The sequence below is a fragment of the Brevundimonas sp. MYb52 genome, assembly GCF_002979535.1.
GTDB lineage: Bacteria > Pseudomonadota > Alphaproteobacteria > Caulobacterales > Caulobacteraceae > Brevundimonas.
Genome location: NZ_PCPB01000002.1, coordinates 1 through 112,430, shown reverse-complemented (window position 1 = coordinate 112,430; position 112,430 = coordinate 1). Strand labels below are relative to the sequence as shown.

General features: G+C 66.1%; 108 protein-coding genes, 1 tRNA gene and 1 pseudogene (1 of these 110 running past the window's edge). 50 read left to right on the top strand and 60 right to left on the bottom strand.

Features of this window, described 5'->3' with window-relative positions:
• A protein-coding gene (locus tag CQ039_RS03910; RefSeq protein ID WP_105563255.1) for an MFS transporter crosses the window boundary here: on the bottom strand, positions 1-709 show its 5' portion. 458 nt of this gene lie to the left of the window's left edge; 709 of the gene's 1,167 nt are visible here — the first part of the coding sequence; it begins with the start codon at positions 707-709; the stop codon falls past the left edge of the window.
• A 50-nt stretch (positions 710-759) separates the two neighbouring features.
• Here CQ039_RS03910 and CQ039_RS03905 point away from each other — a divergent pair, with 50 nt between their 5' ends.
• Together CQ039_RS03905 and pip are read left to right on the top strand one after the other, a co-directional pair.
• Entirely contained in the window at positions 760-1,131 is a 372-nt protein-coding gene (locus CQ039_RS03905) for a DUF423 domain-containing protein (RefSeq protein WP_105563256.1), read from the top strand.
• A 31-nt stretch (positions 1,132-1,162) separates the two neighbouring features.
• Positions 1,163-2,137 carry a prolyl aminopeptidase gene (gene pip, locus CQ039_RS03900; protein ID WP_105563257.1) on the top strand — a complete coding sequence of 325 codons (975 nt, stop codon included), beginning with the start codon at positions 1,163-1,165 and terminating at the stop codon, positions 2,135-2,137.
• On the opposite strand, the gene CQ039_RS03895 is transcribed toward pip, so the two are convergent.
• The 8 genes from CQ039_RS03895 to CQ039_RS03860 form a co-directional block, all read right to left on the bottom strand.
• A complete protein-coding gene (locus tag CQ039_RS03895; protein WP_105563258.1) occupies positions 2,134-2,649 on the bottom strand; it encodes a DUF6173 family protein in 516 nt (171 codons plus the stop codon). The two genes, pip and CQ039_RS03895, sit on opposite strands and share 4 nt — an antisense overlap.
• 28 nt (positions 2,650-2,677) lie before the next feature.
• Complete coding sequence (gene rodA, locus CQ039_RS03890; protein WP_105563259.1) at positions 2,678-3,835, bottom strand: rod shape-determining protein RodA; 1,158 nt, start codon at positions 3,833-3,835, stop codon at positions 2,678-2,680.
• Positions 3,832-5,838: a penicillin-binding protein 2 gene (mrdA, locus tag CQ039_RS03885; protein WP_105563260.1), complete on the bottom strand. Its 2,007-nt coding sequence runs from the start codon at positions 5,836-5,838 to the stop codon at positions 3,832-3,834. The genes rodA and mrdA overlap by 4 nt, the downstream gene beginning before the upstream one ends.
• Positions 5,835-6,353, bottom strand: coding sequence for a hypothetical protein (locus CQ039_RS03880; protein ID WP_233190195.1), 519 nt, complete (start codon positions 6,351-6,353; stop codon positions 5,835-5,837). The genes mrdA and CQ039_RS03880 overlap by 4 nt, the downstream gene beginning before the upstream one ends.
• Entirely contained in the window at positions 6,350-7,546 is a 1,197-nt protein-coding gene (gene mreC, locus CQ039_RS03875; RefSeq protein ID WP_105563261.1) for a rod shape-determining protein MreC, read from the bottom strand. The genes CQ039_RS03880 and mreC overlap by 4 nt, the downstream gene beginning before the upstream one ends.
• Before the next feature lie 114 nt (positions 7,547-7,660).
• Complete coding sequence (locus CQ039_RS03870) at positions 7,661-8,701, bottom strand: rod shape-determining protein (RefSeq protein WP_105563262.1); 1,041 nt, start codon at positions 8,699-8,701, stop codon at positions 7,661-7,663.
• 250 nt (positions 8,702-8,951) lie between these two features.
• Positions 8,952-9,563 carry a glutathione S-transferase family protein gene (locus CQ039_RS03865; protein ID WP_105563263.1) on the bottom strand — a complete coding sequence of 204 codons (612 nt, stop codon included), beginning with the start codon at positions 9,561-9,563 and terminating at the stop codon, positions 8,952-8,954.
• Positions 9,564-9,576: 13 nt separating this feature from the next.
• The gene (locus CQ039_RS03860; protein ID WP_105563264.1) at positions 9,577-10,299 is read right to left on the bottom strand and encodes a TVP38/TMEM64 family protein; all 723 of its coding nucleotides are present in this window, start codon (positions 10,297-10,299) and stop codon (positions 9,577-9,579) included.
• Between the two features lie 121 nt (positions 10,300-10,420).
• Here CQ039_RS03860 and CQ039_RS03855 point away from each other — a divergent pair, with 121 nt between their 5' ends.
• The gene (locus CQ039_RS03855) at positions 10,421-11,626 is read left to right on the top strand and encodes a pyridoxal phosphate-dependent aminotransferase (RefSeq protein WP_105563265.1); all 1,206 of its coding nucleotides are present in this window, start codon (positions 10,421-10,423) and stop codon (positions 11,624-11,626) included.
• Positions 11,627-11,630: 4 nt separating this feature from the next.
• Here the strand turns inward: CQ039_RS03855 and CQ039_RS03850 are convergent, their stop codons facing one another.
• A complete protein-coding gene (locus tag CQ039_RS03850; RefSeq protein WP_105563266.1) occupies positions 11,631-12,038 on the bottom strand; it encodes a hypothetical protein in 408 nt (135 codons plus the stop codon).
• Positions 12,038-13,012 carry a polyprenyl synthetase family protein gene (locus CQ039_RS03845; protein ID WP_233190206.1) on the bottom strand — a complete coding sequence of 325 codons (975 nt, stop codon included), beginning with the start codon at positions 13,010-13,012 and terminating at the stop codon, positions 12,038-12,040. The genes CQ039_RS03850 and CQ039_RS03845 overlap by 1 nt, the downstream gene beginning before the upstream one ends.
• 142 nt (positions 13,013-13,154) lie before the next feature.
• Between CQ039_RS03845 and CQ039_RS03840 the strand changes: the two genes are divergently transcribed.
• The 3 genes from CQ039_RS03840 to CQ039_RS03830 all read left to right on the top strand — a co-directional run bounded on the left by CQ039_RS03840 (position 13,155) and on the right by CQ039_RS03830 (position 16,641).
• A complete protein-coding gene (locus CQ039_RS03840; RefSeq protein WP_105563348.1) occupies positions 13,155-13,925 on the top strand; it encodes a tRNA1(Val) (adenine(37)-N6)-methyltransferase in 771 nt (256 codons plus the stop codon).
• Positions 13,926-14,183: 258 nt separating this feature from the next.
• Positions 14,184-15,380: a site-specific integrase gene (locus CQ039_RS03835; RefSeq protein ID WP_105563268.1), complete on the top strand. Its 1,197-nt coding sequence runs from the start codon at positions 14,184-14,186 to the stop codon at positions 15,378-15,380.
• Between the two features lie 325 nt (positions 15,381-15,705).
• Positions 15,706-16,641, top strand: coding sequence for a hypothetical protein (locus CQ039_RS03830; RefSeq protein WP_105563269.1), 936 nt, complete (start codon positions 15,706-15,708; stop codon positions 16,639-16,641).
• Between the two features lie 32 nt (positions 16,642-16,673).
• On the opposite strand, the gene CQ039_RS03825 is transcribed toward CQ039_RS03830, so the two are convergent.
• The 3 genes from CQ039_RS03825 to CQ039_RS03815 all read right to left on the bottom strand — a co-directional run bounded on the left by CQ039_RS03825 (position 16,674) and on the right by CQ039_RS03815 (position 21,837).
• A complete protein-coding gene (locus tag CQ039_RS03825; protein ID WP_105563270.1) occupies positions 16,674-17,234 on the bottom strand; it encodes a HEPN domain-containing protein in 561 nt (186 codons plus the stop codon).
• A gap of 50 nt (positions 17,235-17,284) precedes the next feature.
• Positions 17,285-20,554: an NERD domain-containing protein gene (locus CQ039_RS03820; protein ID WP_105563271.1), complete on the bottom strand. Its 3,270-nt coding sequence runs from the start codon at positions 20,552-20,554 to the stop codon at positions 17,285-17,287.
• Between the two features lie 107 nt (positions 20,555-20,661).
• Positions 20,662-21,837 carry a DUF3644 domain-containing protein gene (locus tag CQ039_RS03815; RefSeq protein ID WP_105563272.1) on the bottom strand — a complete coding sequence of 392 codons (1,176 nt, stop codon included), beginning with the start codon at positions 21,835-21,837 and terminating at the stop codon, positions 20,662-20,664.
• Between CQ039_RS03815 and CQ039_RS03810 the strand changes: the two genes are divergently transcribed.
• Complete coding sequence (locus tag CQ039_RS03810) at positions 21,836-22,273, top strand: hypothetical protein (RefSeq protein ID WP_146112107.1); 438 nt, start codon at positions 21,836-21,838, stop codon at positions 22,271-22,273. The genes CQ039_RS03815 and CQ039_RS03810 overlap by 2 nt on opposite strands.
• A gap of 246 nt (positions 22,274-22,519) precedes the next feature.
• Entirely contained in the window at positions 22,520-23,017 is a 498-nt protein-coding gene (locus CQ039_RS03800) for a hypothetical protein (protein ID WP_105563275.1), read from the top strand.
• Between the two features lie 55 nt (positions 23,018-23,072).
• Here CQ039_RS03800 and CQ039_RS03795 read toward each other — a convergent pair whose 3' ends face one another.
• From CQ039_RS03795 to CQ039_RS03780, 4 genes are all read right to left on the bottom strand, one after another.
• On the bottom strand, positions 23,073-24,074 hold the full coding sequence (locus CQ039_RS03795; protein WP_233190196.1) for a HEPN domain-containing protein: 1,002 nt from the start codon (positions 24,072-24,074) through the stop codon (positions 23,073-23,075).
• A complete protein-coding gene (locus CQ039_RS03790; RefSeq protein ID WP_105563350.1) occupies positions 24,068-24,340 on the bottom strand; it encodes a conjugal transfer protein TraD in 273 nt (90 codons plus the stop codon). The genes CQ039_RS03795 and CQ039_RS03790 overlap by 7 nt, the downstream gene beginning before the upstream one ends.
• Positions 24,341-24,344: 4 nt before the next feature.
• Positions 24,345-24,653 (bottom strand): conjugal transfer protein TraD, encoded by a 309-nt coding sequence (locus CQ039_RS03785; protein ID WP_105563276.1) that lies wholly within the window; start codon positions 24,651-24,653, stop codon positions 24,345-24,347.
• A gap of 99 nt (positions 24,654-24,752) precedes the next feature.
• The gene (locus tag CQ039_RS03780) at positions 24,753-25,193 is read right to left on the bottom strand and encodes a MucR family transcriptional regulator (protein WP_105563277.1); all 441 of its coding nucleotides are present in this window, start codon (positions 25,191-25,193) and stop codon (positions 24,753-24,755) included.
• 203 nt (positions 25,194-25,396) lie between these two features.
• On the opposite strand from CQ039_RS03780, the gene traA reads away from it, so the two are divergent.
• Positions 25,397-27,598 (top strand): Ti-type conjugative transfer relaxase TraA, encoded by a 2,202-nt coding sequence (gene traA / locus CQ039_RS03775; protein ID WP_105563278.1) that lies wholly within the window; start codon positions 25,397-25,399, stop codon positions 27,596-27,598.
• 156 nt (positions 27,599-27,754) lie between these two features.
• Here the strand turns inward: traA and CQ039_RS03770 are convergent, their stop codons facing one another.
• A complete protein-coding gene (locus CQ039_RS03770; RefSeq protein WP_105563351.1) occupies positions 27,755-30,883 on the bottom strand; it encodes a hypothetical protein in 3,129 nt (1,042 codons plus the stop codon).
• Positions 30,884-31,253: 370 nt separating this feature from the next.
• Between CQ039_RS03770 and CQ039_RS03765 the strand changes: the two genes are divergently transcribed.
• Together CQ039_RS03765 and CQ039_RS03760 are read left to right on the top strand one after the other, a co-directional pair.
• The gene (locus CQ039_RS03765; protein WP_105563279.1) at positions 31,254-31,865 is read left to right on the top strand and encodes a TIGR02466 family protein; all 612 of its coding nucleotides are present in this window, start codon (positions 31,254-31,256) and stop codon (positions 31,863-31,865) included.
• A gap of 64 nt (positions 31,866-31,929) precedes the next feature.
• Positions 31,930-32,841 (top strand): alpha/beta hydrolase, encoded by a 912-nt coding sequence (locus CQ039_RS03760; protein WP_105563280.1) that lies wholly within the window; start codon positions 31,930-31,932, stop codon positions 32,839-32,841.
• On the opposite strand, the gene CQ039_RS03755 is transcribed toward CQ039_RS03760, so the two are convergent.
• Positions 32,838-34,346, bottom strand: coding sequence for a serine hydrolase (locus tag CQ039_RS03755; RefSeq protein ID WP_199183628.1), 1,509 nt, complete (start codon positions 34,344-34,346; stop codon positions 32,838-32,840). The genes CQ039_RS03760 and CQ039_RS03755 overlap by 4 nt on opposite strands.
• A 185-nt stretch (positions 34,347-34,531) precedes the next feature.
• Between CQ039_RS03755 and ettA the strand changes: the two genes are divergently transcribed.
• From ettA to metH, 6 genes are all read left to right on the top strand, one after another.
• The gene (gene ettA, locus CQ039_RS03750) at positions 34,532-36,199 is read left to right on the top strand and encodes an energy-dependent translational throttle protein EttA (protein WP_105563282.1); all 1,668 of its coding nucleotides are present in this window, start codon (positions 34,532-34,534) and stop codon (positions 36,197-36,199) included.
• A 292-nt stretch (positions 36,200-36,491) separates the two neighbouring features.
• Entirely contained in the window at positions 36,492-37,421 is a 930-nt protein-coding gene (locus CQ039_RS03745) for a 2-hydroxyacid dehydrogenase (RefSeq protein WP_105563283.1), read from the top strand.
• Between the two features lie 115 nt (positions 37,422-37,536).
• Positions 37,537-38,499 carry a metalloregulator ArsR/SmtB family transcription factor gene (locus tag CQ039_RS03740; protein ID WP_105563284.1) on the top strand — a complete coding sequence of 321 codons (963 nt, stop codon included), beginning with the start codon at positions 37,537-37,539 and terminating at the stop codon, positions 38,497-38,499.
• Positions 38,499-39,449, top strand: a complete 951-nt coding sequence (metF, locus tag CQ039_RS03735) for a methylenetetrahydrofolate reductase [NAD(P)H] (RefSeq protein WP_105563285.1) — start codon at positions 38,499-38,501, stop codon at positions 39,447-39,449. Before CQ039_RS03740 ends, metF begins: the two co-directional genes overlap by 1 nt.
• A complete protein-coding gene (locus CQ039_RS03730) occupies positions 39,449-40,543 on the top strand; it encodes a homocysteine S-methyltransferase family protein (RefSeq protein WP_105563286.1) in 1,095 nt (364 codons plus the stop codon). Before metF ends, CQ039_RS03730 begins: the two co-directional genes overlap by 1 nt.
• Positions 40,543-43,209, top strand: coding sequence for a methionine synthase (metH, locus tag CQ039_RS03725; RefSeq protein ID WP_105563287.1), 2,667 nt, complete (start codon positions 40,543-40,545; stop codon positions 43,207-43,209). Before CQ039_RS03730 ends, metH begins: the two co-directional genes overlap by 1 nt.
• 284 nt (positions 43,210-43,493) lie before the next feature.
• Here the strand turns inward: metH and CQ039_RS03720 are convergent, their stop codons facing one another.
• Positions 43,494-46,424, bottom strand: coding sequence for a TonB-dependent receptor domain-containing protein (locus CQ039_RS03720; RefSeq protein WP_233190197.1), 2,931 nt, complete (start codon positions 46,422-46,424; stop codon positions 43,494-43,496).
• Between the two features lie 363 nt (positions 46,425-46,787).
• Between CQ039_RS03720 and CQ039_RS03715 the strand changes: the two genes are divergently transcribed.
• From CQ039_RS03715 to CQ039_RS03705, 3 genes are all read left to right on the top strand, one after another.
• Positions 46,788-47,318: a hypothetical protein gene (locus CQ039_RS03715; RefSeq protein WP_105689992.1), complete on the top strand. Its 531-nt coding sequence runs from the start codon at positions 46,788-46,790 to the stop codon at positions 47,316-47,318.
• Positions 47,319-47,321: 3 nt separating this feature from the next.
• Entirely contained in the window at positions 47,322-47,726 is a 405-nt protein-coding gene (locus CQ039_RS03710) for a TIGR01244 family sulfur transferase (protein WP_105563289.1), read from the top strand.
• Between the two features lie 244 nt (positions 47,727-47,970).
• Positions 47,971-48,879 (top strand): MBL fold metallo-hydrolase, encoded by a 909-nt coding sequence (locus CQ039_RS03705; RefSeq protein WP_105563290.1) that lies wholly within the window; start codon positions 47,971-47,973, stop codon positions 48,877-48,879.
• Here CQ039_RS03705 and CQ039_RS03700 read toward each other — a convergent pair.
• Both CQ039_RS03700 and CQ039_RS03695 read right to left on the bottom strand, forming a co-directional pair.
• Complete coding sequence (locus CQ039_RS03700) at positions 48,876-49,565, bottom strand: DUF1499 domain-containing protein (protein ID WP_105563291.1); 690 nt, start codon at positions 49,563-49,565, stop codon at positions 48,876-48,878. The genes CQ039_RS03705 and CQ039_RS03700 overlap by 4 nt on opposite strands.
• Before the next feature lie 17 nt (positions 49,566-49,582).
• Entirely contained in the window at positions 49,583-51,214 is a 1,632-nt protein-coding gene (locus tag CQ039_RS03695) for a long-chain-fatty-acid--CoA ligase (RefSeq protein ID WP_105563292.1), read from the bottom strand.
• A 242-nt stretch (positions 51,215-51,456) separates the two neighbouring features.
• On the opposite strand from CQ039_RS03695, the gene udk reads away from it, so the two are divergent.
• Entirely contained in the window at positions 51,457-52,101 is a 645-nt protein-coding gene (gene udk / locus CQ039_RS03690) for a uridine kinase (protein ID WP_105563293.1), read from the top strand.
• A gap of 87 nt (positions 52,102-52,188) precedes the next feature.
• The gene (locus CQ039_RS03685; protein ID WP_105563353.1) at positions 52,189-52,803 is read left to right on the top strand and encodes a TetR/AcrR family transcriptional regulator; all 615 of its coding nucleotides are present in this window, start codon (positions 52,189-52,191) and stop codon (positions 52,801-52,803) included.
• Between the two features lie 12 nt (positions 52,804-52,815).
• Here CQ039_RS03685 and pdxH read toward each other — a convergent pair whose 3' ends face one another.
• Positions 52,816-53,478 (bottom strand): pyridoxamine 5'-phosphate oxidase, encoded by a 663-nt coding sequence (gene pdxH / locus CQ039_RS03680; RefSeq protein ID WP_105563294.1) that lies wholly within the window; start codon positions 53,476-53,478, stop codon positions 52,816-52,818.
• A 142-nt stretch (positions 53,479-53,620) separates the two neighbouring features.
• On the opposite strand from pdxH, the gene CQ039_RS03675 reads away from it, so the two are divergent.
• The 6 genes from CQ039_RS03675 (at position 53,621) to CQ039_RS16515 (ending at position 58,131) form a co-directional block, all read left to right on the top strand.
• Positions 53,621-54,349, top strand: coding sequence for a DnaJ C-terminal domain-containing protein (locus tag CQ039_RS03675; RefSeq protein ID WP_105563295.1), 729 nt, complete (start codon positions 53,621-53,623; stop codon positions 54,347-54,349).
• 10 nt (positions 54,350-54,359) lie between these two features.
• Positions 54,360-55,445 (top strand): chorismate synthase, encoded by a 1,086-nt coding sequence (gene aroC, locus CQ039_RS03670; protein WP_105563296.1) that lies wholly within the window; start codon positions 54,360-54,362, stop codon positions 55,443-55,445.
• Positions 55,446-55,696: 251 nt separating this feature from the next.
• Entirely contained in the window at positions 55,697-56,392 is a 696-nt protein-coding gene (locus CQ039_RS03665; protein ID WP_105563297.1) for a pirin family protein, read from the top strand.
• 121 nt (positions 56,393-56,513) lie between these two features.
• Complete coding sequence (locus tag CQ039_RS03660; protein ID WP_199183629.1) at positions 56,514-56,786, top strand: hypothetical protein; 273 nt, start codon at positions 56,514-56,516, stop codon at positions 56,784-56,786.
• Positions 56,787-56,867: 81 nt separating this feature from the next.
• Positions 56,868-57,488, top strand: a complete 621-nt coding sequence (locus CQ039_RS03655) for a DJ-1/PfpI family protein (RefSeq protein ID WP_105563298.1) — start codon at positions 56,868-56,870, stop codon at positions 57,486-57,488.
• Between the two features lie 328 nt (positions 57,489-57,816).
• On the top strand, positions 57,817-58,131 hold the full coding sequence (locus CQ039_RS16515; protein ID WP_146112370.1) for a hypothetical protein: 315 nt from the start codon (positions 57,817-57,819) through the stop codon (positions 58,129-58,131).
• A gap of 656 nt (positions 58,132-58,787) precedes the next feature.
• Here CQ039_RS16515 and queE read toward each other — a convergent pair.
• Both queE and queC read right to left on the bottom strand, forming a co-directional pair.
• Entirely contained in the window at positions 58,788-59,423 is a 636-nt protein-coding gene (queE, locus tag CQ039_RS03650; RefSeq protein ID WP_105563356.1) for a 7-carboxy-7-deazaguanine synthase, read from the bottom strand.
• Complete coding sequence (queC, locus tag CQ039_RS03645; protein WP_105563355.1) at positions 59,420-60,139, bottom strand: 7-cyano-7-deazaguanine synthase QueC; 720 nt, start codon at positions 60,137-60,139, stop codon at positions 59,420-59,422. Before queC ends, queE begins: the two co-directional genes overlap by 4 nt.
• A 206-nt stretch (positions 60,140-60,345) precedes the next feature.
• On the opposite strand from queC, the gene CQ039_RS03640 reads away from it, so the two are divergent.
• From CQ039_RS03640 to CQ039_RS03615, 6 genes are all read left to right on the top strand, one after another.
• The gene (locus tag CQ039_RS03640) at positions 60,346-61,959 is read left to right on the top strand and encodes a response regulator (protein ID WP_105563299.1); all 1,614 of its coding nucleotides are present in this window, start codon (positions 60,346-60,348) and stop codon (positions 61,957-61,959) included.
• A 146-nt stretch (positions 61,960-62,105) separates the two neighbouring features.
• Positions 62,106-62,588, top strand: a complete 483-nt coding sequence (locus tag CQ039_RS03635) for a PaaI family thioesterase (protein WP_105563300.1) — start codon at positions 62,106-62,108, stop codon at positions 62,586-62,588.
• Positions 62,585-62,992 carry a PaaI family thioesterase gene (locus tag CQ039_RS03630; RefSeq protein ID WP_105563301.1) on the top strand — a complete coding sequence of 136 codons (408 nt, stop codon included), beginning with the start codon at positions 62,585-62,587 and terminating at the stop codon, positions 62,990-62,992. The genes CQ039_RS03635 and CQ039_RS03630 overlap by 4 nt, the downstream gene beginning before the upstream one ends.
• 113 nt (positions 62,993-63,105) lie before the next feature.
• Positions 63,106-63,453 (top strand): hypothetical protein, encoded by a 348-nt coding sequence (locus CQ039_RS03625; protein WP_105563302.1) that lies wholly within the window; start codon positions 63,106-63,108, stop codon positions 63,451-63,453.
• A 90-nt stretch (positions 63,454-63,543) separates the two neighbouring features.
• Positions 63,544-63,978, top strand: a complete 435-nt coding sequence (locus tag CQ039_RS03620) for a hypothetical protein (RefSeq protein ID WP_233190198.1) — start codon at positions 63,544-63,546, stop codon at positions 63,976-63,978.
• A gap of 39 nt (positions 63,979-64,017) precedes the next feature.
• Complete coding sequence (locus CQ039_RS03615; protein WP_105563304.1) at positions 64,018-64,653, top strand: helix-turn-helix transcriptional regulator; 636 nt, start codon at positions 64,018-64,020, stop codon at positions 64,651-64,653.
• 96 nt (positions 64,654-64,749) lie between these two features.
• Here the strand turns inward: CQ039_RS03615 and CQ039_RS03610 are convergent, their stop codons facing one another.
• The 3 genes from CQ039_RS03610 to CQ039_RS03600 all read right to left on the bottom strand — a co-directional run bounded on the left by CQ039_RS03610 (position 64,750) and on the right by CQ039_RS03600 (position 67,438).
• The gene (locus tag CQ039_RS03610) at positions 64,750-65,229 is read right to left on the bottom strand and encodes an SH3 domain-containing protein (RefSeq protein WP_105563305.1); all 480 of its coding nucleotides are present in this window, start codon (positions 65,227-65,229) and stop codon (positions 64,750-64,752) included.
• 84 nt (positions 65,230-65,313) lie between these two features.
• Complete coding sequence (locus CQ039_RS03605; RefSeq protein ID WP_105563306.1) at positions 65,314-65,703, bottom strand: hypothetical protein; 390 nt, start codon at positions 65,701-65,703, stop codon at positions 65,314-65,316.
• A gap of 61 nt (positions 65,704-65,764) precedes the next feature.
• Positions 65,765-67,438 carry a lysine--tRNA ligase gene (locus tag CQ039_RS03600; RefSeq protein WP_105563307.1) on the bottom strand — a complete coding sequence of 558 codons (1,674 nt, stop codon included), beginning with the start codon at positions 67,436-67,438 and terminating at the stop codon, positions 65,765-65,767.
• A gap of 120 nt (positions 67,439-67,558) precedes the next feature.
• Here CQ039_RS03600 and CQ039_RS03595 point away from each other — a divergent pair, with 120 nt between their 5' ends.
• Entirely contained in the window at positions 67,559-68,464 is a 906-nt protein-coding gene (locus CQ039_RS03595; RefSeq protein ID WP_105563308.1) for a hypothetical protein, read from the top strand.
• Here CQ039_RS03595 and CQ039_RS03590 read toward each other — a convergent pair.
• Positions 68,461-68,919 (bottom strand): MaoC family dehydratase, encoded by a 459-nt coding sequence (locus CQ039_RS03590; RefSeq protein ID WP_105563309.1) that lies wholly within the window; start codon positions 68,917-68,919, stop codon positions 68,461-68,463. The genes CQ039_RS03595 and CQ039_RS03590 overlap by 4 nt on opposite strands.
• Positions 68,920-69,025: 106 nt before the next feature.
• On the opposite strand from CQ039_RS03590, the gene queA reads away from it, so the two are divergent.
• The 3 genes from queA to tgt all read left to right on the top strand — a co-directional run bounded on the left by queA (position 69,026) and on the right by tgt (position 71,847).
• The gene (queA, locus tag CQ039_RS03585) at positions 69,026-70,117 is read left to right on the top strand and encodes a tRNA preQ1(34) S-adenosylmethionine ribosyltransferase-isomerase QueA (protein WP_105563310.1); all 1,092 of its coding nucleotides are present in this window, start codon (positions 69,026-69,028) and stop codon (positions 70,115-70,117) included.
• Positions 70,114-70,581: a hypothetical protein gene (locus tag CQ039_RS03580; protein ID WP_105563311.1), complete on the top strand. Its 468-nt coding sequence runs from the start codon at positions 70,114-70,116 to the stop codon at positions 70,579-70,581. Before queA ends, CQ039_RS03580 begins: the two co-directional genes overlap by 4 nt.
• Before the next feature lie 150 nt (positions 70,582-70,731).
• Positions 70,732-71,847, top strand: coding sequence for a tRNA guanosine(34) transglycosylase Tgt (gene tgt / locus CQ039_RS03575; protein ID WP_105563312.1), 1,116 nt, complete (start codon positions 70,732-70,734; stop codon positions 71,845-71,847).
• On the opposite strand, the gene CQ039_RS03570 is transcribed toward tgt, so the two are convergent.
• Entirely contained in the window at positions 71,844-72,410 is a 567-nt protein-coding gene (locus CQ039_RS03570; RefSeq protein WP_105563313.1) for a hypothetical protein, read from the bottom strand. The genes tgt and CQ039_RS03570 overlap by 4 nt on opposite strands.
• 79 nt (positions 72,411-72,489) lie before the next feature.
• On the opposite strand from CQ039_RS03570, the gene CQ039_RS03565 reads away from it, so the two are divergent.
• Complete coding sequence (locus tag CQ039_RS03565) at positions 72,490-72,705, top strand: hypothetical protein (RefSeq protein WP_105563314.1); 216 nt, start codon at positions 72,490-72,492, stop codon at positions 72,703-72,705.
• A 31-nt stretch (positions 72,706-72,736) separates the two neighbouring features.
• On the opposite strand, the gene CQ039_RS03560 is transcribed toward CQ039_RS03565, so the two are convergent.
• Positions 72,737-72,813 (bottom strand) — tRNA-Lys (locus tag CQ039_RS03560).
• Positions 72,814-73,024: 211 nt separating this feature from the next.
• Between CQ039_RS03560 and CQ039_RS03555 the strand changes: the two genes are divergently transcribed.
• From CQ039_RS03555 to CQ039_RS03540, 4 genes are all read left to right on the top strand, one after another.
• Positions 73,025-74,131 (top strand): CaiB/BaiF CoA-transferase family protein, encoded by a 1,107-nt coding sequence (locus CQ039_RS03555; RefSeq protein ID WP_105563315.1) that lies wholly within the window; start codon positions 73,025-73,027, stop codon positions 74,129-74,131.
• Positions 74,132-74,230: 99 nt separating this feature from the next.
• Positions 74,231-74,509, top strand: a complete 279-nt coding sequence (locus CQ039_RS03550; RefSeq protein WP_105563316.1) for a hypothetical protein — start codon at positions 74,231-74,233, stop codon at positions 74,507-74,509.
• Between the two features lie 55 nt (positions 74,510-74,564).
• The gene (locus CQ039_RS03545; RefSeq protein ID WP_105563317.1) at positions 74,565-76,358 is read left to right on the top strand and encodes an autotransporter assembly complex family protein; all 1,794 of its coding nucleotides are present in this window, start codon (positions 74,565-74,567) and stop codon (positions 76,356-76,358) included.
• Positions 76,355-80,587, top strand: a complete 4,233-nt coding sequence (locus tag CQ039_RS03540) for a translocation/assembly module TamB domain-containing protein (protein ID WP_105563318.1) — start codon at positions 76,355-76,357, stop codon at positions 80,585-80,587. Before CQ039_RS03545 ends, CQ039_RS03540 begins: the two co-directional genes overlap by 4 nt.
• Positions 80,588-80,653: 66 nt before the next feature.
• Here CQ039_RS03540 and arsC read toward each other — a convergent pair whose 3' ends face one another.
• Both arsC and CQ039_RS03530 read right to left on the bottom strand, forming a co-directional pair.
• Positions 80,654-80,995 (bottom strand): arsenate reductase (glutaredoxin), encoded by a 342-nt coding sequence (gene arsC, locus CQ039_RS03535; protein ID WP_105563319.1) that lies wholly within the window; start codon positions 80,993-80,995, stop codon positions 80,654-80,656.
• A 70-nt stretch (positions 80,996-81,065) separates the two neighbouring features.
• Positions 81,066-81,524 carry a hypothetical protein gene (locus CQ039_RS03530; RefSeq protein WP_105563320.1) on the bottom strand — a complete coding sequence of 153 codons (459 nt, stop codon included), beginning with the start codon at positions 81,522-81,524 and terminating at the stop codon, positions 81,066-81,068.
• A gap of 117 nt (positions 81,525-81,641) precedes the next feature.
• On the opposite strand from CQ039_RS03530, the gene CQ039_RS03525 reads away from it, so the two are divergent.
• From CQ039_RS03525 to astB, 4 genes and pseudogenes are all read left to right on the top strand, one after another.
• A complete protein-coding gene (locus tag CQ039_RS03525) occupies positions 81,642-82,892 on the top strand; it encodes a hydrolase (protein WP_105563321.1) in 1,251 nt (416 codons plus the stop codon).
• A 160-nt stretch (positions 82,893-83,052) separates the two neighbouring features.
• Positions 83,053-84,060, top strand: coding sequence for an arginine N-succinyltransferase (locus CQ039_RS03520; protein ID WP_105563322.1), 1,008 nt, complete (start codon positions 83,053-83,055; stop codon positions 84,058-84,060).
• Positions 84,061-84,271: 211 nt separating this feature from the next.
• A pseudogene (gene astD, locus CQ039_RS03510) lies at positions 84,272-85,699 on the top strand (succinylglutamate-semialdehyde dehydrogenase); the annotation flags it as partial.
• 317 nt (positions 85,700-86,016) lie between these two features.
• Complete coding sequence (gene astB / locus CQ039_RS03505) at positions 86,017-87,354, top strand: N-succinylarginine dihydrolase (RefSeq protein WP_105563324.1); 1,338 nt, start codon at positions 86,017-86,019, stop codon at positions 87,352-87,354.
• A gap of 351 nt (positions 87,355-87,705) precedes the next feature.
• Here astB and phhA read toward each other — a convergent pair whose 3' ends face one another.
• Together phhA and hspQ are read right to left on the bottom strand one after the other, a co-directional pair.
• Positions 87,706-88,581 (bottom strand): phenylalanine 4-monooxygenase, encoded by an 876-nt coding sequence (gene phhA, locus CQ039_RS03500; protein ID WP_105563325.1) that lies wholly within the window; start codon positions 88,579-88,581, stop codon positions 87,706-87,708.
• A gap of 72 nt (positions 88,582-88,653) precedes the next feature.
• The gene (hspQ, locus tag CQ039_RS03495) at positions 88,654-88,968 is read right to left on the bottom strand and encodes a heat shock protein HspQ (RefSeq protein WP_105563326.1); all 315 of its coding nucleotides are present in this window, start codon (positions 88,966-88,968) and stop codon (positions 88,654-88,656) included.
• A gap of 145 nt (positions 88,969-89,113) precedes the next feature.
• On the opposite strand from hspQ, the gene CQ039_RS03490 reads away from it, so the two are divergent.
• Positions 89,114-90,241, top strand: coding sequence for a Ppx/GppA phosphatase family protein (locus CQ039_RS03490; protein ID WP_105563327.1), 1,128 nt, complete (start codon positions 89,114-89,116; stop codon positions 90,239-90,241).
• Here CQ039_RS03490 and CQ039_RS03485 read toward each other — a convergent pair.
• From CQ039_RS03485 to gyrA, 5 genes are read right to left on the bottom strand one after another with little or no spacing between them, the layout of a single operon-like run.
• A complete protein-coding gene (locus CQ039_RS03485) occupies positions 90,214-91,104 on the bottom strand; it encodes a peptidylprolyl isomerase (protein ID WP_105563328.1) in 891 nt (296 codons plus the stop codon). The two genes, CQ039_RS03490 and CQ039_RS03485, sit on opposite strands and share 28 nt — an antisense overlap.
• 26 nt (positions 91,105-91,130) lie before the next feature.
• Complete coding sequence (locus CQ039_RS03480; protein WP_105563329.1) at positions 91,131-91,976, bottom strand: peptidylprolyl isomerase; 846 nt, start codon at positions 91,974-91,976, stop codon at positions 91,131-91,133.
• A gap of 14 nt (positions 91,977-91,990) precedes the next feature.
• Complete coding sequence (gene coaD / locus CQ039_RS03475) at positions 91,991-92,473, bottom strand: pantetheine-phosphate adenylyltransferase (RefSeq protein ID WP_105563357.1); 483 nt, start codon at positions 92,471-92,473, stop codon at positions 91,991-91,993.
• A 52-nt stretch (positions 92,474-92,525) separates the two neighbouring features.
• A complete protein-coding gene (locus CQ039_RS03470; protein WP_233190199.1) occupies positions 92,526-93,329 on the bottom strand; it encodes an aminotransferase class IV family protein in 804 nt (267 codons plus the stop codon).
• A 30-nt stretch (positions 93,330-93,359) separates the two neighbouring features.
• Positions 93,360-96,128 carry a DNA gyrase subunit A gene (gene gyrA, locus CQ039_RS03465; protein ID WP_105563330.1) on the bottom strand — a complete coding sequence of 923 codons (2,769 nt, stop codon included), beginning with the start codon at positions 96,126-96,128 and terminating at the stop codon, positions 93,360-93,362.
• Between the two features lie 213 nt (positions 96,129-96,341).
• On the opposite strand from gyrA, the gene CQ039_RS03460 reads away from it, so the two are divergent.
• Positions 96,342-96,872, top strand: coding sequence for a superoxide dismutase family protein (locus CQ039_RS03460; RefSeq protein WP_369831544.1), 531 nt, complete (start codon positions 96,342-96,344; stop codon positions 96,870-96,872).
• Positions 96,873-96,879: 7 nt separating this feature from the next.
• On the opposite strand, the gene CQ039_RS03455 is transcribed toward CQ039_RS03460, so the two are convergent.
• On the bottom strand, positions 96,880-97,782 hold the full coding sequence (locus CQ039_RS03455; RefSeq protein ID WP_233190200.1) for a DMT family transporter: 903 nt from the start codon (positions 97,780-97,782) through the stop codon (positions 96,880-96,882).
• A 129-nt stretch (positions 97,783-97,911) separates the two neighbouring features.
• Between CQ039_RS03455 and CQ039_RS03450 the strand changes: the two genes are divergently transcribed.
• Positions 97,912-98,496, top strand: a complete 585-nt coding sequence (locus CQ039_RS03450) for a nucleoside 2-deoxyribosyltransferase domain-containing protein (protein ID WP_199183630.1) — start codon at positions 97,912-97,914, stop codon at positions 98,494-98,496.
• 9 nt (positions 98,497-98,505) lie between these two features.
• On the opposite strand, the gene CQ039_RS03445 is transcribed toward CQ039_RS03450, so the two are convergent.
• The 18 genes from CQ039_RS03445 to CQ039_RS16790 all read right to left on the bottom strand — a co-directional run.
• On the bottom strand, positions 98,506-98,973 hold the full coding sequence (locus tag CQ039_RS03445; RefSeq protein ID WP_105563361.1) for a DUF2269 domain-containing protein: 468 nt from the start codon (positions 98,971-98,973) through the stop codon (positions 98,506-98,508).
• Positions 98,973-100,280, bottom strand: a complete 1,308-nt coding sequence (locus CQ039_RS03440; RefSeq protein ID WP_105563332.1) for an SDR family oxidoreductase — start codon at positions 100,278-100,280, stop codon at positions 98,973-98,975. The genes CQ039_RS03445 and CQ039_RS03440 overlap by 1 nt, the downstream gene beginning before the upstream one ends.
• Positions 100,281-100,287: 7 nt before the next feature.
• The gene (locus tag CQ039_RS03435; protein WP_233190201.1) at positions 100,288-100,698 is read right to left on the bottom strand and encodes a thiol-disulfide oxidoreductase DCC family protein; all 411 of its coding nucleotides are present in this window, start codon (positions 100,696-100,698) and stop codon (positions 100,288-100,290) included.
• 57 nt (positions 100,699-100,755) lie between these two features.
• Positions 100,756-101,259, bottom strand: a complete 504-nt coding sequence (gene ssb / locus CQ039_RS03430) for a single-stranded DNA-binding protein (RefSeq protein WP_105563334.1) — start codon at positions 101,257-101,259, stop codon at positions 100,756-100,758.
• Positions 101,260-101,349: 90 nt separating this feature from the next.
• Positions 101,350-101,781: a hypothetical protein gene (locus CQ039_RS03425; RefSeq protein ID WP_105563335.1), complete on the bottom strand. Its 432-nt coding sequence runs from the start codon at positions 101,779-101,781 to the stop codon at positions 101,350-101,352.
• On the bottom strand, positions 101,778-102,461 hold the full coding sequence (locus CQ039_RS03420; protein ID WP_105563336.1) for a hypothetical protein: 684 nt from the start codon (positions 102,459-102,461) through the stop codon (positions 101,778-101,780). The genes CQ039_RS03425 and CQ039_RS03420 overlap by 4 nt, the downstream gene beginning before the upstream one ends.
• A 78-nt stretch (positions 102,462-102,539) precedes the next feature.
• On the bottom strand, positions 102,540-105,227 hold the full coding sequence (locus tag CQ039_RS03415; RefSeq protein ID WP_233190202.1) for a transcriptional regulator: 2,688 nt from the start codon (positions 105,225-105,227) through the stop codon (positions 102,540-102,542).
• Between the two features lie 250 nt (positions 105,228-105,477).
• The gene (locus CQ039_RS03410; protein ID WP_105563337.1) at positions 105,478-106,359 is read right to left on the bottom strand and encodes a flagellin; all 882 of its coding nucleotides are present in this window, start codon (positions 106,357-106,359) and stop codon (positions 105,478-105,480) included.
• A 130-nt stretch (positions 106,360-106,489) separates the two neighbouring features.
• Positions 106,490-106,705: a flagellar protein FlaG gene (locus CQ039_RS03405; protein WP_233190203.1), complete on the bottom strand. Its 216-nt coding sequence runs from the start codon at positions 106,703-106,705 to the stop codon at positions 106,490-106,492.
• A gap of 143 nt (positions 106,706-106,848) precedes the next feature.
• On the bottom strand, positions 106,849-107,712 hold the full coding sequence (locus CQ039_RS03400) for a flagellin (protein WP_105563339.1): 864 nt from the start codon (positions 107,710-107,712) through the stop codon (positions 106,849-106,851).
• A 113-nt stretch (positions 107,713-107,825) separates the two neighbouring features.
• Positions 107,826-108,692, bottom strand: coding sequence for a flagellin (locus CQ039_RS03395; RefSeq protein ID WP_105563340.1), 867 nt, complete (start codon positions 108,690-108,692; stop codon positions 107,826-107,828).
• Between the two features lie 115 nt (positions 108,693-108,807).
• The gene (locus CQ039_RS03390) at positions 108,808-109,683 is read right to left on the bottom strand and encodes a flagellin (RefSeq protein WP_105563341.1); all 876 of its coding nucleotides are present in this window, start codon (positions 109,681-109,683) and stop codon (positions 108,808-108,810) included.
• Between the two features lie 118 nt (positions 109,684-109,801).
• Entirely contained in the window at positions 109,802-110,668 is an 867-nt protein-coding gene (locus tag CQ039_RS03385) for a flagellin (RefSeq protein WP_105563342.1), read from the bottom strand.
• 231 nt (positions 110,669-110,899) lie between these two features.
• Positions 110,900-111,178, bottom strand: coding sequence for a hypothetical protein (locus CQ039_RS16795; protein WP_233190204.1), 279 nt, complete (start codon positions 111,176-111,178; stop codon positions 110,900-110,902).
• The gene (locus tag CQ039_RS03375; RefSeq protein ID WP_105563343.1) at positions 111,111-111,536 is read right to left on the bottom strand and encodes a hypothetical protein; all 426 of its coding nucleotides are present in this window, start codon (positions 111,534-111,536) and stop codon (positions 111,111-111,113) included. Before CQ039_RS03375 ends, CQ039_RS16795 begins: the two co-directional genes overlap by 68 nt.
• Positions 111,533-111,916: a M15 family metallopeptidase gene (locus tag CQ039_RS03370; RefSeq protein WP_105563344.1), complete on the bottom strand. Its 384-nt coding sequence runs from the start codon at positions 111,914-111,916 to the stop codon at positions 111,533-111,535. Before CQ039_RS03370 ends, CQ039_RS03375 begins: the two co-directional genes overlap by 4 nt.
• Positions 111,913-112,185, bottom strand: a complete 273-nt coding sequence (locus CQ039_RS03365; protein ID WP_105563345.1) for a hypothetical protein — start codon at positions 112,183-112,185, stop codon at positions 111,913-111,915. The genes CQ039_RS03370 and CQ039_RS03365 overlap by 4 nt, the downstream gene beginning before the upstream one ends.
• A partial coding sequence (locus CQ039_RS16790; protein WP_233194703.1) for a hypothetical protein occupies positions 112,182-112,430 on the bottom strand: 249 nt, incomplete at its 5' end. The genes CQ039_RS03365 and CQ039_RS16790, both read right to left, overlap by 4 nt.

The window sequence follows — 112,430 nt, the reverse complement described above, 5'->3', positions numbered from 1 at the left end:
CGGGAATGCCCTGCGCCTTCCAGGCGATGGCCGAGAAGCCGTAGTAGAAGGCGTGCGCCGCCTGCACCGCGCCGACGGCGAAGATGGCGGTCATGAAGACAGGATCGACCACCAGCCGCCCCAGTCCCTTGAAGCGTTCCAGCCCCGGCACGCGCGGACCCTCAGTGACTGGCTCGGCGGGCAGAACGCGCCAGGCCGTCACCGCGATCAGCAGCGCCGCCGTGCCGATCCAGACGACGACAGCGTCAGGCGAGACCCGCGTCAGCAGCGCCCCCATGGCGACATTGGCCACAACAAAAGCCGCCGAACCGCAACCGCGCGGCAGGGAGAAGGGAAAGCCGTCGCGCTTGGCCACCCGTAGGGTCATCACGTCGCTGAGCGGGATCAGCGCCGCCGCCGCCGTGGCCCCGACGAACCAGCAGACGGCCCAGGCGACGAATCCATGAACCAGGCCCGCCCCGCCATAGCCCAGGGCCATCGCCAGCCCGAGCAAGGCGATGGGCGTGCGCCTGTATTTGAACCCGTCGGCCCAGACCGCCAGCAGCGGCCCGGTCACCACCCTCCCGAGCATGGGGATGGCCAGCAGGGCGCCGATCTCGGCTCCGCTCAATCCCTGGGAGCGAAACCACAGCCCCGCGAACGGCAGCGTCACCCCACTAGCGCCGAACAGCAGGACGTATTGCAGGGCCATGCGGGGGGCGGATTTCATCGCCGCTGCGATAGCAGACTCCCGCGAAGTTGTAGTCTAGACATTAGGCCATGAGACTCGATCGCAACCTGCTCGTCTTCGCCGCCTTCAATGGCGCCATGGCCGTCGCGCTCGGCGCCTTCGCCGCCCACGGCGCCGGGCCGGCGATCAAGAGCCTGCTGACCACGGGCGCCCAGTATCAAATGGTCCACGCCGTCCTGGCCGTGGTCTGCGCCACCTGGGCAAGCGGCGGCAAGACAGCCCGGATCGCCGGTTGGCTGGCGGTCGGCGGCGGACTGATCTTCAGCCTGGCCCTGGCCATGATCGGCCTTCTCAGCCTGCCCGTCATGGGCGCTGTCGCTCCGATCGGCGGGACCCTGATGATCGCCGGCTGGATCGTGCTGGCCGTCGCCGCGTTCCGCTCACACAACTTCAACGCCTGACTGACCAAACTCAAAACCCCTCATTTCTGACATGGCATTTCCTGTGACCGACACCCTGCGCCGCGACCTCTATCCCGAGTTGGAAGCCTATGCCTCGGGCTGGATGCAGACCGACAGCATCCACGAGATCTATTACGAGGAAAGCGGCAATCCTCACGGCGTGCCGGTCATCGTCCTGCACGGCGGCCCCGGCGGCGCGGTCAATCCGGGGATGCGCCGCTACTTCGATCCCGCCAAATACCGCATCGTCATGTTCGACCAGCGCGGCTGCGGCCTGTCGCGCCCCAACGCCTCGCTAGAAAACAACACTACCTGGGATCTGGTCGCCGACATCGAGCGCCTGCGCGAGCAACTGGGCATCGACAAGTGGGTGGTGTTCGGCGGGTCCTGGGGTTCGACCCTGTCGATGACCTACGCCATCAAGCACCCGGATCGCTGCCTGGCCCTGATCCTGCGCGGCATCTTCCTGCTGACCAAGAAAGAGCTGCACTGGTTCTATCAGGACGGCGCCTCGATGATCTTCCCCGACGCCTGGGAGCGTTTCCTGGCCCCCATCCCCGAGGCCGAGCGCGGCGACCTGATGGCCGCCTACAATAAGCGCCTGCTGGGCGACGACATCGCCGAGCGCAACCGCTGCGCCGTGGCCTGGTCCACCTGGGAGGGCGAGACGGTCAGCGTGCAAGGCCCCTCGGGCAAGCCCGACAAGTTCGCCGATCCCGAGTTCGCCGTGGCCTTCGCCCGGATCGAGAACTGGTATTTCACCAACGGCGGCTTCTTCGACAGCGAGAACTGGATTCTCGAGAACATCGACACCATCCGCCACATCCCCTGCTGGATCGCCCAGGGCCGCTTTGACGTGGTCACGCCGATCTCCGGCGCCTGGGCCCTGCATCGCGCCTGGCCCGAGGCCAAGCTGGACATCGTCGGCGACGCCGGCCACGCCTCCAGCGAACCCGGCATCATCGACAGCCTGATCAAGGGAACGGACTGGGCGGCAAGCCTCTAAATCGCACCGCCCGCGCCGCCCGTCGCAGTCGCAGCGGCGGTCGGCGCGGGATTGGTCTTCATCACCATTTCATTGAGCTGGAAGCCGATGCGGCGCGCCTCGCGCTCCTCCGGCTTCTTGATCGCGGCCAGCACCACATTGATCTGGGTATAGTGCTGGATCAGACGGACCGGCTTGCCGTCGGCGTTGCGGCCGAAGAAGATGATCAGGTCCGGCCCCCAGAAGCCGACGTCGACGATCTGCATGGTGCCTTCGCCCGGCAGGCCGACGACGCGGGCGCCAATCTCCTCGTCCTTGTCCAGCTTGGCCTCGAACTCCTCGATCAACTTGGACAGGCGCACGAAGGCCCATTCGGCGGGGTTGTTGCGCATCCGCACGCCCTCAGCCAGGACCGCCGCCTCGTTTTTCGGGTCGGCCATGACCGGCTGCGGACAGGGCGTGTCGCCGCAGTCCGAGAACATCGAAGGATCAGCCTTGGGGATGGCGGCGGGTTCGGGCGCTTTGTCGGTCATGGCCACAGCCTAACGCCTGAAACCGCGATCAGAACAGCCCCTGCCCCTTCGGCAGTTCGACATAGCGGTGCACGTGGGTGGACAGGATCAGGCCAAAGCCGATCATCACCGTCATCATGGTCGAGCCGCCATAGGACAGCAGCGGCATGGGCACGCCCACGACCGGCGCCAGCCCCATCACCATGGCCCCGTTGATCAGCACGAACAGGGCCAGGAAGGCCGTCATGCCCGCCGCGCTGATGCGGCCGAAATGGCTGTGCGACAAGGCCGCGATCCGCAGCGAGATCAGGATCAGCGCCAGATAACAGGCCAGGACGGTGAAGGAGCCGAGGAAGCCGAACTCCTCGGACACGGTCGAGAAGATGAAGTCGGTGTGGCGTTCCGGCAGGAACTCCAGTTGGCTCTGGCTGCCCAGGCCATAGCCCTTGCCCAGCAGGCCGCCCGATCCCAGGGCGATCTTGGACTGGATAATGTTGTAGCCGGTGCCGGAAGGGTCGGCCTCGGGGTTCAGGAAGGTCAGGACGCGGTTGCGCTGATAGTCGTGCATGACGAACATGACGAAGGGCGGGATGATCGCCACGGCGGCGGCGGCGGCGGCGGCGATGACGCGCCAGCTCAGCCCGGCCATGAACATGACGGCGGCCCCGGTCAGGCCGATGATCATGGCCGAGCCCAGGTCCGGCTGCTTGGCCACCAGCAGGAAGGGCACGCCGATCATCCCGAGCGGGAACAACAGCTTCCACGACCAGCGAGCGTCCTGAGCTGAGTGGCCGTGGTACCAACGGGCCAACGCCAGAACGAGGCCGATCTTCATGAACTCGGCGGGCTGGATGCGGATGAAGCCCAGATTCAGCCAGTTCTTCGCGCCCCCGGCCACATAGCCCATCGGCGTGAATTCGATCAGCAGCACCATGAAGAGCAGCAGGCCGTAAACCGGATAGGCTGCGTGGAACCACCATTTCGGGTGGACCATGGCCAGGCCGATCATCGCCACCAGCAGGACGCCGAAGCGCAGCAGGTGCTTCCACGCCCAGGGCGACCAACTGCCGCCCGCGATCGAATACAGCATGGCCGTGCCAATGCCCGCCAGGACGCACAACAGGCCGATGACGCGCCAGTCCAGCTCAGCCAGCTTGCTGGAGATCCGGTCGCGTTCGCCGGGACGGGTCAGGGCGGAAGCAGTCACTGGGCAGGCTCCGGCGGGGGCGCGGCGACGTCGACGGCGGGCGTATCCAAGGGCAGCGCATCCACGGGCTCGCCGCGGGCTTCGGCCTCGCGGGCGCCAGCGTCCTCGGGTGCCTCAAAACCGGCCTGCTCGATGCGGGCGCGGATTTCCGGGTCCTTCAGCAGGGCGACCTTCATGACTTCGCGGGCGCGCGGGGCGCCAGCCGTGCCGCCGCCCAGACCACCGTGCTGAACGATCACCGACACCGCGTAGCGCGGGTTGTCGGTCGGGGCATAGGCGATGAACAGGTTGTGGTCCTTCTGGGCCCACGGTCGCCCCGCGCCCTTGCGCGACCCAGCGCCATAGTTCTGGGCCTGGGCCGTGCCGGTCTTGCCGGCCATGCGCACGGCGCCGAGGCCCAACTGACTGTTGCGGAAACCGGTGCCCCCCACGTCGGTCACGGCCTCCATGCCGTCGCGCAGCACCTTCAACAGGGCGGGATCAAACGGCAGGTCGGCGAAGGCCGTGCCCGCCGTCTGTTCAACCCCGCCGACCGACTTGATCAGACGCGGCGTCACCGCCTTCTGCCCGTTGGCGATGCGAGAGGTATAGACCGCCAGTTGCAGGGCGTTGACGTTCAGCGCGCCCTGCCCGATCCCATAGCTGGGCGTCTCGCCCGGATACCATTTTCCGTCGCCGCGCACCGGGTTCCGGCGCCGCCACTCACGGTCCGGGACCAGGCCGGCCTTCTGACCGGTCAGGCCGATGTCGAAGGTCTGACCAAAGCCCATTTCGCGCGCCGTCTCGGCGATCGCGTCCGGTCCGAACTCGGTCGCGATGGTCATGAAATAGACGTTGCACGAAGCCTTGATGGCCCCGCGCAGGTCCAGCGCCCCATGCCGTCCCAGACAGGCGAAACGCCGGCCCAAGAAGAAGCTGCCATTGCAGACCACGCGACGATTGGGGTCCCAGCCCCGCTTCATGGCCGCGAGACCGACGACCGGCTTGAACGTCGAGCCTGGAGCGAAGGTGCCGCCCAGCGCCTTGTCCAGCAGCGGTCGCCGCTCATAGTCGGCCAGGGCGCGATAGACCTTGGACGGCACGCCCGAGACGAACAGGTTGGGATCAAACGACGGCGACGAGACCATGGCCAGGATGTCGCCGTTGCGCACATCCATGACGACGCAACTGCCGGACTCCTCGCCAAAGACCTCCAGCGCCCGGTTCTGGACATCGTTGTCCAGGGTCAGCATGACCTCGGAGCCTTGGATCGGCGCCTTGGACCCGGCCGCATCCTCGGCCACGACGCGGCCCCGCACGTCGACCTCGACGCGTTTGCCGCCGGCCTCGCCGCGCAGATCAGTGTCCAGCGCCTTTTCGATGCCCTGACGGCCGATGCGGAAGCCGGGGTTGAACAGGATGGAGGGCGGCTGCTCGCCCTTGTCGCGGATCGCCTTGACGTCGCGATCCGACACCTTGGCCACATAGCCGATCACGTGGGCGTAGGCGCCAGCGAAGGGATAGTAACGGGCCTCGTTCATGTCGGCCATGACGCCCGGCAATTCAGCCGCGTGCAGATTGACCTTGGAGAACTCCTCCCAGGTCAGGTCGCTCTTGACCGGCACCGGCGAAAACCGCGGCGCGGCGTTGACCTCGCGGATGATGGTGCGCCGACGCTCCAGCGTATCCGGCAGAAGTTGGCCCAGCAGATCCAGGGTCTGATCCAGATCCTTGGTCTCGTCACGCACGACCAGGACGCGGAAACTGGGCCGGTTGCCGGCGATGGTGACGCCGTTACGGTCCTTGATCAGGCCGCGCGGCGGCGGGACCAGACGGAAGTTGAACTGGTTGTTGGTGGCAAGGGTGGCGTATTCCTCGGCCTTGACGATCTGCAACTGCGCAAGCCGCCCGACCAAGGCCACCGTGCCCAAGGCCATCCCCCCGCCCAGCAGGAAGGTCCGCCGCAGGAAGGACCCCTGCCGCTCATTGACGTCCGAGAAAAAGATATGGGGTTCGCTGCTCATCGGAAGCGCACGTCGGCGTCGTCAAACCGCTGGATCAGCCAGTCGGCCAGGGGGAAAAGCAGCAGCGTCGGCACGACCTGACCCAGAACAGCGAGGATGCTCGGCGCATTCCCCAGGCTCAGGGTAGTGATCATGTAGGCCAGGAAGAAGGCGAAGCCCGTCGAGGCGACATAGAGAGCGAACAGGACGATGGTCGCCTGGCCCGCCAGGAAGTTCGAGGCCAGAAGAATGGCGCCATAGACCGCCAGCAGGCTGAGCGGCCACAGCCCCAGGGTCCCGCCCCAGAACAGGTCGAGGAACAGACCCAACCCGAACAGCACCAGGGGCGCCAGCATGGACGGCCGGATCAGCGGCCAGGCAAAGGCCAGAACGATCGGCAGGACCGGCTCGGGCAGATTCAGGCCGAACAGCCGAAAGGGAATAGCCAGCAGCACCGTCACCGCAATCGCGATCAGGGCCGGATAGACGATCCATTGCAGCGGGCCGACGACGCGGACCGTGATCGCCCGTCTCACTCTGCGGCTCCCGCAGGCGTGGGCTCGGCGTCGGGCGCGGGGGCGACAGGCTGCGGCGCCGGGGCGGCGGGTCGAGGGGCGACGGGACGCGGTTGAGGCGTCGCCGGACGGACGGCGGCAGGACGCGCCGCGGCGGCTGTCGGCGTTCTGGCCGGGACGGGGGCCGGAGCGGCGACCGGCGCGGGCGGCGGCGCGGCGTTGGCGGCGCGCACCCGTTCGGCCGTCGCAGCAGCGGCGGCGGCGCGGCGGGTCGCCACGTCTTGAATGGCCGCGGCCTGAGCTGGGGTCGGCGGCGGCGCAGCGGCCAGGCTGGCCAGCGGCGCCGCGTTCAAGGCGTTCTGATCGGCCAGTTGGCTGAAGTCCTGGAACAGCAGAACTCGAACATAGTCGATGGCGCTGCGGTCGCTGAACAGCTTGACGCGCCATGTCCCGTCGACGCCCTTGGCGGCCACGCCGATGGGCAGGCCGCGCGGGAAACCGCCGCCGTCGCCCGAAGTCATGATGCGATCGCCTTCCTGCACCGAGCCAGCGCCGCGGATATAGTCCAGACGGGGGCTGCCGCTGCCGTCGCCGGTCAGCATGGCGCGAGCGTCGGTGCGCTCGACCAGGACCGGGGTGCGCGAAGCCACGTCCGTCAGCAGCAGCATCCGGCTGTTGCCTGCCGCAGCGCCCATGATGCGACCGACCAGGCCGTGTTCGCTCAGCACAGGGTTGCCGACGTGAATGCCCTTGGCGGCGCCGATGTTCAGCAGGCGCGATCGCGCAAATGGACCGCGCGCGTCGGTGATGGCCAAACCCGTCACCATCGGCACCGGCGGCTCGGTCTTGACGCCCAGCATCTGCTCGTAGCGACCGTTGAGGTTTTTCAGCGCCAGAGCCTCGTCGCGCCAGGCGTTGAGCTCGACGATCTCGGCGCGCAAGCGACGGTTCTCCGACACGGCGAAGAAGTAGCCCTTGACGTAGTCGACGGCGTTCCCTGTCCAGCGGACGGGCGCGGACAGGACTCCGCCCACCGGTGCGGCGCCCGTCTCGAAGCCAGCCCGGACCGGTGCATAGCCGCCGACGTTGCGAGACTGGCGGCTGTCGCCAAGCAGAAGCATGACCGCGCCGATGATGCCGACGATGACCACGACCGCGGCCGTCCAGGCCAGCGGCACCTTGATGTTCTCGAACGGTCCGTCGCGAAACGCCACGGCCAGCCTTCCTACCTAGAGATCCGGGACCGGCGAGCCTCGCTCGCCGGCGGTGAGAGCCTATCGCAAAAACCGATTCCCGAAGAACGCGGCCCTACGACAGGCTGTTCAGCCTCAGAGCGAGGACTCGAGGACGCCCTTCATCCACGACGGGTGCTCCAGCACCTTGCCGCAGCCGATGGCGACGCACGACAGGGGATCGTCGGCCACCTGGACCGGCAGGCCGGTGTGGTCGCGGATCTCGACGTCCAGGCCGCGCAGCAGGGCGCCGCCGCCCGTCAGCATGATGCCCTTGTCGGCGATGTCTGCGGCCAGTTCCGGCGGCGTGGCTTCCAGGGCGACCTTCACGGCCTCGACGATCTGCGAGACCGGCTCGGCCAGGGCCTCAGCGGCCTGACGCTCGCTCATCTTCACTTCGCGCGGCACGCCCTGCATCAGGTCGCGGCCCTTGACCTCGATCGACAGGCCTTCGCCGTCGGCCGGAACGCGGGCGGTGCCGATGTCCTTCTTGATGCGCTCGGCGGTCGTTTCACCGATCAGAAGGTTATGGTTGCGGCGCATGTAGCTGATGATGGCGTCGTCCATCATGTCGCCGCCGACTCGAACCGAACGCGAATAGACGATGCCCGACAGCGACAGGACGGCGACCTCGGTCGTGCCGCCGCCAATATCGACGACCATCGAACCGGTCGGCTCATGGATCGGCAGACCAGCGCCGATCGCGGCGGCCATGGGCTCGTCGATCAGGCCGACGCGGCGGGCCGAGGCGTTCAGGCAGGAGTCATTGATGGCGCGGCGTTCGACGGCCGTGGCGCCCGACGGGACGCAGACGATCATCTTGGGGTTCACGAAGCCCTTGCGATTATGAACCTTGCGGATGAAGTGCTTGATCATCTCTTCGGCGACTTCGAAGTCGGCGATGACCCCGTCGCGCATGGGACGGATGGCTTCCATGTGGCCGGGCGTGCGGCCCAGCATCTGCTTGGCCTCCAGGCCGACAGCGTGGACGATCTTGCGGCCGCCGACGTTGCGCAGGGCGACGACCGACGGTTCGTTCAGGACGATGCCCTTGCCGCGCATGTAGATCAGGGTGTTGGCCGTCCCCAGATCCATTGCGATGTCATTGGAGATCATGCCGAAGAGGGGAGAAAGCATGGGCGTCGGTTACCGCTTGTTCGGGCCTGCTAGGGCGTGAGTCTTGTTCGTCTGCTCTGGCGATGCCCCGCCCCGCGCACCCATGTGCGCCGAACCATCCTGATCGTCCTCGCCTGGCCGACTACAGGCCCGTTTGCCCTCATGCCGCGTCGATTGCAAGCGCCTATGACTCGTCGATCACAGCCTTGTCACGGCAAGGCTTGAAAGCCCGTCCGCTCAAGCTTTCCGGCCCCGCTTGCGGGTGATGACGTCAGAGCGCCGACAGGCCCTCCGCCGCAAGCGCTCGTTGAACGGCGGGACGCGATTGCACCCGGTCCAGATGCGCGTTCAGACCGGGGAAGCGGGCCTTGTCCAACAGGTCGGCCTGACGCGCCCAGCGGGTGAAGACCATCAGGTATCCGTCCGTGACCGAATGATCGGCGCCCAGCGCCCAGGGACCGACCAGCAGATGCTGCTCAGCCAGGTCGTACTTGGCCAGGGCCAGCTCCAGCGCCTCATCCCGCGCCGCGCCTTCCAGGCGAGAGAAGAGAACCTTGCCGATCGCCGGGTGCAGCGAGGAGGCCAGCCAGGCGTTAAAAGCCTGCATTCGCGCAAAGGCGTAGGCATCGCCCAGCGGCGCGAGCTTCGCCTGCGGGTGAGTCTGGGCCACATAGGCCAGAATGGCCACGTTCTGGGTGATGACGCCCTGTTCCGTCGCCATCGCAGGCGTCGAACCTGCCGGATTGACGGCCAGATATTCCGGGGTGCGCTGCTCGCCCTTTTTCAGGTCGACCTTCTGGAGTTCGTAGTCGGCGCCCGCCTCCTCCAGGGCGATGTGCGAGGCCATGGCGCAGGCGCCGGGCGAATAATAGAGTTTCAGCATCGTCGTCTCCCGTTCAATCCACGTCTGAAATTCGCGCCGCCTCGCGACGCTTCACCACTTCGCGCACGGCCATCATCAGCCCCAGCCAGACCAATGCAACGCCAGCCAGGATCAAAGAGGTCCACACGCCGTCGCCCGATACCGCCGCCATGAAGGAGCCGCCGAAGAAGGCGACCAGGGCCGTCTTGGGCAGGACGCCCAGGGCGCAGCCGGCCAGAAATCCGGGGAAGGAGGCCCGCACCGCGCCGAACGCCATGTTGACGACGATGAAGGGCGCCGAGGGAACATTGCGGATGATGAAGCTGGCGGAAAAGGCGTTGCGTCCGACGAACCGCTGCAATCGCTCGGCCGCCCCGCCGCCGAAGCGCTCCAGCGCCCGCGCCGTGGGGCCCCGCCCCAGCCAATAGGTGACCGCCGCCGAGACCACCGTAGCGATCCAGCTGTAGAGGAAGCCGAACCACGGCCCGAAGGCCACCACGCAGGCGGCGATCAGAATGAACTGCGGTATGCCGACGAAAGCCGATAGGGTGAAGACGACGATGGCCGCGACCAGACCCCACGGCCCGACCCGATAGCCGGCGAGCCAGGCTTCCAGCTTCTCTTCGGCGCCGAGGGTGAAATGGCTTTTGCCAAAGGCGAACAGGGCGATGATTCCCCCGAGCAGCAGCAGGCTGACCAGCAGGGTCCGCCACCGCTGCGCCTCCATATTCAGCAGGAAATCGACGATCCGCCGCATAAAATTCGCCCAAATCGCCTTTTGATCGTCCGCAAGGCGCACAAACATTGTGCGCCGGCGCCGGGTTGCGTATCAAGCCTCGCCTCCCCGGCTCTCTTCACATCCTCCAGACGGGATAGACATGTCCAGCCTTCAGTCCGCCTCCCTCGCCCGCGTCAAGCCTTCGGCAACCCTGGCCGTGACCGCTCAGGCGCGTGAGCTGAAACGTCAGGGCCGCGACGTGATCGGCCTGGGCGCCGGCGAGCCGGACTTCGACACCCCTGACAACATCAAGGCGGCGGCCATCGAGGCCATCAAGCGCGGCGAGACCAAATATACCGACGCCGACGGCATGCCCGAACTCAAGGCCGCCATCGTCGCCAAGTTCGCGCGCGAAAACGGCCTGACCTACGAAACCAACCAGATCCACGTCGCCTCGGGCGGCAAGCCGGTCATCTTCAACGCCTTCGTGGCCACGCTGAACCCCGGCGACGAGGTCATCGTGCCGGCGCCCTACTGGGTGTCCTACCCGGACATGGTGCTGCTGGCCGGCGGCGAGCCCGTCACCGTGATCGGCGAGGAAGCCGACGGCTTCAAGCTGCGCCCCGAGGTTCTGGACGCCGCCATCACGCCAAAGACCAAGTGGCTGATCCTCAACTCCCCGTCGAACCCGACCGGCGCCGCCTATACCCGCGCCGAGTTGGAAGCCCTGGCCGTGGTCCTGCGCAAGCACCCGCAGGTCTGGATCCTGACCGACGACATGTATGAGCATCTCGTCTATGGCGGTTTCGACTACGTCACCATCGCCCAGGTCGCGCCCGACCTCTACGACCGCACCCTGACCTGCAACGGCGTGTCCAAGGCCTATGCCATGACCGGCTGGCGTATCGGCTATGCCGGCGGCCCCAAGCCGCTGATCGACCTGATGCGCAAGGTGGCCAGCCAGACGACCTCCAACCCCTCGTCGATCAGCCAGTGGGCCGCCGTCGAGGCTCTGAACGGCCCGCAGGACTTCCTGGCCGAACGCTCCACCGCCTTCGAGAAGCGCCGCGACCTGGTCGTGTCGATGCTGAACCAGGCGACAGGCATCCGCTGCCCTGCGCCGGAAGGCGCCTTCTACGTCTATCCCTCGATCGAGGGCCTGATCGGCAAGACGACAGAAGCGGGCGTGGTCATCACCGATGACGAGGTCTTCACCGCCGAACTGCTGAACGCCGAGGGCGTGGCCGTGGTCCAGGGCGCCGCCTTCGGCCTCAGCCCCTATTTCCGCATCAGCTACGCCACTTCGGAAGCGGTGCTGGAAGAAGGCTGCCGCCGCATCCAGAAGTTCTGCGCCTCGCTGAAGTAGCTGCCTAGAGCGGCGCCGGCGGAATGTTCAACGTCGGCGCCGTCTTCAGGATGAAGGACAGGCACCATTCCGTCGCCCGCTGCGAGTTGTCGTGGTCGCCATTGGCGGTGCGCGTCAACAGACAGGCCGCATCAACGCGATGCTCGCTGTCGGGTCCTGCGTAAAGCACCAGGCCGGCGCCCGGCCCCGTCTCTCGACGATAGGCCATCTTCAGGGCGCCGGATTTCTTGAGGTTGAAGGCGTCCGCCTCGCCTCCGCCCAGCAGGTTGCGGACCTGGGCATCGGCGTCGCCGGGCGCCAGGCGGAACAGCTCGGCCTTCAGGGCGTCGCCGGGCTCGGACGTCATGGTGAATCGCGGCGCATCCTGGGGGACGCCTGCCAGCATCCCCGCCATGACCAGCGCCAGCAGCATCAGGCCGCGCGGCTGACCGCGAAGTCGGCCAGGTCTTCCAGCGCCGAGCGCCAATCGCTGGCCGGCAGGACCGACAACGCCGCCTTGGCCCGGTCGGCGTAGTCGCCGGCGGCATCCAGCGTCGCCTCGACTGCGCCCGTGCCGAGGATCAGCTCACGCGCCCGGTTGAAGTCCTCGGGCGTGCGGTCGCCCTTGGTGATGACGCGGTCCCAGAACAGGTCTTCCTTGCCCTTGGTGCGCTGGACGGCCAGCAGCAGCGGCAGGGTGGCCTTGCCCTCGTTGAAGTCGTCGCCGGCGTTCTTGCCCAGGGTCGCCGTGTCGCTGCCGTAGTCCAGAGCGTCGTCGGCCAGTTGGAAGGCGATGCCGAGCGCCATGCCGTAGTCGCGCAGGGCCTTGACCTGTTCCTCGGTCGCGCCCGCGCCCACCGCGCCAGACTCGGCGGCGGCGGCGAACAGTTCGGCGGTCTTGGCGCGGATGATCTGCAGATAGGTGTCCTGATCCAGGTTCAGATCGTGGGCGCGCGTCAGTTGCAGCACCTCGCCCTCGGCGATCACGCTAGACGCGGTGGCCAGGATGCCCAGGGCGCGCAGGGAATCCGTCTCGACCATCAGTTCAAAGGCGCGCGCGAACAGGAAGTCGCCAACCAGCACCGACGAGGCCGCGCCCCAGATCAGATGCGCCGCAACCTTGCCGCGCCGCATTTCCGAGCCATCGACGATGTCGTCGTGCAGCAAGGTGGCGGTGTGGATGAATTCGACCGACGCGGCCAGCTTCTTGGCGCCCTCGATCTCTCCGGTCGCGCCGATGGCGCGGGCGGCGGCGACGGTCAGCAGCGGGCGCAGACGCTTGCCGCCCGCCGACACCAGATGCTCGGCCAGAAGCGGGATCACCGGCACGTCGGACTGCATCCGGGCGATGATCAGGGCGTCAACCGCCGCCATGTCGTCCTTCGCCAGACGAACAAGAGCATCCACATCGCCCTTGGGGCGGGGAGCGGCGACGAATGCTGCGTCCACGAAATTCTCTTTCAGCACAGGGGCGAACAGGGAGATTCGCCCGAAAATCACACGCATCCGCTTGCCCGAACGCGATGCGGCGCACAATGGTGGCGGCGTCATGACGGGTCAAGCCGGGTCAACCCTTACTGTCGCCGCAGAAGTTGCGGAATCCGCCCTGCTGGGCGGACGCGTCCGGCTGCGCCAACCGGTAAAGGGCTATCGCGCCGGCATGGACGCCGCCCTTCTGGCCGCCGCCGTGGACGCCAAACCGGGCGAGCGGCTGATCGAGGCTGGCTGCGGCGCGGGCGCGGTGCTGATGCAGGTCGGCGCGCGTCGCCCCGGCGTGGCCCTGACCGGGCTGGAACGCGACCTGACCGCGGCGGGGCTGGCGCGGGAAAACGCCATGCTGAACGGCGTCGAGCATCGCACCACCATCCTCAGCGGCGATGTGGCGCGGGGGTTTCGCGCGCTGGACCTGCCGACCTTCGACTGGGCCGTCAGCAATCCGCCCTTCTTCGACGACCCCGGCGCGTTGCGTGCCCCCGCCGAGGGCAAGATAGGCGCCTGGATGGCCGACGACGGCTTAAAGGCCTGGACCGGCTTCCTGCTCAAGGCCGTGCGCGAGGGCGGCAAGATTATCGTCATCCACCGCGCCGACCGCCTAGCTGACCTGCTGGCTCTGCTAGGTGAGAAAGCCGGCTCCTTCGCCATCCGCCCCATCCACCCCTACGCCGATCAGCCCGCCAAGCGGGTGCTGGTTCAGGCCATCAAGACGGGCAAGGCGCCCTTACGCCTGCTGCCCCCGCTGATCCTGCACGACCGCACCGACGCCAAACACAGCCCCGAGGCCGAGGCCATCCTGCGCGGCGAAACAGGGCTGGGCTTCTAACTCTTTCCTTCTCCCCTTGTGGGAGAAGGTGGTGGCTGAAAGCCGACGGATGAGGGGTTTTGCCGCCGTCGAGAGACCCCTCATCCGACCTCGCTTGGCTCGGCCACCTTCTCCCGCAAGGGGAGAAGGGGTGATGTTACGGGTTTGTTTCTCTTCAGATTTGTCCACGCTCAAGGTCTGCTCAGGGCCTATCCAGCTTATGGAGAGTCAAGGACTTAGGCCCTGAGGCGACACAGACCCTGCACAGGGAGCCGCCCGATGGCCTTTTTGATCGACCCCCAGGAGCTGAAGCCTGGCCTCATCCTCTTCCGCCGCGCGGACGTTCAGCACCGCAACTGGTACTGCCGCATCAAGGTGCCGGGCTCCGACCGGTACAAGACGGTCTCGCTCCGCACTGCCGACGTGACGGCGGCTAAGGAGGCCGCCTTCGACGCCCACGCGGATCTGCGCTTTCGCGTGAAGCATGATGTGCCGGTGTTCGACCGGACCTTCGCCCAGATCGCGAGGATGTACGCCGACCATCAGCGGGCCCGCTCAGAAGCCGGTGAGATCACTCACCATCGCTGGGAGGTGGTGGAATCCATCATTCGCGCCCAGATCAATCGCTACGTAGGCGCCAAGCAGATCGCCCACGTCTCGCACGATGACTTCCTGGGCTATCCCCTCTGGCGCCGCCAGAGCGGACTAGGGCGCGGAGGACGACCGGTGTCGGACGCCACCATCCGATATGAGATGTCCATTTTCCGCTCCGTCATCGCCTTCGCGGTGGGCAAGCGCTTCGTGCCGGAGAGCCATGTCTACAAGGGCAAGTTGCCTTTGGCGAAAGTGCGCCGGGAGGAGTTCACCCCGGAAGAATACCGCAAGCTCCACACCTTCGCGCGCGGCTGGATCAAGCGCGCCAGAACCAAGAAGTTCGAATGGCACCGCCAACTCGCCTACAACTTCATTTTGATAATGTGCAACACGGGCATGCGCCCGGCCGAGGCCAAGAACCTCCGATGGAGGGACGTGGCGATCCGAACCGACGCTGACGGCCGACGCATGGTCGTTCTGCACGTGCGGGGGAAGGACAAATCTCGGCAACTGGTCGCGGCTGGAAACGTCGCTGACTACCTGGAGCGAGTTCGCTCCCTGACAACCAATGAGACGGCGCCCGAGGGCGCCGTCTTCGTCAATGGCAAGGGTGATCCCGCAGCCACCCTCTATGCCGACCAGATCGAAGCGCTTTTTAGAGAAGCAGGTCTGCTTCTCAGCGCTTCAGGCTCGACGCGGTCCACCTACTGTTTCCGTCACACCTACGCGACCTTCAGGCTGACCGAGGGCGTGGATGTCTATTTTCTGTCCAAGCAGATGGGCACGTCGGTGAAGATGATCGAGGACCATTATGGCCACATCAACCCGGTGAAGAACGCCGCGCGTATACTGCAGGGATTGCCGGGTTGGGAGGCCGCCTAGCGCCACTAGCGGAAGTTAATGCGGGCCGGAAAGCGGGACCTCATCGACCGAAGACCGCAATCGCGCCCTTCCCACGGACAGGGGCGGCTGGTTGCCGTTTTAACGAGGAGATACTCCTTGGACGTGATCAGCACATGTCGCCAATGCCGCCTTCCGAGGCAGGTTCGATTATCGGCGGTCCGGTCGAAGGCCTTCCGGATCGCCAGCGAGGCGTTTGACAATTGCCCCAGCCTTGAGTTTGGGCGATAGGGCCAAACGCATCTTGCTATGATTACGTAAAATGATATCTTTACGTGATTCTTCTATTGCACGTGAGTTCGGAGATATGGAATTTCGATCCCCCACGGTGGCGGCGCAGCAAAACGCCGCCGCCGTCACCTATCTGACAAAGTCGCTCAAGGATCCGGCCGCTGGCCGGGCCGTCGTCGAGCAACTGATCGCAGAACTGGGCAACGCCACCGACAGCTATCCTGACTGGCATCCAATCCTGACATCTCCGCCCCGCGACTCGAGCCGGCATGTCGCTAGTCTGCAGGACGTTGAAACCTACAGCGGGCTTGATCACACGATTGAGTTCGTCCGCGGATTTGTGACCTGCCCATACTCCGATGAGGCAGCGGACCAGCTTGTTAGCGCCGTAAGTTCGGTGCCAAACCTCTCGGCGCGTCGTCTCTCCAAGCCCCTCTATTCGGACAAGGCGTGTCCCGTCGTCGTCACCGCATGGGGCGTCGAACTCGAAGCTGACGGCACGATCCGCAGTCGGGACGCCCTGCGCTGCTTTGTCTCACTATTGGCGAGCGAGGCGGCCAACGCGCAGGTGGCGGAGACTTGGTGGAACATCCGGTCCTACATCCTGGGGCGCCCGCATGGCTCCCGCTCGTCGTTGTTCGTGAACCAGCACACGGGCGCGCACATGCGTAAGATCCTTGATGTAATGAACGACAGCGGCATTTTCGGGCCGATCAAGGAGTCGTCCCTAGACATGCTTTCGCCGAAGAAGCGCAAGGCGATCGGGGAGACGCTCATCCGCACGGCGGTGACGAACTGGGATCGCGAAGCGCCCTCCTTCACATTCGAGTTGCGGGGGGAGACCTGCAAGGCCTCGCTGCATGACACATGGGAAGACAACGAGGAACTCTCGGTCCGTGTCGAGATAGGCAAGCACGACCTCTACGTCTCGGGCTTCTACTACCCGGCGAAGGACGAGATCACGAACGTCGATCCGCGGGGCAAGCGCCAGTTGGCCGAGAAGTTTCTCTAGCGCTGGAGGAAGGCTGAGCGTCGGCTGATCAGCTACGCGTGTCCCCAGCCTTCTCGAACCTCGATCGCGGCGCCCTCGCACCAGGTCACGATGATCCAGTGGGCCTGGAAGAGCTCGTCCAGGTCGACTTGGATCCCTGCGAAGGGCGTCCCGTTTTTGGACGTGGGGTAGCGGAAGCGGTCGGCGAACGGATCTAAGGTCTGGACGAAGTCGATCATGCGCGCCACGTCGCGCGCCAGGTCGTCATCGTCGTCATGGCCGAGCGCGGCGCGCTCTGCGAGCAGGCGCTCGAACAGGCCGCGCAGATTGTGGCTTAGCTTGGGAGGGATGCTCCCGGCGATTTCGAGGATAGAGGCTTTCAGAGCCAGTTCGACGCTCTGTCGCCAAAGAGACAACAGGGGTCGGGTGAGCAGGCCGGAGGACTCGGCGCACGCCTGATCCCACATCAGCTCGAAGCCCCGCTGAAAGCTATACGAAAGCAGGTCCCACGACCCGGCGATCATATCGCTGGGCAACGGCCGTACAAAGGTCGTCAGGCGCGGTTGGGTGTCGACGATCTGCTCGACCAAGCGGTCGCGGCGCTCAAGGGACATGCGCTATCGACCTCGTAGCCAAGGGCGCGGCGTGCTGGGCTTGGCGGGGGTCACGGCCCGGCCGGCGCTGAGTCGAGTGTCCTCAAGGCGGCGAGCGCATACGACGAGTAGCGATGCGCGCGACCAAGGCGACGAAGGACGTCGACGTCGCTCCTGTCTCCGAAGCGCCCGAGCGTGCTGAAGGCCAGCGCCGGCCCCCGCTCCCGCAACGGGACGGCGTGGAAATATTGGGGGTCGACGGCCGCATCGACGAAGCGGCGCGCGAGCCGAAGACTCTCGGTCGGATAGGTGTCGCGCAGGTCGATCGGCGGATAGGGGCGGTTGTCATCCGCCCAATGCCGCTCGGTCAGCGCCGCGTGAATCTCTGATAGACAGCCCACGACCAGTCCGGGAGGCCGAGCGTCAAGGCGGACCCAAGCGTCATGCGCAGCGGCCAGATGCTCGGGCCGCCGCGATTCCGCTGCGTGGACCAAGATCCGGATGTCGTTGAGACAGCCCTCCTCTTCGGTTTCGGCGTCACTTGCGGGCAGCGGCACCCCGTGCCGGCCGATGAATCGGAGGCTGAGGGTAAAGGCTCCCCACTCCTCCTGTGGAAAGGGGTTACTGCGGTCCGGCAAGGCCACAAAGCGGGTGAAGAGCGGCGCATCGGCGGGGTCCTCGAGCCGTGCGACCTCTGCCGTGATCCAGCTAAGGCTCAGGCTACGCTTGATCTCCACGGACGCCAGCGCACGCCGATAGAGCATGCGGCGCTGATCCTCCGAAAGCGCTTGGATCTCCTCGTAGTAGATGGCGCTGAACGGGTGATCGAACATGGCGACGTAGAGGGTAAGCGCGTCGTTCCCGTCGGCGCCATCGGCGAGAGCCGCGGCAACCTCGATGCGGATGCCGTCGCGCGCGTTCTCGGCGTCGTCGTCGAGTGCTCCAAGGAACCCCAGGGCGTCGATGATGCTGGAGTTGATCGCCCAGTTGTGCTGCGGAACGTCGAGGGCGTTGATCGTCTCCACTAGCTCGGCCAACACCTCGTCCGGCGCTTCGCGGGCGAACCCGACGGCCGACAGGGCCGCCAGCTGGACGTGGTAGGGCTCGTAGGAGAAGCGCTCACGCAGGACGAAGATCAGCTCGTCTGCGAACTTGCCGCTCTCTTCGGCGCCGAAGAAGGCGTGCCGGTTCTCCAGATAGAAATGCAGCTGCCCCGAAGTGAGGGCCGCGACGTCGAGCGACGGCAGCACCTCGGGCACGTCACCGAGACTGCGTCGCGAGCCATAATGGGCGATACGGCTAAAGCCGATTTCGTCGCCCATACTGTAGTAGGCGAGCGCGAAACTGGGGCTTCTGATGCCGATACCGGCGGCTTTCACTACCGGGTCCAGCCGCCGGCGTTCCTCGAGGAGCCGGGCGTCCATGACAGCGCACAAGTCCTGGTAGTCCTGAAAGCCCACCAACGACGTCGCCAATTGGCCGATGGCGCCGAGACGTGCTTGTTTAGGCGGCGTCCATTCACGACGGCCAGCTTCGCCCCAGCGGGTGACGTAGGCCTTGTTGTCCTGGTCGAACTCGAGGGAGACGGCGCCGATCTCGTCGATGCAGGCTTGCTTGGCCGCCTGGATCAGCTTGCGAGCGTTGGATGCCGCGATGCTTCCGAGGCTGCCGGCCGCCGCGGCGGCGATGAGGTCAGAGCTGGTCGCCGCCTGCAGCACCCGCATCGACGCATCGGGATTCTCGATCGCGGTGACGATCTCGCCGGCGAGGGGGGCCAGCAAGGGCGTTGAAAGTCGCTCACCCAGGGCCTCAGGATCCTGCGCCCCAGTGTCCGCCAAGCCGAAAGCCGCGCAGCCGTTGAGGATCATCTCATGGGAGAAGGAGACACGACCGATGCGCCGGACAAGCAGCCCGGCGGCGAACATTCCGTCGCAGGTGTCAAAGCTGACCGCCTCTCGCCGCATGAGCTCATCGAAACGGGGCTCGGCGATCGAGAACGCAACGTCGGTGTGCAGGGTGACGGCGAGTTGCCGGAGGCCGAAGGCCCCGGCGCGGGCATGGGTGCCAAGCCGGGTCCGTATGTACTGATCGATCAGGGCGAGGCGCGTCGCTTCCCCGGCGAGGGTTGCGCCCACATCGCCAACCATCTCGGCCTCAAAACCGCTGCCGACGGCCTTGAGGAGGTCGGTAACGCTGGGCGCTAAACGCCGCCCATCGCGCTCAGCGATTCGCCGTTTCAATGGGGCGCTTGGCCTGGGAACCTCGAAGCTGGAAAGCCCCTCAAAGCCGGCGGGCGGCCCTTGGGCGGTCAGGACGATCTTAGCGTCGAGCCGCCGGGCAAGCGCGCGCAGTCCGCGAAGGGCGAGGGCCTCCGATCCGGCCAGCTCGTTCACGCCGTCGACGATTAGGAACACCGACTGGTCGCCATTAGCAGCGGCCCGCAAAAGCTCCGCCGGAGGCGCATCGGTAAGAAGGCCGATCTCACGGCGGACGGCCCTGGCCCATTCACCGGCGAAGTCCTTGGCTGCGAAGTACAGGACCGGCGACCCGGCAGTCGCCAACCGGCTCGCCAGACTCTTCGCCATGAGGGTCTTGCCGCAGCCTGACGGCCCGACGATCACGCATCCACCGCCCTCTGAAGCCGCGAGCTCCAAGGCGTCAGGAGCACCGTCTTCATGGAGCCATCGCCCGCCAGCACGGCCATATTCTTCCGCGACGGCGGCGTTATAGAGCCGGAGGCGTTCGACGTCGCGCCGGGTTTGGTCACCGCCTACGGCTTCGTCGAGACTGATCGCCGTCAAGGACATGGCCGTTGCGAAGGCGTGCCATTGGTCAACGGCCCAAGGCGGTCGCTTGGCGCCGCTGGCGGGGAAATCTGCGAGAAACGCAGTGAGCGTCGCCACCCGGGCCTTGAAGTCCCCCGCAGTGACGTGGGAGCCGACCGGTGTGGGCGCAGCGAAGACCACACAGGCGTCGGGATAGTAGTCGCCGGCCGGGGCCAGAGCCGACACGGCGTCCCTTAGGGCGTTCTTGGCGCCAACAGCTTGCTGATAGGCGTTGCCGTAGGGCCTCCACTCCCCGCTGGCGTCCATTCTGGACCAGGCGCCGTTCAGGTCGCCGCGGACGGGCGTTCGGGACAGCTTCACCTCGATGACCGTCACGAAGGCTGCCGTGGCGATGATGCAGTCGATCTGCCGACCGCCGATCTGGGCATTGGCGATGACAACATAGGGCGCCTGGTTCTGCTCCAGACGCTCCGCCACAGCGGCGACGACCGCCCGCTCGGAAGCAAGCTCGATCGGTGCGCCGATATAGATCGTTCCAAGGGGCGTGCGGGGCACTAAGCGGCTCGGCTAAGAGTCATCATGAGCCATTGGCCCATGTTTTGAGCGGGCTTGCAGGCGCGAGGCTTGGAGGGGCAATGCATCGATTTGGAACTAGCTCGTGCTCATCGTGCTAAGGCGGCTCGCACATGATCGACCCATTTGTCGTACCACCACCAGTCGCCGGGCCTTAGCTCTACACCAAACTTGTGGACGGGGTTCTTGGCGTCCGCCCCCTGCCACAGCAGCTGATGGTCGTAGAGCTTGAAGTCTTTGTAGCCTTCGGCCTGCATCAGCTCGACAATGTCCTTGGGTTTGTACTTCTTGCGCTCGGATTCCTTAACCAGGACGCTGGCGATCTCCTGGCCTTCGGCGGACTCCGGGCGGATGAACTCCACCACTTGGTCGGCCTTACCCTTGGCGTTCACAGAGCGCTCCACGTAGGCCACGCGATAGGCATATTTCGGATCGCGGATCACCGCGTCAGGCAGGGCGTCCTCATAGGCAAGATGCGCCGCTACCAGATGGGCGGGCAGGTCTGTGTCCTTCAACAAGAGGTCGCGCTGAGACTTGGCGATGCCGGAGAACTGCAGGGCCACACCCAGTTCGCGGTCGAGCCCATGCTCGGCGCCGAACATCGTCTTCAGCGCGACGTTAAAGTTCAGACAGCACGCCTGCAGCTTGGCGCTGATGAGATCGTCAATGCGGCGGGTCATCTGATGTTCGATCTCGTGCCGGATTTCGATCAGGAACTTCAGGTTCGCCTTGCTCGCCTCGTCTAGGGGACAAGCGGCATCGCCTATGCAACGCTCTAGTTCCCAATGCTTGTCAGCGCCGTGACGGGTCTTGAGAACCTCGCTGGTACGGCGGTCGCGGTGCCTGTAGTCGACCCCCTGCCGCTTGAAATGGGCGTGCATCAGATAGGTCCACGCGATCACGGCCGTGACGATGAAAACCTCGGACTTGAAGTAGGCCCTAGGGTTGTTGAAGCCCTGAACCGCGTGAAGCATCGCCTCACGCGCTTTGATGAGAAGCTCGTCGCCAATAAGGTGGAGGCCGCTGCCGTCTACGTCCGGCCATGCATCTAGGAATTCGGCCAGTTCCTGGGCCGACGCCGCCGGGACCGCCGTATGGGTCTTGGTGTCGCGGATATCCTTAATCCGGCCGTGATTGATGGATCGCGTCGGCCGCGTGAAATAGGCGAGGATGTCTTGGTCAGTCTTGCGTGGCGTCTCCGCCATCATCGCCTTGATGATCGCGACTTCCCACCGCTCCAGCTTGTTGTTGGGATTTCTGGCCATGAATGCCCATCATAGGAGCATAAAGCCAAGCTTATCTACCCATCAAAAATGGCGGCCCCAAGATATGTTCGGCCCGAATCTCACGAACGATCAGCTTCGCAATATCGTCGACGAGATGTCCGACCTGGATTTCGCACGCCGCGTCTACTGCCAGGAGATGGCCGGCTCCTATATAGCGGTGGGCCTTTTCGAGGACGTGCTTATCTCGGCTATGCACATGTGCGACAGAGTCAAGCTCAAGCAAATACTCGGCGACGACATCGATCGTTGGACCCAATCGCCCGCAAAGAAGACCCAACTTCAGGGTTCTACGCTTGGATCTTTGATCAAAATTCTAGAGGGACACGCGATCGCCGAGGCCGATATTCGGTATCTCAAGTGGATCAAAGACAAGCGCGACTACTTCGTCCATCGTTTATTTCATGAAGGCGCTTGACCAAGAGAACTGGATGCCGAAGGCTGCCGTCTGATGGCACGTCGGCTCTTCGCCATCCAGACTTGGTTGTCGCGTGGGCAGCGGAACATATGGGCGATCTTTGAGCGGGCCGGCTTGCTCGAGCTTGACCGCCTGTCTGATAGCAGCTTCTTGGCCATGAATATGGGAATCTTCGACCTATTAGATGGGCAGAGAGCGGATGACGGGGACGGAGACGTCGAGGATTGAAATCGATGTGAGGCGCGGATGACGAGTTATGTGACGGGAGACATCTTTGTACTGTCGCCCCCGCAGCAGACCTTAAAGGCCTGGGCTCCTTTTTGGGATTGCGTCTCCATTCTATTCCAGTTCCAGAATTCCGATGTGGCGGATGGGGACGAAGAGCTGCCAGAGTGGAGAATCTACTGGGTTGCGGGGCTAGCCCTGCTGAGGACCGTTGGCCACGTGCTGGCGAAGGTCGATGCCAAAACGTCCCCGAAACATACGGACGCCGTTGGCGCGCTCTGGACAGACTTTCATGCCGACCGCGCACGGTCGGCGATCTTTTGGAATTTCATCGAGAGGGAGAGGAACAGCCTCCTCAAGACTTACTCCTTTGGCGCAAGACTAGCGCGGAACGACGGCGGGTATGCCTTCGTCGAGTTCGAAGACGGGGTCGACGCCTTTCAGCTGTTTCGTGAAGCGGTTTACTGGTGGCGATACAACTTAATGGCGCTCGAACGCGAGATCGCAGAGCGGCCATGACTTCGAGGGTCCGCTTCTTAGGGGGGGGGCGATTAGCTTCCGTTGTTGACGCATTTCAGCCCTTGCTGGCGGCGATCAACTCATTCAAACGTTCACGGCAGATCGTCTCCACGACGTTCTGGAGCACGCTGAGTCGCTCCAGCATCCAGGTAAGTTCCTCGGCTGTTACCCGGTAGTGCTCTGAATATCGGGCCTTCACATAAGCGGCGCGTAGAAGCTCAAAGCACCGCTTCTGGAACTTCGTCTCCGTCGGCCAGACCTCTGACAATCGCGCGTCGATGGGTTCGGCTGCATTCCGCAACCGGACTAGGTTGTGGGACTTTGGCGTGTACAGCGTCGCGACGAGCAGGATCGCATTGTACAGATGCTCGGCCGCTTGGTGAGCTTCAAACGCTCCCTTCTTGAAACGTCCACGCTCATAGTTTGACTGGGCATCATCGAAGAACTCGCCCGCCGTTTCCATACGGTCTCTGTAGTATTTTTCCGCTTCGTTCAGCGCCGCCTCGCTTGGCAACGGCTGTGGATCGACGAACGGATGATCCGGTTCCTCGAACAGCACCACGCCGTCACGCACGATGTCCGCGAAGAAGTACCGGCCCTGCGCCAGTTGGTCGTTTACGTCGTCGAGCGAATGAATGATCAGGTCGGCAGGGGTGCGAAGATTGGCGCCGGAGGCGAGGTCCCGCCGCAGGCGCTTCTCGGCACCCTCCCAGAACTCCAGCACGTCCGTCAGCTTCTCGTCGCTGACGACGACGAGCAGGTCGAAGTCTGAGAAATAGCGCCCGACCGGATCCTCGACCCAGTCGCCCCGGGCGTATGATCCGTAGAGGATGACCTTGAGGATCTGGCCGTCCTTCACGCCCTCGGCGCGCCGGTTGGCGATAGCTTTGCCGAACTCGTCCTTGATGACCCCGAGCACGTGCTCAAGCTCGCGGCGCTTGCCGAGCGGCAGATGGTCGAGACTCGTCTTCATCCGGCGAGTCTTGCCGTTACCGCCGCGCTTCGCAAGGCGAAGCTCCTCGCGGCCGGCTCTGTGGTATTCGCGACGGATCACCATGGGGCGGGAGCATCGCCGCTGAGGGACTCCTTGTCACCCCTGAAGGCGCGCCGTCCCCGGTGCGCCAGAACCGCCATGGCCTCGTCGCGCCGATCCGAACTCAGCATGGCGGCGACGACAAGCAGGCCGCCGAAGATGGCGCTACGGTCGTCGCCGGTCAGTTCGATGAGACCCGCCTTCTGCACCAAGCCGCCCAGTTCGATCAGGTGGCGGGTGCGAGCGCGCCGCGCGTCCTGACGTTCCTGGTGATCGGCCCGCCGCTGCATGGCTTCAGTCCGGCGCATCAGGGCTGGAAGCCGGGCCAGCCTTAGGGTCGTGGCGCGAAGCGCTCGCCGCAGCGGTGCGCGTCCGTTCGCCGCGAAAGAAGGCCTCGCCCCGCTGGCGCCACTGGCTTCGGGTCTGCTCGTTCGTCTCGGCCGCTACGGCGTTCAGCGCGCCCATGAGAATGTCGGCGCCCAGGGCGTCGGCGCCGCTGGCGATGACGAGTTCGCCAAGTTGTGTGACCCGGCGCGCCTTCAGGGCGGAGGCGCGTTCGGCAAGCGCCGCGAGTTCGGCGTCGATGTCCCTGGGCTTTCGCATGATGACGGCTCTCTCTTCCTTCGAAGAGCCGCCATCATGCTTTGGTCCTGCCTTCCGCGCGCCCCCGTAAGTCTGCGGTCGTGCGCGGGCGTGAGCGGCTTACTTGGCCGCCGGTTTGCGTCCGCGTTTGGCGGGCTTGCGACCGCCCTGGCCGAGGCCCATCGACTTGGCCAGTTCCGACCGCGCAGCCGCATAGTTCGGCGCCACCATCGGATAGTCCTTCGGCAGGCCCCACTTGGCGCGATAGTCCTCCGGGGTGAGGCCGTACTTGTTGGCCAGGTGGCGCTTCATCGACTTGAACGGCTTGCCGTCTTCCAGGCAGATGATGTGGTCCGGCGTGATGCTCTTGCGGATCGACACCGCAGGCGCCTGCGGCTCGGGCTCGGGCGCCGCAACCTGCGTCGTTCCCGCCAGCGCGCCATGCACGCCCGCGATCAGGCGGGGCAGGGCGTCGGCGGCGATCGCGTTGTTCGACACGAAGGCCGAAACGATGTCGGCGGTCATGCCGATCAGGTCGGTCTCGGCGGTCAGCTCATCCATGCATTCAGGTCCTGGCGGTGGGGGGAATAGTCCGTCTCAGCCTTGCACGTCCCCTCATGCCTGGAAACCGGACGCGATGAAGGATCGCGGCTTTCCACCTCCGTAGACTTGCGGGACGCCAGTCCCCGTCACGACGGACATGCTGTCCGGAGTGCGCGCTTATACGTCGTTCCGACGTGCGCTTTGCTCGGAGCGCTGCGGTTGTGGCCATCTACCACTTCTCCGCCAAGGTCATCTCACGCTCGACCGGCCGTAGCGCAGTGGCGGCGGCGGCCTATCGCTCGGCCTCGCGCCTGTTCGACGAGCGCACCGAGCAGCCGTTCGACTACAGCCGTAAGTCCGGCGTGCTGCATTCGGAGATCTTGCTGCCTGACGGCGCGCCGGAGCGCTGGTCCGACCGGCAGGCGCTGTGGAATGAGGTCGAGTGGGGCGAGAAGCGCAAAGACGCCCAGCTTTCCCGCGAGATCGAGTTCGCCCTGCCCAGAGAGATGCAGCCCGCTGACGCCATCGAACTGGCCCGCGCCTTCGTCGAGCGAGAGTTGGTGCGGCGCGGCATGGTCGCCGACCTGAACGTCCACTGCGACATCGGCGACGACGGCCTGCCTAGGCCCCATGCGCATGTCATGCTGGCGCTGCGGGAAGTCGGCGCCGACGGCTTCGGCGCCAAGGCGCGGGACTGGAACAGCACCGCTCTTCTGGAGCACTGGCGCGAAGCCTGGGCCAAGCATGTGAACGTTCGCCTGGCCGAACTCGACCATGACATCCGCATCGATCACCGCAGCCTCAAGGATCAGGGCATCGACCTTGAGCCCCAGTTCAAGATCGGCCCGGCCGCCGCCCGATCTGAAGCGCGCGGCCAGACCTCGGAACGGGCCGACCAGCACCGCGACATCGCCCGGCGCAACGGCGAACGTCTGCTGCGCAATCCGGCCGCCGCCCTCGAAGCCCTGACCCACACGCAGGAGACCTTCACCCGCCATGATCTGGCTCGCTTCGTCTTTCGCCACACCGACGGCAAGGACCAGTTCGACCGGCTCCACGCCAAAGTCCTGGTGTCCCCGGAGCTGGTTCATCTGGGGATGGACGAACGCGGTCGCGAACGGTTCACCAGCCGCGATCTGATCCGCGCACAGGAGGCCATGCTCCGGGCGTCTGACCGGCTGGAGAGCCAGCCTCATCGCGCCATCACCGAACGCTCTGGCCGCGCGGCCAGAGCCGAGATGGCGACGGTGGGGCAGCTCGGCGACGAGCAGGTGCTGGCCGTGGCGCACGTGCTGTCGGCCGGATGTCTGGCGGCGGTCGTCGGTTATGCCGGAACCGGGAAGAGCACAGCGTTGGGGGTGGCGCGTGCGGCCTGGGAGGCGGAGGGCTACCGGGTCGTTGGCGCGGCGCTCAGCGGCATCGCGGCCGAGAATCTGGAGAAAGGTTCCGGCATTCCCTCGCGGACGCTGGCCAGCCTTGAGTACGCTTGGGCGCGGGACCGGGACCACCTGACGCGTGACGACGTGCTGGTGAACGACGAGGCGGGCATGGTCGGGACGCGGCAGATGCGGCGTATCCTCGAAGCGGCAGAACGCGGCGGCGCCAAGGTCGTGATGGTTGGCGATCCGGAGCAGCTTCAGGCCATTGAGGCGGGGGCGCCGTTCCGACGACTGGTTGAGCGGCACGGTGCCATGGAAATCACCGAAGTGCGACGCCAGCGGGAGGGCTGGCAGCGGGCGGCGACTATCGAACTGGCAAGAGGGCGAACAGAGGCCGCCATCCAGCGATACGACGCCGCAGGCGCCGTCCACGGGCACGACACGCGCGACGAGGCGCGATGGGCGCTGGTAGCGGACTGGATGGCCGACAGGGTGCGCGATCCAACCGCGTCGCAGATGCTGCTGGCCTACACGCGGGCGGACGTGGCGGAGCTGAACCGGCTGGCGCGGGAGACGCTGCGGGCGGCCAAGAAACTGGGGCCGGACCAGGCGGTGGAGACCACGTACGGCGAGCGGCCCTTCGCGGTCGGGGACCGGGTGATGTTTCTGCGGAACGAGCGGTCGCTCGGAGTGAAGAATGGGACGCTCGCTACGCTGGTTGCACTTGGTCGATCAGCCATAGAGGCGCGGCTGGATGACGGGCGAAACCTGCGGTTCGACCGCAAGGAATATGCGGACCTGACGCACGGTTACGCCGCCACGATCCACAAGGTGCAGGGCGCGACTGTAGATAGGACCTATGTCTTGGCTAGTCGCCATATCAATCGGCATGCAGCCTATGTGGCGATGACCCGGCATCGGGACGCAACAATGCTGCGGTACGGGCGCAGCGACTATGCAACAACGGCCGAGCTTACTAGGTCATTGTCAAGATGGTCGCCGGATCGGTGGTTTGATTGGTCGCCCAGGGAGCGCGGACGCTAATCAAAGGGTAGACAGCAATGAACTTTACTTCACTGCTGCCTACCCAAAGACAGGCTCCCACTACTCTCGTTCTCGACCTGTAGCAGTGGGGTGAGCGAACAAATGCTCTAGGCTGGTTCGGTCTCGCAGACGGAGTTCGCAGATTGGATCTGCCAGCTAGCTCGGCGTTGTCCTGCGGCTCGGAGAAATCCTAAACCCTTCAGGTGCTGGCTTATATCTATCGCTAGGTCGGGCCCACCTATGGGCTCTACTCTGCTGGGCTCTAAGGTCAGTCGGATCGATCTGGACCACCACCAGATGTTCGTTCATCCCACCCCTGATTCGGCACACATCTCTTGCAAACGAAGCCTTTCTAGGGGAACGCACACGGCTGTCCCCATATCGCCTATTATTGACTAAAGCGATGTACGCGTGAACGTCTAGGCTTGCAGACTCAACTAAGGACGAGAACGTTTCAATATCTCTGTTCCACGAAAGAACTCCAATCCAATCGACGTGGCCTTGAAAACGACTTCTGTGTTCAACGTTTTGAAGTTCTGAACATATTAGCAATCCAAAATAGTAGCCGTTGTGCATGTAGATTGGGTGCTGCGTTTCCGTCCATGATCGCCACGTTTTACCATGAGAGCTATACAAGCTCTCCTCTTCTCCAGGCGCAGGCTGAAGTTTCTGCTGTCGTATCTGTACGGATGATGGATAACCAAGTCGATCATCCGAAAGCACTAAAACTGCAGAACTGCTAACCGTTCCATCGTCAAAATGGGTATAATCCAGACCCGCAATAAGGCTTATTCCAGCCTGCTGAAGTACAGAACTCACAGTATATAGCCAGCGATCCGGAAGGCTAAGCTCAGGTAGCAGTAAGTGCGTAGGACGAGGAACCGACTGAATCGCAAGATTTACTATTCTGACAAGTCGATTGTAGCGACCCGAGGAAAGATCGACCGATCCGGAAGCTCCGCGAGACCAAGATTCATCAGAAGTTTCAAGGCTCGTAATGCCCAGCCTCAAATGCTCGTCACGCACTCCCCCGATCACGGCTACGCGCGGGTCCACCTCGCCGTCAGCCCTGACATTTGCATTGAGAGGTAAGTGCCCCGAGTCAGAAGTGAAGCGGGGCCAGACGCCTCGCACGGCACGTACGTACTCCCCCCAGTTTCGCGCAGCATCTGCCGGTTCCCCAAAGACGCAATCTTCAGGATGATACAGCGCAACCTCCTGCGCGCTGTAAGGCCTTGTCGGCACGATAAAGGGAAGCAGGGAGGCCGCGCCTCCATCATGCCTGCATCGCTGGCTGATTCTCTGCTCTGTGGGCCGAGGCGCGGTTTGGTCGCCAGCATCGACCAAGAATCTCTGCAGTGCGTCCAAGTGAGGGAATGCCGCGTACAGCCGCTCCTCGTTCAGGGCCCGAGGTTTCTGCCGCCCAGCTTCGAGGCGGAGATGTTCCTTATAGGGCACCTTCGCCCAATCCGCCTCCCTTACCGCCAGCGCCAGCTGGAAGACGAAATTTTCGTCTCCATAGATCAAAACATCAGTCAGCATGCGGCGAGCGTCGCGCGAGAGAGGGTGAGGCGATCCTTGGCGTGGATTCCAGGGCAGTGATCGAAGCACGGCTTCCCGGCACGAATGCAGGACCCATTCTCGAAGTGAACGCCATGCGCCTGGCGGCGTGCTTGGCAGCTCGACGCCGTTAATCTTGCAGCCGCCGCCGGCATTTGCTCGTTCGATCTGATCAATCGCAGATAGCGCGGAGCTAAGAAGCTGACGAGCTTCTGACCAATCTCCTAGAGAGACTGCCAAAGATATCAAACGAGCAAGATAATCTAACTGCTCGAGTATTTTATCTGGACGCAGTATGTGGGCCCGCGCAAATTCGTAGAACGAGCGACGCTCGCGACGCCAACTGCTTCTTTCTAGGTCGCGAGCTAGTATTTCAACCGAGCGGAGCTGAAGCGCCCACCCTAAGCGACGAAGCGTCAGGCCGTCGGCCCTCCGAAGAGAATCTGGCTCTTCGTTGGCGCTGTCGGCAGCAGAAAGCGCTCGTGCCGACGCTGTAGTGTCCAGCTCGTCAAGAAGCGGCATCAAACGCCTCTCACTTGAGAGTGATCGAATTTGGTGTGCAATGTTGTTTAGAAGGTCTAATCCAGACTGGCCGCTTAAGAAGAATACTTTTTGCTTTGACGGTTGAAACCGTAGTCGCGTCAGGCCTTGATAATCTCCCAGGCGAACTTCCACGCCTGATTCACCGTATTCGTCGGCGCTTCCAATTGTAAGGTATGAAACTCGACTTTGAACATACGCCCACAGCTGCTGCGTTGTTAGAACGTTCCCTGGATCCGGTATAACGAGGAATATATCATCCACATATCTTCCGTAATATAGGGGCGCCATTCCGTTTTGAATTTGCCGATCAAACTCGCAAAGCAGGACGTTGGTAATAATTCTGACGGCGGAGAGACCAATGGGGAGCCCGCCATGCTGCGTAACCGGCAGCCCGCCTTGCTGCATGATATCCCTAGCTAGGCCTCCCCATTGGTGTAGAGCGGAAACTAGATCCCGCGTGAACGACAAGTCCCATTCAGATAGATTGAGCCCAATTCTACTCAAAAAGTCCGGATGCACCATGAATGATGGATCTATGTTGTGGTAGTATGAGGAAAAATCAAGAGTAATCGCTACAACGGCCTGCCCATCGGATAGTGCGTTTCTTATCGACGATACGCCAGAGTCCCTCCATGATTTATACGGAGAGAAGTATGGCTCGAAAGAGCCAATCGCATCGTATTGATACTCGCCCTCAGGGAGGTCGGTATTTCGACCTCTCGCTCCGTAGCGGCGGACACGCGATCCATACGCGCTGTTAGCCAAGCGCTGATCGTATCTGTGACCCACTTGGTTTAGCCACAACGCCGAGAGAATGTGCATTTCGACTAAAAAGTCGCCGACAAGCCGAAATTCTGGAACTAAATGATTTTGCTGGATGAGGCGCTCGAAAGCTCGTTCCGTATCAGAGAAAAAGCTATGGTTCTGATCCGATTGTGATCGTTGATGCTTGGAAAGAGACTTAGCAAAAATCCTAGGCTCACCTAGACTTCTTTCGAATACGGAAGCGACGAATCCTGATCGAAGTTCAACAAGAAGAGATTCAAGATTTTCACATAAATTGGACTCGTACTCGGTGAATCTCTCGGCAGCATAAAGAGATCTTTCGTAAAAGCAGTCCGACTTTGCCTTGCGATAGGCTAATAGCAATTGCGAAAGAGTAAGTTCGCTCCACGAATTCATATTAGACACGCATTCCCAAGACCGCCCGGCCCGTCAAAAGCCCAGGATCTCACCTAATCGTTGATGCATTGCGAAGGGCGGCTAACGAGGAGCCGTTGATTGTCTTTTTGAAAGACGGCTCAAATTAACGCATGGGTCGAAATCGCACTTCCCCCTTAACTCTGGGGTGGCACGCTCAGCCCCTACCCATTGACGCTTCACAGCGCTGGACTCTCCTGGAGGATTTCATGGCGAAGTGCTCTCTGCACTTCCGCTAAGGGCGCTCTGCACAGCAACTGCACAACCCTTTCAGTGTCGAAAAAGCCGCTGTATTTTGGTAGGTTGGAAAGCCACCTTCTCCCGCAAGGGGAGAAGGGCTATTGCAGCGCCCATGTCCCTGCGCCCCCTCTTCCCGACCCAGGTCTACGAAGCCTCGCTGGCCGCCACGCCCGCCTGGCCCGAACTGCACGAGGAGATCCTCGACCTCTGCCTGGTCATGGCCGAGGAGGACGAGGCGGGGATCGAATGGTGCAAGGCCAACCACTATCCGGGCTACACCTCCTATGGCTCGATCAACGATCTGCCGAGCCGCTTCCCCGAGTTCGCCGAGCTGAAGAAGCTGCTGGACAAGCATGCGGCCGCCTACGCCAAGGCGCTGCACTTCGACCTGGCGAGAAAGCCCAAGCTGGACAATCTGTGGGTCAACGTCCTGATGCCCGGCGGCGGCCACACCGGCCACATCCACCCGCACGCCATCATTTCCGGCACCATCTACATCCACATCCCCGACGGCGCCTCGTCGCTGAAGATCGAGGACCCGCGCCTGACCATGATGATGGCCCGTCCCGGCCTGACGGCTGAAGCGTCTGAGGCCGAGAAGCCCTTCGTCTATCTGAAGCCCGCGTCAGGCACGATCCTGATGTGGGAAAGCTGGCTGCGCCACGAGGTCCCCGCCAGCCGCGCCGAGGAACAGCGCATCTCGATCAGCTTCAACTACGCCTGATCGCCCTTTCAGCGCCGCAATTGCCCTGAAGTCTGCCCTTCTGGTGAAGCTTGAGGGGGCCTCCATGCGGGCATTGGGACTGGCGACGATACTGCTGACGGCGAGCCTCGCGGCAGGCTGCGGCGAACGGGCGGATGCGAAAACCACCACCGTCTCGCCTGCGGAAGGCGCACCCTATGTGCTGACCGGCACCCAGGTCTGGAGCGTGCCCGATCCGGTCTCGGGCCGAGACTACGAGGTCTTCGTCAGTCTGCCCGCCAGCTATGAGGCCCAGCCGAACCGTCGCTATCCGGTCCTCTACGTCACCGACGCCGACTACGCCTTCCCCATCATCCGCCAAATTGCCCGGCGCGTGAATCTGGATGGGCCGGTGATCGAGGAGTTCATCCTGGTCGGCCTGTCCTACGCCAAGGGCGACGGCGGCGCCGACAGCCGCCGTCGCGACTATACGCCCACGCCCAACGGCCCGCGCAGTTCGGGCGATGCGGTGCATGGCGGAGGCGCGGCCTACCAGACCTATCTGAAGACCCAGGCCCTGCCCTTCGTGGAGCAGAAGTTCCGAACCGATCCGGCGCGCCGCGTGCTTCTCGGCCACTCCTACGGGGCCCTGCTGGGGTCGCAGATCATGTTCACCGACCCGGCGATGTTCAGCGGCTATGTTCTGGGCAGCCCGTCCTTCTGGTTCGACAAGCGTCACATGATGAAGATGGAGGCGGACTACGCCCGCACCCATCGCGACCTGCCCGCCGAGGTCTTCATGTATGTCGGCGGCTTCGAAGGCCCCGGCCCCACCGCCCGACACGCCAACGAGACCGACATGGTCGGCGACATGCACACGATGGAGCGGCTGCTGAAATCGCGCGCCTATCCCGGTCTCAGCGTCCAATCGACGGTTCTGGAAAACGAGGACCACCTGACGGTCGCCCCCGTCGGCTTCACCCGCGCCCTGATGGCGGTCCTGCCGGCCAAGCCCTAGCGCCGCACGAAGACCGCGTCCTGATAGACCAGCGCGGTCGGGCGACCGGCCGCGTCCAGCTTGAACACCACGCCCTCGCCCCGGAACGGGGTCAGTTCGACGCGCAGCCCCTCTGGCTCGGTCAGGTACTCGGCCAAGGCCTGCTGCACGCCGATGGCGACCGACAGCCGCTCGCCCGCCTCGCGGATCCTCAGGGTTCCGTAGGCGTCGTTGACGAAGTCGCCGACATAGGCGGCGTTGGCCAAAGACAGGGTGCGCGCTCGCTTGCCCCGCGCCTCCACAGCGCCTGCGACGCCCGTCCGGCGGCGGTCGCGCTCGGCGATCAGGGCGTCGAGCCGGGCGTCATAAACCGCCTCGATATCCGGCAGGCCCGCGAACCAGTCATAGGCGTAGTTGGCGACCACATCGGCCAGATCCCCGGCGAAGGCGTCCTCGTTGACCATCACCGCCACGCCCAGACGACGCTGCGGCATGAAGGAGACATGGGCGCGCGAACCCGAGAAGTTGCCGAAATGGTGGATCAGCACATCGTCGCCATAGCGCCCCACCTGCCAGCCCAGACCATAGCTGGTGCGCACATAGGGGCCGAAGGTCGCGTCCTGCGCCACCCGCGAAGCATGGGTCGAGGCGATCAGCCCCGACGGAAACACCTGCCGCCCGCCGACCCGGCCATCATTGATCTGCGCCTCCAGCCAGAGGCCCATGTCGTGCGCGGTCGAGATCAGGCCGCCCGCCGACTGCATGGTGGCGTCGGTCTTCTGCAAGGGCGACCGCTCGGGCTGGCCGGGGATGCGTCCGAAATGACCGGCGGCGACCACCGCCCCCGACGCCCGGGCCTCGTCGATGCGCGCGGTCGTGGCTGTCATGCCCAGGGGCGTCAGCACCTCGTCCTCGACCATTTCGCGCCAGTCGCGGCCCCAGCGGCGCTCAGCCAGCACGGTCGGGAGGTTGTAACCCGAGTTGGCATAGACGAACTGGCCATAGGGCGTGTCGCGCGGCCGCGTCTCCGCCGTCAGCCGCCACAGGACCTCGGGCGTCCAGTCGCCCGAATAGGCGACCCGGAAGGCGATGGGCGCATTGTCCACGCCCGAGCGGTGGCTCAGCAGGTCGGTCAGGGTGATCCGCGCGGCGATGTCGCCCGGCACGCCGGACGGCGGCGCCCAGTCGGCCAGGGGCGCGTCCAGATCCACCTCGTCCCGCCGCGCCATGACGGCGAACGACAGGGCGGTGAAGCTCTTGGTGGCCGAGGCGATGTAGAACCGCGTGTCCGGCGTCACGGCTGCGCCCGTCGCCACATCCGCCACGCCAAAGCCCGCCGCGTGAATCAACCCGCGCTCATCGACCACCGCCAGCACCAGGCCGGGCGCCGCCTCGACCCGCTGCATCGCTCGGCGTGCAAAGGCGTCCATCGCCGCGCCGAAGACCGCACGGTCCTGCGCACCCGCCTCGCCCGCTGCGCAGACCAGCCCGGCCGCCAGCAGCGCTCCCATTAACCGTGACGTCATGAACGCCGCTCTCCCCTGCCCGCCCCTGTGGGCTGACGGGTAGAGGCCGCCAAGGGCTGGAACGGATGCAACTCGCCTTCAAACCGCCCCGCGCTACGTCTAGGGATTTGCCCAAAGGGTCCGCGACGGCTACATCCCGCGCCAACCTCCCCATCAGATCAGACGACAGGGCGAAACCGCACCTCATGGCGCAGCAATATATTTTCCAGATGCAGGGTCTGACCAAGACCTTCCCCGGCGGCAAGAAGATCTTCGAGAACATCTGGCTGAGCTTCTACAACGACGCCAAGATCGGCGTTGTCGGCGTCAACGGCTCGGGTAAGTCCACCCTGCTGAAAATCATGGCTGGTCTGGACACCGAGTTCACCGGCGAGGCCAAGGCCGCCGATGGCATCAAGCGCGGCTATCTGGAACAGGAACCCAAGCTGGATGACAGCCTGAATGTTCGCCAGAACGTCGAGGCCTGGTGCGTCGAGAAGCAGTGGGTCAACCGCTTCAACGAAGTCGCCAACGAGTTGGGCGAAAACTACACCGACGAACTGATGGAGGAGATGACCACCCTCCAGGAGAAGATCGACGCCGGCGACGTCTGGGACATCGACAGCCGCATCGATCAGGCCATGGGCGCCCTGCGCTGCCCGCCGGACGATTGGGAAGTCACCAACCTGTCGGGCGGTGAAAAGCGCCGCGTGGCCCTGGCCCGCCTGCTGCTCAGCAAGCCCGACATGCTGCTGATGGACGAACCGACCAACCACCTGGACGCCGAATCCGTCGCCTGGCTGCAGCACCACCTGGAGAACTTCCCGGGCTGCGTCATCCTGGTCACCCACGACCGCTACTTCCTGGATCAGGTCACCAAGTGGACGCTGGAACTGGACCGCGGCAAGGGCCACCCGCACGAGGGCAACTACTCCTCGTGGCTGGAAGCCAAGCAGAAGCGCGTCGTCCAGGAACAGTCTGAATCCGAAGCCCGCCAGCGCGCCCTCACCCGCGAACTGGAATGGGTCCGCTCGGGCGCCAAGGCCCGTCAGGCCAAGTCCAAGGCCCGTCTGGCCGCCTATGAGCGCATGGTCGATGAGCAGGAATCGATGCGCGGCGCCCAGACGCACGCCCACATCCAGATCCCGCCTGGCCCGCGCTTGGGCAACGTCGTGCTGGAAGTCGAGGGCCTGAAGAAGTCCTATGGCGACAAGACCCTGTTCGACAACCTGACCTTCAAGCTGCCGCCCAACGGCATCGTCGGCGTCATCGGCCCCAACGGCGCCGGCAAGTCGACCATGTTCAAGCTGATCACCGGCCAGGAAACGCCCGACGGCGGCACCATCAAGGTCGGCGAGACCGTCAAGCTGGCCTATGTCGACCAGTCGCGCGACGACCTGAAGCCGGACGAAACCATCTGGCAGGCCATCTCGGGCGGCACCGACGTGATGATGGTCGGCAAGCGCGAGATCAACACCCGCGCCTATGTCGGCAGCTTCAACTTCAAGGGCGGCGACCAGCAGAAGAAGGTCGGCCAGCTGTCCGGCGGTGAACGCAACCGCGTCCACCTGGCCAAGACCCTGGCCTCGGGCGGCAACCTGATCCTGCTCGATGAGCCGACCAACGACCTGGACATCGAGACCCTGCAGAACCTCGAAGAGGCTCTGGAAGAGTTCGCCGGCTGCGCCGTGGTCATCTCCCACGACCGCTGGTTCCTGGACCGTCTGGCCACCCACATCCTCGCCTTCGAAGGCGACGGCCACGTGGAATGGTTCGAGGGCAACTTCGAAGCCTACGAACAGGACAAGATGCGCCGCCTGGGCGCGGACAGCATCATTCCCAAGCGCATCCAGCACCAGAAGTTCGGTCGCTGACCCGGCTTGCAGAATGACAAGCGGCCCTCCGAGCAATCGGGGGGCCGTTTTTCTTGCGTCCTCCCACGACGAGCATCGACCTCACCCTGCCGTCATTCCGGGGCGCGAAGCGAACCCGGAACCCAGGCGCCTGACGTTTCTCCGCCCGCGCCACCGTAGCCGCCGCCTGGGCCCCGGATCGCCCCTGCGGGCCGTCCGGGGGTGACGGCGAAAAGCGGCGCCCGAATGAGCCAAGGCTCCGGCCTTTCTTTGTACGCTGGCGCTCTGGCGGAACCGGGTTAGTCTGGCGTCCATGACCCAGCGCCCCGCCATCCTGATCATGCAGCGGCACCTCGCGCCGCTCAGCGTCTTTCTCGAAGGCGCCTACGACGTCTATCGCTTCTGGGAAGGGCCGCCGATCGAGGCGGCGCACGACGTGCGCGTCCTGGTGGTCGCTGGCGAGTTCGAGCTGGACAAGGACCTCATCGAGCGCCTGCCCAACCTGTCGCTGATCGCCTGTTTCACCTCGGGCTATGACGGCATCGACGTCGAATGGTGCCGCGCGCGCGGCCTGCCCGTCACCCACGCCCCCGCCATCAACCACGAGGACGTCGCCGACCACGCCATCGGCCTGATCCTGGCCGCGCGCCGTCAGATCACCGAGGGCGACCGCCAACTGCGCGCCGGCGGCTGGACCCCGGCGTCCAAGACCATCACGCCGTCGCTGGGCGGGCAGACGCTCGGCGTCGTCGGCCTGGGGGCCATCGGCGAGGCCGTGGCCCGTCGCGCCGAGGTCATGCGCATGAGCGTCCAGTGGTGGGCGCCGCGCGCCAAGGACGCCGCCTGGCCCCGCGCCGACAGCCTGCTTGACCTGGCCCGCGCCTCCGACGTTCTGGTCGTCGCCTGCCGCGCGGACGAGACCAATCGCGGGCTTATCTCCGCCGAGGTCATCGAGGCGCTGGGTCCGTCGGGCCTGCTGGTCAATGTCGCGCGCGGCCAGTTGGTGGACGAGGACGCCGTCATCGCCGCCCTGCGCGATGGACGGCTGGGCGGCGCGGCGCTGGACGTGTTCGAGACCGAACCGACCGACGCCGCGCGCTGGGCCAGCGTGCCCAACACCGTCCTGACGCCCCACACCGCCGGGGCCACGACCGAGGCGGTTCAGGGGATGCTGATGCTGCTGCTCCAGAACCTGTCGGCCCATTTCGCGGGCGAGCCGCTGAAAACACCCGTCACGACCTGAGTCGGCCTGATTCCACGGGTCGCCGAATGATCCATGCGGCTTAACCGTCGCATCGCACCCGCACGCGGTCAGTTTTTGCTTGCATAATCGTATAAGGATATCTTTATACGATCTCATGACCCTGACTGCTGACCAGACCGTCGAGGCCCTGCGCGCCGCGGGCGAACCCACCCGTTTGCGGGTGCTGTCGCTGCTCGCCGCGGAGGAGCTGTCGGTCATGGAGTTGTCGAGGGTTCTGGACCAGAGTCAGCCGCGCGTGTCGCGCCATCTGAAACTGATGGCCGATGCTGGCCTGATCGAGCGATTCCCCGACGGGGCGCGAGTCTTCTACCGCCTGTCGCACGACGCCCTGTCGCGTCGTCTGATCGACACCGTGCTGGACCTGCTGGACGACGCCGAGGGCGAGGCCGACCATCGCCGTCTGGACGAGGTGCGCAAGGAGCGCGCCATCGACGCCGCCCGCTATTTCGAACAGGTCGCGCCCCAGTGGGACCAGATGCGCAGCCTCTATGTCTGCGAGAGCGCGGTCGAAACCGCCGTCGAACAGGCGGCCGGCCCCGGCCCGTTCGAGCGCGTCGTGGACCTCGGCACCGGCTCGGGCCGGATGCTGACCCTGTTCGGCAAGAAGGCGAAGATGTCGGTCGGCCTCGACCTGTCGCAGAACATGCTCAACATCGCCCGCGCCAACGTCGCCAAGGCTGGGCTGGACAAGGTCGAGCTGCGCCATGGCGACATCTTCTCGACCCGTCTGCCCCACGCCAGCGCTGATCTGGTCATCGTGCACCAGGTCCTGCACTATCTGGCCGACCCCGCCGCCGCCGTGGCCGAGGCCGCGCGTCTGGTCATGCCCGGCGGCAAGCTGCTGATCGTCGATTTCGCCCCCCATAAGCTGGAACAACTGCGCGACGCCCACCAGCATCGCCGCCTGGGCTTTGCTGACGACGAAATCCAGGGCTGGCTGGCCGACGCAGGCCTGACCGCCGACGCTCCCGTCGCCCTGCCGCCCGACACCGAGGGCCTGACCGTCCACATCTGGACCGGCGAACGCGCCGCCGTCCCCGCTCGAAAGACCGCCTGATGGCCTCCCCCGCCTCTCTCGCTGAAGCCCGCGCCCTGCTGCTGTCGCCATTGGGCCCCGTCGCCCGCGCCGGCTCCAACCGCAACGCCGTCAACGTCTCCTTCGAGTTCTTCCCGCCCAAGTCGGACGAGGCTGAGGCCAATCTGTGGTCCGCCATCCGTCGGTTGGAGCCGCTGAACCCGGCCTTCGTCTCGGTCACCTATGGCGCCGGCGGCTCGACGCGCGAGCGCACCCACCGCACGGTTCAGCGGATCATCAGCGAGACCACCCTGCGCCCCGCCGCCCACCTGACCTGCGTCGAGGCCAGCCGCGCCGACGTCGATGAGGTCATCGAGGGCTACAAGGCCATCGGCGTCGATCACATCGTGGCCCTGCGCGGCGATCCGCCCGGCGGAGACGGCATCGGCGGCGCCTACGTCCCGCGCACCGACGGCTACGCCAACGCCACCGAACTGTCCCAGGCCATCAACCGCGTCGGCGGCTTCGACATCACCGTCGGCGCCTATCCCGAGCGCCACCCGGAAAGCCCGTCGATCGACCACGACATCGAGGTACTGAAGGCCAAGGTGGACGCCGGCGCCACCCGCGCCGTGACCCAGTTCTTCTTCGACATCGAGGCCTTCCTGCGCTTCCGCGACCGGGTGCGGGCGGCGGGCGTGACCATCCCGCTGATCCCCGGCATCATGCCGGTGTCCAATTTCAAGGGCCTGAGCCGGATGAGCGCGGCCTGCGGCGCCTCCATCCCCGACTGGCTGGCGGCCCATTTCGACGGGCTGGACGACGACCCCGAGACCCGCAAGCTGCTGGCCGCCTCCATCGCCGCCGAGACCTGCGCGCGACTGCAGGAAGAAGGCTTCTCGGACTTCCACTTCTACACCCTGAACCGCGCCGAGCTGGTCTATGCCATCTGCCGAGTGCTGGGCGTGCGTGAAACCAAGGCTGTTGCGTAATGACTTCCCCTCTCTCCCGTCCTGAACGCATCGCCGCCCTGCACGCGGCGGCCCAAGACCGCATCCTGGTCCTCGACGGCTCCTGGGGCGTCATGATCCAGCGACGCGGGCTGGAGGAAGGTGACTTCCGCGGCGACCGCTTCGTCGCCGCCAACGGCTATGACGAGAAGGACCAGATGAAGGGGAACAACGACATCCTCTGCATCACCCGCCCCGACATCATCGCTGACCTGCACGACCAGTATTACGGCGCGGGCGCCGACATCAGCGAGACCAACACCTTCTCGGCCACCGTCATCGCCCAGGACGACTACAAACTGGACGCCAAGGCCGTCTGGGACATTAATCTGGAAGGCGCCCGGCTGGCCCGCGCCGCCGCCGATCGCTGGACGGCCAAGGAACCGCACAAGCCGCGCTTCGCCGCCGGCTCCATCGGTCCGCTGAACAAGATGCTGTCTATGTCGTCCGACGTGAACGATCCCGGCGCGCGGCTGGTGACGTTCGACGAGGTCTATGAGGCCTATCGTCATCAGGTGAAGGCCCTGAACGAGGGCGGCGTCGACCTCTATCTGATCGAAACCATCACCGACACGCTGAACTGCAAGGCCTGCATCAAGGCCATCAAGGACCTCGAGGACGAGGGGCTGCCCGCCCTGCCCATCTGGATTTCCGGCACCATCACCGACCGATCGGGCCGGACCCTGTCGGGCCAGACCGCCGAGGCCTTCTGGAACTCGGTGCGCCACGCCAAGCCGTTTGCCGTCGGTTTCAACTGCGCCCTCGGCGCCGACCTGATGCGGCCCTTCATCGCCGAGCTGAGCCGCGTGGCCGACACCCTGGTCGCCGCCTACCCCAACGCCGGCCTGCCCAACGCCATGGGTCAGTATGACGAACAGCCGCACGAAACCGCCCACTTCATCGAGGAATGGGCCGCCTCGGGCCTGGTCAACATCGTCGGCGGCTGCTGCGGCACGACCCCTGACCACATCAAACACGTGGCCGAAGAAGTCGCGCCGCTGAAACCCCGCGAAATCCCGGAACGCCCCGTGGCCATGCGGCTGGCGGGTCTGGAACCTTTCGAGCTGGTGGCCTGATGCGTCCCATCTTCATCAACGTCGGCGAGCGGACCAATGTCACCGGCTCGGCCAAGTTCCGTAAACTGATCGTCGACGGCGACTACACCGCCGCCCTCGACGTCGCCCGCCAGCAGGTCGAGGCGGGCGCCCAGGTCATCGACATCAACATGGATGAGGGCCTGCTGGACGGCGCCGTCGCCATGCGCACCTTCCTCAACCTGATCGCGGCCGAGCCTGACATCGCTCGCGTGCCGGTGATGATCGACAGCTCCAAGTGGGAGGTCATCGAAGCGGGTCTGAAGTGCGTTCAGGGCAAGCCGATCGTCAACTCGATCAGCATGAAGGAGGGCGAGGCCGCCTTCCGCGAGCACGCGATCAAATGCCTGCGCTACGGCGCCGCCGTCGTGGTCATGGCCTTTGACGAGGTGGGTCAGGCCGACACCGCCGCGCGCAAGATCGAGATCTGCACCCGCGCCTACAACATCCTGGTCAACGAGGTCGGTTTCCCGCCGGAAGACATCATCTTCGACCCCAATATCTTCGCCGTGGCGACGGGGATCGAGGAGCACGACAACTACGCCGTCGACTTCATCGAGGCGGTCAAGGTCATCAAGGCCACCCTGCCCTACGCCCGCATCTCGGGCGGGGTGTCGAACGTCTCGTTCAGCTTCCGCGGCAACGAACCGGTGCGCCGGGCCATCCACAGCGTCTTCCTGTACCACGCCATCAACGCCGGCATGGACATGGGCATCGTCAACGCCGGCGACCTGCCGGTCTATGACGACATCGACGCGACGCTGCGCGAAGCCGTCGAGGATGTGATCCTGAACCGGCCGCAGCGGACCAATGTGTCCAACACCGAGCGGCTGGTGGACATGGCGCCCACCTACAAGGGCGAAAAGGGCGCGGCGCGCGTCGTCGATCTGAGCTGGCGAGAGCAGCCGGTCGCGGCCCGCATCGCCCACGCCCTGGTCCACGGCATCACCGAGTATATCGAGGCCGATACCGAGGAGGCCCGCCTGGCCTCCGAACGCCCGCTGCACGTCATCGAAGGTCCGCTGATGGACGGGATGAACGTGGTCGGCGACCTGTTCGGCTCGGGCAAGATGTTCCTGCCCCAAGTAGTGAAATCCGCGCGCGTGATGAAGCAGGCCGTCGCCTGGCTGAACCCCTTCATGGAGGCCGAAAAAGAAGGCAAGCCGCGCGAACAGGCGGGCAAGGTCCTGATGGCCACGGTCAAGGGCGACGTCCACGACATCGGCAAGAACATCGTCGGCGTCGTGCTGCAGTGTAACAACTACGAGGTTATCGACCTGGGCGTCATGGTCCCGGCCGACCGCATCCTGGACGCCGCCGTCGAGCACAAGGTCGACATCGTCGGCCTCAGCGGTCTGATCACCCCCTCGCTGGACGAGATGGTCTTTGTCGCGCGCGAGATGGAGCGGCGCGGTTTCGACATCCCCCTGCTAATCGGCGGGGCCACCACCAGCCGCACCCATACGGCGGTCAAGATCGAGCCCGGCTATCGCAAGGGTTCGACCACCTATGTCATCGACGCCAGCCGCGCCGTCGGCGTGGTCGCGGGCCTGTTGTCGCCCACCGACAAGGCCGGGAACGAGGCCGCCACCCGCGACGAATACGTCCGCATCCGCGAGCAGTACGCCCGCGGCCAGGAGGTGAAGGCCCGCGCTACGATCCAGCAGGCGCGCGACAACCGCTTCCAGCCCGATCCGACCGCGACCATGCCGGGCAAGCCATCCTTCCTGGGCGTGCGTTCGTTCGACGCCTGGGATCTGGCCGATCTGGCCGACCACATCGACTGGACGCCCTTCTTCGCCAGTTGGGAGTTGATCGGCCGCTATCCACTGATCCTCGAAGACGAAATCGTCGGCGAGGCGGCCAAAGACCTGTTCCGCGACGCGCAAGCCATGCTGAAGCGCATCATCGACGAGAAGTGGTTCACGGCGAAAGGCGTGGTCGGCTTCTGGCCCGCTCAGGCCGTGGGCGACGACATCGCCGTCTATGCCGACGAGAGCCGCAACGAAGAGATCGCCCGCTTCCACACCCTGCGCCAGCAGATCAAGAAGTCGAACGGCAAGCCCAACCTGGCCATGTCCGACTTCATCGCCGAAGAAGGTTCCGACTACATCGGCGCCTTCGCCGTCACCGCCGGCCACGGCGAGCTGGAAATCGCCAAGAAGTTCAAGGACGCTGGCGACGACTATTCCTCGATCATGGCCACGGCCCTGGCCGACCGCCTGGCCGAGGCCTTCGCCGAGGCCCTGCACAAGAAGGTGCGGACCGAGCTGTGGGGCTATGCGCCCGACGAGGCGACCTCGGTGCAGGACCTGATCGAAGAGAAGTATCAGGGCATCCGCCCCGCCCCCGGCTATCCGGCCCAGCCCGACCACACGGAAAAGGCCACCCTGTTCCGCCTGCTGCAAGCTGAACAGAACGCGGGCATGGCCCTGACCGAAAGCTTCGCCATGACGCCTCCGGCCTCGGTCAGCGGCCTCTACTTCGGCCATCCTGGCAGCCACTACTTCGGCGTCGGCAAGATCGACCGCGATCAGATCGAGGACTACGCGGCCCGCAAGGGCTGGGACGTGGAAACCGCCGAACGCTGGCTGGCCCCCATCCTCAACTATGATCCCGGCGCGATCGCGCGCGACACCGCCGCCTGAAATCAGCAGCCGTCTGGACATCAGGCGGCTGCCGCCACTCTCCGACATGATTCCGCGCCGCTGACGGCGTCATAGGCCTGACGCTTGCGCGCAGGCCCTATTGGCTTTTCGCCCTTCATGAAGAGGCTACGTCACGTAGCCGCCATTGGCGCCCCGCCCATGTCTTGCGGAGCCGTCCGCGCGCCGCAACGGCAAGGTCGCAGCGCCTGCCCTTTACGACGTATCCAACAAAAAAAGGGCGGCGGACCCGAAGGTCCGCCGCCCCGCTTTCATTCTGACCTAAATCAGAAGTTCGCCGTCAGACCGAAGAAGAAGTAACGGCCCATCGCATCATACAGCTGCGGGTAGGTATTGTTGTTACCCGTCGTGCCGACGCTGTACGACAGCGGCGGATCTCTGTCGAACACGTTGTTAACGCCAGCGCGCAGGCTGAGGTTATCACGCACTTGCCAGTCAGCAGCGATGTCGAAGTAGTTCTGGGCTTCCAGAGTCTTGTCCAGACGATCGATGCTGTTGTTCAGGCTGCCGTCGGTGCCCAGGACGCCGATTTCGACTTCACTGTAGTAGCGCCACGTACCGGCGAACTGGACATCCCAAGGAGTTTCCCAGGTCATGCGGGCGCGGTGACGCCATTCCGGGTTCGGCACGCCGCACTGGTTGGCGAAGAAGCCAGCGCAGTCATAGACGCTGTTGCTGAAGCCCAGACCCGTGTCGGTTTCCAGTTCCTTCAGCCAGGTGCCGACGAAACCGAAGCCCAGACGGCCCCATTGATCTGCGCCCAGGTCGGCCAGATCGATGCTGTAGTTGGCGTTGACGTCCATGCCCGAGGTCTTCAGGCCGCCGATGTTGACGTTGGTGTCGATGACGTTGCCGTCCGCCAGCCACAGACCGCCGGTGCCCGGATCACGACGGATCAGCTGACAGGCCGCTGCGACGTTGTTGTCATAGCAGGCCGAGATCGTGTTCAGCTGGCCGATGGCGCCGATCAGGTTGCTGACCTCGATGTTGAAGTAGTCGAGGGTCAGGTTGAAGCGCGGCAGGAAGCTCGGCGTGAAGACCACGCCGAACGTGACCGTATCAGACTCTTCCGGCTCCAGGTCGGGGTTGCCGCCTTGCAGGAAGTTGTACTGACCCGACGGGTTGGTCACCAGACCGCCCGTCGATTGAGCGGCCGTAACCTGCCAGGGGTTCGTACCGATACAAGCCGCGGCGGAAGCCGTGCCGTCGCCGTTCGGGTCGGTGAAGTCGCAGGGATCGTCATCCATGTCGAACAGGTTGAAGCCCTGAGCCTGGAACAGTTCGATCACGTTCGGAGCGCGAACGGCGCGAGCATAGCTGGCGCGGAAACGCACGTCTTCAATCGGCGCATAGTCGATGCCGAACTTGTAGGTGTCGGTCGACAGACGCGCGTACTCGGAGTGACGATAGGCAGCGTCAACCGAGGCCGAATAGGCCCAGGGTTGCTCGTCCGCCAACGGGATCTGGATTTCGCCGAAGGCGTCGATGACGTCTGCCGAACCGGTGAAGCCGATCGTCGGGCCGCCTTGGCCAGCACCGTCGCCGGTGGCGAAGGAGACATCCGTGGTCGAACCCAGGGCGTCACGGCGATATTCCGCACCGATGGCCACCTTGACGCCCGAAGAAGCGGTCGGCAGTTGCCAGCCGTACTGACCCAGATCGCCCGTCAGAGCGGCCGTCAGGACCTGCTGCGTGGTTTCACCGGTCTGCACCAGCGGGATTTGCAGGTAGTCCAGGGCTTCCTGCGTCACGCCGCCCAGCGAGAAGATGTTGTAGGGCACGCAAGCCGGGTCCGTACCATCGACGACGGAACGGCAGGTCGCGACGCCGCCAACATCGACCACGTCAAAGGCGCGAGCCAGACGCGTGTTCGAGAAGTCGTTCAGATAGACGCGGCTCATGTTGACGCGCGAGAACTGGGCCGCGACGTCATAGTTCCAACCGGCAGCGATTTCGCCGCGGATGCCGACGACGGCGCGGTAGGATTCGTAGTTGATCGTGTCCTGACGTCCGCCGCCTTCGACGTTACGACGACCGATCAGCATGTTGACGGAGTCACCCGGCGCGGCGCAGCCGATTTCGCCGCGTTGCTGAGCGGACAACAGCGGGTTCGAACAGTTGATTTCCAGGATCGGGCCGAGGAAGGCGCCCGACGGCGCGATCTGGGCGTTCGACTTGTAGTCCGAGAACATCAGTTGGGCGAAAGCCTCAACCTTGTCGTTGATCTGGTAGCGGCCCATCGCTCCCAGAGTGTAGCGCTCATCGGGACGCTGGAAGTAGTTCAGCGGGCCGAAGTTGTAGGCGCCGGTCGCCGCGCTGTAGGGCACGAAGGTGCCTGCGCCAGGCGTGCTCGGCCCACCAACGGTGAGGGCCTTGTTGCCGGTCGGCAGAAGCGCAACAAATTGACCCGGGAACGACGTGCCCGAACCGCCGCAGGTGAACTCACCGGCAGCTTCACCGCCCAGCGAGCAGGACGAATAGTCGCGGTTGGCGCCCAGGATCGGGTTGTTCGAACGATAGCCGGCATAGGCCAGCAGGTTGCCCTTACCGTCCGGAGCCGAAACACCCATCATCAGGTTGATTTCGCGGCTCTCGCCATCGACGACATTGTCATCGGGAAGCTTGAAGTTGGACGGGTTGGTTTGACCGCGACGCTCGATGACCGCGCGCAGGTTGCCCGGACCGTCGTAGTCGTTGTTGTGCTGGTAGAAACCGTATTGAGCATCGATCTGGATGCCCTCGAAGTCCTTCTTCGTGATGAAGTTGACAACGCCGGCGACAGCGTCCGAACCGTAGACGGCCGAGGCGCCGCCGGTCAGAACTTCAACGCGCTCAACCAGTTGACCCGGAATCTGGTTCAGGTCGGCGGCCGCGTCGTTCGGCGAGCCGTAGCCCATACGGCGACCATCGACCAGCACCAGGGTGCGGTCAGCGCCCAGGTTGCGCAGCGACACGGTCGCCGTACCCGATGCACCATTGGACACGGTCGAGTTCTGCGCGGCGAAGGCCTGCGGCAGTTGGTTGACCAGATCTTCAACGCGGGTCACGCCTGCGATGTCGATGTCTTCGCCGGTGACTTGGGTCACAGGGCTGGTGGTGGTGAGGTTCGATTGGCGAATGCGCGACCCGGTCACGACGACGTCGCTGACCTGGCTGGCCTGATCGGCTTCAGCCGGCGCCGGAGTCGTTTGAGCCATGGCAGGAGCCGCCATGCCCGCAAGCGCAAGGCCCGCGATCATTGTCGACGCCAGCAACCGCTCGCGTTTGATCTGGAAATTCAAGTGTCACCCTCCTGATGTTGTGACCGACAACGGCAGAGCTTAATGCCCCCGAGCCTGTCAGCCACGGCTTCATCAATCGTCACTGGCAAAGCGTTCGACCGATAGCTGATGGGAAAATAGCCACGTGATTTCTGTATCGGACAGGGAAATTGCAGAACCGTAACAAAGTCGCCCCCACCCTGTCGCAAAATCGCCACGCTCGACCTATGCTGTCGCTTGACGCAACGCTAGAAATTCAAGACGAATTCTCTAACGACCTCCTGCCAGAGACCTCGAAAAATGCGCACCATCTCCGTTGCCGTATGCACAATTGCCGCAACTTTTCTTCTAAATGAACAGTGTTATGCGCAAATTTCCGCCCCTGAACGCTCGACGCTCATGAGCGAGATTTCTCGGTGCCGGGCCATTGCTGCCGACGCCGAGCGCCTGACTTGTTTCGACAATGCGGCAAGCGCCCTGGACACCGCAGAACGACAAGGTGACGTGGTGGTGGTCGATCGCGGACAGATTCGCGAAGCTCGCCGACAGCTGTTCGGCTTTGAAATGCCGGGCCTTCCAGCTCTATTCGGTCGAGACGAAGCCGAGGTGAAGATCGATTCGGTCGAGACCACTCTCATAAGCGCCGGCCAGGGCGCGGATGGAAAATGGCTGTTCCGACTGGCGGATGGATCGCAATGGCGCCAGATCGATTCCGAGCCTGTCCGGTTCCAGAATCGCGCTGGCATGGACGTTCGGGTGCGCCGCGCCGCCCTGGGCAGCTATCAACTCACCGCAGGCCGCAGCCGGGCGGTGCGTGTAAGGAGACAGTAGATCATGGCCGACCCGGTCGCATTGAATGAAAACACCTGGCTGTCAGGCCAGATCGCCCCTCAAGCCGTGGCGGCTTTGGCCACGCAACTGGGGTTGCGCCGGGTGATCAACAACCGCCCCGATCATGAAGAGCCGGGCCAGCCGACCAGCGCCGAAATGCGGGCCGCGGCCGAGGCGGCGGGCCTGGACTATGTCGAGGCTCCGGTGAGCGGCATGCCTGATCCCGTCACGGTGGCGCGGGTCGGCGAATGCCTGGCGGATCAAGCCCCGACGCTGCTCTTCTGCCGCTCTGGCATGCGCTCAGCGGCGATCTGGGCCATGGCCGAGCGCGCGCGGGGCGCCGACGCCGACGCCCTGCGCGTCCAGGCCGCGGCAGCCGGCTACGATCTCAGCCGCCTGCCGCTCTAGCGGGCGATGGAGACGCGGGCGGCGTAGGGCGGGGCCGGCTCCGGCGTGCAAGAGGCGACAGCCCACTGCGCCGCCGTGAGACAGACCAAAACAGCCACGACGACCCAGGGCCGATTTGGCACAGGAAAAACAGCGGTTCGGATCACGGCGACGGCTCCCGAATAGGTTACAGGCGTTGAACGCAAGGTCGGCGCCGCCCGACCGTCGCCGCCCGACCGATCCGCCTCTCCAAGGACGCCCGCCCGTGATCCCCTATGTCCGCCAGTTCGACTTCACCTACGGCCATCGAGATCAGGTCTCGCCCCTGATCCAGCGCGTAATCGCCGACAACCCCGGACCGTTCACCTTCACCGGCACCGGCACCTACATCATCGGGCGTGACATGCCGGGGGCCGAGGTGGCGGTGATCGACCCCGGCCCCGAGGACGAAGCCCACCTGCATGCCCTGCTGCGCGCGGTAAAGGGTCGGACCGTCAGCCATATCCTGGTGACCCACACTCACCGCGACCACGCCCCCCTCGCCCGCCCCTTCGCCGAGGCGGTCGGCGGCGCCCCGATCCTGGCGGCGCAGCCTCCGGCGCGGACCACCCACGCCTCGGCCGCCCTGGACGAAGACGACGATGACGATTTTGCGCCCGACGTCGTGCTGACCGACGGCGAAATGATCGAGGGCGACGGCTGGATGATCGAGGCCCTGGCCACGCCCGGCCACGCCTCGAACCACATGGCCTTCATTCTGCGCGATGAGAACGCCCTGTTCAGCGGCGATCACGTCATGGGCTGGTCGACGACGGTCGTCGCCCCGCCCGACGGCGACATGGCGGCCTATATGAACAGTCTGGACCGGGTATTGGCGCGCGGCTTCTCGACCATCTGGCCGACACACGGCCCCGCCATCACCCAGGTCGCGCCCTTCCTCAAGGCCTATCGCGACCACCGGCTGGAACGCGAGGCGCAGATCTGCGCGCGGCTGGCGGCGGGCGATGCGACCATCGCGGACATGGTCCCGGCCCTCTACGCCGCCGTGGACCAGCGTTTGTGGCCGGCGGCCAGCCTGTCGGTCCTGTCGCACCTGGTCAAACTGGTGAAGGAAGAGCGCGTCTCCGCTGATCCAGAACCGACGATGGCCGCGCGCTATCGGTTGATCGGCTAGGGCTGCAACCCGTCCATGACGGCGCGCGCCAGGCGGCAGGCCTCGTCGCCGACCGTGACGCCTTCGCGCTGGGCCACGCGGACGTCGGTGCGGCCCGGACGGATGCGGATGGCGGCGTCATAGGTGAGGCCGAACCAGAAGCCTTCCTTCGCCCCATCGGCGCGGAAGGGCGCGGCGCCGCGCACGGTGAAACCCGCCGCCGACAAGGCCGCCGCCGCCGTCTCGGGCGCGACCTGACGCGAAACCGACACCAGATCAGGGCAGGCGACCGATGCGCCCCCCTGCCCCCCGCGCATGGCCAGGACCGCGCGTGAGAAGGCGGGCGCCTCGGCGGCGTCGCTTGTCACATCATTGTCGGCCGGAACCGCAAAGCGGCCTTCCTGGACCAGAAAGAGCGCCACGGTCGCGCCCGCCACGATCAGGGACACGACCGCATAGAGCCCGCGACGGCGCATGTCCTTGAAGGCCGCCACCACCGCGACCAGGGCCGCCGCCAGGCCTGCAAAGGCCAGGATGCGACCTATCTTCAGCGTCAGGACCTCCAGACCGAACCCGGCGGACCACAGGCCGAAACGCGTCCCGAAGACGGCGACCAGCACCAGCAGGGGCGCCAGACACGCCGCCAGCGTCAGCCAGCGCAGTCGGATTTCAGCCGTGCGCGCCTGGGTCCGGGTCGGTTCAGCCATGCGGCCCTCCTGAAAGATCAGCCTGCGGTCGGCAGACGGTAATCCTTCATCTGCTCGCGCAGCAGCTTCTTGTCGATCTTGCCCGTGGCGCCCAGGGGAATATCGGCCAGGAAGACCACGTCGTCGGGCATCCACCACTTGGCGATCTTGCCCTGCAGGAAGTCCAGATGCTCCTGCTTGTCCTCAGCTTCGCCGTCCTTGAGCTTGATCAGCAGGACCGGGCGTTCGTCCCACTTCGGATGGGCAGCGCCGATAACGGCGGCCAAGGCGACCTTGGGATGGCCGACCGCAAGGTTTTCGATCTCGATGGAGCTGATCCACTCGCCGCCGGACTTGATGACGTCCTTGGCGCGGTCGGTGATCTGCATGAAGCCGTGATCGTCGATGGTCGAGACATCGCCGGTGTCGAAGAAGCCCTCGTTGTCCAGGATCTCGCCGCCCTCGTCGCGGAAGTAGGCGCGGGCGATGGTCGGCCCCTTGATCATCAGACGACCATAGGTCGAGCCGTCATGCGGCATCTCCTGACCGGCGTAGTTCTTCAGCTTCAACTCGACGCCCAGCGGCGGCGTGCCCTGCTTAATGCGCCACTTCAACTGTTCCTCGAACGGCAGGGCGGCCAGTTCCGGCGTCATGTTCGACAGGGTGCCGATGGGCGAGGTTTCGGTCATGCCCCAGCCCTGCAGCACCTCGACCCCGAACTCGTCGTGGAAGGCGCGGATCATGCTTTCCGGCACGGCGGCGCCGCCGATCAGCACGCGGGTCACGGTCGAGAGCTTCAGCTTGTTCTCGCGCAGGTGGTTCAGCAGCCCCTGCCAGACGGTCGGCACGGCCGCCGAGAAGGTGACGCCCTCGGTCTCCAGCAGTTCATAGATGGCCGGGCCGTCCATGCGGGCGCCGGGCATGACCAGCTTGGAGCCCGCCGCCGGCCCGCCGAAGGCGATGCCCCAGGCGTTGGCGTGGAACATGGGCACCACCGGCAGGATGACTTCCTTGGGCGTCGCGCCCAGGACGGTCGACTGCAGGCCCAGCAGGGTATGGATGAAGTTCGAGCGGTGCGAATAGAGGACGCCCTTAGGATTCCCCGTCGTGCCCGAGGTGTAGCAAAGGCCGCAGGCGGTCTGCTCGTCGAAGCCGCCCCACTCGATGTCTTCCGACGACTGCTCCAACACAGTCTCGTAGCATTCGACCACCGGCAGCTTGGTCTGCGGCATGTGGTCGGGATCGGTCATCACAACCACCCGCTCGACCGACGGACAGTGCGGCAGGATGGCGTCCAGCAACGGCACGAAGGTCAGATCGACAAAGATGATCCGGTCGCCCGCGTGGTTGATGATATAGACCAGTTGCTCCGGGAACAGGCGCGGGTTCAGGGTGTGGCACACCGCGCCGATGCCCATGATGCCGTACCAGGTCTCGATATGGTCGGCGGTGTTCCAGGCCAGGGTGGCGACACGGTCACCGGGCTGCACGCCCCAGGCCTTCAGCGCGTTGGACACGCGCTTGGCCCGAGCGTGAATGGCGCCATAGGTGGTGCGTTCGATCGGCCCCTCGACGGATCGCGTCACGACCTCGCGGTTCGGGTGCCAATTCTTGGCGTGGTCGAGAATTTTATCGACCGTCAGCGGCCAGTCCTGCATCAAACCCAGCATCGCATTCCCTCGTCTGCACCCTCTAAAACGTGGCGCTTTTCCAGACGCTATCGAGGTAAATGGCGATAAGCAACGTGCCGTTAGGGAAACAAGGTCGCAGTCTCGACCACGATATTTCACCGCCCCCTCCAGCGTTCTTCGCTCGGCCTTCCGCCTCGGAAACCTCGTGCTTGGCGCCTCAATGACATGGTCAATCCCACCTCGGCCGCCTAGAAAGCCGCCGGAATAGCCGGAGACCGCCCATGACCATTCTCATCGCCATCACCGGAGGCTCCGGCTCCGGCAAGAGCACCTTGGCCGAGGCCCTGGTCTCCTCGCTGCCCGCCGGCGTCGCCGTGCTGATGCGCGAAGATTCATACTATCTGGACGCCGCCAGCGTGCCGGGCTTCGACGCCGACACCCACGATTTCGACGACGTGGCCGCGCGTGATCACGACCTTCTCGTCGAACACCTGTCCGAGTTGAAGGCTGGCCGCCCCGTCGTCGCCCCCCTCTATTCCTTTATTCACCACGGCCGCGATCCGGGCGGCGAGCCGATCCCCGCCGCCGAGGTGGTGATTTTGGAGGGCACCCACGTCCTGTGCACCCCGGCCCTGACCGCCCTGTTCGACATCAAGGTCTTTGTCGACACCCCGGCCGACATCCGCTTCATCCGCCGCCTGCTGCGCGACCAGACCGAGCGCGGGCGCACCGCCGAATCCGTCATCCACCAGTATCTGCTGACCGTTCGCCCAGGACACGAGCGCTGGACCGAGCCTTCGCGCACCCACGCCGACTTCATCGTCGCGGACGCCACGGCGGCGGTGCGGCTGGAAGATCCCCAGGCGGTGGTTCGCCTGGCCGCGCCCGTCCTGGCCCATCCCCTGCTAGCGGATTGGCATCGCTAGTTGATTTGCATTCGCAAAACTATGTTACATGTTGCAATCAAGGCATTTTAAAGGCACGTTATCCATACTCTTTCCGGGTATGTAATGATGACCGCACTGGTCCACGATCTCGACGATCCTCGACGCTCCGCAATTGTGCGACAGGCGCGATTACACTTCATCAACGAGGGTTACGCCGGCACGCGCATGGAGCCTATCGCGCGAGAGGCAGGGGTTTCGACCGCAACACTTTACGCCTTCTTCGACAGCAAGGCGGTCCTGTTCGAAGCCGTCATCGACAATGCTTCAGAAGACTTCGCAAGCCACATGGCGGCGGTGCACACGACATCAGGCGCCCCGCGTGAACGCCTGACCGAATTCATCGGCGGCTATGCCGAATTCATGAGCAACAGCTTCGTTCGGTCGGTCTTTCGGCTGGTCCTGGCCGAGCGGCCTCGGTTCGAGGCCATCGCCATGCGCTTCTTCGAACGCGGCCGTTCCGATTTCGGCGCCATTCTGATCGGCATGCTGGTCGAGATGACCTCGGCCGGCCAGATGAAGGTGGACAAGCCGTCCTGGGCCGCCGGGCAACTGATGGGCATGATTGAACACCCCGTCTTCTTCGTGCCCCTGGTGACTGGGGACGACGTCGTGGCCGAGCGAACGCCGCGCGCCATCGCCGAGGATGCGGTCGAGACCTTCCTGGCCCGCTACGCCGTCTAGCCCCCTTTACGGCTACGGCCAGAGGCGCGTCCGCAGCCAGGCGTCGCCATCGCGTTCAAAGCGCAGGCGGTCATGCAGACGGAAGGCGCGATCGCGCCAGAACTCGACCTGCTGCGGCACGATTCGCCAACCGCTCCAGCGGTCCGGGCGCGGCACGTCCTGCCCGTCGAAACTTTCCGTCTGCTCGGCCACGCGGGCCTCCAGGACGGCGCGACTGTCCAGCGGTCGCGACTGATCCGAGGCCCAGGCGCCGATACGGCTTTCGCGCGCCCGGCTGGCGAAATAGGCGTCAGCCTCAGCGGCGCTGACGGGCTCGACCACGCCGCGCACCCGAACCTGACGGCGCAGACTCTTCCAGTGGAAGACCAGGGCCGCTGCCGGATGCGCCCACAGTTGCTCGCCCTTGGCGCTCTCCTGATTGGAGAAGAAGGTGAAGCCACGCGCATCCACATCCTTCAGCAGGACGATGCGCGCGTCCGGCACCCCCTCAGCATCCAGCGTCGCCAGGGTCATGGCGTTGGCGTCATTCGGTTCGGCCGCCTTGGCCGCCTCCAGCCACTCGGCGAACAGACCGAAAGGCTCGGTCCGCTCGAACATGGTCTCATCCGCATTGGCCGCCAGTTGCGCGGCGTAGTCCTGGGCAGACGGGCTGGGCGGGATCAAGGGCTGGGTCATGGCTGAGTCTCTACACCCGCATTTCCCCTACGTCATCAGCTGTGGACTAGGGCGCGACGGCAAGCTTCACCATAAGCTGAAACTTTCCTTTCCGTCGACACGGTTAACTCGGCCTTGACCATATTGGCCCGAGGCTGGCCCCATGTGCGCCGACGCCCTCACCCTTGAAAACGCCCGGTCGCTTCTGGGCCTGACCGGCCCCGTCAGCGCCGACGGCCTGGCCACAGCCTTCCGCGCAGCGGTCAAGGCCGCCCGTCCCGACGCCCCCGGCGGGGACGCCGAACAGTTTCGCCGCGTCATCGCCGCCTATCGCCTGTTGCAGGCCCAGACCCTGGCCCTGCCCGCGCCCGCCTACGCCAGACCCTTCGTCCAGCCGCCCGCCCCTGCCCCGCTCCTGACCATGACGCCGATGCAGGCGATCAGCGGCGGCTGCATCCGCGTGATCGTCGGCGCCCGCACCCTGCTGGTCCACGCCCCGCCCGGCGTGCGCACAGGCGACAAGATCAGACTGAAGCGCGGTGCCGCCGACGGGACTGACCTGCTGCTGCCCGTCCTGATCCGCCCCGCCGACGGCCTGTCGGTTCTAGGCGGCGATCTGTTCATGACCTGGGCGGTGCCGCAGCGGATGATGGACGACGGCGGCCGCATCGAGATCATGACCCACGCCGGTCTGCGCTCGTCCTGGCTGGTGCCGGACATGGTCGAGCCGGTGCGTCTGCGGCTCAAGGGCCTCGGCCTGGCCGCACGCGGAAACCGCCCTGCCGGCGACCTGTTCGTCAAGCTGGAGGCCTCGGCCGACCTGCCCTCGGCGGCCGAAGACCTGCTGCTTCGCTTCACGCGGGTCTGGACGCCGGAGCGCATCGCGGCTTAAGCGGTAAGCCATGTCGCACAACACCTTCGGCCACCTGTTCCGCGTCACCACCTGGGGCGAAAGCCACGGCCCGGCCATCGGCTGCGTCGTCGACGGCTGCCCGCCGCTGATCCCGCTGACCGAGGCCGACATCCAGCCCCTGCTGGATCTGAGGAAGCCCGGCGGCAGCCGCTTCGTCACCCAGCGGCAGGAGGCCGATCAGGTCCGCATCCTGTCCGGCATCTTCGACGACGGGAACGGCCCGGTCACCACCGGCACGCCGATCAGTCTGATGATCGAGAACACCGACCAGCGCTCCAAGGATTACGGCGAGATCGCCCGCGCCTTCCGACCCGGCCACGCCGACTACGCCTATCAGGCCAAGTATGGCGTCCGCGATCACCGCGGCGGCGGTCGCTCCTCGGCCCGCGAAACCGCCAGCCGCGTGGCGGCCGGCGCCGTGGCGCGCAAGGTCCTCGGTGACAGCATCCGCATCCGCGCCGGCGTGGTCCAGCTCGGCCCGCACCGCATCGCTGACGAGGCGATCGACTTCGACGCCGTCTATGACAACGCCCTGTTCGCCGCCTCCGCCGACGTGGTCCCCGCCTGGGAAGACTACCTGGACGGCATCCGCAAGGCCGGCTCCTCCATCGGCGCCGTCGTGGCGCTGGAGGTCACGGGCGTGCCCGCCGGCTGGGGCGCGCCGCTCTATGCCAAGCTGGACGCCGAACTGGCGGCGGGCCTGATGTCGATCAATGCGGTCAAGGGCGTCGAGATCGGCGCAGGCTTCGGCGCCGCCGAGCTGTCAGGCGAGGACAACGCCGACGAAATGCGCCTGGGCGACGACGGCCTGCCGGTCTTCCTGTCCAACAAGGCCGGCGGCGTCCTGGGCGGCATCTCCACCGGCCAGCCGCTGACGGCCCGCGTGGCGTTCAAGCCCACCTCCTCCATCCTGACCCTGCGCCAGACCATCAACCGCGACGGCGCTGAGGTCGATCTGCGCACCAAAGGCCGCCATGACCCCTGTGTCGCCCTGCGCGGCGTGCCCGTGGTCGAGGCCATGGCCGCCATCGTCCTGGCCGACGCCATGCTGCGGCATAGGGCGCAGGTGGGTTAGAAGACCTCCCCTTTCCTCCCCATTCATGGGGAGGGGGACCACGAAGTGGTGGAGGGGGCGACGCCGCCATCGACAGTTTCAAGCAGCCTCCCTCTGCGCCGCCCCCTCCGTCTCGCCCGCTGACGCGGCCGATCCACCTCCCCATTCGCTCCGCGAACAGGAGGAAAGACACCCCTTTTCGTAACAGTTATCGTTACCTATATAGCTCCCGACCGGCGCGGCATAGGCTGCAGCCACAGGGAGACCGAACCATGATCGACGTCAGACCTTTCAATACCCTCGGCGGCGCCAACCACGGCTGGCTGAACGCCAAGCACCACTTCTCGTTCGCCAACTACTATGATCCCAAGCGCATGGGCTGGGGCCGTCTGCGCGTCTGGAACGACGACGAGATCGGCGCCCGGTCGGGCTTCCCGCCCCACCCCCACGCCGACATGGAGATCATCACCTATGTCCGCACCGGTGCCATCACCCACGAGGACTCGATGGGCAACAAGGGCCGCACCGGCGCGGGCGACGTTCAGGTGATGAGCGCCGGCACCGGCGTGCGTCACTCCGAGTTCAACCTCGAGAACGAGACGACCACCCTGTTCCAGATCTGGATCGAGACGGACAAGCCCGGCGCCCAACCGTCCTGGGGCCAGCGCGAATTCCCCAAGAACGACCGCTCGGGCAAGTTCACTGTCGTCGCCTCGGGCGATCCGGCGGACGAGGCCCTTTCGATCAACGCCGACGCCAAGATCCTGGCGGCGACGCTGAAGGCGGGCGAGAGCCTGACCTATGACCTGACTGCCGGTCGCCGCGCCTATCTGGTCCCCGCCGTGGGCCGGGTGGACGTCAACGGCGTGACGCTAAACGCCCGCGACGGCGCCGGCATCGTCGACGAGGCTGTGATCACCATCACCGCCAGCGAAGACGCCGAACTGGTCATGGTCGACAGCTTGTAACCGCCCTCTGTCATCCCGGAAACGGCGCAAGCCGTTATCCGGGACCCAGGCGGCGGTCACGATCCCGCCGTCAGCCTCTGTTCACTTCCGTCGCGCAGAATGGGCGCTTCGGGAGATTCTCATGACCAAATTCTTCGCGCGGGCGACTGCCCTTCTGGCCGTCGTCGGCGGTTCGCTGATGCTGCAGGGCTGCGTCGTCGGGGCCGTGGTCGGCGCCGGGGCCGCTGTCGTCGGCGGCACGGCCAAGGCGACCGGCGCCGTGGTCGGCGCGGGCTTCGACGCCGTCACCACCTCGGACGAGGAAACCAAGGCCAAGCGCGAGCGCGAACAGCGTGAACACGAGCGCGAACAGCGCCGCTGCGAGCAACGTCAGCGCCAAGGCAAGGACTGCTAGGGCCGCTCGCGCACGAACCGGCCCTGTCGGCGCGCGCCATTTCCGGCCTAGGGTGAGCCTCCCTCCCCTGACGAGCCCGCCATGCAGATCGCCATCCTGACCCTCGACGGCTTCAACGAGCTGGACAGCTTCATCGCCGCGGGCATCCTGAACCGGATGAAGAGCCAGGGCTGGGCGGCGCACATCACCTGCCCGACGCCGGAGGTCACCTCCATGGCCGGGGTCACCATCCAGCGCCAGAAGCCGCTGGACTTCCTGACCGAGGCCGACGCCGTCCTGATCGGCAGCGGCATCAGGACCCGCGACTACGCCGCCGATCCCGCCTTCCTGTCACAGCTGAAGCTGGACCCGTCGCGCCAGCTGATCGGCGCCCAGTGTTCGGGAACCCTGCTGCTGGCCAAGCTGGGCCTGATCGGCGACCTGCCCGCCTGCACCGACCTGACCACCAAGCCCTGGGTGATCGAGGCCGGCGTCAATGTCGTGGACGCCCCCTTCGTCGCCCATGGAAACGTCGCCACGGCGGGCGGCTGCCTCGCCTCCCAATACCTCGCCGCCTGGATGATCGCCCGAATGGCGACCGTCAAAGACGCCGAAGAGGCCATCCACTACGTCGCCCCGGTCGGAGAAAAGGTCGAATACGTGGCACGAGCGATGGCGGCGGTGAGGCCCTTCATCGAGGCTCAAACACAGTCAGCGGCCTGAGCCGCCCGACTGCCAATGCCCGCCATCGACGCCGAAGCCCAGGAATCCAGATTGCCCTCCGCCGTCATTCCGGGGCGCGAAGCGAACCCGGAACCCAGGCGGCTAGGGCCTCGCCGCCCCTGCCTGCGTTAAACGCCTGAGCCCCGGATCGCCCCTGCGGGTCGTCCGGGGTGACGGGGGAGGCATAAAGTCCGCTTTCGACCCATTGCGGACATTCAGCACGAGGGGCAGGGTTCGGCGTCTGGGAATGCGCGAGGGGTTTTCAACTGTGGGACGCCAAGAGATTTTAGTCCGCGCGCCCGGCTCGTTCATTTTGGTCGGGGGTAGCGTGGAAGTCGATGCTCCCCCGTTTGGGGATGGTCCGGTCCGACTTTGGGCAGATGAGCGTTGCGTCTGTATCGGGACTCTCTCTGAAGTCGATGGGCACACGCGTGTGGTTGTTGGATCGAATATTGATCACTCGAACCTCGCGCTGGCCTTCAGTGGCGAAATCGCCACTCCAGCAAGGCGACTGGTGATCAGCGACGCGGAGTTGAACACGTTGATCGAAGTCGCCGTTCCCGCTTACCTGACCAACCTATCGATCTGGACGAATGACGCACGCGAGCCGAGCATGATCGCAATCAACGTCACTGATCGTTAGGCCGCTTTCCACCCTTAGCGGACATTGACGGCGGCCCGCTTTCGAGCCGGAAGGCCAATGTCCGCTTTCGGCGCCGAAACCCAGGACCGCAATCGACCCATTGCGGGCGTTGGCGTTTGCGAAGACAGTCTCTACCGAATTTGATGTTCGAGGCGGCTGTTGGGGGCAGGTGTGCGGATATTTCTCTGGCTGATAGCGGCAGCTCTTCTCGTTGTAGGCTCCACATCTGCATGGGTGGCGTGGTGGCCGCACAGTGACCTCACGAAAGCTGGACTGAACACAGAAGTCGGCGAACTGACATCTGGGAGCAGGTTTGGCTTGCGTCCAGGTATGCCTTGGCGGGAAGCCGACCAAATCATTCGATCTCAGTTCGAACCGGTGTTTGTATTGTGGTGGGTCGGCACTGAAGAAGAGAAGGCTCGTGGCGCGGGAAAAACCTCATCGTCTCCGGTACTATCGGGACAAAGCGAAGTCTCTTATCGTGACAGGTCGTGGAGAAATGGCGTGATAACTCTTCGCCTGCACGATGGTGTCGTGACAGAGGTGCGTTGGTGGTACGGCGGGCCCTTCTATATTGACCTTTAGAGGTCGTGCGGCACCATCGATAACGTCCGCTTCCCACCCTTAGCGGACCTTTTGAACGACCGCTCCCAGCCCTACCTTACCCCGATATACTTGTGCGTCTGGACGCTGAGCCGCCATTGCGGGTGGGTCAGGCAGTATTCGATGGCGGCGGCGGTGTTGGCGGCCTGGTCGGGGCCGTCCATGGGTTGCAGCCAGAAGCGTTCGAAGTCGAGGCCCTCGAACCGATCCGGCATCGCCAGCGGCTGCGGGAAGACCAGCTTCAACTCCTGACCCGAGGTCTGGACCACCAGGGCGTCGGCCTTGGGGCTGATGCAGATCCAGTCGATGCCTTCGGGCGCCGCCAGGGTGCCGTTCGACTCGATGGCGACCTCGAACCCGCGCGCGTGCAGGGCCTCGATCAGGGGCGCGTCCAGTTGCATCAGCGGCTCGCCGCCGGTGCAGACCACCAGCTTGGGATCGCCCTCGCGGCCCCGCCACATCCCGGCGACATGATCGGCCATCAGGTCAGCGGTCCTGAACTTGCCGCCGCCGTCCCCGTTCACGCCGACGAAGTCCGTGTCACAGAAGCTGCAGACGGCGGTGGCGCGATCCCGCTCCAGCCCGCTCCACAGGTTGCAGCCGGCGAAACGCAGGAAGACGGCGGGCCGCCCGGCCTGACCGCCCTCGCCCTGCACCGTCAGAAAGACTTCCTTGGCCGAATAGGTCACGCGCGCGCCGCCCATTCGCCATAGCCCGCCTCCCGCAGCTCGCAGGCCGGGCATGTTCCGCAGCCATAGCCCCAGTCGTGGCGCTGCGTCCGGTCGCCCAGGTAGCAGGTGTGGCTGGCCTCGACGATCATCTCCACCAGCGCCGCCCCGCCGATCCGCTCGGCCAGGGCCCAGGTCTCGGCCTTGGTCAGGAACATCAGCGGCGTCTCGATCGGCGACGGCTTGGCCAGACCCAGGGTCAGGGCCTGGCTCATGGCCTGAATGGTGTCGTTGCGGCAGTCGGGATAGCCCGAGAAGTCGGTCTCGCACATGCCGCCGACCAGGACCTGGAGCCCCCGGCGATCGGCCAGAGCCGCCGCCGCGACCAGAAAGATCAGGTTGCGCCCCGGCACGAAGGTGTTGGGCAGGCCGCGCGCATCGGCCTCGATGGCGCGATCCGTCGTCATGGCCGTCTCGCCGATGGCCCCGAAGCCGGTCAGATCGACGACGTGATCCGGCCCCAGTCGGTCGGCCCATTGCGGCAGGACGTTCACCATCTGCTCGCGCACGGTCTGGCGCGCCTGCATCTCGACCGCGTGACGCTGACCATAGTCGAAGCCGATAGTCTCGACGCGTTCATAGCGTTCCAGCGCCCAGGCCAGGCAGGTGGCGCTGTCCTGCCCGCCCGAAAACAGGACTAGGGCTGATTTTTCAGAAGCTTGCGGCGTAACGCTCATGACGAACCTGCGGTCGGCCAAGGGCCGCGCGCATCCAGAAGGAACAGGGAAAGATCGGATCAGAGCGCTCTATACGCCAGTCGGCGTCGCGCCGCAAAACACCACCGCTCATCCCTTTTCGTCAGAGTGAGCAAATTCGGTTCGGCTTTAACGCTTTCGCAAAGCGTTTTCATCAAATGTAAAACCGAAATTGGAGTGCCGGCCGTATGCCGACGATCGAAGTGCTGACCGAGCGCGTTGAGCCGGTGACCGCCACCACCATGGCGGCCGAGGTCTTTGCGCGCTTCGAGCGCGAGCCGGACACCCTGGTCATCCCTGTCGTCGATGGCGAACGGCCGCTTGGCCTGATCGAGCGCAGCGACTTCCTGATGAAACTGGCGGCCCCTCTGGGCCAAAGCCTCTACGGCGCTCGCGAAGTCATCCACATCATGGATGAAGAGCCAGCCGTGGTCGAAGCGGGCGTCCGCATCGACGCCTTTTCCGACATCATCCTGAAGAGCGGCCCCGGCGCCCTGATGCGCGGCTTCATCGTCACCCGCAACGGCGCCTATCGCGGCGTCGGCACGGCGGTGGCCCTGCTCCGCGCCGTCAACGACATCCAGCGTCAGCAGAACCGCGACCTCGCCGACCAGGTGCGCGCCCTGAGCGACGTCAAGCTCCAGGCCGCAGCGGCCGCCCGCGCCAAGAGCCAGTTCATGGGGCTGATGAGCCAGGAACTGCGTACGCCGATGAACGGCGTCCTGGCGGTGGGCGAACTGCTGCTGCGCCAGCCGCTGAACGATGCGGCCCTGGCGCACGTCCAGACCATCATCGATTCCTCCGAAACCCTGCTCGACACCCTGCAGGACGCGCTGGACCTGGCGCGCGCCGAGGCCGGCGAGTTGGAGCTGACGCCCGCGCCCACGCCGCTGCGCGCCGTGATGGACCAGGTCCAGACCCAGTGGTCGCCGCGCGCGACCCAGGACGGCGTGACCCTGATGGTGGGCTATGAGGGCGACACCGAACTGGCCGGCGTCCTGGACGGCCCGCGCCTGACCCAGGTGTTCAACACCCTGATCGGCCACGCCCTGAAATTCGCCCGCAACGGCATGGTCGAAGCCAGCCTCAAGGCCATGGTCGTCGGCGATCAGGTCCGCCTGGAGGCTCGGGTCCGCGATGACGGCCCCGGCATCGACCCCGCTCGCCTCGACCAGCTTTTCGACGTCGCCGGGCCCGATGGCGGCGGCCTGGGCCTGTCCATCTGCCGCCATGTCGTCGAACAGATGAACGGTCGGATCTGGGCCGAGAACAACGCTGGACGCGGCGCCACCTTCGCCTTCGACCTGTCGGCTCCTCGCGCCGTCATTCAGCAAGAAGAGCCGTCCAACGTCGCCAGCCTGGACGACCTGGACCTGCAAGCCCGCCCCCACGTCCTGATCGCCGACGACAACGCCACCAACCGCGTCGTGGCCCAGGCCCTGTGCGAGATGTTCGGCTGCACCTCCGAAACCGTCGAAGACGGTCAGGAAGCGCTGGAAGCCGTACAGGCCCGCCCGTTCGACCTGATCCTGATGGATATCAAGATGCCCCGCCTGGACGGGGTTCAGGCGACCCAGGCCATTCGCGCCCTGCCCGGCGACAGCCGCAACATTCCCATCGTGGCCCTGACCGCCAACGCCGACCCCGACGACGCCAGGCACTATCTCGCCGTCGGCATGGCCGCCGTGGTCGAAAAGCCGATCAAGCCCGAACGCCTGCGCATGGCCATGAACGCGGCTCTGGCCGCCCCGGCCGCGGTCGTTGCGCCGGCGTCCAATACGCGCAAACGCCCCGCCGCCTGACCCCGCGTCAGCTTCCACGCACCAAGCCGCCCGACTGATCGAGGCGGCTTTTGCGCTATGGACAGCCCTCACGGCGCGCGCCACCAAAGGCGGGCGCTGCGGCGATCTGAGCGACCGCAGACGGCCCCTAGCCAAAGGACGTCTTGATGACGGATCAGTTCCTGACCACCCTGCTGCCGCAACTCGCCTCGGGCGCAGCCCACACCCACGCCCTGGGGTTCCTGTATGAGGGACTCGACGGCGACCGGGTTCGTCTGCGGGTTCCTTATCGCGACGACCTGGTCGGAGATCCCGAGACCGGAGTCCTGGCGGGCGGACTGGTCACGACCCTGCTGGATCACGTCGGCGGCCTAGCGGTGTGGGTCGGACTGAAGACCTATCAACCGATCGCCACCCTGGACCTGCGCGTCGACTACATGCGCGCAGCCATCCCCGGTCGGGATCTGATCGCCGAGGCGCGCTGCTATCGTCTGACGCGCAGCATCGGCTTCGTCCGCGCCTGGGCCTTCGAGGACGACCCCGCCGACCCGGTCGCCGCCGCCCAGTCCGCCTATGTCATCAGCGCCGAGGGCGACCACCGCGCCGGCGCCAACCTGCGCGCCAAACCCGCCGCCGGAGACGCCGCATGACCGCTCCCCTGCTCGACAGCCTGCCTTACGCCCGCTTCCTTGGCTTGAAGACTCAGTTGAACGGCGACGAGCTGACGGTCGTCATGCCCTTCGCCGACCGCCTGATCGGCAACCCCATGTTGCCGGCCCTGCACGGAGGATCGACCGCCGCCCTGCTGGAAATGACGGCCGTGGCCCAGGTCTCGCTCAGCTATCCCCGCCTGCGCCTGCCCCGCCCGATCAATGTCACGGTGGCCTATCTGCGCTCAGGCCGTCCGACGGACGTTTTCGCCCAGGCCCGGATCAACAAGGCCGGACGGCGCGTCGCCCACGTCACCGCCGAAGCCTGGCAACAAGGCCGCGATCAGCCCATCGCCGCCCTGACCGCGCATTTCCTGCTCGATGGCGACGACGATTCAACCTGAACGCACATCCGGAAATCTAAGGTTGAAATGTAACCCTTGGTAAACAAACCCCTATCAAACACCCTTAATACGCGTTAAGAAATGACGGTATTTCTTTATTGAGGGGTAAAGTCATGGACCGCACTGAAGTGATCGCTGGCGTCGCCGGCGAACTGTACGCCACCGAAAAAGCGGTGGATGACGCCATCACCCACGCCACCACCCTGGTTCAGGCCATGATCGGCGCTCGCGCCGCTCTGTCGCTTTCGCCGGTGTCCGCCGCCGGTTCGCAGGCCAAGGCCGTCGAAGCCATCATGGCCCTCAGCACCGCCCGCGAGGCCGTCGTGGCCTGCCACGCCGAACTGCAAAAGGACCACCGTCGCCTCGGCTACGGCACCTACGCCGTGGGTCCGCTGAACAAGCCTGATGAGTGGGACGATCGCCCGATGACCCGCAAGGGCGACCACCTGCGCGTCGCGTGAAATTCCCGTAACCTTGGGGATCAGCTCTCCGGTTTCCCATAAAGTTACGTTATGATCGCCCCCATTGTCAGGACGACAATGGGGGCCTTCTTGTTCGAGACCGTTGCTGGCTATGTCGGTGCCGCCTTCGTCGTGGCCGTAGGACTGTTCGCCTTCATAAAAGGCGGTCAGCCTGAAAAAATTGGTGCCGGCGCCTTCCTCTTCGGCTGGTTCGCATCTCTGATGGCGCAGACTGCAGGCGGCTATTTCGGCGTCCAGTGGGGCGTTTTCGCCCTCGATGTAGTGATGCTGATCATCTTCGCCGCCATGGTCTGGAAGGCGCCGCGCTCCTGGCCGGTCTGGGCCTGCGCGCTACAGTTGCTGGCCGTGACCAGCCACGTCATGGTCATGCTGAACCTGCGTCCGCCGATCTCGGCCTTCTATACCGTGGTCAACATGACCGGCTACGGCATCATGCTGGCGATCGCCATCGGCACCTTCTGGGCCTGGCAGGAGCGCCGCGCCATCGGTCAGGACGCCGACTAGGTGGATATTCCTATCGCCTTGCGATAGATTTGAGGGGCCATGCCCCTCTCCCACGCCAAGCTCTGGAAGGCCTTGGACGCCCTGGCGCGCCGCGAAGGCACCTCGCCGTCAGGCTTGGCGCGCCGCGCGGGCCTGGACGCCACCAGCTTCAATCCCTCCAAACGCTTCGGTCCCGGCGACCCGCCGCGCCCGCGCTGGCCCTCGACCGAGAGCCTGACCCGCGTGCTGGAGGCGACGGGGATTTCCCTCGGCGCCTTCGCCGCTCTCGCTGACGACGCCCCGGCCGAAGACCGTTCCATTCCCCTGCTGGGCCTGGCTCGCGCCGGCGCAGACGGCTTCTTCGATGACGCAGGCCTGCCCTTGGCCGAGGGCTGGGACCAGACCGATCTGCCAACTCGCAAAGACAGCCTGTTCAGCCTGACCATCGACGGCGATTCCATGACACCCCTCTATCGCCCCGGCGACCGAGTGATCGTGGACCTGGAGGCGTCGGATGTGCGGCGCGGCGACCGGGTGGCGGTGCGAACGGCCTCAGGCGAGACCCTGGCCAAGGAGATCGCGGCCATGAGCCCACGCGAGGTCACCCTGGCCTCGATCAACCTCGATTATCCGCCCCGTACCCTGCCCCGCCGCGACATCCTGTGGATGGCCCGCATCCTCTGGGTCAGTCAGTAGGCTGCTTGCGCTCAAGTAGGCCGAACGGCCGGTAGCGCCCAAAGAAAAAGGGCCGCCCCTTTCGAGACGGCCCTCTTGGACTAGGCAGCAAAGCCCTTAGTTCGGTGCGACATAGTGGGCGTTCACCCAGCCGCCGCCGGCGATCTGAACCCACTCGCCTTGCGAACCGACAGCCGTAAAGGGCTGGCCGGCCGACAAACTGCCGGTCTGGCGATAGTTGGCGCCCGGACCCGTGCGGATGCGCAGGTTCGAGGTGGCGCGGTACGAGTTGGCGGCTGCCTGGTTGGCTGAACGCGCGCGCTGCTGGTTGCAGCCGATGTAGGAACCGGCGGCGGCGCCGGCGCCCGCGCCGACCACGGCGCCGAGGGCGCGCTCATTCTTGGACACCTGGCTGCCGGCCAGGCCGCCCAGGACGGCGCCGATGGCCGCGCCGGCGCGCTGACGGCCGCCCGGCGCGTCACAGTTGGTGACGCCGTTGGCTTGCGGCATGGCGCTGGCGGTCATCGGCACAGCAGCCGAACCCAGGGCGGCGAACATTGCGGTGGCGGCCAAACCCGCCTTGAAGAACTTCGACATGTCTCTCTCCTGTCATCGAGTGTCGTGGGGAGACAATGCCCCGGCGAAGCTGAAGGCTCCCCCCGCCTCGCCGTTATTTTCGGTTCATCTTGATGAGGGAGAGCCCACGCGCGCATTTCGACGACGTTCGATCAGGCTGCGCGCCGCCGCCACGTCCCGCACCACCAGGTGCTTGCGCCGGACGAACTGGAAATCCATCACCTTGGCCCAAAGATGGAAGAAGGCGTCGGGCGTGACAAAGGCTGTCACGGCCTCGACGGCGGGCGGCTTGCCCCAGGCGGCGGACAGCTTGGCCAGATGCTCGTGACTGGCGTCGTCCGGCAGAGGATCGCCCAGCGCGATCCAATCCCAGGCGCAAAGCTCCGGCCTCTGCGCGATCAGGCTCATCACCGTCGCCAGAACCTCGTCCGCAGAACGGACGGACGCCATGTCGAACAGGAGGATTCTCGCCTCCTCATCGATCTCGTAATGCACCGCAGTCCTTCCTCTAAAGGATGCCCGGTTCGCAAATGGCGCCCGCTTCCGCCTTCACTCGTCAGACGCCGGCCAGTTCGCCGTTCGCCCCGGCTTCGATCAGGGCGATGGTCTGAGGCAGGCCATAGATGGCCGCGAACGACCCAAAGCGCGGCCCCTGCGAGGCGCCCAGCAGCACCTCATACAGCGCCTGGAACCAGGCGCGCAGCGGCTCGAACTCGTGCGCCTTGCCGACGGCATAGACCTCGCCCTGGATGGCCTCGCCGTCGGTCGTGTCGGCCGGCAGGGCCTTCAGACGCATCGCCAGGTCCAGCAGCGCCGCCTTCTCCTTGTCGTCGGGCAGACGATAGGTCTTCGAGGGCTTCACGAAGTCCTCGTAGTAGTTCAGCGCATAGCCCATCAGCCGGTCCAGAACCGGCTCATTCTCGGGCGTGGCGTCCGGCAGGTATTTGGCGAAATAGGCCCACAGCTGATCCTTGCTGGAGGCGTTGGCCACGCCGACCAGGTTCAGCAGCAGGGCGAACGACACCGGCGAGGCGCTCTGCGGCGGCTGGCCCGAGTGGATGTGCCAGACAGCGTTGTCGATCTGCTTGGCCGGTTCCTGCGTCTTGTACTGCTCGATGAAGGACAGATAGTCGTCCGTCGCGCGCGGAATGACGTTGAAATGCAGGCTCTTGGCCGACTTCGGCGACTGGAACATATACCAGCTCAGGCTCTCGGGCGTGCCGTAGCGCAGCCACTCGTCCATCGTCAGGCCGTTGCCCTTGGACTTCGAGATCTTCTTGCCTTCGACATCGAGGAAGAGCTCGTAGTTGAAGCCCTCCGGCGGCGTGCCGCCCAGGGCGCGACAGATCTTGCCGCTCTCGCGCACGCTCTCGATCAGGTCCTTGCCCGACATCTCATAGTCGACGTCCAGCGCCGTCCAGCGCATGGCCCAGTCGGGCTTCCACTGCAGCTTCACATGGCCGCCGGTGACGGGAACCTCGGTGCGTCCACCCGCGGGATCATCGAAGACAATGGTGCCGCGCTCGACATTGCGTTCCAGCGTCGGCACCTGCAGCACATGGCCGGTGATCGGGCTGACCGGCAGGAAGGGCGAATAGGTGGCGCGGCGCTCCTCGCCCAGGGTCGGCAGCATGATGCCCATGACCTTGTCGAAGCGCTCCAGCAGGGTCAGCAGGGTCGCGTCGAACCGGCCCGACCGATAGGTCTCGGTCGAGGACATGAACTCGTAGTCGAAGCCGAAGCTGTCGAGGAAGGCGCGCAGACGGGCGTTGTTGTGCGCGCCAAAGCTGTCGTGCGTGCCGAACGGGTCGCGCACCTTGGTCAGCGGCAGGTGCAGGTCCTCGCGCAGCATCTCCGGGTTCGGCACGCCTTCCGGCACTTTCCTCAGACCATCCATGTCGTCCGAGAAGGCGATCAGCCGCGTGCGCCAGTGGTCGCCGGTCAGGGCGCGAAACGCATTGCGCACCATGGTCGTGCGCGCGACTTCGCCGAAGGTGCCCATGTGCGGCAGGCCGGACGGACCGTAACCCGTCTCCAGGATCACCGGCCGGTTCAGCGCTTCAAAGGTCGCCAGAGCCTCGTCCGTCTTGCCCGCGTCGATCAGCAGCTTCGCCGCATCGCGCTCCGCGTCCGACAGCCGTTTTTTGAGCACGTGGGCCAGCAGGTTGCGCGCTTGCTCAAACGGCCACGAACGGGCCTCACGGGACAGGGTTTCAAGGTTCTGAAGCATCAACCGGCTTTGCAGCCTTGAGCGCCTCCGGTCAACCGCAGCGGGCGCTCAAGGTCCATACAGCCCTGCATGACAGGCATTTAAGTAGGCGACGTTCGCCCGCCGTGTTCATCCTGCGCCATGATCAAGCTGAACCGTAGATTGGCGCTGCTCGGCGGTCTCTCAGTCGCTGGATGCGCCTCCGCCCCGTCGTCGCCCGCGACCGTGTCCGAGTTCAGCCTCGCGCTTCAGGGCCGCCTGCCGCGTCAGCCGCCGCTTCTGGCCGTGTTCGAGCACGGCGATCAGACACTAGGCTTCGTGGCGGCGAGACATGCCATCGACGGCGGGCATCCAACCTTCGCTCTGGTGCGCACCGCCTTCGACGAGGTTCAGCCTCGTGCGGTCATCATCGAAGGCATCGAGACGGCGCGAGGCGAATGGCCGCGCCCCATCCTTGAGGAAGCCCGCCGCCTCAAGGCTGCGCCGGACCCTGCGTCGGCTGGCGAAGCCCTCTATACGGCGCAACTCGCCATGGAGCGCGACCTCCCCCTGTGGGGCGGAGAGCCTTCGGATCAAGCCATCTACGCCGCCTTGCTGGCCGCAGGCAGCGACCCTCAGGACGCCTTCTACGCCTCTCTCTTCGGCCCGCTTGAGCAAAGCCGGCGGGAGGGCGATATCACTGGCCCCAGCGACCCCCGCTTCGATCCAGTCTTTGAACGCTGGGCCAGATGGAGCGCACGCGACCTGAAGCCCCAGCCTGACGCCAGCGTCGGAGCCTTCCGCGCCTGGTATCGTGACCGCACCGGCCTCGACCTGAACGCCGATCCCAACTGGCTGGCCAGCCACGACCCCGACTATGCCGGCCCCGTCCAAAGGGAAAACAAACTGCACATGAAGATCAGGGACCAACACCTGCTGGACCTGATCCGGTCGCGGCTGGACACGCATCGTCGCGTCCTCGTGGTCTATGGCGGCAGCCATATCGCCACGATGTGGAACCCTCTGGTCCGCCAACTGGGTCAACCCCACCTGATCGGCGGAGCCTAGAGCCGCGCTTCGGCGTTCCTCGGCAACTGCATCTGGTTCTCGAAACTCATCGCCAGGTCGCCGTCCTGATTGGTGACCCAGGTCTTGGTGCGGACCACGCCGCGATCAGGCTGGCTCTTGGACGGGCGGATCTCCATGATCTCGCGCCGAACGGTCAGGGTGTCGCCCGGCCGCACCGGCCGCACCCACCACAGGGCGTCGACGTTCATGCCCAGCAGCGGCGTCTGGCCAAAATAGGCCTCGTCCACGAACTGACGCATGACGCGCGAACAGACATGCCAGCCGCTGGCGATCAGGCCGCCGAACCGCCCGGCCTCGGCCGCAGCCTTGTCCACATGCATGGGCTGAGGGTCGAACTGCTGCGCAAAGGCGATGATTTCGGCCTCGGTGATGGTGAAGGCCTCGCCCGTCCAGCTCTCGCCGACGCTCAGGTCGTCCAGATAGCGATCGGTCATGTCGTCTTCCTCATGCAAGTCCGCGCTCAGATAGACGCTTCATGCGGCGTGGCCAACCGCCGTGCGCCTTGACCCGGCGGCGCGGGCATGGCCTTTGCCCCACCTCATGCTGACCTCAGATTTCGACTTCGACCTGCCCGATGACTGCATCGCGCTGCGCCCTGCCGAGCCACGCGATTCCGCGCGTCTGCTGGTGGTCAAGGACGGCGCCCTGGACGACCGGATCATCCGTGACCTGCCGGACTTCCTGCAGCCCGGCGACGCCCTGGTGTTCAACGACACGCGGGTCATCCCCGCCCGCCTGTCGGGCGTGCGCCACCGCATCGGACCGGAAGGTGAGACCCTGACCGTCGAGGTCGAGGCCACCTTGCACCACCGCGACGCGCCGGATGTCTGGTCCGCCTTCATGAAGCCGGGCAAGCGGCTGAAGGCCGGCGACCGGGTGAGGTTCGGGCGCGAGGCTGACGGCGCCTGCGAACTGGGTCGGCTCGACGCCACCGTCGAGGCCAAGGACGAAGACGGCCTGATCACCCTGCGCTTCGACCTGGCCGGGCCTGCGCTGGACGACGCCATCCGCGACGTCGGGGTCATGCCCCTGCCCCCCTATATCGCGGCCAAGCGGCCCGAGGACGACCGCGACCTGAAGGACTATCAGACGGTCTTCGCCACCTATGACGGCTCGGTCGCCGCGCCGACGGCGGGCCTGCACTTCACCCCCGCCCTGCTGGAGGCGATCCGGGCGCGCGGCGTCGCCACCCACGCCGTGACCCTGCACGTCGGCGCCGGCACCTTCCTGCCGGTCAAGGCCGACGACACCGCCGACCACAAGATGCACTCCGAGTGGGGCGAGGTCTCGCCCGAGACCGCCGCCGCCCTGAACGCCGTGCGCGCCGCGGGCGGCCGCATCGTCTGCGTCGGCACCACCTCGCTCCGTCTGCTGGAAAGCGCCACGACCGAGGACGGCGTGGTCCAGCCCTTCCACGGCGACACCGCCATCTTCATCACCCCCGGCTACCGCTTCCGCGCCTGCGACGTGCTGATGACCAACTTCCACCTGCCGAAGTCGACCCTCTTCATGCTGGTTTCGGCGTTCGCGGGCATCGACACGATGCGCGCGGCCTATGCCCACGCCATCGACACCGGCTATCGTTTCTATTCCTATGGCGACGGGAGCCTGCTGTTCAGGAAGGACGCATGACCGAGGACCTGCCCGACGATTTCGCCGCCTCTCTGGACATCCTCGCCTCGGCGGCGAGCGAGATGCAGGACCCGTGGTGGATTTTCGGCGGCGCGGCCATGGTGCTGTGGGGCCTGCGCGACTGGCGCGCCCCCGACATCGACGTCCTGTGCAGCCCGCGTGACGCACGCCGCCTGATCGAGGCCCTGCACGGCCAGGTCACGCCCGACCCCGGCGAGGGCTTGTTCCGGTCTCAGGTCTTTGGCCAGATCCTGACCACGCCGGTCCCGCTGGACGTCATGGCGAACATGGATGTGCGCGCGGGCGGCGACTGGACGCCCGTCGCCTTCTCGACCCGCGTGCCGATCGCGCTGGAGGACTTCACCGTCTTCACACCCTCGATCGACGAGCAGATCGAGACCTGCCGCCTGTTCGGCCGCCCCAAGGATCTGCAACGCGCCGAAATGCTGGAAAGCCTGCGCTAAATCTACCTCCACCGCTCATCCCGGCGGACGCCGGGATCCAGTTCTTTGGGTGACAGGGCGGGTCGTTCCGTGGTTGAGCAATCCCGAAATCACGCCGCCCTTCTTGCGGCTCTCACTGGATCCCGGCCTCCGCCGGGATGAGCGGAGTCTCTGTTGCCCTTCCCGTTTGAAATTTCCGCCACCGAAGGCCGCGCCCGCACCGGCGTCCTGAAGACCCCGCGCGGCGACATCCGCACTCCCGCCTTCATGCCCGTCGGCACCGCCGCCACGGTCAAGGCGATGACGGTGGATCAGGTCAAGCAGACCGGCGCGGACATCCTGCTGGGCAACACCTATCACCTGATGCTGCGTCCCGGCCCGGAACGGATGGAGCGCCTGGGCGGGCTTCACAACTTCATGCGCTGGGACAAGCCGATCCTGACCGACTCCGGCGGCTTCCAGGTCATGAGCCTGTCGGGCATCTCCAAGCTGACCGAGGAGGCTGTGACCTTCTCCAGCCATATCGACGGCTCGAAACACGTCCTGACGCCCGAACGCTCCATCCAGATCCAGGCCGACCGCCTGGGTTCCGACATCGTCATGCAGCTAGACGAATGCGTCGCCTGGCCCGCCGAGGAAAAGCGCGCCCGTCAGGGCATGGAGCTGTCGGCCCGCTGGGCGCAGCGCTCCAAGAACGCCTTCGGTACGCGCGACACCCAGGCCCTGTTCGGCATTCAGCAGGGCTCGACCTATGAGAACCTGCGCCGCGAGTCCTCGGAACGCCTGCAAGAGATCGGTTTTGACGGCTACGCCATCGGCGGCCTGGCCGTCGGCGAGGGCCATGAGGCCATGTGCGAGGTCCTCGACTTCGCCCCCGAGTTCCTGCCCAAGGACCGTCCGCGCTATCTGATGGGCGTGGGCAAGCCGATCGACCTGGTCGAGGCGGTCTATCGCGGCGTCGATATGTTCGACTGCGTCCTGCCGACCCGCGCCGGTCGTCACGGCCAAGCCTGGACCTGGGACGGGCCGATCAACCTGAAGAACGCCCGCTTCGCTGAGGATCAGGACCCGCTGGACATGGGCGTGCCCTGCGCCGCGTCCAACGACTATTCAAAGGCCTACCTGCATCACCTGATCCGCGCCGACGAAATCCTCGGCAAGATCCTACTAAGCTGGCACAACATCGCCTTCTTCCAGGCTCTGACGGCGGCCATGCGCGAGGCGATCAGCGAAGGCCGTTTCGAGCAGTTCCGGCGCGACTTCCGCGCCCGTCACCTGAAGGCCTAGCCGCCCGTTCGACCGCGAGTCGGGCGCGGCACGAACCCCGCCGGGGCCGCCGGCGGGGCGCAGTTGCGCTGCATCCCCACGCCTTTCAGGAAGGACCGCCGGCGCAGCCCCGCCTGGATAGCTGACTGCACATGCTTGCTGTGCGCCTCAGCGCCGCTCAGACGGCGCACCCAGCTACGCGCCGGGATGAAGTCGGTTACGGCCCCCCGCACTGCATCTAGCGTCGCGCCCGCCGCCGCATCCGCCGCCCGTTCGCTCATATAGGAACCGTCCTGCGACGGCGGCGCGTCCGTATCCGGCCCCAGGGCCTCGTCCAGGCGCGCGATCTCGGCGGCGATGGTGCGGCAATGGTTCAGGTTGCGCAGATCATAGGGATTGCTCTCGGCCTGCAGCAGGATGGTCGGAATCATCTGGCGGCGCAGGTTCAGATCGTCCAGCGGCGCTGTCACCGCGTCGCCCAACCCAGCCCCCACCTGTTCCGCTCCGCCGCGCGCCGAGGCGCCGGCGTTGCAGCCAGCCAGGATCAGGGACGCGGCGACGACAGAAAGAGTGAGAGAGCGCATGCCCGCCTTAGATCACGAGGGCCCCGCCCAAGCCAAGCCGTAAGCTTGCACCCCGCGGCCGAGCGGCTAGGCTCCAGCCATGACCATCGACGGCAATGCGGGCTACGCCCTGACCCCCACGGACTTCATCATCGCTGTCGCGGTTCTGGCTGCCTTCGCGATTCTGGCCTGGCAGGTCAGCAGCCTGCTTCTCCGGCGCGGCGTCAAACCCCGCCACATCTCCCTGCTGGACAAGAAACTGTCGCGCCTCGAAGACAGCCTGCGCGACAAGCACCCCGACGACCCAAGGCTCTAGGCGTTGATCATTGAAACGGGGAGAAGGGAGTTGGTACGCCCCCTCGGGCTCGAACCGAGGACCCTCTGATTAAAAGTCAGATGCTCTAACCAACTGAGCTAGGGGCGCACACTCTTTGAAATCAACCACTTGGATTGCTTTCCCGCCAACAAGCGCAGCGCCTGTTTGCGGAGGCGGTTTCTGGTTCATTCGCGGATGGAGGTCAAGGGCCGCAGCGCGGGTAGATGCGCATTTTGTGAGGAAATCGTACCGACCACGGTTATATCCCCTGTCTGAAAGAGGGTGACGCCGCCTCGCCGTTCCGGTTTAGCTTCACGCCATGGGACCTCTGGCCGGACTACGCATCATCGAAATCGACGGCCTGGGGCCTGTCACCTTCGCCGGCATGGTTCTGGCCGACATGGGGGCCGAGGTCCTGCGCCTCACACGCGGCGGCGGCGCTCCCGCCGCCGTTTTCGACGACGTCGGCGGCGAGGTCTTGCATCGCGGCCGAACCGCCGTGCCGGTCGATCTGAAATCGCCAGAAGATCGCGACAGGGTCCTGAGTCTGATCGAAAGCGCCGACGCCCTGATCGAGGGTTTCCGTCCCGGCGTCATGGAGCGGCTGGGTCTCGGGCCGGACGCCTGCGCCGCCGTCAATCCGCGCCTGGTCTATGGCCGCGTCACCGGCTGGGGCCAGACGGGGCCGATGGCGGATCAGGTCGGCCACGACATCAACTACATCGCCCTGTCCGGCGCCCTCTATCAGATGGGCGCGAGCGATCAGCCGCCCCCTCCCCCGTTGAACCTGGTCGGCGACTACGGCGGCGGCGCCATGATGCTGGTCAGCGGCGTCCTGGCGGCCCTGCTGGAGGCCAGGACCACCGGGCGCGGGCGCGTCGTCGACGCCGCCATGACCGACGGCTCGGCCCTGCTGACCAGCCTGTTCCATGCCCTGCGCGCGCGCGGCCTGTGGAGCGACCGGCGCGAGGCCAATCTGCTGGACGGCGGCACGCCCTTCTATCGCTGCTACGCCTGCAGGGACGGCGCCTTCGTCGCCGTAGGCGCGCTGGAGCCCCGCTTCTACGCGGCCCTCATCAACGGTCTGGGCCTGGCGCCGGATGAGGCGCCGCAGTTTGATCGCGAGAACTGGCCCGCGCTTCAGGCGCGCTTCGCCACTCTGTTCGCCGCGCGCGATCGCGACGACTGGGCCGCTCATTTCGCCGGAACCGAGGCCTGCGTCACCCCGGTCCTGACCCTGGCCGAAGCGGCGGATCACCCGCACAATCAAGCGCGTGGGACCTTTGTCGAGGCTGGAATCACCCAACCCGCGCCAGCCCCCCGTTTTGCCGCCTCGGCCGCTTCGGTCAGCGCCGAACGCCCCATCCGCCCCCTGGATCAGGCCCTCGCCGACTGGACCGGGCGCACATCGCCGCGCGTGACGTAAAAGGTTCAGTTGCGGTTCATTCTCCTTCAGTCAACAAGGGGGACAGGAACCCAGCGCCTCAGACGGCGTTTGCCACCCCAACAGGGGGAAGAAGCTCAGATGAACCAGTTGATTGTAAAACGTTTGCTGCTGGCGGCCAGCCTCGGCGCCGCCGCCTTCCTCGCCTCCTGCGACGAACCGCATCAGGGCCAGGACTACGAAGCCGTCGAAATCCAGACCGAGGAACCGACCGCTCCGGCCGCCGAAGAATCGGCCGCCCCCGCCGTGGCCGAAGCTCCGATCCCGACCGACGCCCCGCCGCCGGTTGATCGACTGCCGCCCGAACAGCGCACCTCGGAACAGACGGTGCAGCCCGAAAGCGATACGCTGTTCTACTGATTCCGCTCGGCGAGCCTGTGCTCTCCGCCGTCGTGCTCTGAACCAAGGCTCCAGTTTGACGTCGCGGCCCTATCTTCTCCTCGCCAGCGTGGCGCTCTCGGTCGTCTGCGGCCACGCCGCCCTGGCGGCCGAGCCCAAGGCCCAGATTCGCGGCGAGGTCGACGGCGAACTGCGTCGTCAGCTGGAACAGGCCGTCGGCGTCGTCGACGCGGCGCCGGCCAACCGGTTCGAGGCGCGTCGTCGCGCCCGCAGCGCCATGGAGGCGGCCGAAGCCCTGCTGCGTTCCGAAGGCTACTATCAGCCGACCCTGCAGGACGACGTCGAGGGCGAGGACAAGCCGATCGCCGTCGTCACCGTCACGCCGGGCCGCCGCTTTGCGCTGGACGAAGCCAAGATCAACTGGGTCGCCCCGGTTCCCGACGCCGTGACGACCGAGGTCGTGACCAAGGAGATCGGCCTGACCGCTGGCGATCCTGGCCGCGCCGCTGATGTTCTGGCGGCCGAGGGGCGCATCGTGGCCGGCCTGACGCGCGAAGGCTATGCGGACGCCAAGGCCGAGCCGCGCCGCGTGGTGGTCGATCACGCCACCTTCACCGTTCAGCCCAATTTCAACATCGCCTCGGGGCCCCTGGTGCGCCTGGACGGGCTGCAGGTCCGCACGCGCGGCTCGACCAATCCGGACTGGGTCGCCGGCCTGGCCCCCTGGAAGGCGGGCGACCGCTATGATCCCGAGGACGTGGCCGAACTGGAGCGCCGCCTGCTGGACACCGGCGTCTATGACGGCGTCAACGTCTCGCTGGCCGCGCCTGATCAGACGACTCCCGAAGGTCTGCGCCCGGTCGTCGTCGGTCTGTCCGACCGCGCGCGCAGCCTGCTGGAGGCCGGCGCCACCTATTCGACCGCCGAGGGCGTCGGCGTCGATGTCTTCCAGACCCGTTTCAATCGGTTCGGTCGCGCCGCGACGGTGAAATACGGCGGCCGCTACGCCAGCATCGACAGCCGCCTGGGCGGCGAGATCAGCCTGCCTCACTGGCGCAAGCCGGGTCGGACGCTGCGTCTGTCGTCCTATCTCGTCAACGAACAGACCGACGCCTACGACCGCAGCGCCGTCAGCCTGAACGCCGACCTGTCGCAGCGTATCGGCAAGACCTCCTTCTTCACCTACGGCCTGGGGATCGACGCCGGCCAGTATACGGAAAACCGCTTCGACCCGGTCACAGAGGCGCCGATCACCTTTGATCGCGACCTGGCCATCTTCACCGGCCGCGCCGCCGCCTTCATGGATCGTTCGAACGATCCGCTGGACCCGACGCGGGGTTTTCGCCTCTACGTCTCAGCCCAGCCGACCGCCGTGGCGGGCGAGGACACGGTCCTGTTCCTCAAGACCGAGGGCCAGGCCACGGCCTACCTGCCGCTGCAGGACGGCGCCAAGACCGTTCTGGCCGGGCGGGCGCGTATCGGCTCCATCATCGGCGGTCAGGAGCTGACGGTGCCGTCGGATCGTCTCTTCTATTCCGGCGGCGGCGGCTCGGTGCGCGGCTATTCCTACCAGAGCATCAACCCGCGCCTGCCCGACAACACCCCGCGCGGCGGCCTGTCGTTGTTCGAGACCTCGCTTGAAGTCCGCCACGACATCGGCGCCAAGTTCCAGGCTGTCGCCTTCCTCGACGCCGGCGCGGTCGGGTTCCAGGAAACCCCGAACTTCAACAACATGCGGTATGGCGCCGGCGTCGGGGTCCGCTACAAGCTGCCGTTCGGTCCTGTGCGCGCCGACATCGCCATTCCGCTGGACAAGCGGGAAGGCGATTCCAACTTCCAGCTCTACATCAGCATCGGCCAGGCGTTTTGACCGACACTCCTCCGCCTCACGCCCCCGAAGCGGACGCCGCCGCCGACACGCCCGCCAAGGCGGCGAAGCGCAAACGCACGCGCCTGCAACTGATCGCCTTCGTCTCCGGGATCGTGGTCGCGGCCCTGCTGGCCCTGACCATCGTCCTGGCGGTCGGCGGACGGATGTATCTGGTGTCGGATTCCGGGCGTGAGCTGATCACCAGCTTCGTCGCCGGCAAGAAAATCAGCCGCTACGGCCGCATCAATGTCGAGGGGCTCAAGGGCGACCTATTCGATGACTTCACCCTGGGCCGCGTCACGGTGACGGACCAGGACGGCGTCTGGCTGGAGGCGACCAACGTCCGCGTGGACTGGTCCTACTGGCCCCTTCTGATGCGCCGCTTCCACGCCAGCGAGATCAGCGCCGACCAGATCCGCGTCATCCGCCGTCCCCTGCTGGAGCCCCGCACCGAGCCCGGCGGCCCTCAGGCCATCACGGTCGATATCGACAAGTTCCGCGCCAACGTCGAGCTGATGGAGGATTTCTCCAAGGAATACGGCCGCTGGACCCTGAGCGGCGACGCCGAAATCCCCCGCAAGGGCGACAAGGTGGTCAACGTCGACGCCTTCAGCCTGAACCGCAAGGGCGACCACCTGTTGCTGAAGGCCGTCATCGGCCAGACGCCTGCGGACCTGCGCGTCAACCTGCGCGCCGGCGAAGCCCAGGGCGGACCTATCGCCGGGGCGCTCGGCTATTCGCCGGACAAGCCCTTCTCGGCCATCGCCGTGGTCAACGGCGAGATCGTCGACATCGAGGTCAAGACGGGCGACTTCATCCCCCTGTCGGTCAAGGGCCGCTACGGCAAGGACGGGGCGCGTATCGGCGGCAATGCCGACTTCTCGGGCTCGGACCTGCTGGCCCCCTTCGTCGAGCGCATCGGCCGCACCGCCCGCTTCGGTTTCGCCGCCGTGCCGGACAAGACCCGCGAAGGCTTCCAGGGCGTGGCCTGGACCCTGAACGCTGAAAACATCCAGTCCAACGCCCGCGGCGTGATCCAGCTCAAGGACCGCAATGCGCCCGACGGGATCAACCTGACGATCACCACCCCGTCGCTGACGCGGCTGGCCGGCTTCACCCTGGCCGAAGCCACCACCTACACCGGCGTCTTCAAGGGCGACGCCACGGCCTGGACGCTGCAAGGCTCGGCCAGCCTGCAGAACGCCGACCTGGCCAGCTACCGCGCCGCCCGCATCTCGGGTCCGCTCGACATCGCCGTCAACAAGGGCCAGTTCGACATCACCACCGACGCCCGCGCGGTCGGCGGCTCGACCGCCGGCATCATCGGCGCCCTGCTGGGGGCGACGCCGCGTGTTCAGTTGCAGGGTTCGCGCACCGCCGACGGCGCCTATGTGCTGAAGAAGATCGACGGTCGCGGTCAGGCCCTGACCCTGACCGGCTCGGGCGGACGCAGCATCACCGGCGGCCTCAGCTTCCGGGGCGACGCCGACATCACCGACATCTCGCGCATCCGTCCCGGCGCCAAGGGCTCGTTCAAGGGGCCGATCCAGGCCGGCAAGGCCCGCGGAAACACGCCCTGGACGCTCAGCTTCGACGGGCGCGGCTCCGGCATGGCTATCGGCATGGACGAACTGGATCGTCTGCTGGGCCAGACGCCGCGCCTCAAGGCCGCCGGGTCGTGGAATCATGGCGTCCTGTCCATCAACAGCAGCGAACTGACCGGCGCCGCCGGCCGCATGGGCGCCAAGGGCCTGATCGAGGGCGCCAAGATGCGTCTGGCGCTCGACTGGGACGCGCGTGGCCCGTTCGGCGTCGGCCCCGTCGCCATCGACGGCGCCATGAGCGGCGACGGCGCCCTGACCGGCACCCTGGCCCAGCCCCGCGCCGACCTGCGCGCCGCCTTCGACAAGGTGTCGGCGGGCGGCCTGATCCTGACCAACGCCGACCTGATCCTCAGCTTCCGCAAGGGAACAGACGCCTCCGACGGCCGCGTCGTCGTCAACGCGGGCTCCAACTACGGTCCGGCGCGAGCCTCCGGGAACTTCTTCCTGGGCGGCAGGCAGATCCGCCTGACCGAGGTGGACGTCAACGCCGGCGGCGTGACCGCCCAGGGCGCCGTGGCCCTGTCCAACAACTACCCCTCCAGCGCCGACCTGACCTTCACCGCGCGCCAGGGCGCCTTCCTGGCTTCGGGTGAAGCCAACGGCCGAGTGCGCCTGACCGACGGCGGCGGCGATCAGAGCGCCGTTCTCGACGTCACCGGCCGCAACGTCCGCCTGGCCGGTTCGACCTGGGTCGTGCGCAACCTGTCGCTGAAAGGCCAGGGCACGCTGGACCGCCTGCCCTTCACCCTGTCCGCCGACGTCGGCGGCGCCACCCCGGTCCAGTTCAACGGCTCGGGCGAGTATTCCCGACAAGGCCCCGCCCAGTCCGTCACCCTGCGCGGCGGCGGCCGTGTGCGCGAGGTCGCCTTCACCACCCGCGCGCCCGCCGTGGTCGCCCTGAACGGCGATGGTCGCGTGGTCCGTGTCGATCTCGGCGTCGGCGGCGGCGTCCTGACCGGCGAACTGCGTCAGGACAAGACCGGCAGCGCCATCCAGGCCGACATGACCAATGTCGAAATGGGCTCCCTGGCCCCCGACTTGCGTGGTCAGATCACCGGCCGCGTCTCTCTGCAGGGCTCGGGCGACACGCTGAACGGCTCGGCCAACATCGACCTCAAACAATTGCGCAGCATCGACGCGCCGCGCGGCCTGGCCGTGGACGGCACGCTGAATGCCGACCTGACCGACAATGTCCTGCGCATCCGCGCCCAGGCCAACGACGGCACGGCGGTTCAGGCCTCTGCCGACGTCCGCCTGCCGGTCGAGGCCTCAGCCGCGCCGCTGCGCCTGGCTGTCGCCCGCACCCGCGACATGTCCGGCCAGGTCGCCATCAACGGCCAGATCCAGCCCATCTGGGACCTCTTCCTTGGCGGGGCGCAGTCCCTGTCCGGTCAGGTCGCGGCCCGCGCCACCCTGGCCGGCACCTTGAACGCCCCCCGGCTGAACGGCCGCATGGATCTGACCCAGGGCGCCTTCCGCGACAGCGCCACGGGTCTGCGCCTCGAAAGCGTCACCCTGGCCAGTCGCTTCGACGACAGTCAGGCCGTGATCGAACGCTTCGAGGCCGCCGACGGGGTCAAGGGCACGGTGAGCGGCAACGGCAATCTGGGCCTGCGTCAGGGGTCGGGTTCGACCTTGCGGCTGGAGCTGACCCGCTTCCGCGTCATCGACAACGACATCGCCGAGGCCCGCGCCAACGGCGTGCTGACGGCGGTTCGGGGCGCTGACGGCAACATCCAGCTGAGCGGCGACCTGAACATCGACAATGCCGAGATCTCGCCCAACCTGCCCGGCTCCAACGGGGTGGTGAAGATGGACGTGGTCGAGATCAACCGCCCCGGCGGCGATCCGGTCGAGGTCGAGGCCAAGGCCCGCGGTCCCCAGATCGGTCTGAACCTCAACCTGACCGGACGCGACATCCATGTGCGAGGGCGCGGTCTGAACGTCGAACTGACGGCCGACGCCCGCGTGCGCGGCACCATCGCCCAGCCCCAACTGAGCGGCACCGCCAACGTCGTGCGCGGCGACTATGAGTTCGCGGGCAAGCGCTTCGTCTTCGACGACAGCGGCTCGGTCAGCCTGTCCACCGATCCGGCCCGCATCCGTCTGAACCTGCAGGCGGTGCGCGAGGACCCCACCCTGACCGCCGCCATCAAGGTCACCGGCACGGCGGCCCAGCCCAAGATCGAGCTGACCTCGACCCCCTCCCTGCCCCAGGACGAAATCCTGTCGCAGGTCCTGTTCGGGCGCTCGGCCTCGCAGCTGTCGGGCTTCGAGGCGGCCCAGCTGGCCTCGGCCGTGGCCTCCTTGGCCGGCGGCGGCGGCTTCGACGTGATCGGCAACCTGCGCGAACTGGCGGGCCTGGACCGTCTGTCCTTCGGCGGCGAGGCCTCCAGCCTGACCGTGGCCGGCGGCCGCTACATCACTGACGACGTCTATCTGGAGGTCATCGGCGGCGGCGAAGGCGGGGCGGCGGTCAATGTCGAATGGCAGGTGCGCCGCAACCTGGCCGTCAGCTCCAAGTTCGGCGGCGAGGGCGACGCCAGCCTGTCCATCCGCTGGCGCCGCGAAAGCGACCGTCCCGGCGGCGACCGCACCGACCGGCGACGGAATCGCAGCCGCTAAAGCGAAGCCACTCAAGATGATCCTCCCCCGCGACGCGGGGGAGGTTTGAGCGCGCGGTTCGGCGCTCTAAAGAATATGCAGGATGTTCTCGACCGGACGCCCGATCCGGGCGCCTTTCGCCGACTGGACGATCGGCCGCTCGACCAGCACCGGATCGGCGATCATGGCGGCGCGGATCACCTCCTCGGACGCGCCGCTTTCCAGAAGTTCAGCCGTCCGGGGCTCGCGCTTGCGCAACAGGCCCGCCAGGCCGCCGCCCGTCTGCTCGGCCAGCCGGTCCAGCGTCGCCGCGTCCCAGCCGGTCTTCAGATACTCGACCACCGTCGGCTGCACGCCCTTCTCCTGCAGCAACTCCAGCGCCTTGCGCGAGGTCGAGCATTTGGGATTGTGGAAGATCGTGACGGTCATGGCGAAACTCCTGTCTGAAGCCTTCACCTAAAGCGAAATCGGTTCAGATGCGAACGCACCTGAACTCACTTCAAGCCTTGAGATTGCCCCGCGACAGCGCCGCCGAACCGCGCAGGCCGCCCACGTGCAAGACCGCACAGACCAGCATGGCCGCCGCTGCAATCATCCCGCCCCAGGCCGGCACGCCCGCAACACCCAGCGGCGCCCCGACCAGCAGGCTGACGCCCGTGGAGCTCAGTTCATACAGGGCCCAGGCCAGGCCGAAGACCGGCAGGATGCGGCTGGGTCGCCGCCATTGCGCCCAGCCCAGAACCCCGGCGATCAGGGCGAAGAAGACCGCAAATCCCGTCGTCGCGCCCCGGAACTCGGCGTAACTGACATCCGAGGCGTACCAGACCAGCCCCGCCTGCATCAGGCCGACCGCCCCCCACAGCCAGAACCCCCGCGCGCTCAGGCGCGCCATCGCCGCCGCCGTCGAACCCGAATCGACGGGACCGAACGGATTGGGAAAGCTGAAACGACGGTTCATGCGCGACTCCTCGAATGCGGCGGCAAACCTATCCCGCACGGTCCCGTTTTCCCAAGTCCGTGAGCGAGAAACCGCCCCGCCTTCACCTTTGCCTCGCCCCCGTCTAGGGTCGCCGCCATGCGGATTGAACCCCACGACCAGGCCGTGCTCGACCACGTCGCGGCCCAGGGCGACGTCATCGTCGCGCGGACCATCGACTGGGCCCATATCAACTCCGGCAGCCGCCACGCCGCCGGTCTGGCGCGTATGCTGGACGTGCTGGAGGCCGAGGCGCGCCGCCTGCCCGCCGCCGTCGTTCGCGTGCCGACGAAAGCCTCGACCACCGTGGCCGACAGCGGCGCGGTGATCCCAGAGACCTATGCCGACTGCCTGACCGTCACGGCCCGACCCGAGGCGCCGATCCAGGTCATCCTGACCGGCCACTACGATACCGTCTTCCCCGCCGACAGCGCCTTCCAGACCGTCGTCACACGCCCCGACGGCGCCCTGAACGGTCCCGGCGTCGCCGACATGAAGGGCGGCATCAGCGTCATGCTGGCCGCGCTGGAAGCCTTCGAAACCCACCCGGACAAGGCCCGCGTCGGCTGGACCGTGCTGCTCAGCCCCGACGAAGAGATCGGCTCCCCCGCCTCCGCCCCCCTGCTGGCGGAACTGGGCGCGCGCGGCCACGTCGGTCTGACCTATGAACCCGCCCTGTCGGACGGCACCCTGGCGGGCGAGCGCAAGGGCAGCGGCAACTTCCACCTGATCGTCACCGGCAAGGCCGCCCACGCGGGCCGCGCCTTCCACGAGGGTGCCAATGCGGTGGCCGGCGCCGCCATCATCGCCGCCCGCCTGCATGGCCTGAACGGCCAGCGCGAGGGCGTCACCGTCAACGTGGCCAAGATCGCCGGCGGCGGCCCGCTGAACGTCGTCGCCGACAACGCCGTGGTCCGCTTCAATGTCCGCGTCCCCGATGCCGAAGCCGCCGCCTGGATCGACCAGACCGTGCGCGCCATCGCCGCCGAGCCGCCCTTCCCTGGCCTGACCCTGGACCTGCACGGCGGCATGACCCGCGCGCCCAAGCCGATGGACGCCAGCCAGACCGCCCTGTTCCACGCCGTCCGCGACGCGGGCGAACTGCTGGGGCAAACGATCGCCTGGAAACCCTCGGGCGGCGTTTGCGAGGGCAACAACCTGCACGCTGCGGGCCTGCCCAATGTCGACACCCTCGGCGTCGTCGGCGACGAGATCCATTCGGATCAGGAGTTCGCCTGGCCCGCCAGCTTCGTCGAACGCGCCCAACTCAGCGCCCTGATCCTGTGCAAGATCGCCTCAGGCGAGATTGACGCGTTCAAACTGAAACAGCTCCGACTGGAGACCATGTGAGCGTAACGCCCTCATCGTCACCCTCGGGCTTGTCCCGAGGGCCCATCGGTCAACAGACTGGCCGCTCGCGGCTGTTCCGGTCGCAAAACACCAAGCCGACCATCGCGCCCGGCTCAACGATAGGCTCTCGGGACAAACCCGAGAGTGACGGAGGTTATTAGTGCTCGTTGTTCGCCCCGCCGGCCCCGCCGACCTTGATCACCTGCTTGAACTGGCCATCCTGTCCGGCCCCGGCTTCACCAGCCTGCCCGAAGACGCCGACGTCCTGAGCGAGCGCCTGGAACTCAGCCAGGCCAGCTTCGAGGGCCGCGTCCCGCCGCAGGAAGCCTGGTACACCCTGATGCTGGAAGACGGCGATACCGGCGACATCGACGGCATCGGCTCGGTCAAGGCGACGGTGGGGCTGAAGCGGCCCTTCTTCAGCTTCCGAGTGGTCAACAACACCGTCCAGTCGCCCTCGCTGGGCCTGAAGCTGAACCATCAGACGCTTGTTCTGGTCAACGAATGCACCGGCTGGACCGAGGTGGGGTCCCTGTTCCTCAAGGCCGACCGCCGCAAGGGCGGCGCCGGGCGCCTGCTCAGCCAGTCGCGCTACATGCTGATCGGCGCCCAGCCGGACCTGTTCGCCGACAACGTTCTGGCCGAGCTGCGCGGCGTCTTTACGCCCGACGGCTACTGCCCCTTCTGGGACCATGTGGCGCACAAGTTCTTCCCCATGGACTTCGACGACGCCGACCGCATGAGCGGTTCGACCGACAAGCAGTTCATCCTCGACCTGGCCCCGCGCCACCCCATCTACATCGACCTGCTGCCCGAACCGGCCCGCGCCGTGATCGGCAAGGTCCACCCCCAGGGCGTGCCCGCCATGGCCCTGCTGGAATCCGAGGGCTTCCGCCCCAACGGCCTGGTCGACATCTTTGACGCCGGCCCGACCGTGGCCTGTGGTCGCGATAATATCCGCACCGTCCGCGACGCCCGCGTCCTGACCGCCCGCATCGAGAAGGAGGTCGAGGTTGAGCTGCCCAGCCTCGTCTCGACCGACAGCATCAGCGCCTTCCGCGCCGTCCGCGCCCGCGTCCTGATCGACGGCGACAATGTCCGCATGACCCCCGACGTCGCCGCCGCCCTGAAGATCAAGGACGGCGCCACGGTGCGGGTGAAGTCGTAATGACCCCTGCGCTCAATCAGCCTAAGGCGATAGCGCACAAGAATGCCCTTCTCCCCTTGTGGGAGAAGGTGGCCTGCGAAGCAGGTCGGATGAGGGGTGTCGCCGCGACGTCCGCCTCTTATCTTAACGACACCACCGCCCTTTCAGACGTCGCCGCAACCCCTCATCCGGTCGCTGTCGCGACCACCTTCTCCCACAAGGGGAGAAGGGGAGAACTCAAATGACCCGTTTCACCTCCACCAACCCCGCCACCGGCGAAACCGTCTGGGAAGGCGAAGCCGCCACCACGGAACAGGTCGGCGCCGCCGTCGAGGCCGCCCGCGCCGCCTTCCCCGACTGGGCTGACCGCCCGCGTCAGGACCGCATCGACGCGGTCAAACGCTATCAGGCCGTCCTGAAAGACCGCGCCCCCGAAATGGCCGAGGCCATCAGCCGCGAAACCGGCAAGGCCCTGTGGGAGACGAAAACCGAACTGGCCTCGATGGCGGGCAAGGTCGACATCTCCATCCGCGCCTATGACGAGCGCACCGGCGAGCGCAGCACCGAAACCGCCTTCGGGCGCGCCACCCTGCGTCACCGTCCGCACGGCGTCTCGGCGGTGCTCGGCCCGTTCAACTTCCCCGGCCACCTGCCCAACGGCCACATCGTCCCGGCCCTGCTGGCGGGCGACACGGTCGTGTTCAAGCCGTCCGAGGAAACGCCCCTGACCGGTCAGCTGATGGCCGAATGCCTGGACGCCGCCGACCTGCCCAAGGGCGTGTTCAACATGGTGCAGGGCGGGCGCGACACCGGCGCGGCCCTGCTGGATCAACCCATCGACGCCCTGATGTTCACCGGCTCGGGCGCGGCGGGCGCTCACTTCCGACGCAAGTTCGCCGACGATCCCCACGTCATCCTGGCGCTGGAGCTGGGCGGAAATAACCCCCTGGTGGTCTGGGACGCCGCCGACGCCGAGGCTGTCGCTGGCATCGTGGTCCAGTCCGCCTTCGTCACCACCGGCCAGCGCTGTTCCTGCGCGCGCCGCCTGATCCTGCCGGAAGGTGCGCAGGGCGACGCCATCGTCGAGGCCGTAGCGGCCCTGTCCGACCGCCTGAACTTCGCGCCCTGGGACAGCGATCCCGAGCCCTACGCCGGGCCGCTGATCTCGGAGAAGGCCGCGACGGCTGCGCTGGCCGCCCTGCAACAACGCATCGACGCGGGCGCAAGGGTCATTCGCACCTCCGGCCCCGTCGACAACCTGCCCGGCGCCTTCGTCCGCCCCGCCATCATCGACGTGACCGGCCTGAACGTGCTGGACGAGGAGATGTTCGCTCCCTTCCTTCAGGTCATCCGCGTCCCGACCTTCGACGCCGCCATCACCGCCGCCAACGCCACCAAATACGGCCTGTCCGCCGGTCTGGTTTCGGATGACGCCAAGAACTGGGACCGCTTCATCAACCGCATCCGCGCGGGCGTGGTGAACTTCAACCGTCCGACCACGGGCGCGGCGGGCGATATGCCCTTCGGCGGCCTCGGCGCCTCCGGCAACCACCGCCCCAGCGCCTACTACGCCGCCGACTACTGCGCCTACCCCGTCGCCAGCTTCGAGGCTGGCGCGGTGAAGAACATCGAAAGCGAGATCAAGGGCTTGCGGGGATGATCAGAGGCTGGCGCTCAGATCGCCGCATTGGTCCTGAACCCTTGCATCAACGTGTCCGACCAACGCTGTTCTATACCTTGATCTGCACAGGCACCGCCACGCTCTTATCCACCCTCTACTGGCTAATCGACAGCAATCGAGCAAACATCTATGTTTGGTGCGCAATGCTGAATGTATTCATGCTTTTCGGGATAGTTCAGTGCGTTCGTGTCGCCCGTTTTTTTTGATGTGGTAGCGCTTCTTATTCTCTCAACCACCATAACCGCGGCAGTCCTTTACGTTCATGGAAATCTTGCGCCACCAGTGATCATACCAGCATGACCCACGCCATCGAAGCCAACGCCGACGGTCTGATCGGGCCGACCCATTCCTATGCGGGCCTGTCGCCGGGCAATCTCGCCTCCAGCCTGAACAAGGGCGAGGCGTCGAACCCGCGCGCAGCGGTGCTGCAGGGCCTCGACAAGATGAAGACCCTGGCCGACCTGGGCCTGCCCCAGTTCGTCCTGCCGCCGCACGAACGGCCCAACATCCCCTTCCTGCGGTCGCTCGGCTTTTCGGGCAATGACAGGACCGTGCTGGCCAAGGCCTGGCGCGACGCCCCGGCCTTCGCCGCCGCCGCCTGTTCGGCCTCGCCCATGTGGGCCGCCAACGCCGCGACCGTGACGCCCAGCGCCGACGCCGCCGACGGCCGGGTCCACTTCACCCCCGCCAACCTGCACACCAACCTGCATCGCTCGCTGGAGCATCAGCAGACCAAGCGCGCCCTAGCCGCCCTCTTCCCGGACGCGAGCAAGTTCGCCGTCCATGACGCCCTGCCCGCCGTCGCCCATCTGGCCGACGAGGGCGCCGCCAACCACGTCCGCCTGTGCGCGTCGCACGGCGGTCGCGGCGTCAACCTGCTGGTCTGGGGCCGCGAAGCCTTCGAGCCGTGGGAGGGCCGCTTCCCCGCCCGCCAGACGCGCGAGGCCAGCCAGGCCATCGTGCGCCGCCACGAAGCCGGTCGCCCGGTCCTGGCCCAGCAGTCGCGCGCGGCCATCGATGGCGGCACCTTCCACAATGACGTGGTCTGCGTCGGCGCCCTAGACACCCTCTTCTTCCACGAGCTGGCGTTTGAAGACACGGACGCGACCAAGGCCGCCATCCGCCGCGCCGCCGACGGCCTGTTCGAGCCTCAGTTCGTCGAGGTCTCAGCCGCCGACCTGCCGCTGGCCGACGCCATCAGCTCCTATCTGTTCAACTCCATGCTGATCCAGATTCCGGGCGAGGACCGCCTGACCCTGATCTGCCCGACTGAAACCCGCGACAACGCCCGCAGCCATGCGGTCGCGCAAGGCCTCGCCGCCTCCAACGGCCCCATCGGCCGGGTCGAGTATGTCGATGTGCGCCAATCGATGCGCAACGGCGGCGGCCCCGCCTGCCTGCGTCTGCGCGTCGTCCTGACCGAGGACGAACTGGCCGCGACCAACCCGGCCATGCGCCTGACCGACGAACTACACGGCGCCCTCAGCGTCTGGGCCCTGCGCTGGTATCGCGACAGCCTGACCGCCCAGGACCTCGCCGACCCCGCTCTACTGGACGAAACGCGCGGCGCCCTGGACGAGCTGACGGGGATCCTGGGCCTGGGAACCGACTTCTACCCGTTCCAGCGGGTCTAGCCGAACTCTCCTCCCCCGTTCACGGGGGAGGGGGACCGCGCAGCGGTGGAGGGGGCGGCTTCACGCTCGTAGTCAGAACCCTTTCCATCGCCAGGGTTTCAGATCGTGGCGCCTGATCCCGCCCCCTCCACCATGCTTCGCATGGTCCCCCTCCCCCGCTTCGCAGGGGAGGATCGCCAAGGCTTCACAACTCGGCGGTGCAATCCCAGAAAAACATGGAGTTTGCGGACGCCCGCGTCCCGTTTCCTCGCCGTCCCTACGCCACGCGCCATCATCCCCTCCCGGCCCACGCCACAGAGGGGGTTTCAGACTCATTAGACGAATTAGACTCTGTTTTTTCAGCCGTCGCCGTCAGGCTGCGAACCGCCCGCCGTTGTGGGCATAGGCCTGGGTCCCGCGCGTAAACACCTGATCGCTTGGCAGAACCGCTTCGATCGGCAGGTCCTCGGCCCCTTTCAACCGCTCGTACAGCGGGCCGAAGTCCTTCAGCGTCACCGCCTTCAGTTCCTCAATGCTGTCGATGACGAAATAGACCTGCTGGAAGTCGTCGATCCGATAGAGGGTCTTCATCACCCGCTCCAGATCAAAGCCCAGACGGTTGGGCGAGGCGTCTTCCAGGCTGAACACGCTTTCGGTGGCCGACGAGACAATGCCCGCGCCATAGATCCGCAAACCCTCGGCCTCCTTCATCAGGCCGAACTCGACCGTGTACCAGTAGAGGCGCGCCAGGTTCTTCAGCATCCCCAGCGACTGCGCCCGCTGCCCGCCCTTGCCATAGGCCTCCATATAGGCGGCGAAATCGGGGTCGGTCAGCATCGGCACATGGCCAAAGACGTCGTGGAAGATGTCGGGTTCCTGCAGGTAGTCCAGCTGATCCGGTTTGCGGATGAACTGGCCCGAAACGAAGCGGCGGTTGGCCAGGTGGTCGAAGAAGACCTCGTCCGGCACCAGTCCGGGCACGCAGACCACAGTCCAGCCGGTCAGGGCCTGCAGCTTGGGGTTCATCACCTCGAAGTCGGGGATGCCGCCCATGTTCAGGTCCAGGGCGTCCAGCCCGCGCATATAGGCCTCGCAGGCGCGCCCCGGCAGGATCTTCATCTGCCGGGCATAGAGGGTGTTCCAGGTCTCGTGCTCGACCTCGGTATAGGCGTCCCAGTTCTGGGGGATGGTCCAGTCGGCGGCGGTGCCTTCGGGCGGGGCTTCAAAGACGTGTTCGAAATCGGACATGGGAACGCTCCTCTCGGCTCTGACGGCCGTTGCGGGCAGATTAGCGCGCGATTGGGCCGTCGTCACGCACGGCTATTGCAGCCTTTGCGAACGCGGCGCGTGGCGGCCTTGAGCGTCGACAGTAAACCATTCGCGCTCGTCCTCCGGCGACAGGGGTTCGATCTCCGGCGTCGCCTCCAGAGCCTCCTCGGCGGCATAGGCGATGACGCCGCCCTCCGTGTCGGCGACGAGGATTCGATAGAAGGGCTGATCGCTGGCGACCACGCCCGTCTCTGCGGCCGGGCCTGCGTATCGGGCGTCCACATCCATGACCAGGCCGTGGAAGGCGTGGTCGCGATGCCGGACGATCTGTCCGAGGCCGAACCGGGCTGTGTGAACCTGGGTCATGCCTCGTCATTACGCCTCGCAGGTTGAAGCGGATGCATCGACGCCGTTCATCTCTGCGACAGAATGTCTTGGCTTGACCGCTCGGCCCGGTCTAACCTGATCAGGACGGGCGCCGCTTCGGACCGCCCACATGAAAGCTCGGCCCATGCCGGAGACCCCTGGCGCGCCTGCACGGCGCGACGCGCGGTCCCTGCCCACGAAGTCCCGCGATTCAGGGGCTTCCGGTCGCGATGCGCCCCTCTATGGCGCGCTCGACCTGGGGACCAATAATTGCCGCCTGCTGATCGCGCGCCCCGCGCGCGACGGGTTCAGGGTGGTGGACAGCTTCAGCCGCATCGTGCGGCTGGGCGAAGGCCTGTCGCATACAGGACGGCTGGACGACCGCGCCATGGATCGGGCCTACGACGCCCTGGCCCTGTGCGCCGAGCGCGTGGCCCGCAAGGGTCTGGACGCCAGCCGCCTGACCGCCGTCGCCACCCAGGCCTGCCGCGCCGCCGACAATGGGCAGGCCTTCATTGATCGGGTCCGTCGCGGCACCGGGCTGAGGCTCAAGATCATCGACCCGGCGGAAGAGGCCGGCCTGTCGGTCGCCGGTTGCCTCAACCTGTTCGATCCCAGAGCAGAAGCGGTGCTGGTCATCGACGTCGGCGGCGGCTCGACCGAGCTGTCGTGGATGATGCGCGGCGCGCAGGGCTTCGAAAGCAAGGGCTGGATGTCGGCGCCGCTCGGCGTCGTCACCCTGGCCGAGCGCCATCCTGAACCGACTGGCGACACCGAGGCCTGGTATGAGGCCATGGTCGCCGATGTCGGCGCCGCCCTGGCCTTGGGCGGCCCCAGCGACGACAAGGTGCGCCAACTGTTCGATAGCGGCCGCGTCCACATGGTCGGCACCTCAGGGGCCATCACCAGTCTGGCCGGCATCCACCTGGGCCTGCGCCGTTATCAGCGTGATCTGGTCGACGGGTTGTGGATGACGCGGGCCGACTGCGAGGCGGCGGCCCTGCGGCTCAAACGTCTGGGACCGGCCGGTCGCGCCGCCGAAAGCTGCATCGGCCCCGACCGCGCCGATCTGGTGCTGGCGGGGGCCGCGATCCTTGAGGCCGTGCAGCGCGCCTGGCCGTGCGAACGCGTGCGCGTCGCCGACCGAGGCCTGCGCGAGGGCCTGCTGCTGCAAAGGATGCGCGAAGACCGCCAGAAACCCCGCCGACGTCGTCGCCGGGGCCGCTCCAGTGGTCCGACGGGCAATCAGGCCGGGGGCGCGCCGGCCACCTGAACCGGCAGATCAATGTCGCAAACCGAGAAGTCGGCCCCCTTGGCCTGACGCGCCGCCTCGGCCAGGGCGCGGAACTGCGGCGAGGCCGTATCCAGCACCCGCGCCGTCGGCCGCTCGGCCTCGGGCAGGTCCGACGCCACGCGCACCCGCGTCATGCGATCCGGGTCGGTGACGATGCCGTCCGGGTTGGGGCTGAACTTCAGAGCGCGCACCACGTCCAGGCCGGAAATCACCCGTCCCCAGATGGTGTAGCGCTTGTCCAGCGAGGGATAGGGCTGGCGCATCAGGAAGAACTGACTGTTGGCGCTGTCGGGCGCCTCGTCGCGCGCCATGCCGGCGACGCCGGGGCAATAGAGGCCCCAGGCGTGGACCTTGTGATCCGCCGTCGTGGCCATGAAGGCGTCCGGCTGGGTCTGGATCGGCATGGAGTGCAAGAAGCCCAAGACGGCGCCGGCTGGTGCGGCCACCGGCGTAAACGGCGTCTGCCCGTCCCGGCGGAAGGTGAACTCGGCCTTCAGATCGGGATGGAAGCTCTGGCCCTCGCCGGTGCCCAGCGGATCACCGGTCTGAGCCATGAACTGGTCGATGACCCGGTGCCACAACAGGCCGTCGAAAAAACCCGTCCCCGCCAGCAGGCGGATGCGCTCGACATGGCCCGGCGCGATCTCGGGCGCCAATTCCACCAGGATGCGGCCCTTATTGGTGTCGATCACCAGCAGGGTCTCGGCCGGAACGGCGCGCCACTCGCTCGCCGTGACCGGGGCCGGCGACGGCGCGGCTGCGGGGGTCATATCCTGCGCCCAGGTCGCCCCGGCCGCCAGCATCAGGGCGGACGCCGCCGCCCAACTCGTTGAAACGCGCATCCTCGCCCCTCTCCTGAAGTCGATGCCTAGCCGCCCGTGACCTGCACGACCGGCTGCACGTCGCAGATACCGAACCGCGCGCCGCGCTCGGCGCGAGCCGCCTCCACGGCGGCGTTGAAGGGCGCCGAGCCCGGCACGGCCACGCGCACCGTCGGGCGCTGCCCCTCTGGCAGGGCCGAGGCCAGTTGCACCTTGGTCATGACGTCGGCGTCGGGTCCCACGGCCCCGTCCTTGGCGTCGTCGCCCGGTTTCAGCGCCTTGACCACATCCAGCCCCTGAACCACGCGACCAAAGGTGGTGTAGCCGCCGTTCAGGTTGTCGTTCTGGCCGCTCATGAGGAAGAACTGGCTATTGGCGCTGTCGGGCGAACCGGCGCGCGCCATGCCCGCCACCCCAGGACAGAACAGACCGCCGGCGCCGACCTTGAGGTCAGCGGTGACGAACATCTGGGCGTCGGGCTGGGTCGTGATCGGCAGGCTGCCCATAATGCCGCGCAGGCCAGGGCCGCTGTTCTCGACGGCGGCGAAGCCGCTGTCGCGACCACGGCGGAACTCGAACTCGCCCTTGACGTCGGGCAGGTCGCTGCCGCCCGCCCCCGTGCCTTCGGGATCACCGGTCTGAGCCATGAAGTTCGGGATCACGCGGTGGAATTTCAGCCCGTCATAGAAGCCGCGGCTAGTCAGGGTTCGGATGCGCTCGACATGATTCGGCGCAGCGCGCGGCTCCAACTCGACCAGGACCCGCCCCTTGGAGGTGTCGATCACCAGCAGGTTGTCGGGCGCGACCGTGCGCCATTCAGAAGCGGTCTGGGCGACAGCGCCGCCCGCGATCATCGAGACCGCGGCGGCGGCCAGAAGCATCTTGAAGTTCATGTCTATCCTGAAATCTAGCGCTGCACCTTGGCGCGCACCTGGGCGGCGACGGCGGGGCTGACGAAGCTCTCGATCGCGCCGTCCAGCCGGGCGATCTCCTTGACCAGTCGCGAAGCAATGGCCTGATGGCGCGGATCGGCCATCAGGAACACGGTTTCTATGTCGCTGTTGAGGCGCTGGTTCATGGCCGTCATCTGGAACTCGTACTCAAAGTCCGCCACCGCGCGCAGACCGCGCACAATGACGTTGGCGTCCACTTCCTCGGCGAAATGCATCAGCAGGCTGCTGAAGGGCCTCACCTCGATGTCGGCGTTGAAGCGCGCGACCTCGGTTTTCAGCATCTCGACACGCTCGGCCGTCGAGAACAGCGGCCCCTTGTCGTCATTCTGCGCCACGCCGATGACCAGCCGATCGACCAGCTTGATCGCCCGCCCGATGATGTCCATGTGGCCGTTCGTGACCGGGTCGAAAGTCCCCGGATACAGTCCGATGCGCATGGCCTTCGCCTCCCCGCGTTTCGTCCCGTTTAGCAGGTGCGAAATCAACGGCCTAGATCGTCTGACACGGGTTTGATCGCCAGGCCTCGATCAGACGCGCGATCAGGTCGTCAGCCGGGCCGAACTGATGGCCGTCAATACTGGCCACAGCGCAGGCGGGCGTGGCGCTGTTGCAGATGAAGGCGGCGTCAAAGCTCGCCAGATCAGACAGATGCACCGGGCGGGTCACACTGCTCAGGCCGAGGTCCGCCATCCCGCGTTGCAGCAAGGCCTGTCCCGTTCCCGTCAGCATGGGCGCCTCGGGCCAGACCACCGTCTCGCCTTGCACAAAGCCGATGTTCCAGATGGAGCCTTCGGAAATCCGTCCCTCGCCATCGACAAACAGGGCGTCGTCGAACCCGGCCAGCACCGCCAGACGCCGCGCGCGGGTGAGGCCAAAGGTGGCGGCATGCTTCAGATGCGGGACTTCACGCGCATAGACCTGGGTTTGAAGCCGCAGAGACTGGGTCAGTGGTGACGCCGGCGGCGACAGCGTCGTCAGAACGCGCGGCTGAACCACCGCGTCCGGCGCGCGCAGACTGATGGCGTCCGAGAACAGGTTGACCCGGAGGCTGAAGCGGCCCGAACGCCCGTCCAGCACCTGTCGCATCCGTTCACGCAGCGCCGCCTCGGGCACGGCCACGCCGAACAGGTCCACGGCTTCGGCCTCAAGTCGAGCCAGATGCAGGTCCAGGCCCCGCCCCTCGCCGTCCTCCACCTGCATCGAGGTGAAGGCGCCGTAGTTGGACAGGACGAAATGGCCCAGGTCGGCGGCGCTGGCGGGCCGACCGTCGATCTGCATCAGAACGTCAGTCATGCCCGCCATCATGCCAGCCTAGAGGGCCGATCAGCCCTCGCCGCCCTCGTCCGTCGCGGCCTCGTCAGCGCCATCGTCGTCGCCGCCCGAGTCGGGCAGACGTTCGACCGAGACGACCTTCTCGTCCTTGCCGGTGCGGAAGATGGTCACGCCCTGGCTGGAGCGGCCGACGATGCGGACCTGGCCGACCGGGGTGCGGATCATCTGGCCGCCGTCCGTGACCAGCATCAGGTCGTCGCTCTCCTCGACCGGGAAGGCGGCGGCCAGACGCGTACCGGCGCGACCGCCCAGGCCGTGGGCCGTCAGCCCCTGCCCGCCACGACCGGTGCGACGATACTCATAGGCCGAGGAGCGCTTGCCGAAGCCCGTTTCCGTGACCGTCAGGATGAACTGCTCGGCCGCGCCCAGTTCGGCGATGCGCTCGACCGACAGGGCGGCGTCGCCCACCTCCTCGTCGTCCGCCTCGACCACGGCGACATCCTCGTCCGCGTCCGCGCCCGCCAGGGCTTTGCGCATGGCGTTGGCGTGCTTGACGTAGGCGGCGCGTTCTTCCGGCGAGGCGTCCACGCGGCCCAGGACGGCCATCGAGATGACCTCGTCGTCGCCTTGCAGACGGATGCCGCGCACCCCGGTGGAATCCCGGCCCTTGAACACGCGGACATCGTCGGCCTTGAAGCGGATGGCCCGGCCCAGTTGGGTCGTCAGCAGGATGTCGTCGTCGGCGTTGCAGATGGCCACGCCGACCATGCGGTCGTCGTCTTCCAGCTTCATCGCGATCTTGCCCGCGCGGTTCACCGTGGCGAAGTCGCTGAGCTTGTTACGTCGCACGTCGCCCGACTTGGTGGCGAACATGATGTCGTAGTTGTCCCACTCGGACTCGTTCTCGGGCAGCGGCAGCACGTTCATGATGCTGTCGCCCGGCTCGATGGGCAGCAGGTTGACGAAGGCCTTGCCGCGCGACTGCGGGTTGCCCAGCGGCAGGCGCCAGGTCTTCAGCTTGTAGGCCTTGCCGTTGGTGGCGAAGAACAGGACCGGCGTGTGGGTCGAGGCCGAGAAGACGCCGGTGATGGCGTCCTCGTCCTTCATGGTCATGCCCGACTTGCCCTTGCCGCCGCGATGCTGGGTCCGATAGGCGTTCAGGGCCACGCGTTTGACGTAGCCGCCGTGGGTGACGGTGACGACCATGTCCTCACGCGGGATCAGGTCCTCGTCCTCCATCTCGGCGTCGCCCTCCCCGATCAGGGTGCGGCGCGGCACGGCGAACTGATCCTTCACCAGCAGCAGGTCTTCGCGGATGATGGCCAGGACGTTGGCGCGATCCGACAGGATGGTCAGGTGGCCCTGGATGGTGTCGGCCAGACCGCGCGCTTCACCGAAGATGTCGTCGCGGCCCAGGCCGGTCAGACGCGACAGGGTCAGGGCCAGGATGGCGCGGGCCTGTTCGTCGGTCAGGCGGATCTTGTCGCCGTCCACCAGAACCGTGCGCGGGTCGGCGATCAGCTCGACCAGGGCCATCATGTCCCCGACCGGCCAGGCCTTGGCCTGCAGCCGCTCGCGCGCCTCGGCCGGGTCGGCCGAGCTGCGGATGATGTGGATCACTTCGTCGATGTTGGCGACGGCGACGGCCAGGCCGACCAGGACGTGGCCGCGGTCGCGGGCCTTGGCCAGCTCGAACTTGACGCGGCGGACGACCACTTCCTCGCGGAACTCGAGGAAGAGCTCCAGCAGCTTGCGCAGGCCCATCTGCTCGGGACGGCCGTGGTTCAGCGCCAGCATGTTGACGCCGAACGAGCTTTGCAGGGCCGTATAGCGGAACAGCTGGTTCAGGATGACGTCGCCCGAAGCGTCGCGCTTCAGCTCGATGACGATGCGCATGCCCTGACGGTCGGACTCGTCGCGGACGTCGGAAATGCCTTCCAGACGCTTCTCGCGCACCATTTCGGCGATGCGTTCGATCAGGGTCTGCTTGTTCACCTGGAACGGCAGTTCGGTGATGACGATGGCGTCGCGATCCTTGCGGATCTCCTCGACCGAGGCCTTGCCGCGCACGATGACCGAGCCGCGTCCGTCGCGCAGCGCATTGCGCGGCGCGGTGCGGCCCATGATCTCGCCGCCCGTGGGGAAGTCGGGACCGGGCACGATGTCCAACAGGGCCTCGTCGCCCATGTCGGGGTTGTCCAGCAGCGCCACGGCCGCGTCGACGACTTCGCCCAGGTTGTGCGGCGGGATGTTGGTCGCCATGCCGACGGCGATGCCGCCCGCGCCGTTGACCAACAGGTTCGGAATCCGCGCCGGCAGGACAACAGGCTCCAGTTCCTTCTCGTCGTAGTTGGGCTGGAAATCGACCGTGTCTTTTTCGATGTCGGTCAGCAGGGCCACCGCGGCCGGGGCCATCTTGGCCTCGGTGTAACGCATGGAGGCCGGCATATCGCCGTCGACCGAGCCGAAGTTGCCCTGACCATCGACCAGCATCAGCCCCATCGAGAAGGGCTGCGCCATCCGCACCAGGGCCATGTAGACCGAGGCGTCGCCGTGCGGGTGGAAGCGACCCAGCACGTCACCGACGACCCGCGCACACTTCGAATAAGACCGCTCGGGCGTCATGTTCAGGTCGTGCATCGAATAGAGGATGCGGCGGTGAACAGGCTTCAGACCGTCGCGCGCGTCCGGCAGGGCGCGGCTGACGATGACGCTCATGGCGTAGTCGAGGTAGGAGCGTTTCAGCTCGTCCTCGATCGTGATGATGGAGATGTCGCCGGGCGCCGAAGGTGCGGCGTTGTCGTAGCTGTCGTCGGTCAAGGAAATCAGGCTTTAAATGGCCGGAATCGGAACGTGATCCGCTGTTCCGGTTTCTAGCATCCAGGGGGCGTTGTGGCAAAGAAACGCCGCTGATATCCCCATGCCGAAAAGGACAGGAAAACCATGCGTCTGACTGCTGCCACCCTCACCGCCGTCGCCGCGGCTTCGCTGATCGCCGCCAGCGCCTCGGCGCAAAGCCATGACCACGCCGCCATGGGCCACGGCGCGCACGCGCAAGCCGCCGCCGTCGACCATTCCGCCATGATCCCGCGCGCCACGCCGGGCCAGACGGGACAGGCGTCGATCATCAACGGCCAGGGCGCGGAAATCGGCACGGCGACCCTGACACAGGGCGCCACCGGCCTGCTGATCAAGGTCGAGGCTGCGGGCCTGACGCCCGGATGGCACGGCATCCACATCCACGCCACGGGCCAGTGCGCCGCGCCCTTCACCTCGGCCGGCGCCCACATCAACCACACCGATCCCAAGACGCCGCACGGCCTGCTGAATGCCCAGGGCCCGGACGACGGCGACCTGCCCAACCTCTACGCCGCCGCGGACGGCTCGGCCCACGGTGAGTTCTTCACCACCAAGGCTCGCATCAGCCAGGACGGCCCTGGCCAGTGGCTGTGGGACGCCGACGGCTCGGCCCTGGTGATCCACGCCAACCCCGACGACCACAACAGCCAGCCCATCGGCGGCGCGGGCGACCGCGTGGCCTGCGCGGTTCTCAGCGCCCGCTAAGCGCGGATCAGACCTTGGCGGGAGCGCCGGCGCGCAGGCCGCGCTCCCCCAGGGCGACCGTGACCACCCCGATCAGAGCGATGGCGACCCCGGTCAGGATCTGCGGCGTCAGCACGTCGCCCATCCACAGCCAGCCGATCAGGATGGACACCAGGGGCGAGCCCAGCAGATAGGGCGTCACCCGCCCGGCCTCGCGCCTTTGCACCAGCCAGAAGACCAGACTGGTCGCGAACACCGACGAAATCACCCCAGCCCAGACCACCGTGCCCCAGACGATGGGCGGGGCGATCTGCGCCGCCTCCCACTGGCCCGTCTCGAACACCAGCGACCCGACGGTCAGCGCCGGGAAGGCCATCAGGGCCAGCAGTCCCTGCATTTTCAGCGGCGGAATGGAGGTGGTGCGCCGCGCAATCACCGTCGTCAGCGCCCAGGCCGAAGCGCCCGCCGCCCCCACCGCAATCGCCTTCCAGTCCTGCAGGGCGTGCGGGTCCAGCGTCATCCAGGCCACCCCGGCGAAGGCGATAACCAACCCGATCGTCGCCATCCGCGAAATCCGCTCGCCCAGCATCAGGAAGGCGAACAGCGAGGTCAGCGGAATCCACAACTGGGTCGCCACCGTCACTGGGCTGACGTCGTGGGCCAGCCAGAAGGCCAGGTAGATCAGGCCGTAATGGATCGGCCCGCCCACGACGGCGATGATCAGCAAACTCTTCCAGTTCGGAAACGGCGGCCGCACGAACCAGACCAGACAGGCAGCGGCGATGGCGAAGCGCAGGGCCCCAACCATCAGCGGCGGCATGACCTCGGTGGCCACCTTGGCGGCGGCGTTGTTGATGCCCCAGATCAGCATCACCGCGATGATGGCGCCGATCTCGAGCAGGCTGAGCGGGGAATGACGTTGGCTGGACACCGCGACCTGATGCCACAGTCGGCCGCTAAAGGCCCGTCACGTTCGATGACCGCTCTTTTCCATCGCCCCTGCCCTACTATTCGCCGGACGGGATGCTATGCCCCGCCCCTTCGCGAAACCGAGGCAGACATGAACCGCACCCTGGCCGCCCTGATGATCTCCGCCGCCGCCCTCAGCACGGCCTTGGCAGCGGCGCCCGCGCTGGCCCAGAGCGCCAAGGGTCCGACCGCGGTCGTCTCGCCCCAGCCCCTGCCCATTGACGACAGCCGCCCGCGCGTCTTCCTGGGCGGCAGCATCGACATGGGCGGCGCGCCCGACTGGCAGGCGGCGATGACGGCGGCCCTGGCCGACACGGACGTGGTTATCCTCAACCCGCGCCGTCCCGACTGGAACCCGAACTGGCGCCCCGAGGCCGACGAGCCCGAGTTCCGCCGTCAGGTCGAGTGGGAGTTGGCCGCGCTGGAATCCGCGGACGTCATCGTCATGTATTTCGCGCCCGGCACGCAGAGCCCGATCAGCCTGCTGGAAATGGGCCTGCACGCGCGCGGCGGAAAGCTGATCGTCCTGGCCCCCGAGGGTTTCTGGAGGAAGGGCAATGTCGACATCACGGCCCAGGCCTACGGCGTCAAACAGGTGCAAACCCTGCCCGAACTGACCGCCGCCGTCCGCGAGGCCCTGAGCACCGCCGCGTCCAAGGGCCGCTTCGCCCGCTAGAAGACCGGCCTAGAAGACAGGCTTGGCCACCATCAGGGCGTAGATGCCGATCACGCCCGCAAAGGCCGGCCAGCCCAGGATGAACCAGGCGCGGAACAGGCGGTGATAGGCGGGCGGCAGGGGCGTGCCCGCCGCAACCGCCCCTTCGGCCAACTTGACCATCCGCCACTGGAACCAGACCACCGGCAGCCAGCAGACGCCGATCAGGACATAGAGGCCATAGGCCGCCAGCAGCCACGGCTCGGTCAGGGCGTAGCCCTGCAGGTGGATTAGGGCCAGACCGCTGATCGGCTGGATCACCACGGCGCTGGCGGTGAAGACGAAGTCGGCCAGCACCACGATCCGCCCGACCGCCGCGACCGTGCGCGGGTCTTTCGTGGCGTAGGCTCTCAGCATGAAGAAGGCGATGCCCGCCCCGGTGCCGAACAGGACCGCGCCCGACAGGATGTGGACGATCTTGAGGATCAGATAGGTCATCAGCGCCTCGCGTCCGTCGCCGCCACGAACAGGCACAGCGCCATCATCGGCAGCACCTTCAGCCACGGCCCCAGAGGGTCGATCCAGTAGTGCGGCAGGCTGAGCGTCCCGGCGATCAGATAGCCGACGGTCGACAGGCACATCAGAATGGCCACCCGCGCCGTCCACGGTCGCATGAACAGGGCCAGCCCCAGCACTACGTCCAGCAGCGCGCCCCACCAGGCGATCGGTCCCGCCCAGCGCCCGAAGCCGCCCTCGTGCAGAATGGCCAGGGCCCCGTTCCAGCCGGGACCGAAGCTGATCAGGCCGGTGATCAGCCAGAACAGGCCCAGGGTCAGGATGGAGATGGGCCGCACGAACCACAGCCGCGCGTGCCAGACGTCCTGAACCGAGGCCGGCGTCTCAGCCAGAAAGCGCGAGAAGCCGCGCGCCGATACGCCCAGACGTTCGGCCCAGCCGCTGTCCTGACCGGACACATCGTGATCCATCTGGCGCATGGCCGTGGTGCGGATCGGCGAGGACCAGCCCAGCCGGCCCAGCAGATCGCCGATCATCAGGGCCGGCGCCGCCAGCGCGCGAGGCACGCGGACCACCGGCGCGGGCGCCAGTCCCAACCAGCCGCGATAGAGCCGGACCGTCTCGGCCATGGTCATGGCCTCCGGCCCCGGCATGTCGAAGGTCTCGCGGCTGGGCGCGCCCGGCTTCAGCGCCGCAACGACGGCGGCGCCGAGATCCCCCAGGGCGATGGGCCGGAAGGTCTGGTCGCCGCCGACGACCGGGCTGAACAGCGGAAACGCCGCCAGTGCCCGGATCAGGCCCGTGCCGCCGAAGGCCGCGCGGTCCACCACCAGCGAAGGCCGCAGAATCAGCCAGTCCAGAGCGCTGACCTCGACCAGGCGCTCGGTCTCGGCCTTGGTGCAGGCATAGGCCGTGCCCGCCGCATCGTCCGCGCCCACCGCCGAAATGTGGATCAGGCGCCGGACCCCGGCCCGCTCGCAGGCGGCGATCAGGGCGCGCGGTCCCTCGACATGGGCCAGACGGGTGCTGTCCCCTGCCCCGTCCTGCAAGACTCCGACGCAGTTGATCACGGCGTCAACGCCGTCCAGCAGCGGCGCCCAGGCCTCCACCGTGGTCAATCGGGCGAAATCAGCGGAAACCCAGTCGAAGGTCGGCGCCCGCCGCGCGGCCTCAGTCGGACGTCGTGCGCCCGCGCGAACCGACCAGCCTTCGCGCGACAGCGCAGCGGCCAGGTGCGACCCGATAAAGCCGTTGCCCCCCAGAACGAGAACCCGTCGTCCGTCGCTCATTGACGCTTTACCCCAGAATTCGGTCTTTGATATCCGCCCCCGACGGCGGCAGGGCGCACCAGCCCTGGCCCGGAAACCGCCGCCGATAGCGCGCGACCAGGCCATAGGCGAAGTCACGGATCGGTCGCGGGATCAGCCGGGCCGCCACGGCGGCGCGATAGGGAAACGGCAGGGAGGCCGCCAGATGCAGCACTCCATCCGAGCGGCTGATTGCCCGCCCATTCTCGATCACCAGCATGGTCGAGGGATCGTCAGGCGACAGGTCGTAGTGGACCAGCAAGGCCCGACCTAGGTCCGACTGCGTCGGCGCCAGACGAAAACGCGGACCATGCTTCAGCAGGGTCCGCGCGGAATGGGAACAGAGGGCGCAATCGCCGTCGAACAGGACCAGCGGCCGGTCGTCCGGAAAGGACGGCACGGCCGGGTCGTCGCGGTAACTGTAAGCCCCCCGGCCCACTTAACTTCTCAGTTTGCCTTAGAACGGAATGTCGTCGTTCAGGTCGTAGCTTTCCTTGGGACCCGAGGGCTTGTTGGCGCCGCCGGTCGAGAAGCCCGAGGAGTAGTCGTCGTCGTTGCGACCGCCACCGCCGCCGTAGCCGCCGCGATCGCCGCCGCCCTGGCTGTCGTTGCGACCGCCCAGCATGGTCAGTTGGCCGTTGAAGCGTTGCAGCACGATCTCGGTCGAGTATTTTTCGACACCCTGGGCGTCGGTGTATTTGCGGGTCTGCAGCGAGCCCTCGATGTAAACGGTCGAGCCCTTCTTCAGGTAGTTCTCGGCCACCTTGACGATGTTCTCGTTGAAGATGACGACCGCGTGCCACTCGGTCTTTTCCTTGCGCTCGCCGGTAGCCTTGTCGCGCCATTGCTCAGACGTGGCGATGCGCAGGTTGGCGACGCGGTCGCCGCTGTTCAGCGTGCGGATTTCCGGGTCACGGCCCAGATTGCCGATGAGGATGACCTTGTTGACGCTGCCGGCCATGACCGATGTCCTTTTATGTTCTTGCCGTCGATCCCTAGCGGATTGCGACGGAATGTTCCAGTTTTGTTCACGCCCAAGCGGGCGAGAATTCTAGTTGGGAGCGACGGCGACGGGGCGACCGTCGATCTCGCGCTGGATGGCGCCCGGAATGGCCAGGCGGCCGTCCCCGGTGCGTGTCAGGGCGAAGAAGCGCTGCCCCGTCAGGGTCTTGCCGAACTTCACGCCGCCCCGGTCAATGAAAATGAACTGTCCCTGATAGGCGCCGATCATGTCGCGGTTGTTGCCCCCCATGCTGAGGAAACGCAGGCGCATTTCCTCAAGCCGCGCGGCGCAGAACTCGATCTGCGGCTGGTCGCGGGCCACGACATTGACCAGGGGCGCGGACTTGCCGTCTTCGGCCGGGACAACGTGGTAGCAGACGCCCGGTTCGGTCGGGGCCTCGAGCCCCTTCTGGGCGCAGGCGGAGGCGGCCAGAGCCAGAAGGCTGACAGCGGCGGCGGAAACGACGATCTTGCGGCTCATCGACCCAGCTCCGGGAACTGACAGTTGCGGTCCTGCTGGGCCAGGGTGCGGAAGCGGGTGTTGTCATTCGACTGCTCGACGCGGCGCGGCACCAGACGCAGGGTGGTGTCGCCCCAACGGCCGTACTGGGCCTCGCCCGGACGGACGCAGGTGCCGGCGTAGAGGGCCTGGACGCACGCCCCCAGGCTCATGCCGTTGGAAATGGCGCGCCATTCCGATCCCGTGTGACGAAGACAGGCTGTAGCCGCGCTCGAAGCCGGGGCCTGGCGGGCAGGCTGTTCGGCCGGCGATGCGGCTTCATCGATCGGAGCGACCTCGACCGTCGGCGCAGCCGGCAGGGCCGGCGGCGGGGCGAAGGCGGCGGTCGGCGCGGCGGCCAGGGCGCCGGTGGCGTCCAGACCCACGTCCAGGGCGCTGGTGGCTACGCCGTTACGCCGCGCGCAGTCGGCCAGGGTCGCCTGACCGACAAACTGCCCGTCGACAAAGCAGCGCAGCTCGCGCGCGGGCTCCAGCGTCGGGGCTTCGGCCAGGTCGATCGTCAAGCCGCCTTGCGACGCCGGCGGGGCCTCGGTCGGTCCATCGCGCCCGCCGCTGAACACCAGAGCAGCCGCCACGGCGGCGACGACGGCCAGGCCGCCCCCGACGATCAGGACTGTGCGATTGTCTTTTGGAAGGGCCATGCGGGACTCGACGCCAATGATGGCCCCAATAACCCCGCCGACGCCGCATGCGTCAACCTAAAGCGGGGTTCGGCGTGATCAGCCTGTGAGTCGTGCGAGCGCAGCCTGATAGTTGGCGAGTTGCGCCTGCAGATAGGCCGGCGCCTCGCCGGTCACCTTGGGCTTGTCGCTTTCAGGCAGCAAGGCGCGGTAGGCCGCCCGCAGCGTAACCAGCGCCGTGCCCAGCTTGTCGTGCGCGTTCTTCACCGCCGCCGCGTCGCGCAGGTTCAGCGACTTGGGCAGATCCAGACCAAAGGTCTTGAGGTCGTCGCTCTTGGGACCAATGTAGCCGGGCGTCAGCCCCAGACCGGCCAAGGCGTCCCGCCCCGCTTCACCTGCCCGCAAGGTTGCGCCGCCGCGGCCGTCGGTGAAGGCGATGGACAGCCGCTGCACCCCGCCCGCCGTCACCTTGGTGTCGCCGTCCATCCCGGTCATGTAGTCCATGTCGGTCTTGATCGTGACCTTCAGCGAACGCCCCGACGCCGTCTCGATCTTGCGCGCCAGGGTCTGCAGCGTATCCTTGGCGTCAATCGTCACCGCTACCGACCGGCCTGTGGGCGAACTCACGTAGAAGCGGTCGCCCGCACGCAGGGCCGTGGCGTCCACCAGACGCTTGGAATCCGACTGAGGAATCTCGCCCTGCGGCAGGCCCAGCTTGTCCAGGACGCTGGCGCCGCCGCTGGCGACGGCGATCGTCGTCGGCGCCGCCTGCCCGTCCGCCCCCGTCCAGGTCTGCTTCCATTCCACAGCGCCGGTCAGCGGATCGAGACGGGCCAGATAGCCCGAGGTCGGATCGGTGGCCTTGGCCCCGATAGGGCGGTCGGACACGCCGGTCAGCCAGACCTTGCCATCCACGATCTTCACGTCGGCGGCGGAATCATCGCCCGCGCCGCCGTGATAGGTCAGACGGTCGGCGGCGGAGGCCGTCAGGTCGTCAGAGATCACCGCGACGAAGGCGTCCATGCCTCCGGCGTGGGCGGTATTGATCTGACCGATGTCCAAGGCGCCGTTGCGGGTCGCGCCCGCGAGAATGACCTGGCCGTTGACCACCGACAGGCCGCTGATCTCGCCGCCGCTGGCGCTGCCCAGGTCGCGAGAGGACAACAGGGTCGGCGAGCCCGTGGCGTCGATCTGGAACCGACGCACGACCATACGGCCGTTCTCGATCCCGGCGGTGTAGAGTTTATCGCCATCCACGGTCATGGCCTGGACGCTGTCATCGCCGGCCGTGCCGAACTGGCTGACGCCCGTAGCGACGGCCTTGATCGGCGCCAGAGCATGAAGCTGGGTCTCGCTGAAGGCCTGAACATAGCCATCCCAGCCGCCGGAAGCGGTCGCGCCCGACATGGCCGACTGCGAACGGCCAGCCACATAGATACGGCCATCCGCGCCAAACGACACCGCCGTCGCCTCGTCCGCCGCCTTGGCGCCGCGACGCTGGGTCCATTGCTCTACGCCCTTGGCGTCGAATACGGTCACGAAGCTGTCGGCCACATTGGCGACGGCGCCGGACGCGCCCGGCTCCAGCGCGCCGATGACCGACCCTGCCACAGCCACCCGGCCGTCGTCGCTCACCGAAATCGCATAGCCGCTGGCAGTCGAGGCGGCGCCCAAGGCGCGGCTGAGCACCACCTGGCCTGCCGAATCCAGCTTCATCAGGACCACGTCGCCCTGGCCCTTGATCGGCTGGTTCGTGGTCCCGGCGCTGACATCGGCGACGATCCACATGGAGCCGTCCGGGCCGACGGCGCTGGCTCGGACGGTTTCGACGCCTTCGGGCAGGCCCGACTTGCCGATCTGGCCGTTGACCGCAAAGAGCTCTCCGGTCGTGTTGCCGGCGCCTTCCTGGAACTTCAGCACGTCATGACCGCCGGCCTTGCCCGAGCCCTGCACCACATAGACGGCGTCGGCCGAAGTCACCGGAACGAAGCTGACGGTTTCAGTCGAGACGCCCTTGACGCTCAAGGCCCATTTGTCAGGTCCGGCCGGCAGGGTGATGGTCTTGTCGCCCGACTTGATGACCTTGGGCTCCTGCGGCAGCATTTCACGGCTCATCCGCGTCTGGACCCCCGCCGCCTCCAGCTTGCCGTTGATGTGGGCGACCACGGACTGCATCGTGCGCGTCTCGGCGCCCATCTCGGCCAGATCAATCGCGATCGTCTTCGTGCCGCCGGTCGTCTTCACGCTGATGTTGAACTTCACATCGCCCTGAAAGGCCTCGACAGGGGCGTATTCCGTGCCCGTGTGGACCGCCCCGGTGACATATTTGGCCGAATCCCGCGCCACGGCGGCGCCGGTCTGGGCCTTGGTGGCGGATTCGCCTTCCACCATGCGGATGCCGTCAAACTTGGCGTCCTTCAGATAGGCCGACAGTTCCGCCATGCCCGCGTCGAACCGCTTGGCCAGCAAGGCCGTTTCGGACGCGCTGACGCCCTTCTGGCCCGCACGATTGGTGATCGATTCCAGCAGGGACAGGCCCTGATTCAACGCAAACAGCTTGCGATAGTCGCCAGACGACTTGGTCTGCAGGTCCAGCGTCGTCGCCGCTTCGTTGAAGAAACGTCGGCCGCTCAACGCGGCGCGCAGAAGATCTGACTGGGCCGGAGGCTTGACCGTCGTGCTCCAGGGCGCGGTCGGCTGCTTCCTGACGGTCGAGGCCGCGCCCGACGAGCCGGAGCTCACCGGCGAAAGGCCGTACATCCCAAGAAGATAGCTGTTGTCGATCACAGGCCAGAGCGCTCCTGCCGGCACCTTGCCACGCACGCGGTAACGAAGTGTTTAAGATCGCCCCGGAACAGCGGGCGGCGCTTCACGTTTGCCGACAGTCAAGCTCACAGGTCAGGGATCAGCCCTATGCCCTACGTGCGTTGGTTGCTCATGAAGTTGGCCAGCCTCTACGGGCTGACCCCGCGCCCCGCGAAGCGCAAGCCGCCGCCGATTTCACTCGGCCACGGCGCGCCCCGCTACTTCAGATAGATCAGCCCTTGAACAGGGACAGGATGATCTGCGGCGCCTGGTTGGCGATCGACAGGGCTTGCGCGCCCAGCTGCTGTTGGACCTGAAGCGCCTGCAGACGGGCGCTTTCCTTGGCCATGTCTGCGTCCACCAGATTGCCGATGCCGACTTCCAGCGAGTCCATCAGCTTGCTGACGAAGGTGTTGTGCTTTTCGACCTGCTTGGACTGCGCGCCCAGCTCAGCCAGCTTGGCGTTGGCCGTGTCCATGGCCGCGACAACATCGGCCAGCGCCTTTTCGGCATTGGCCTCGGTCGTCAGGTCGAAGGCGGTCACCGGCGCCGTGAAGGTCGTCGGCGCGAGCCCAAGACCGATCAGCGACATGTCCTGTCGGTTCACGGTGATGGTTTCGGTGGCGTTGACGTTGGCCAGGAAATCCAGGCCCGTCAGCGTGGCGGGCGGAACAGGCCGAACGCCGCCGATCTTGCCGTTCAGGATATTCTCGCCGTCGAAGGTCGCGTTGTCGGCGAAGGACTGCAGCGACTTGAGCAGCGACTGGAACTCGTCGTTGTAGGCCTTGCGCGTCGCGGCGGTCTGCGACGGGTCAGCGGCGGCGGTCGCCTTTTCGCGCAGCTCGATCAGCAGATCCGAAATCTGCGCGCCCGCAGCCAGGGACACGTCGGCCAGCGACGTCGCCCGGTTCATGCTGGTCTTGACGGCGTCGAGCGCGCCCGTGTCCGCCCGCTGGTTCTGGGCGATGGCCCAGGTGGCGGCGTTGTCCTTGGCGCCCTGCACCTTCAGGCCGGTGTTCACCCGGCTCTGGGTCGCGGCCAGCTTGTTATTCGTCGAATTCAGATTCTGGAGCGCTATGAGCGCCGAGGCATTGGTGAGAACGCTGTTAGACATGGCTTCTAGCCCCAGTTTCGATTCTGGGGGCCAGTAATGCGCATGATTCCTGAGCGTATGGTTAACGCCGTAGAAACCATGATAGCGCCGCGCGGCGAGCCGGCGGCGTTGGCGATTGAGCGACCCGGTCTCAGACCTTGGTCTTGATCAACTCCCCCGGACCATAGGCCGGGCTGTGGCGCATCTTGACGACGTCTTCTCGCGGCAACTGGCGGATGACCTCGCCCGTCACGCGATCCAGCGTCTTGTAGATGAAGCCGTCCGGCCCCTCCTCGATCGTCAGGCGATAGCGCCCGGCGTCGTTGTCCTGGATCGGAGGTTTCGGCGGCTCGACGCCCTGCCCCATGGCATCGGGCGTGACGAGCGTTAAGCTGGGTACTCGTGCGACATTGTCTGCCATTTCCCTGATGCGCGGTCAGGCCGCGCCCTCTGTATCTGCCGACGTGCGAACGGGGACGAGCCGCGAGGCCCGCCCCCGACCACGTCTTGTTAGCGGAACAGGCCGAGCAGAACCGAGCTCGACTGGTTCGCGATCGACAGCGCTTGCACGCCCAGCTGTTGCTTGGTTTGCAGAGCGGTCAGCTTGGCGCTTTCCTTGGCCAGGTCAGCGTCCACCAGGTTGCCGATGCCGACTTCCAGAGCGTCCTGCATCTTGCTGGTGAAGGTCAGCTGACGGTCCAGGGACTTCGACTTGGTGCCCAGGTCCGCCAGGGTCGTGGCGAAGGCCTTGACCGCCGTATCGACGTTGGCTGCCGTATAGGCCGTCTTCTTGGCTGCGTCGGTAGCAGCAGCCGTCCAGACGCCGGCGGCCACCGTTCCGCCGAACTCCAATGCCGTGCCAGCGGATCCGCTCACGCCCTTCAGCATGAACTTGCCGCCCGAGGTATTGGTGCTGACTTGGACTTCATTGCCGGCAGTCACGGCGTCGAACAGGTTGACGCCATCGAACTTGGCGCCCGCGAGGGAGGTATGAATCTCCTTCACGATCGCTTCGTAGTCGGCGACCAGCTTCTTGCCGTTGTCGGTGAACGCCGTGGCGCCGCCGGCGTCGTCCTGAATCGCCACGGCCAGGCTCTTCAGTTCGTTCAGGGCGTTGGTCACGGTCTCGCCGGCCGCCAAGGCGACATCGACGATGGACTGACCGCGTTGCAGCGACTGCTTCACCGCGTCCTGGGCGCCCATTTCTGCGCGCTGCGACGTGGCGATGGCGAAGATCGCGCCATTGTCCTTGGCCGACGAGATCTTTTGACCCGTATTCACGCGGTTCTGCGTGATGCTCAGGTCGCGGCTCGTCTGGTTCAGGTTCTGCAGAGCAACCAGGGCGCCTGCGTTGGTATTGATGCTGTTAGCCATTTTGGCTTTCCTTTGTCTTTGACAATTTCCGACGCCGTTTTGGCTATCGGGAGCATTCTGCTCGGGGTTATGAGGTGATCAGGCGGCGACCGAAGCCGCCGCCTCCGTGTTCGTTAGCGGAACAGGCCGAGCAGGATCGAGCTCGACTGGTTCGCGATCGACAGCGCCTGCACGCCCAGCTGTTGCTTGGTTTGCAGAGCGGTCAGCTTGGCGCTTTCCTTGGCCAGGTCGGCGTCCACCAGGTTGCCGATGCCGACTTCCAGAGCGTCCTGCATCTTGCTGGTGAAGGTCAGTTGACGGTCCAGGGACTTCGACTTGGTGCCCAGGTCCGCCAGCACCGTCGAGAAGTTGGCGACGGCGCGTTCAACGTTGGCGGCGGTGCGATCGGCGACGTTCGCAAAATCGAACGCCGTCAGAGCGCCAGCGCCATCCGGGTCAGGCGCCTGGGTCGGATCAACCGAACCATCGGCCTTGGTTGCACCGGCCGCAGCGCCAGCCGCCGACTTGAGCGTGAACTTGCCGCCGGAGGTGTTGGTCGTCACGTCGATCGCCGTCGCACTAGCGTTGAACAGGTTGACGCCGTCGAAGTTGGCGCCCGTCAGTGCGGTCTTGATTTCCGAAACGATGGCGGTGAAGTCAGCGTTCAGCTTGGTGGCCGTGTCGCTGCCCGTCGGCGCATCCTGAATCGCCACAGCCAGGCTCTTCAGTTCGTTCAGGGCGTTGGTCACGGTCTCGCCGGCCGCCAGGGCGACATCGACGATGGACTGACCGCGTTGCAGCGACTGTTTCACCGCGTCCTGGGCGCCCATTTCTGCGCGCTGAGACGTGGCGATGGCGAAGATCGCGCCATTGTCCTTGGCCGACGAGATCTTTTGACCCGTATTCACGCGGTTTTGCGTGGTCGCGAGGTCGCGGCTCGTCTGGTTCAGGTTCTGCAGAGCGACGAGAGCGCCTGCGTTGGTGTTGATGCTGTTAGCCATTTTGGCTGTTCCTTTGTCTTTGACAATTTTCCGATGCCGTTTTGGCTATCGGGAGCGTTCTGCTCGGTAGTCTGAGGTGATCAGGCGGCGACCGAAGCCGCCGCCTCCGTGTTCGTTAGCGGAACAGGCCGAGCAGGATCGAGCTCGACTGGTTCGCGATGCCCAGCGCCTGGACGCCCAGTTGTTGCTTGGTTTGCAGGGCGGTCAGCTTGGCGCTTTCCTTGGCCAGGTCAGCGTCCACCAGGTTGCCGATGCCGACTTCCAGGGCGTCCTGCATCTTGCTGGTGAAGGTCAGTTGACGGTCCAGGGACTTCGACTTGGTGCCCAGATCCGCCAGGGTCGAAGCGAAGTCATTGATCGCCGTTTCGACGTTGGCGGCAGTGTAGCCAGCCTTCTTGGTGGCGTAGTCGGCAGTCGTCGACCAAGCCTTGGTCGTCGCATCCACAGTGCCGCCGAACAGCAGGTCACTGCCAGCCGAAGCCGCGCCGTTCGCCTTCAGCTCGAACTTGCCGCCCGAGGTGTTGGTGGTCACTTCGACCGTAGCCGCGGCGGCGTCGAACAGGTTGACCCCGTCAAACTTGGCGCCCGCCAGCGAGACGTGGATCTCCTTCGCCAGGGCCTCAAAGTCGGCGATCAGCTTCTTGCCGTTGTCGCTCCAGTCGGTCGCCGGCGAAGCATTGCCGGCGTCGTCCTGAATCGCCACAGCCAGGCTCTTCAGCTCGTTCAGGGCGCTGGTCACGGTCTCGCCGGCCGCCAGGGCGACGTCGACGATGGATTGACCGCGTTGCAGCGACTGTTTCACCGCGTCCTGGGCGCCCATTTCTGCGCGCTGCGACGTGGCGATGGCGAAGATCGCGCCATTGTCCTTGGCCGATGAGATTTTCAGACCCGTGTTGACCCGGTTCTGCGTGACGTTCAGGTCGCGGCTCGTCTGGTTCAGGTTTTGCAGAGCAACCAAGGCGCCTGCGTTCGTATTGATGCTGTTAGCCATGAGAGTAATCCTTTGTCTTCGACATTTCCGACGCCGTTTTGGCTGCCGGGAGCTTTCGCTCATTTACTGGAGGTGATCAGACGACGGCCTAGACCGCGCCTTCGTGTCAGTCGCTTCCTTAACTGCGGAACAGGCCCAGCAGGATCGAACCCGACTGGTTCGCGATGCCCAGCGCCTGAACGCCGAGTTGTTGCTTGGTTTGCAGGGCGGTCAGCTTGGCGCTTTCCTTGGCCAGGTCGGCATCCACCAGGTTGCCGATGCCGACTTCCAGGGAGTCCTGCATCTTGCTGGTGAAGGTCAGTTGACGGTCCAGAGACTTCGACTTGGTGCCCAGGTCCGCAAGAACCGAAGAGAAGTTGGCGATCGCGCGCTCGACGTTGGCGGCGGTGCGATCGGTCAGGGTGTCCAGGTCGAAGGCGGCCGCGACGGGGGCGGTGGTCGCGGCGCCCTGGGTGGGGTCGATCAGACCACCGGCCACATAGGCGCCCGAAGCGGCCGCAACCGTGGATTTCAGAGTGAACTTGCCGCCAGAGGTATTGGTCGTCACCTCGATCGCAGCGGCGTTCGCCGCATACAGGTTGATCCCGTCGAACTTGGCGTCGGCCAGCGAGGTCTTGATTTCAGCCACCAGGGCGGAAAAATCGGCGTTGAGCTTGTTGGCCGTGTCGCTGCCGGTCGGCGCGTCCTGAATGGCCACCGCCAGGCTCTTCAGCTCATTCATGGCGTTGGTGACGGTTTCGCCGGCCGCCAGGGCGACATCGACGATGGACTGACCGCGCTGCAGCGACTGCTTTACAGCATCCTGGGCGCCCATCTCGGCGCGCTGCGCGGTGGCGATGGCGAAGATCGCGCCATTGTCCTTAGCCGAAGAAATCTTCAGGCCTGTGTTCACGCGGTTTTGCGTGACGTTGAGGTCACGGCTGGTCGCGTTAAGATTCTGCAGGGCGACAAGAGCCCCGGCATTCGTATTGATGCTGTTAGCCATTTTGGCTGTCCTTGTGTCTTCGACATGTCCGACGCCATTTTGGCTGCCGGGAGCTTTCTGCTCGGGAAGGCAAGGAGCAAGGACAGGGCCACAACGACAGCGTCGCGCCGATTTATAACATACTGATTTTCGTGCGTTAGTTTTGGTAAACCATGTTTTGACCTCGGCATATTTTGCCGAGCGATCACAAGGACGGCAAAATATGCCGGCCGCCCGGCAAGAAATGCTGCCTCAAGGCGTCGCCCCCCGACGCCGCCCCCGCTTCTGCGCCTCCATCCAGCGGTCCTGCATCGCCCGTTCAACGTTAAGGGCCTCGACCGCCAGGCGGCGCGCGCTGTCGCAGGCGACGATCTGAGCGCCGCGCGCCATATAGGCCGCCTCCAGATCCGCCAGACTGGGCGCATTCGGCAGGACGGCGAGGGCGCAAGGCCGGGTCGCCGCTTCAGCCAGGACCAGACGCGGCGGCGCAACCGTAGAGATCGGCGGCGAACCGGCACAGTTCGCGGTCATGAGCCCGCAGGCGACCAGCCCGCACAGGGTCCAAAGGATCGTTCGCATCGGGGGCGCTCCTCGCCTGGGTGACAGCCGCGACGGTCGCCCGTTCCACGGCCAGAATCTGTCGTTGGTGGGTTTCAAGACGAACCGCCTGCTGGACCCGCGCCGCAGCCTCCAGGCGTCGCGCCTCGACATCGGTCTCCGCCTGGATCGCCCGCGCCTGGACGGTCTCCAATCGCCTCTGTTGCAGGTCGAACGGGTCCCATCTCAGGCCGACTCCGCGCCCAATGACGGTCACCAGCAGAACCCCCGCCCCGATCACGGCCAGCCAGCCCAGCGGGGTCAGGGTCCGCGCCAGATTTCGGAGCGTCATGGATAGGCCCTCCGATCCAATTCGAAATGCGGGCCGTCCCTCAGACGGGTCCAGTCCCCGCCCCAGGTCAGCGGGATGCCCAGGTCGCGCGCCGCCGCCTTGAAGGCCTCCGCGATGCGGCCGTACAGCGGCCAGTCCCAGCGCACCCGCCCCTCGACCAGGGCCGCCACATCGACAGCATGGCCGGTCAGGTGGCGCGAATTCAGGGTCCGACTGGCCCCGGCCTTCACCAGCGAGGCCTGGCGGGCGGGGTCTCGCAGGCCCTCGGTGACCATGAAATCCACCTCGGTCCGACGAATCGCCGCCTCGACCACCGCGATCAGGTCAGGGTGAAGCCCGCGCAGTCGGGCGCGCGAGCGTTGCGACAGTCGATAGGTCATGGCCGACCTCCCGCCGCCAGACGCAGGCGAAGATTGGCCAGCATGGCGATCATCTGCTGGGCCGTGGGCGCCACCAGATAGAGGACCAGCATCAGGGCGATCAGCCCCATCAGCCCATCGGCCACGCGCGGCAGATCAGCGGGCGCCGTCCGTCCCACGGCCCGGGCCAGCAAGCACCACAGCCCTGCGCTGGCGACGAAGACATAGAGCCTGCGCCACAGCCAGCGCCCCTCGGCCAGCCCGATCTCGCTCCGGTTGCTCTCGCTCATCCCTCGTCCTCCTGATCGCGGGGTGCATCGGGCCTGCGCCAATCGCTGCCCAGGTGGTCGAAGCAGTCGTCGGGCGTAAGGCGCTCGGGCGCTGCCCAAGCCTCCTCGTCCAGCAACTCGGGCTCCAGGATACGGTCGAAGTATCGCGTCATGACGCTCACCCGATCGCCGTCAGCCAGACGACGCCCGCGCCGCCGGCGCCGCCAGCGCCCGGCGTCGTGATCGCCGCCGGCTCCGTCCGGCCG

Bases quoted from the DNA above. Each gene is read 5' to 3' on its own strand.
- CQ039_RS03470 (WP_233190199.1), bottom strand. From the start codon at position 93,329: ATGACTGACGTTCTGATGCAGATCGACGGTCGGCCCGCCAGCGCCGCC.
- astB (WP_105563324.1), top strand. From the start codon at position 86,017: ATGACCCACGCCATCGAAGCCAACGCCGACGGTCTGATCGGGCCGACC.
- CQ039_RS03840 (WP_105563348.1), top strand. From the start codon at position 13,155: ATGACGGGTCAAGCCGGGTCAACCCTTACTGTCGCCGCAGAAGTTGCG.
- CQ039_RS03480 (WP_105563329.1), bottom strand. From the start codon at position 91,976: ATGAACTTCAAGATGCTTCTGGCCGCCGCCGCGGTCTCGATGATCGCG.
- CQ039_RS03685 (WP_105563353.1), top strand. From the start codon at position 52,189: ATGACCGCACTGGTCCACGATCTCGACGATCCTCGACGCTCCGCAATT.
- CQ039_RS03405 (WP_233190203.1), bottom strand. From the start codon at position 106,705: ATGGGGCAGGGCGTCGAGCCGCCGAAACCTCCGATCCAGGACAACGAC.
- ettA (WP_105563282.1), top strand. From the start codon at position 34,532: ATGGCGCAGCAATATATTTTCCAGATGCAGGGTCTGACCAAGACCTTC.
- CQ039_RS03800 (WP_105563275.1), top strand. From the start codon at position 22,520: ATGACGAGTTATGTGACGGGAGACATCTTTGTACTGTCGCCCCCGCAG.
- CQ039_RS03555 (WP_105563315.1), top strand. From the start codon at position 73,025: ATGGGACCTCTGGCCGGACTACGCATCATCGAAATCGACGGCCTGGGG.
- CQ039_RS03450 (WP_199183630.1), top strand. From the start codon at position 97,912: ATGAACCGCACCCTGGCCGCCCTGATGATCTCCGCCGCCGCCCTCAGC.
- CQ039_RS03420 (WP_105563336.1), bottom strand. From the start codon at position 102,461: ATGGCCCTTCCAAAAGACAATCGCACAGTCCTGATCGTCGGGGGCGGC.
- queC (WP_105563355.1), bottom strand. From the start codon at position 60,139: ATGAGCGTTACGCCGCAAGCTTCTGAAAAATCAGCCCTAGTCCTGTTT.
- CQ039_RS03440 (WP_105563332.1), bottom strand. From the start codon at position 100,280: ATGAGCGACGGACGACGGGTTCTCGTTCTGGGGGGCAACGGCTTTATC.
- CQ039_RS16795 (WP_233190204.1), bottom strand. From the start codon at position 111,178: ATGACCGCGAACTGTGCCGGTTCGCCGCCGATCTCTACGGTTGCGCCG.
- CQ039_RS03460 (WP_369831544.1), top strand. From the start codon at position 96,342: ATGGGCCACGGCGCGCACGCGCAAGCCGCCGCCGTCGACCATTCCGCC.
- CQ039_RS03810 (WP_146112107.1), top strand. From the start codon at position 21,836: ATGAATGCCCATCATAGGAGCATAAAGCCAAGCTTATCTACCCATCAA.
- CQ039_RS03765 (WP_105563279.1), top strand. From the start codon at position 31,254: ATGTCCCTGCGCCCCCTCTTCCCGACCCAGGTCTACGAAGCCTCGCTG.
- CQ039_RS03815 (WP_105563272.1), bottom strand. From the start codon at position 21,837: ATGGCCAGAAATCCCAACAACAAGCTGGAGCGGTGGGAAGTCGCGATC.
- CQ039_RS03445 (WP_105563361.1), bottom strand. From the start codon at position 98,973: ATGACCTATCTGATCCTCAAGATCGTCCACATCCTGTCGGGCGCGGTC.
- aroC (WP_105563296.1), top strand. From the start codon at position 54,360: ATGTCGCACAACACCTTCGGCCACCTGTTCCGCGTCACCACCTGGGGC.
- CQ039_RS03635 (WP_105563300.1), top strand. From the start codon at position 62,106: ATGACGGATCAGTTCCTGACCACCCTGCTGCCGCAACTCGCCTCGGGC.
- CQ039_RS03630 (WP_105563301.1), top strand. From the start codon at position 62,585: ATGACCGCTCCCCTGCTCGACAGCCTGCCTTACGCCCGCTTCCTTGGC.
- CQ039_RS03855 (WP_105563265.1), top strand. From the start codon at position 10,421: ATGTCCAGCCTTCAGTCCGCCTCCCTCGCCCGCGTCAAGCCTTCGGCA.
- CQ039_RS03710 (WP_105563289.1), top strand. From the start codon at position 47,322: ATGGCCGACCCGGTCGCATTGAATGAAAACACCTGGCTGTCAGGCCAG.
- coaD (WP_105563357.1), bottom strand. From the start codon at position 92,473: ATGCGCATCGGACTGTATCCGGGGACTTTCGACCCGGTCACGAACGGC.
- metH (WP_105563287.1), top strand. From the start codon at position 40,543: ATGCGTCCCATCTTCATCAACGTCGGCGAGCGGACCAATGTCACCGGC.
- CQ039_RS03485 (WP_105563328.1), bottom strand. From the start codon at position 91,104: ATGCGCGTTTCAACGAGTTGGGCGGCGGCGTCCGCCCTGATGCTGGCG.
- queA (WP_105563310.1), top strand. From the start codon at position 69,026: ATGCTGACCTCAGATTTCGACTTCGACCTGCCCGATGACTGCATCGCG.
- pip (WP_105563257.1), top strand. From the start codon at position 1,163: ATGGCATTTCCTGTGACCGACACCCTGCGCCGCGACCTCTATCCCGAG.
- CQ039_RS03625 (WP_105563302.1), top strand. From the start codon at position 63,106: ATGGACCGCACTGAAGTGATCGCTGGCGTCGCCGGCGAACTGTACGCC.
- CQ039_RS03570 (WP_105563313.1), bottom strand. From the start codon at position 72,410: ATGCGCTCTCTCACTCTTTCTGTCGTCGCCGCGTCCCTGATCCTGGCT.
- CQ039_RS03580 (WP_105563311.1), top strand. From the start codon at position 70,114: ATGACCGAGGACCTGCCCGACGATTTCGCCGCCTCTCTGGACATCCTC.
- CQ039_RS03870 (WP_105563262.1), bottom strand. From the start codon at position 8,701: ATGCTTTCTCCCCTCTTCGGCATGATCTCCAATGACATCGCAATGGAT.
- CQ039_RS03655 (WP_105563298.1), top strand. From the start codon at position 56,868: ATGCAGATCGCCATCCTGACCCTCGACGGCTTCAACGAGCTGGACAGC.
- CQ039_RS03675 (WP_105563295.1), top strand. From the start codon at position 53,621: ATGTGCGCCGACGCCCTCACCCTTGAAAACGCCCGGTCGCTTCTGGGC.
- CQ039_RS03590 (WP_105563309.1), bottom strand. From the start codon at position 68,919: ATGACCGATCGCTATCTGGACGACCTGAGCGTCGGCGAGAGCTGGACG.
- CQ039_RS03530 (WP_105563320.1), bottom strand. From the start codon at position 81,524: ATGAACCGTCGTTTCAGCTTTCCCAATCCGTTCGGTCCCGTCGATTCG.
- CQ039_RS03525 (WP_105563321.1), top strand. From the start codon at position 81,642: ATGCGGATTGAACCCCACGACCAGGCCGTGCTCGACCACGTCGCGGCC.
- CQ039_RS03780 (WP_105563277.1), bottom strand. From the start codon at position 25,193: ATGGATGAGCTGACCGCCGAGACCGACCTGATCGGCATGACCGCCGAC.
- CQ039_RS03490 (WP_105563327.1), top strand. From the start codon at position 89,114: ATGCCGGAGACCCCTGGCGCGCCTGCACGGCGCGACGCGCGGTCCCTG.
- CQ039_RS03400 (WP_105563339.1), bottom strand. From the start codon at position 107,712: ATGGCTAACAGCATCAATACCAACGCAGGCGCCCTGGTTGCTCTGCAG.
- CQ039_RS03385 (WP_105563342.1), bottom strand. From the start codon at position 110,668: ATGGCTAACAGCATCAATACGAATGCCGGGGCTCTTGTCGCCCTGCAG.
- CQ039_RS03615 (WP_105563304.1), top strand. From the start codon at position 64,018: ATGCCCCTCTCCCACGCCAAGCTCTGGAAGGCCTTGGACGCCCTGGCG.
- CQ039_RS03665 (WP_105563297.1), top strand. From the start codon at position 55,697: ATGATCGACGTCAGACCTTTCAATACCCTCGGCGGCGCCAACCACGGC.
- hspQ (WP_105563326.1), bottom strand. From the start codon at position 88,968: ATGACCCAGGTTCACACAGCCCGGTTCGGCCTCGGACAGATCGTCCGG.
- CQ039_RS03700 (WP_105563291.1), bottom strand. From the start codon at position 49,565: ATGGCTGAACCGACCCGGACCCAGGCGCGCACGGCTGAAATCCGACTG.
- CQ039_RS03565 (WP_105563314.1), top strand. From the start codon at position 72,490: ATGACCATCGACGGCAATGCGGGCTACGCCCTGACCCCCACGGACTTC.
- CQ039_RS03850 (WP_105563266.1), bottom strand. From the start codon at position 12,038: ATGCTGCTGGCGCTGGTCATGGCGGGGATGCTGGCAGGCGTCCCCCAG.
- pdxH (WP_105563294.1), bottom strand. From the start codon at position 53,478: ATGACCCAGCCCTTGATCCCGCCCAGCCCGTCTGCCCAGGACTACGCC.
- CQ039_RS03720 (WP_233190197.1), bottom strand. From the start codon at position 46,424: ATGGCTCAAACGACTCCGGCGCCGGCTGAAGCCGATCAGGCCAGCCAG.
- udk (WP_105563293.1), top strand. From the start codon at position 51,457: ATGACCATTCTCATCGCCATCACCGGAGGCTCCGGCTCCGGCAAGAGC.
- arsC (WP_105563319.1), bottom strand. From the start codon at position 80,995: ATGACCGTCACGATCTTCCACAATCCCAAATGCTCGACCTCGCGCAAG.
- CQ039_RS03425 (WP_105563335.1), bottom strand. From the start codon at position 101,781: ATGAGCCGCAAGATCGTCGTTTCCGCCGCCGCTGTCAGCCTTCTGGCT.
- CQ039_RS03695 (WP_105563292.1), bottom strand. From the start codon at position 51,214: ATGCTGGGTTTGATGCAGGACTGGCCGCTGACGGTCGATAAAATTCTC.
- CQ039_RS03740 (WP_105563284.1), top strand. From the start codon at position 37,537: ATGACCCTGACTGCTGACCAGACCGTCGAGGCCCTGCGCGCCGCGGGC.
- CQ039_RS03865 (WP_105563263.1), bottom strand. From the start codon at position 9,563: ATGCTGAAACTCTATTATTCGCCCGGCGCCTGCGCCATGGCCTCGCAC.
- CQ039_RS03770 (WP_105563351.1), bottom strand. From the start codon at position 30,883: ATGAATTCGTGGAGCGAACTTACTCTTTCGCAATTGCTATTAGCCTAT.
- CQ039_RS03835 (WP_105563268.1), top strand. From the start codon at position 14,184: ATGGCCTTTTTGATCGACCCCCAGGAGCTGAAGCCTGGCCTCATCCTC.
- CQ039_RS03895 (WP_105563258.1), bottom strand. From the start codon at position 2,649: ATGACCGACAAAGCGCCCGAACCCGCCGCCATCCCCAAGGCTGATCCT.
- CQ039_RS03600 (WP_105563307.1), bottom strand. From the start codon at position 67,438: ATGCTTCAGAACCTTGAAACCCTGTCCCGTGAGGCCCGTTCGTGGCCG.
- CQ039_RS03905 (WP_105563256.1), top strand. From the start codon at position 760: ATGAGACTCGATCGCAACCTGCTCGTCTTCGCCGCCTTCAATGGCGCC.
- CQ039_RS03730 (WP_105563286.1), top strand. From the start codon at position 39,449: ATGACTTCCCCTCTCTCCCGTCCTGAACGCATCGCCGCCCTGCACGCG.
- CQ039_RS03830 (WP_105563269.1), top strand. From the start codon at position 15,706: ATGGAATTTCGATCCCCCACGGTGGCGGCGCAGCAAAACGCCGCCGCC.
- CQ039_RS03610 (WP_105563305.1), bottom strand. From the start codon at position 65,229: ATGTCGAAGTTCTTCAAGGCGGGTTTGGCCGCCACCGCAATGTTCGCC.
- CQ039_RS03390 (WP_105563341.1), bottom strand. From the start codon at position 109,683: ATGGCTAACAGCATCAATACGAACGCAGGCGCCTTGGTTGCTCTGCAA.
- phhA (WP_105563325.1), bottom strand. From the start codon at position 88,581: ATGTCCGATTTCGAACACGTCTTTGAAGCCCCGCCCGAAGGCACCGCC.
- CQ039_RS03825 (WP_105563270.1), bottom strand. From the start codon at position 17,234: ATGTCCCTTGAGCGCCGCGACCGCTTGGTCGAGCAGATCGTCGACACC.
- CQ039_RS03790 (WP_105563350.1), bottom strand. From the start codon at position 24,340: ATGCAGCGGCGGGCCGATCACCAGGAACGTCAGGACGCGCGGCGCGCT.
- metF (WP_105563285.1), top strand. From the start codon at position 38,499: ATGGCCTCCCCCGCCTCTCTCGCTGAAGCCCGCGCCCTGCTGCTGTCG.
- CQ039_RS03745 (WP_105563283.1), top strand. From the start codon at position 36,492: ATGACCCAGCGCCCCGCCATCCTGATCATGCAGCGGCACCTCGCGCCG.
- CQ039_RS03860 (WP_105563264.1), bottom strand. From the start codon at position 10,299: ATGCGGCGGATCGTCGATTTCCTGCTGAATATGGAGGCGCAGCGGTGG.
- CQ039_RS03785 (WP_105563276.1), bottom strand. From the start codon at position 24,653: ATGCGAAAGCCCAGGGACATCGACGCCGAACTCGCGGCGCTTGCCGAA.
- CQ039_RS03715 (WP_105689992.1), top strand. From the start codon at position 46,788: ATGCGCACCATCTCCGTTGCCGTATGCACAATTGCCGCAACTTTTCTT.
- CQ039_RS03795 (WP_233190196.1), bottom strand. From the start codon at position 24,074: ATGGTGATCCGTCGCGAATACCACAGAGCCGGCCGCGAGGAGCTTCGC.
- CQ039_RS03640 (WP_105563299.1), top strand. From the start codon at position 60,346: ATGCCGACGATCGAAGTGCTGACCGAGCGCGTTGAGCCGGTGACCGCC.
- CQ039_RS03370 (WP_105563344.1), bottom strand. From the start codon at position 111,916: ATGACCTATCGACTGTCGCAACGCTCGCGCGCCCGACTGCGCGGGCTT.
- CQ039_RS03365 (WP_105563345.1), bottom strand. From the start codon at position 112,185: ATGAGCGAGAGCAACCGGAGCGAGATCGGGCTGGCCGAGGGGCGCTGG.
- CQ039_RS03410 (WP_105563337.1), bottom strand. From the start codon at position 106,359: ATGTCTAACAGCGTTCTCACCAATGCCTCGGCGCTCATAGCGCTCCAG.
- CQ039_RS03550 (WP_105563316.1), top strand. From the start codon at position 74,231: ATGAACCAGTTGATTGTAAAACGTTTGCTGCTGGCGGCCAGCCTCGGC.
- CQ039_RS03660 (WP_199183629.1), top strand. From the start codon at position 56,514: ATGACCAAATTCTTCGCGCGGGCGACTGCCCTTCTGGCCGTCGTCGGC.
- CQ039_RS03395 (WP_105563340.1), bottom strand. From the start codon at position 108,692: ATGGCTAACAGCATCAACACCAACGCAGGCGCTCTCGTCGCTCTGCAG.
- CQ039_RS03375 (WP_105563343.1), bottom strand. From the start codon at position 111,536: ATGACGCTCCGAAATCTGGCGCGGACCCTGACCCCGCTGGGCTGGCTG.
- CQ039_RS03595 (WP_105563308.1), top strand. From the start codon at position 67,559: ATGATCAAGCTGAACCGTAGATTGGCGCTGCTCGGCGGTCTCTCAGTC.
- CQ039_RS03760 (WP_105563280.1), top strand. From the start codon at position 31,930: ATGCGGGCATTGGGACTGGCGACGATACTGCTGACGGCGAGCCTCGCG.
- CQ039_RS03755 (WP_199183628.1), bottom strand. From the start codon at position 34,346: ATGACGTCACGGTTAATGGGAGCGCTGCTGGCGGCCGGGCTGGTCTGC.
- mrdA (WP_105563260.1), bottom strand. From the start codon at position 5,838: ATGAGCAGCGAACCCCATATCTTTTTCTCGGACGTCAATGAGCGGCAG.
- ssb (WP_105563334.1), bottom strand. From the start codon at position 101,259: ATGGCCGGCAGCGTCAACAAGGTCATCCTCATCGGCAATCTGGGCCGT.